Here is a 115,343-nt window from a genome sequence, read left to right on the forward strand (position 1 = left end):
TGAGTGATTTTACGTCGTTTCTGGCGTTTCTGCAGGAGGTTCCGATGCGGCCTCAGGAGCTGGAAGCGATCGACGAGGCGCTCTTTTCGTTCAAAAAGTTCGGCCCGCTTCTTGGGCACGCCACCCCCCTGCAGCTGCTGCACACGTGGCTTCAGCGTCTCGAACCGCTCTCTTTGGACGATGTGGGAGGCGGCAGGATCACGGTGATGGGGCTTCTGGAGAGCCGGGGAAAAACTTTCGACGGCGTGGTGATCGTCGACTTCAACGAGGAGGTGGTGCCCAAGGTGAGCGAAAAAGACCTCTTTCTCAACAGTGCCATCCGCCGCCATGCCGGCATGCCGACACGAAAGGACAAGGAGAATCTCCAGAAAAACTACTACTACCGACTTCTTCAAAACAGCGGGCGGGCGGCCCTGTGCTGCGTCAGAAACGAAGAGAGCCTGCCAAGCCGGTTTCTGGCGGAGCTGGGGCTGGGCGATCCTACGGTGGAGAATGGCCGCTATCGTGCCATTATCGCTCCACGCTCCACATCGCCTGTGAGGTACGCTGCCCCGCTATCAGGACCCAACCCGTTTAGAAGTAAACCGGAGCTGACACCGACGAAACTCAAAGACTGGCTGGAGTGTCCCCGGCGTTTCCACTACCGCTATCTGCTGGAAATCAGGTCGGAGCGCGAGGAGGAGAAGGTGGTGGGCACACTGATACACGAGGCCCTCGAAGCGGCCGCGCTGAGCAAAACGGAGCTTCTCTCGCCCGAGGGCTATTTCGAATTTCTGATCGATCACATCTACCGCGGCAGCAGGGATATTCTGCAGCGTTTCGAAATCTCGCTGACCTGGGAGGAGCGGCTCGAGCGGTTCTGCCGGGCCGATTACGACGAACTGCTCTCCTTTCATCAGGTGGCGCTGGAGGAGTGGATCGAAGTGACCTACGGCGGTTTCAGGCTCTCAAGCCGGGCCGACCGCATCGATCTGGGGGAGGATGTGGTCCGCCTCATCGATTACAAAACGACGAAACATCTGGACAAAACACTCTCCGATGCCAACGACTTCCAGCTTCTTTTCTACTGGCTCTGGGCGAAAGAGACGTTTCCCGGGCATCGGGTCGAAGCGATCTACTACGACCTTTACAACGTAAAAAAGCAGAAGATCGATCTGCACGGGAAGGCGGAGGAGCTCGACAGAGTGCTGGCAGTGCTCAATGAGCGTGAAACTTTCGACTACCCGATGACCGACGATTTGAAAATGTGCAGATACTGTGATTACAAAACAGCGTGCGGAAGAGAATAGAAGATGTGAAAAACGGTTTAAATTTCATTGGATATAATATCGCAATGTGGTTTGCAAAACATTGCCACAAATTCGAGTCAGAGCGATACAATGCATAATGAAAATTTTCTGAAGCGCTTCAAACTTTTCAGGGTCCTGGTCGTGGCGCCGAAAGAGGGAGAGTTTTTCAGGTGGTGCCGTGATTTCGATGACCATTGCGGTCTTTGCACCTACGAAGAGCTTGGGGAGTGCGGCTCGGGCGGTCCACCCCATCTCGTTCTTTTGCAGACTGACGGAGAAGGGAACGATTTTTTAAAACGCAAGGAGGCGATGGAGCGTCTTCGGAAATTGCGTTACTGGCAACTGATACTTTTTGCCAAGGACCCGGAACGCCCGGAAGTTCAACGGTTCGCGATCGACCATCACGCTTTCGGTCTTCATCCGCTTCCGGCCTCCAGGGAAGATGTGATGAAGGCGGTGGCAGAGGTGCTACCGGCCCTGATGGAGAGGATGCAGGAGCAGACACGCAGCATCCAGTTGCAGAAAATCGTCGATATGGGGGCCGCGCAGGTGCTTGCGGGGGCGGGCGGGAAGCCTCTTTTTGCAAACACGGCGGCGAAACGGCTTTTTGGCGTACCCGATGCGGCACACCTCGCGGAGAGTATCTGGCACACACTCTCCCCTGCCGATTTTCCACGGAAGGAAGGAGACGTCCGGCTGATCCCTTTCCGTGACAAAAGAGTGCTGGTCGCCCTGTCGGGAAATGGGGAAAAAGAGCATCTGTATACTTTCATCCCCCTGGATGACCGCATGGATGTGCAATCTGGCACTTTCGTTTCGAGAATCGGGTTTGTCGACACGCTCAAGGACAAAATGGCGCAGCGTATCGGCTCCGACGAACCGCTTGCCCTTCTTGCCGTGCGCATAAGCAATCTGCACAGTATCGTCGAAAATTTCGGATGGAGCGTTTCACACAGTGTCGTCAAATCGTTCGGTGAAATGATGTGTACCCATTTCCAGCCCGTGGAGTCCTGTGGCGTCTGGCACAAGGATATGCCGGCTCTGCTTTTTACGGGAGATGCCGCCACGGGCCTGAAAGAGCGGCTGGAGCGTTTCGTGGCGGAGATCAAAATTTTCGAATTCGAGCAGAATATTACGCTCACGGCCGATTTTGTCCTGATCGATGTTCACGACGAAGATCTCAACGCATTGATCAATCTTGTCGAAAAGTTCTACACGGGGCAGCTTTCGGTCGCCGATACGAAAGGATTCTCCTGTTACAGGAGCGGCACGGGCCAGGAAGTCCGCAAGGAGGAGGATCTGCTGATGCAGTTTTTCACCAATATCATGGCCAATCGGCTTCCTGTCAAACTGCTCAACATCTACAAGGGGCTTCCCATCTCCACTCCGACACGCATACTGAAAGTCGAAGAGGGAAAGATTGTCGTCAAAACCGAAAAAATCCAGAAATTCGTCATGCGGGAAGAGAGACGGGTTGTTTTTCAGTCTCCCCATCTGCCGGGGGATATCGAGGCGGAAGTGCACATGACCGATGCCCAGCGGCCTCTGGCGATATTGAAAAAGGTGAAGATGATGCACACTTCCATCAACAACCGCAAACATACGCGCGTTAATGTGACTTCACGCCTTCCTGTATCGCTCAAAGTAGGAAAGAACCATTACAGTGGCTTTGTCCACGACATTTCGATCAACTCCATCGCCCTCTTTTTCAACGCCGGCAAATTCGCGGAGAACGAACTGCGGCAGAAGCGTGCCGATCTCTCCTTCAAGCTGCCGTGGGAAAATGAAGAAGGTTTCGTCAATATCGCGGTTCCCGGAGAAATCCTCTTCAACCGTGAAGAAAACGGGTATCACAAACTGGTCGTGATTCTCGAGCCCAGCGATGTGAATGAAAGCTATATCTTCGACTATATCTACAAGCGGCAGAAAGAGCTGATTAGGGAGATCAAAGAACGGATAGGCTCCTGAAGGATTGCCTTCCGATGGTATCGGGCATACAGACCATCCGAAACGGCGCGCTCCCTTTTCGACGAAGCCGCCGCGCGCGTTCTCGTTTGATGGATGGTAGTGTATACTGTGTAATATCAATTACCAAGGAATGGGTGTGGAACGACTTTTGGCATTGAGCGCCAGCGCGGGCAGCGGCAAAACCTTCGCGCTGGTGGCGCGGTATCTGGCGCTGCTCTTCATGGACGCGAAACCTTCGGAGATTCTGGCCATCACCTTCACCAACAAGGCGGCGGGGGAGATGCGGGAGCGGCTGATGGCTTCGCTGGAGGAGCTTTCCTCGCAGATGGCCGAAGCGATTGCCCGAAGCAGCGGAATGGGCATCGAAGAGATCGAGGCGAAACGGCCCAAGGTGCTGCGCCGGTTTCTTGCCGGCGATTTGAGGGTGATGACCATCGACAAATTCATCCACCAGGTGCTTAGGAAATTCTGCTGGTATGTGGGTATCGAAAGCGATTTCGAAATCGCCGCGACACCCACGGAGGAGTTCTTCGGACACTTTCTGCAAAATCTGGATGACAGGCACTACAGGGAGCTGGTCGATTTCGCCCGGTTTGAGGCACAGAAGCGCCAGAACATCAGCGATTTTTTCGAACTGCTTTACGAAAAAGAGAAGGAGCTCCCGCCTCTTGGATATTCCGTGGAACCCTACAGTGACCAGGAGGCGATGCGCTGGGCATTGCGGATCAAAGAGTATTTTCAGGATCAGCCTGTCAGCGAGCGGGCAAAAAAGACGATGGATTTCGAAACGATCGACGATGTCGTCCACAGCAAATGGTTCGCGAAAAAGAGCCTGAACTACTGGGATTACAAAAAAGTCTACACTCCCGTCGTGGACGAGTGGTTCGCCGAACTCAAGCGGGAGGTGGCGGCCTACTACAGGAAAAAAGAGCGCTTTTTCCTGGCGCGGATTTTTGCGCTCTACGATCTTTACAAAGCGAGCAGGAGCGGTTATATGCGCCGTTGCGGCCGACTCTACTTCAAAGATATCGAACATCTGGTCTACGAACTGCTGCGTCAGAAGGATTTCACCCAATTTCTCTATTTCCGTCTCGATGCGCGTATCGGCCATATCCTTTTCGACGAGTTTCAGGACACGTCGGTCACCCAGTATCGGATTTTCGAACCGATCATCGAAGAGATCGCTTCGGGGGGGAGCGAGCGCACCTTTTTCTACGTGGGCGATACGAAACAGTCGATCTATCGGTTCCGCGGCGGGCAGAAGGCGCTTTTTGACTATGTGGCGAAACGGTTCCACATCCACGTCGGGCATCTGGATACCAATTACCGTACCGGGGAGGTTATCGTCGATTTCGTCAATCGCACCTTCCCCTACGTGCAGCCACCCCAAAAAGCGTTTCATAAAGGCGGCTATGTGGAAGTGGCGGAGGGTGAGCCGCTCGAAGAGCTGGCGGCGGTGCTCGGGCGCCTCATCGACGCGGGGGCGGCCGACGAATCGATCGCGGTTCTGGTCCACGACAACAAGGAGATTCTGCAGGTTGGGGATATGATCCGGGAGCGCTTTGGCAAAGAGATCGCCACCCACAAGCGGGCGAAAGTGTCCGAGCAGCCCAGCGCCAAGGCGATGATCGAACTGATGCGTCTTCTTTACGCCCGGTTGCGCGGAAAGGAGGGATCGCTGCATCGGCTCAATTTCCTGACGCTGATCGGCCGTCCCTACGATCCGGATTTCGAGGCGGAGATTCCACTGGATCGGCCCGCGAAAATGATCAAAACGATGATGGAACGGTACGCTCTTTTTGACGAAGCGGCCATGAAGCTGCTGGAGTTCGCGATTCCGCTGCACGATCTGGTCGAATTCATCCATGAGATCGACCACTATGAAGAGGAGCTGCCTCCCCGGGAAGTTCGCGGTATCAACGTGCTGACAATCCACAAGTCGAAGGGGTTGGAGTTCGAGCATCTGATCGTGCTCGATCGGCTGGGTCGGTCGAAATCGGATACCACACCGGTGATTTTCGATTACGAGGGGATCGAGCTCAAAAGAGTCTGGATGAAATTCAAGAACCGCGAAGAGGTCGATGGCGAGTATGCCGCCGCTTTGAAGAGGGAGAGATCGCTGGTCGCTGAGGATAGGATGAACAAAATCTATGTCGCTTTCACCCGTGCCAGACGCTCTCTTTTTGTCGTAAAAAAAGAGAAAGGCTCAATCTTCGACTTTCTCGATTTGAAGCCGCAGACACTCGGAAACTTTTCCGTCGAGGCGATTCGCAAGCCAGCAGAAAAGGAGTCAGCGCCTTTGACGGTGCATCTTCGCGACTACGGCCGGCAGAATGTGCCGCAGGAGAATCAACGGTACCAGGCGAACGATTTTGAGGCGATCTACCTGGGACAGGGGGTCCACTACCTGTTCGAAACGGAAGACGAAGACGCCTTTTTGAACCGGTACGGTGCTCTCTGCGATGTCAAGAAGGCGAAAGAACTGGTCAAAGCGGGACGCGGCAATATGGAGTATCTGCTGCTGACGGAGGGGAAAGAGATCCACGAACTCCCTTATGTTTTCGAAGGAAAAGAGGGCATCGTCGATCTTTTTGTCGACCAGGGCGAAAAGGGTGTCATTATCGACTACAAAACGGCAACCCCCCACGACATCCGGAGCTACAAGGAGCAGCTTCTTCGCTACAAGGAGGCGCTTGAAGCGCTGATGCCAAAGAAAAAAGAAATCGATGCCTATATCTATTTTCTCGATACTCTGAAACTTGTGAAAGTAGGGTAGGAACATCGGAAGGCAGGAAACGGCGGCGGCATCCTGCCGCTTTTGTCATTCGCCTCGTTCTAACCTTCCCTTAACCCCCGTTGTATTATGCTGTTTAAAAAGCGATACCATCGAAGGAGGGCATTATGGCACACGATGCGTGGCTGAGCAAGGAGCTCAAAGAGGGCAAAGTCCTCTGTCTGGCGTGCGGGCACGCCTGCAAACTTGAACCTGGCGAATACGGCAAATGCGGTGTCCGTGTCAACGAGAACGGAAAACTCAAATCGACGGTTTACGGGCTGGCGGCAGCTGTGCATGTGGATCCTGTCGAAAAGAAGCCGCTTTTCCATTTTCTGCCCGACACGCCGGTCTTCTCGATCGGTACGGTGGGGTGCAATTTCTGCTGCAAATTCTGCCAGAACTGGGAGATCAGCCAACATCCTCAGACCCACAACTATGAGGTATTCGGACAGGACCTGCCGCCACAGCGTATAGTGGAGCTGGCACTGGAGACCGGATCGAAATCGGTTGCCTACACCTACAACGAGCCGATCGTCTATTTCGAGTACACCTACGACACCGCGAAACTGGCCAAGGAGAAAGGGCTTAAAAATATCTACGTCACGAGCGGATTCGAAACCCGCAGGGCGATCGACGAGCTGGCACCCTATGTGGACGCCATGAATATCGATATCAAATATTTCGACGACGAGAATTACCGAAAGATCAGCTGCGCCCGTCTCAAACCGGTGCTTCAGGCCATCGAATACGCCCACGGGAAGGGAATCTGGATCGAAACGACAACGCTGATCATTCCCGGCATCAACGACAGCGACGAAGAGCTGCGGCAGATCGCAAAATTCCAGGCCGATCTGAGTCCCGACATGCCGTGGCACATCTCCCGTTTCCATCCCGACTACAAGATGCTCGATCGTCCCGTCACCCCCATCGAGACGCTGGTGCGTGCCTATGAGATCGGAAAGGAGGCAGGACTCAAATACATCTATGTCGGCAACTATCCCGATGCCGACAGGGAATCGACCTATTGTCCCGGCTGCGGCTACAAGGTGATCGAACGGCAGGGCTACATCGGTGAGCGGGTCGTGAACCACCTGGATGAAGAGGGCAACTGCCCGAAATGCCACACACATATCGCAGGCGTATGGAAGTAGAGCCTGCAGCCATAAAAATACACAAAACATAATAGATCCGATCGACTGTTCACAAAAAATTACCCAAACGGTTGGAAAATTCGGGAAGTTTCTCTCTATTCTTCCCGAATCGCCTCCTTTTTGACGAAATATCCTCTTTTTTCTTCTTTTTTTTCAACACTAATTGGCAAAACTGCCGATATTAAAAACAGACGCTATCCATCATATGCCCCCGCAACTGCCCGGCAACCGGCACATGATGTGTGACGTCATACACACAACAGGCGGAAGCGGCAGCGCGTAAACGGGATGTTGCCTGTTTGAGATTCGTGTTTTTGGATAGCTGGGGTCGAATTGAGCCTCTTGTAACTTGTTTGGAAAAAGGTCGTCGTTGGAACTCGAAAACCCTCTGGAGTCGTGTACCGTTTTGTATGTCGAAGACGAAAAGGAGATCCGTAATTACGTGATCCCGTTTCTAGGGCCCCGCGTCAAGACGCTATGGGTGGCTGAAAACGGAGAAGAGGGGCTAAGGCTCTACGAAAGGCATCGACCCGACATCATTGTCACCGACCTTAAAATGCCCCGGATGGACGGTATCGAAATGTCCAAGACCATCCGCGACGAAGATCGGGACACCCCGATCGTGCTGACCGCCTCCTACAGCGATCAGCACCACCTTTTCGCCGCAATCGAAGCGAAAATCACCTCCTTTTTGCGCAAGCCGGTCAAAATCAACGAACTGCTGCGCACCGTGGAGGATCTGGCCAAGAAGATCACCTACGAGCGGGCCCAGAGACAGGTTCAGGCGACGATGGCGCAGCACTATCTGGCAATCGAAGAGGAGGCGCTGCTGATCTACATCGATCAGGGCGGCCATATCAAGAAGATCAACGACCAGATGGCGATGCGGCTCAATTACCGGCTCGATCTGCTGGAGGGGGAGCCTTTTGAAAGCATTCTCTACAAAGGAAGCGATTTCGCCCGCTACAAATCGCTCTTCGAGGCAATCGAAGGAGGAGACAGCTGGCATGGGGAGATCCATCTGATCACCCAGTGCGACATGGAGCTGATATTCAAGGCGACACTGATTCCGCTCTACGATGTCGACAAGCCGGGATACCAGTTCATGATGCTTCTTGAGGATATCACCGAACTGATCAACTACCGAAGAATCATCAAGAACGAGCTCGACGAAACACAGGATACGCTGCAGGAGAAGATCCATTTCCTCGAACAGTATCAAAACGCCATCAACGAAGGTACGGCGATCTGCCGCTTCTCGGAAGACGGCACGATCCTCAAAACCGACTCGCGGTTCGACCATATTTTCGGCTTCAGGAAGAATGAACTGAAGCAGCGATCCTTCTATCAGCTCTGCCCCAATATGGAGTCGGTTCTCAAACGGGATGTGGCCGAGGCGGTGAAGCAGCGCAGTGTACTGCGCGAGAGGATCCGCTGCCAGGACAAGTACAACCAGCTTCACGTGGCAGACTCCGTCTTCATCCCCATCTATAAACTCAACGGGGAGATCGAGGAGATCATCAGCATTCACAACGATATCACCGATATCATCAAGCTCAACGAAGAGATCAAAAATACCCAAAAAGAGCTGCTCTACATCCTCGGCGAAGTGGCGGAGAGCCGATCGCGGGAGACAGGACACCACGTCAAGCGTGTCGCCGAGTACAGTCGCGTGCTCGGAGAGCTCGCCGGGCTCAGCGAGAAGGAGGTGGAGCTTCTCTCCGTCGTCGCCCCGATGCACGATGTGGGCAAGATCGCCATACCCGACAGGATTCTTCTCAAACCCGACAATCTCACCCCCGAAGAGTTCGAGATCATGAAACGCCATACCCTCATCGGCGGCGAGCTCTTCGGCCACTCGGAACGCCCCTTCATGAAAGCCGCGCGCATCGTGGCGCTGGAACACCATGAAAATTACGACGGAACGGGATATCCCAACGGAAAAAAAGGGGAGGAGATCCATATCTTCGGCCGCATCGTCGCCATCGCCGACGTTTTCGATGCACTGAGCATGAACCGTATCTACAAGAAAAGCTGGCCTCCCCGGGAGATCATGGAGTATCTTGAAAAAGAGCGGGGAAAAAAGTTCGATCCCCGACTGCTCGATCTGTTTCTTAAAAACATTGATCTCTTTTTTGCCATTCGACAGCGTCTCGACAACAACTGATACGAAACAGGAAGCAAAAAGTGCGGCCGCGCTTCGCTCTCAATAGCAGATGCGGTTGCGTCCCTGCCGTTTCGCTTCGTACATTTTGGCGTCGGCCCTGCTGATGAGCGTGTCGAAGGATTCGCCCGGAATCCACTCCGTTGCCCCGAAACTTGCCGTGACAGGGAGCGGAATGTCCCCGTTGCGCTGCTCGATGCATTGACGAAGCTTCTGGGCGAGGTGGACCGCGTCACCCAGAGCCGTTTCTGGAAGCAGAATCAAGAACTCCTCCCCTCCCCACCGTATCAGTGTGTCTGTGCTGCGCAGCGAGGATTTGATCGATCGGGACGTTTGGGTCAGTACCTTGTCACCCATTGCATGGCCATAGGTGTCGTTGATCTTTTTGAAATTGTCGATATCGAAAAAGAGAATCGAAAATCTCTTGCCGTACCGTCTCGCCCGATCGATTTCCGCCTCCAGCAGCTCCATACCCCTGTGGCGGTTGACCGTGCCTGTGAGATTGTCCGTGTGTGCCATCGTGTCCAGCTTCTGTATGAGCCGATCCCGCTCCATCCTCGTGCGAATGGAGTCGAGGGCGAAACTGAGGGTTTCGGCGATTTTCTCCCATAGCTCCAGCTCCTCTTTTTCGAAGAAGTGGGGCTGTTTGAACATGAGCGTGAGGATATTTTCGGATGAGAGTGTCATATCCTGCAGGGGTATGGAGACAAGAGAGTGGATAGCGTTGTCAATGAAAGTGCGTTTGAAAGAGGATTCCGCCAGCTGGGAAAGATCGTCAAGGAAAACCGTTTTACGGTGTTTTGCCGCCAGATAGCAGGGAAGCTGACGGCTTGCCTCCCCATCTTTTCCGTGGTCGGTGACGCCCTTCAAGAGCCGGAGGGTCTCTTTGGGTAGATCGTGGGTATGGAAAACCAGTTCAAGACCCTTTTCTTTGACGAAAAGGCATCCCTGGATATTGGCATCGATGGCGGGAATTCTGTCGAGAATCCTCTGCAGAAAAGTTTCGAAGTCCCCGGAGCGCATCGCCTCATGGCTGATATCGGTATGAAACCGCATCAGGGATTTGAGATAGCTTTCCTTTTTCAGCTGTTTCTTTGTCTGCCTGTGGGCCTGCAGAAGCGATTCGACGGGATACCACTCGGTCATATACGTTTCCGCCTCACCGTTCGCAATCTGCTTGCCGAAACCGCTCAGGATTGTTGTGCCGCCCTCTCTTTTTCTAAAAACGCCGTGACAACTTTCCACTCTGCCGAATCGTTTCAAATGCGACAGAAAGGGGAACGTTTCGCTCCGCCGCGTCCCTTTGGGGGAGAGGATGATCGACGAAAGCGGCAAGGCCAGAAGCTCCTCTCTTGAATAGCCGAGATAATCGGCGAAAGAGGTGCCGATATCTTCGATTCTGGCGTCGGACGAAATTTTAAGAGAGTAGATGGTCTCATCGAAAAAGTTGAAACTTTCGCGTATGGGCCGCAGGAGCTTTTCGGGAGGGGACTCCTTGAAAAGATAGTGGGTGACACCCTTTTTGACGGCATCGGTGACAAAGGGAATGTCATCGATCGTCACGGTAAGAAAAATTGGGCACCGGGGCTTTGCTTTCTTGATTTTCTCGATAAATTCGAGACCGTCCATCTCCGGAAGCGAGAAATCGGTGACGATGGCGTCGGCGTCGAAATTTCTGAAAAGCTCCAGACCCTCTTTGCCGCTTTTTGCGATACGCACGATGTCGATATGCTCCTGCAGCAGCGCACCGATGCGCCCACGAATGGTTTCGTCATCTTCGATATAGACAATACGAATTGGTAGTTTTTGTTTTTCTTTCAAAAAAATCTCCCCACCCAGCGACAAGTGCCGAAAGTTATAATAAATAATAACATAAATTATACAAAAAACGATTTATTCGGCAACAGATGTTTCACCCGATGTCAAAATCCGGGCCTCGGCTGGAAATGACGTCTATTCAAATGGTAAAATAGGTTCGTCACTATAAAACCCATCCCAAAAACCGGTGCATGGCCACGAAAAGCGGGAAACACTACGCAGCCGGCAAGAGGGTTTGGCAAAGGCCGCTTTTGAAAAAAATTCTCAAACAGGTATTCGGCCATACCGGTTTCCGTCCGTTCCAGCAGGAAGCGGTGGAGGCCGTGATGGCGAACCGCGATCTCTTGATGATTCTGCCTACCGGTGGCGGAAAATCGCTCTGTTACCAGTTGCCGGCTCTGATGAAAGAGGGGGTGACAGTCGTCGTTTCGCCGCTGCTGGCACTGATGCACGATCAGGTCAGGGCGTTGAAGCTGCAGGGCGTCGAGGCGGAGATGATCGGATCGATGCAGACTCCAGAAGAGATCGGCACGGTGATCGCGAAACTTCGCGAAGGCGAAGTGAAACTTCTTTATATCGCTCCCGAACGCTTTTTTGCCCCCGGCTTTCTTAAGCTGCTCAAATCGATCCAAATCGCGATGTTCGTCATCGACGAAGCGCACTGCGTCAGCGAATGGGGACACGAATTCCGCGAAGATTACCGGCGGCTCGGAGTCCTCAAAGAGTATTTTCCGAATACGCCCGTCGCGGCTTTCACGGCCACAGCCACTCCCGAAGTGGAGAGTGACATTCTCCTGCAGCTGGGTCTTAATGAACCGGTGCGCCTGCGCGGGTCGGTCTACAGGAACAACCTGCTGATCCGCGCGGAACCGCGCCGGGGGGACGGCAGAGGGCAGCTTGTCGATTTTCTAAGAAGATACCGGGGAGAGAGCGGCATCGTCTATACCTTTACCCGCAATGCCGCCGAGAAGCTGGCCGATTATCTGAACCGACAGGGTTTCAGGGCGAAGGCGTACCATGCGGGATTGACGAAGAGGCTGCGCCGTGAGGCCTACCACGCATTCGTCCACGACGAGATCGACGTGGTCGTCGCTACGGTGGCTTTCGGCATGGGAATCGACAAATCGAACATCCGCTATGTCGTCCATACCCGCATGCCCAAGACGCTTGAAAACTACTACCAGGAGATCGGACGTGCTGGGCGGGACGGCCTGCCCGCCGAAACCCTGCTTCTTTACAGTGCCGCCGATGCGGCACAGCGTGCCTCGCTGCTGGAGGAGCTGCCGGAGGGTCCCTACCGGCAAAACGCCTACAACAAGCTCGAAAAGATGATCGGGTTCTGTCGGAGCGAATCGTGCCGGCACGGACAGATTGCGGACTATTTTGCCGAGCGGATGGAAGCGTGCGGCGAGCGGTGCGACAACTGCATGGGCGACGCCGAGCACATCGACGTGACAGAAGACGCGCGGAAATTTCTCTCCGCTCTCTACCGGACGCGGCAGCGTTTCGGCAAAAGCCATCTGATCGATCTTCTGCGGGGCGCAGAAAACAGAAAGATCATGCAGTTCGGACACGAGAAGCTCTCGGTCTACGGCATCGGAAAGGAGCGAAGCAGAGGGGAGTGGGAGGCGATCGTCGAGCGGCTGATGGAGCTCGGGGCACTGGCGAGGGGGCAACACAGGAGTCTCCTCCTAACCCCCGTGGGAGCGGAGATTCTGAAAGGAAAGGGGCGCGTAAAGATTCGCTCCGACCGGCTTCGGGTGAAAGAGCGAAAGAGAAAACCCCCGCGGTCGGTGCCTGCGGATATCGTGTACGATAAGGCGATTTTCGATAGACTTAGAGCATTGCGCAAAGAGATCGCCGCAAAAGAGGGTGTGCCGGCCTATATCGTTTTCGCGGATAGGACCCTTGCGCTGATGGCTGCCCTGCTGCCGGTGACACGGAATGAGATGCTTGGGATCAACGGTGTGGGAGAGGTCAAGTTCGAACGGTACGGCGAAGAGTTTTTAACGCTACTGAAGGAGTTGTCAAATGGCGAATTGTGAAGAGTTGAAGGCGCTTTTGGAACTGGAAATGATCCCCGACATCGAGGATGCGATCGACGACTTTTTTGAGATCGTGGCGGACGCGAAGAATGCGGACGAAGCGGCCAAGGCCGAATATGCCGAGCTCCAGGAGCTTCGTGCCGCTTTAACGGAGCTGCTCCACGATATCGAAGAGGGTGACGTGAGCGACGAGGAGTGTGTCGAGATTTTCACGGAGCTGGAAAAGATGATCGAATCTCCCGGGGAGGATGAGGATGTGTGAAGAGCTCAAGGCGATGATCGAAGGGGACCTTCGCCCCTTTGTCGAGACAGCGAAGGATCTCTATCTTCGCGAAGGAAATTTCGAGCGGGAGGAGGATCTTACGGATCTGCTCCGGACTTTCGACGAGATCGTTGAGGATATCGACAACGGCGTCATGGATCTGTGGGAGTGTGGAGAGCTTTACGAAGAGTTCAGGCGCCACAGGGAAAGCGGCGATTTTTTGGATAAAATAAGCTGAAACGATCAACCCAGATGAGATACCGGAAGGAGTTGCGATGGAGATCAAAAAGTGTGAAACGCTCGAAGAGCTGCGCAAAGAGGTGGACAAGGTCGACGAGATGATCGTGGAGCTGATCGCAGTGCGCAACGACTATATCAAGCAGGCGGCCAATTTCAAACATACCGTCGACGAAATCAAGGCGGACGAGCGGATCGAAGATGTGCTCAACCATGTGCGGCATAAAGCGCTGACACTCGGGGTCTCGCCCAACATGGTAGCCGACATCTACAAACAGATGATTGATGCGATGGTCGAGACGGAGATCGCCGAATTTCGCAACAGAGGCTCTTTTTGAGTCGTCATGAAAGAGGGTTTCAAATTTTGACAAAAAGGTGAAAAATTTATGAGTGTAAAAGATACATTGATGGCACGAAGCGGTGGCAGATGCGAACTGTGCGGGAGCGAGAAGGAGTTGAGCGTTCTGGAGGTGCAGCCTTCCGACGGCAGTGCGGAAAAGTCGATCCTTGTCTGCCGGGTCTGCCGGGAGCAGATCGAAGATCCGTCGGAGATGGATCCCAACCACTGGCACTGCCTCAACGAGAGCATGTGGAGTACCGAACCGGCTGTGCAGGTGACGGCGTACCGCCTGCTTAAGCGACTCGCTCCCACCGAGGGGTGGGCGCAGGATCTGCTCGATATGCTCTATCTGGAGCCGGAAGTGCAGGCGTGGGCCGAAGCCGAAGAGCAGGGCGTCCCAGAGCGCGAGCCGACGCGCGATAGCAACGGAACTATCCTTCAAGAGGGTGATTCGGTGACGATCATCAAGGATCTCGATGTCAAAGGAGCCGGATTTACCGCCAAACGCGGCACTGTCGTCAAAAACATCCATCTTACCGACAATCCCGAACAGATCGAAGGGCGTGTCAACGGTGTAAAGATCGTTCTTCTTAGCAAATTTCTCAAAAAGGCGTGAATCCCCGGAGGGGGCTTTGCGCTTTTTTTCCGCTTCTTTTTTTCCCGTTTTGACGGGTCAATGATCAAAATTATTTCTTCATATATTTTGAAAAACAAATATTTTTCATTGTTTTTCATCGAAACCCTGCATAATATGTATCAACAAGTCTGATATAAGGGATTTTAATCATTTATTTAGCATAGATGTATCAAAATAGATGCATAATGGATAAACCGGTTACTATCAGACAGTTGGTATTGAAAATAATCGCTCTTTTCTTTTTTGCGAGCCTGGCCGTCGAACTTTTCACAGGTTTCTACCTCAAGGAGCGGACGCTTGAAACATTGGCCATCGAGGATGCGCGACGGACGAGCGAACTGGTTTTCGAGAATATCTATACCAAAATGCAGGGGATGTGGACGAAAAAGGATATCCAAGAGATTCTTGGACGTCTCAACGCGCTGCACAGAGATCTGAAAATCGGAGTCTACAGGAGCGCCCTGGTCGAAGCGCAGTATGGACGCATCGAAGAGGACCATCTCAAATTAGCGTCGGACCCCCTGGTGCAAAGAGCCATGAAGGGCGAAGAGAACATCAGTACGATAGAGAAAGGAACCATCCGCTATCTTTTTCCCGTCCGGGTCGAAAAGAGGTGTCTTTCGTGCCATACCAATGCCAAGGTGGGGGATATCAACGGTGTCGTGGATATCGTACTGCCCATTCGCCAGATTGTCGTGTCGCTTGATCGGATGATCTACTATTTCACCCTCCTGTTCGCCATTTTCCTCTTCATTTTCTTCTTCTTTTTCTACAAGGTTTTCAAAAAAAACCTTGTCGATCCGCTGACATCACTGAGCAAAAAGATCGCCGATGTCGATGTCGACGAAAATCTTGGGAAACCGATCCGCGTCGATTCCAATTGCCACGAGTGCCTGCTGCTCGAGCGCTCCTTCAACAGTCTGATCTTGAAAATCCGTTTCTATTACGACAGGCTTCTTGACTCCTACCTGACCGATCCGCTGACCGGGCTTGGCAATATCAACCGTTTCAAAAGAGATACCGAGGGAAAAGCCGCAACGATGCTGCTGATGAATGTCGATAGATTCAAGGATCTCAACGACTATTACGGGTTTGAGACGGGAGACAAACTGCTCAGGGAGATCGCCGCGAAACTCGAAACGGTCGTTCCGGAGGGTGCGAAACTCTACCGAATCGGTGGAAGCGAATTCGCCATGGTCTGTTTCGATGCGTTCGATCCGAACGAGGTCATCGACATTCTCGAGAAGATTCACGACATGACCTTCGAAACGCCGGGACTCGAAGAGCTGCGTATCTCGATGACTGCGGGGATCGTGCAGATGCAAAAAGAGCGTCTGATCGAAAAAGCCTCGATCGCACTCAATGCGGCGAAAGAGCGCAACAAACCTTTCGAATACTACAGAAATTCCGGGGAGATCGAAGAGAGCTACGAACTGCACATCCGGTGGATGAAGGAGGTTGAAGATGCCATCAAAGAGGATCGGCTCATCCTCCATTATCAGCCGATCCTCAATCTTGGCGATCCGAAAGAGAAGAAATACGAAGCGCTCATAAGGCTTGTAGACAGAGAAGGAAAGATTCACGCTCCCGGCGAATTTCTCGGTGTCGTGCAAAAGAGCCGCCTCTATGCCCAGATAACCCGTATCGTGATAGAGAAGAGTTTCGATGCGTTTTCGCACTGCAACTGCAGTTTCGGGATCAATCTGAGCATCAACGATATCAAAGACGAAATGTGCCGCAACACCATTTTCGAACTCCTGCGTCACTATCAAAATCCCGAACGCGTGACGTTTGAAATTCTCGAGTCGGAAGAGGTGTCCGATTTTGAGCTCGTCAATTCGTTTATCGAAAATATCCATGCTCTGGGGGCCAAGGTCGCGATCGACGACTTTGGAAGCGGCTACTCCAATTTCCATTACCTTTTGAAAATGGATGTCGATTACTACAAAATCGATGCATCGCTGATCCGCCACATCGTGGAAGACGAAGATTCGAGACTTCTGGTCGAAATCATCGTCGATTTCGCCAACAAGCTGGGCATCAAAACGGTTGCAGAGTATGTGGAAAACGAAGCGATCGCCGAATGCTGCAAAGCGATCGGGATCGACTATCTGCAGGGGTATCACATCGGAAAACCCGGACCACTATGCGAAGACAAACCAATCCGATTATAAATTTTCCTATTTAAAGAAACAGGGTTCTCACGGAGATGAAGGATGTATTATTGATCAGTATAGAAGGATATAGGGAAATCCTGGATATTGATATCGTCTGCAAAAAGTCGTATGTGGCCTACAAAGGATTTTCGATACATTAAAAGTACAAGGTATCGAACGGGTGGACTTGGTGATCAATGGCGGTTATTGGTGAGTCAAGAAAGTTGCCAGTGAAAATTTTTCAGGCTTGGGCCGGCAGTTTTGTGCGGTGCACATGAAGCGCAAGCCGATGAAAACTATACAGAAAAAAAAGTGGAGAGAAGTGTTGGATTCTCTGGAGGAAACGCTCAGGGCGAAAGATATCCGGAAACGATCGGTATCAGGCACACTATGATCGAACATCCGGACAAATATCCCAGACCCTAAAAGTTCCTGACGGACAACCTACCTGGATGATGCCAATACTTTTCTGGCATTTTCAAAATATCACCACTGAAAGATCCACTCCATCAACGTACTGGAGCAGTTCAACAAGGAGATATAACGGCAGATGAAGGTGCCGGTGACTGTCCCAGCGAAGGATTGGTATTACATTTGTTCATGCCTTTGGCGGTGGATACCAATGCCAAGCGACTGGATAGAAAATATCCCTCGTCGGAAAATCTGGAACACGAAATGGAAATTGAAGAAGAAGCTACAGAAAATTCTGAACATTCCTCTATCAACTCGTATAATCACTTTTAACAGTTTTTGCTTCGGCAAGCATATTGTCCAAAACAATGAACAACTGTTTGCTCGCTTCTTCAGTCTGTTTAAAAAGATTGACCACTACATCGATATTGTGCAGGCATTCTCCTTTTCTGACACATTCTAGGGCGGCAATGGCATTATTGTGCACCGCAGCGTGGGGCTGCTCTATTGACGCGAACTCAGAGGTATGTGAAAAAAGTTTTCTACCTTCGGTCTCTATCCATTTTCCGAAACGACAATGATGATGGTCGGTGAGAGTTGTTTCGGTATTATTGAAAACACCGTTGTATGCATTGATCTTAAAAAGAATGTGGTCGAGTTTGGCCAATGTGGCAAAAAGCTCATACGATGTATGCTGATTGTCTCTTTCAATGATTTTTGCATTGTCAACCAGCCGTTCGAGGGTCTTTTTGAAATCTTCAAGATTGAGTGCTGCCTGATTTGCCTCGGCTTCGAGTTTTTCACTGTCGTCGTTTAGTGTTGATGCGTTCTGGTTAAGCGTGCTGATGTTTATCTCGACTTCCACCGTTGCTTTCTGTGTTCGTTCGGCCAGTTTTCTAACTTCATCGGCCACAACTGCAAAGCCCCGGCCGTGTTCTCCCGCTCGAGCCGCCTCGATCGCCGCATTAAGGGCCAACAAGTTAGTCTGATCCGATATCTCCTTGATAAGACCTATCACTTCCGAAATCGAGACAACGCTGTTGTTGAGACTTTCAGCATTGTTCCTCAGTTCATTTGCCATATGGATAATCGTGTCCGTGTTGAATATATTGTTGACATTCTCCTCTATCTCTTCTAGAATGCCGGCCCCATCTTTATTCAGTCGATTAATCTCTTCCTGCTTTTCGATATTCGTGAGAAGTTCGTTTTGAATATAACCTATATTTTCCTTGCAACCGTCTGTCAACAATTGTGTCAGAATATTTTTCAATTTGTTCTCTTCTCGTATATCCTTTATTCCGGTTTGCTCGGCAATTAGTTGCTCATTTTGGAATTTCAGAGAACGAATCTCTTCCTCCATCAATACTATCTGCTTTCTAAGAGTTTCGTTTTCTCTTTGCAGGTCCTGTTTTTGATTTATGAATGCAAGCATAATCTTGTATCCTTTCAATCTATTTATTATTTTTTCTTGAGCATTTTGGGTCTACCTATATAATACCCCTGCCCATAATTTATGCCGTAAGACTTTAGCATATAGTGTTGATTATCAGTTTCGAGAAATTCAATGATCGTTTCAAGCTCCAGTGACCGGCTCATTTCGGAGATGATACGCAAAATCCGTTGTGTCGATGAGGAATCTTCGATATTTCGGATCAGGGAACCATCTACTTTCAAGTAATTTATGACGTTTTTTTCAGCCAGTTCGATGACCATCTGAAGAGAGCTGTACCCAGTACCGAAATCGTCGATGGCAAAGATTAATCCATGGTTGTTGTGCAATTGCTCAATGACACCCAGATTTTCCATTAGTACCTGTTCGGTAAGCTCGATGATGATTTCCGTTCCGATGAGCGGGCCACGAATGGCATGGATAAGTTTGCTGATGTATTGTTCATCCTGCAGAGTTGATGCGGAAACGTTAATGAACAGGGTGTTGGTCATCGCATGTATTTCATCGTGGTAAAAAACAATCCGATCAAGAACCATGTGATCGAAGGATGTGATCAGATTCATTTCAATGATCTGGTCAATAAACACCCCCGCTGGAATAAAATGGTCGCCATCCTGTAGGCGTGCGAGTGCCTCAAAGGCGAACGTTTTGTCTATTTTGCCCATATAGGCAATTGGTTGAAAGAAAACTTCGACCTTTTTTTCACTAATCAACTTTCTGAATTTGGTAATGTTCCAATGATACTCATCGATCCACTTTCTCATATAGTGCTGGTCGTTGTCAGATGTAAGATAGAGTGTCGCTTCCTCTTCCTTTAGTCTCTCTTTCAGATAATGAAAAACTATGTCACTTCCATCCTTTCCGTAAATTAGTGGCTCACCGATCTTCAAAAAAGCCTTTTTGACTGTAAACTCCGGTACCATCGGTAAACCGGAGAATTTTTTTTCCAATATTTTGTTGAAGGAGATTTCGACGTTCTTGATAGATTCGATGGAGACGTTTTCAAAAAGAATGTAAAAATCACCACTGACTCCTTTTGCATAAAGCATCCAGCTCTGATTTTCTAGATGTACCGATTTCAGACATTCGTCGACCAATTGGACGACTTTGTCTCCGGTTTTGTTGGAATAAATTTTGTTGATCTTTTTCATACTAAAAATGTCGAAAATGGCGACAAACAGTTCGGTTTTATCGAATGTTTTTCGGTATAGATAATTTTTGAATGTCTGAGAACGATTAATCTGGGCATTGAAATAGAGTGTGGCGATGAGATTCATCAATTTTTCATGGGTTTCTTTGAGTTGTACAAAAAGCAGGTATGCCGATTTGTAATATCTTCGTGTAAAAAGATATGTAAAGGTTGCTGTAAGTTCATGGAGTTTTTCATGCGTTTTTTTCAGTAAATCACAAATTTTCAGCTTGTGGCAGATCATTTTCGATTCGGGATAGTCGAGAGCGAAAAGCAGAGGGCAGTTTTTTGCATCCGACAGGGGAAACTCTTCCGGTCTTTCGTTAATGATCGCATCAATGAGCCAGTTTATCCATTGATCGTGGATTTTGTACAGGAGTTTATCGTGAAAATGTCCTCTTTCAATGCTTTTGGTCTGTTTCACCTCGTGCCTGAGAAAATGGTAGCCGCATTTGTTCCTTAACGCTTTGAAAAAATCTGTGAAGTAGATCTTCTTTGACTCGTCGAATATGTTGTTGACGAATTCGTCTTCGATGATCCTCATATCTTCGATCAAAATAGCGAATGGAATCTTGTGTTCTATGAAAAAAATGCTGATCGATTCTGAGAATTCATCGCATTTTTCGATATCCATTTCCAAAGATTTTATGAAACGCTTAAGTTCTGTAAATATGATTTTTTCGTTCCAATGCGATCCATATTGTGACAATAGTGGATGATATCTGTGAAATCTTTCGATTTTTTCGATAATTACTTGATAAACAGATTCCTTCAAACACACCCTTTTATAATTATAAAATCTGAATTTTCTAATCAAATTAATTTATAAAAGAATTCTAATATCTTTTGGTGTCAAAGTAGTGTCAATAATTAGTGAATGGGCTGCGACATCAACCGATAGCCATAGCCAAAACGATTTTCTATGAAATTGAAAGGAATCTTTTTGCGGAGCCGTTTAATAATGGCTTTGATGGCTTCTGTCGAAAGATCTTTGTCATATCTGGTAAAAAAGATCGATGAAATCTCTTCGGAGGAAAAAATTTTTTCGGGATTCGAGGCGATGATCGTTAGAAAGAGGGATTCGCTTTTCGTTAATTTGATTTCTTCTCCGCAACACTCAAGAATATGGGAATGGAGGTTGAATGTACAGTTATCTGAGATAGCGACAACTTTTCCTTTCAATTTTTCAAGCTGCTGAACGGCAATTTCTACGGTTTGGAGTAGATCATTTTTTTTGACGGGTTTAATGAGGTATCGGGTTATGTTGAGTTCTGTCGCTTTCAATAGCCGTTCTCTGTCGCTATATGCAGTCAGGAGAATGACTCTGGTGATGAAATCATCATTTCTGATACGCTTAATGAATTGTAAGCCATCCATCTGTGGCATCAAAATATCGGCAATGATAATATCCGGGTGCAACTCTTCATAGACATTGAAAGCTTCGGCACCATTTGCAACCGTTATGACCTTTTTGAAAAATTTATTAAAAAGTCGTTTATAAGCAGAGCGGATACCATAATCATCTTCGGCATATAATAGGGTATATGGGTATTTTTTCATATTGATGCTATTTTTAGCGTGAATTTGAAAGTTGCTTCTTTTGAATCGATCAAAACGAATTTACCTTGAAGACGGGTTTCAACGATAGTCTTCACAAGGAAAAGACCTGTTCCACTTCCTTTGGATGGAAATTTCGTCGTAAAATAGGGGTCGAAAATATATTCGACAATTTTTTCATCTATGCCCCCACCGTTGTCTTTGATGATGGTTTCATATGTATTGCCTTTTTGATACATCTTTATCTGAATAACAGGGTTATCAATATCGTTTTTTTCAAAAGCGTCCATGGCATTCTCCAAAAGGACCAAAAAAATATGTATGAAGTCCTGATTTGAGCCGTAAGATTTTATAGATTCATCAATATCGATGTCGAAAAATACCCCGATTTTTTTACTACGCCGTTCAAGAAGATTCAGAGCTTTTTTGAGGCCTAAACTAGGTTTTACAATGCTGATCTGGGATGAAGGGTTCAAGAAAGTCCTAAAGTTGTCAATAGTTTCCCCCATAAAAGAGGTTATATTTTCAAAAGATTCGAAAAAATTGGCAAAACGAGTTTCATTGATTTTATTTTCCATAAAATCATTTTCAAGATTCAACATAAGAGCGTTGAGTTCCGCAAGTGGTTGCTTCCATTGATGGGCAATATTATTAAGAAGCTGACCCATTTGTGCAAGTCGGTTTTGCCGCATTAGAAGCTCTTGTTTTTTTTCATTTTCAATCTGGAGTTGTTTTATAGCTGTAATATCTTGGCATACCCCTTTTACGTATATGGGTCTGTCACCTTGAAATATTACTTCGGCTTTGGAGTGCAGATAGGCTTTCTGGCCATTACGTTTGACAATCCAGTAAGTAATGTCATAGTTGAAATTTTTGTTTGTTAAAGCATTTCTTATATTATTCAGAACTCTTGATTTATCCTCTTTGGCTACATGACTCATAAAGAGATCAACGGAAGGAGTTGGCTCATCATTTTCATATCCAAACATTCGATATACACTTTCAGACCAAAATGCTTCGCCAGTAAGAGGATTGAGATCCCAATAACCTGTGTTGACCAATTCCTGAGTTTTCTGCAATCGATAAAGATACTCTTTTAGCTCTTTTTCTTTATTTTTTTCGGATGTGATGTCGATATAGGCTGCGGCGACACCCATAACGTTGTCAAAATCATCTTTTATAGGACTTTTATATATAATTATTTCTAGTTTGTGACCATTGTCGAGGAAGATACTTGTTTCGTTGCTGAAAAATTCTCTACCGAAATGTAGGATTTCAATATCTCCAGCATGACACACTTCTGCAAAATCAGGTTTAGCAAACTGAAAATCTGTTTTTCCAATAATTTGTGACGGATGTTGCAATCCGGCATCTTTCAAAAAAAGTGTATTGGCTCCTGTATAACAGCAATTGGTGTCTTTCCAGAAAAATCTAAGAGGGAGAGTATCGATAATTGCTCTCCAAAAGTTTTCGTTGCTAAAAAATTTTTTTTCATATATCTCTATCCTCTCTTTGGAGGATGGTATTTTTCTGCTTTCACCAAGATATCCTGTAAAAGTCCCTTTTTCATCGTATTGAGGAGTTCCTGAAATCTCAAAGAGAATAATCTCTCCGTTTTTATGTTTTCTTGGACGTACCATGTGCTTAAACGGTTTGGGAGAAATGGTAAAAAGTGAATTTCTTGCTCTTGTAAATTCATCGATTCTATTTTCCGGTATGCTGGGAGGGATTGTTTTGCCAATGAATTCATTAGGTGAATAACCTAAAATACGTTTGACAGCATCACTGATAAAAACAATCTTGCCGTTTCTATCTGTTTTCCAGAAAATTGTATCGCTCTGTTTTACAAAATTTTTCAAATCAGAATATGTGATATCATTCATGAATATGGATTATAATAAATATAATCTTAATATATTTATAAATTAAATATTGTAAGAAAATATTTTGCTTCAAATACCGGTACAAAAAAATAGTTACACTATTTCAATACCAAACTCATTGTTTATTTCATAAATATCAAGCAAGTAGGTCTTTTAATTTTTTCAAAGAAAGAGTATTGACAACATCTTCCTTCTCCAGCCATCCCCGCCGCGCCTGGTTCAGGCCGTACTCCATGAAATCGAGCGACATGGTGTCGTGGGCGTCGGTCGCGATGGAGACGCGGATGCCCTCTTCTTTGGCCGATTTGGCGTAAATGTCGTTGATGTCGAGCCGTTCGGGCTGGGCGTTGAGTTCGAGTGCGACATTCTCGTTTCTGCACGCTTTGAAAATTTCGCCCATATCGAGTTCGTAGGCGTTGCGGTGGCCGATGATGCGCCCTGTGGGGTGGGCCAGTATCGAGAAGCAAGGATGCTGCATCGCTTTGACGACGCGCCTGGTCTGCTCCTTTTTGGAGAGGTTGAATTTGTAATGGACTGCACCGATGACCAGGTCGAGCTCCTCAAGCACGGCGTCGGGCAGGTCCAGCGTTCCGTCTTCGAGGATGTCGCATTCGATCCCTTTGAGAATCGTGATATCTTTCAGCTTTTCATTGAGACGGTCGATCTCTTCCATCTGCTGGCGCAGCCTTTTCTCGTCGAGCCCCCTGGCTACACTCAGATGTCGTGAATGGTCGGTGATGGCGATATACTCGTACCCTTTTTTCCTGGCGGCGAGCGCCATCTCTTCAATCGTCGCATGGCCGTCGGTCCATTTGGAGTGCATATGCAAGTCGCCGCGGATTTCCTCGGGGGTGACGAGTTTGGGCAGTTTTCCTTCCATGCACGCTTCGATCTCTCCGCGGTCTTCCCGCAGCTCCGGTTCGATGTAGCAAAGCCCCAACAGTTCGTAGAGATCCTCCTCTCTTTCGCCCCCGAGTCGTTTCTCTCCTTCGAAAATGCCGTATTCGTTCACCTTCCATCCCCGTTCGACCGCCATTTTCCGCAATTTGATGTTATGGGCCTTGGAACCGGTGAAGTAGTTGAGTGCCGAGCCGTAGCTCTCTTTGGCGACGCTTCGCAGATCGACCTGCAGATCGTTGCGCAGGATGACGGTGGAGCGTGTCGGACCCTTGGAGACAACCTCTTTGAGCCTTTCGTACCGGACGAACCATTCGGTCACTTTTTCCCAGTTTTTCGCGACGACCAGGATATCCAGGTCGCCCACCGTCTCTTTCCTGCGCCGGTAGCTTCCCGCGATCTCGACTTTAAGCACTCCATCGAAATCGAGCAGGTAGCGGCGCAGCCCCTCCGCGAAGGGTTTGGCGACATCGAACCGGAAACGGTGCCCCGACTTTTTGGCGAGCTGGACCCCTTTGAGAATTTTTTCCACCAGTTTGGGGCCGAATCCTTTGAGTGTGTAGATAGCTCCGCTTTCGGCCACCTTGGCGAGTTGCTCCAGCGATGTGATATGAAAGGTATCGTAGAGCTGGCGGATCCGTTTGGGTCCCAGCCCTTCGATGGCCAGGAGTCTGTCGAGCCCTTCGGGCAACTCCTTTTTGAGCGTCTCGAGTTTGGAGAATTTTCCCGTCCGGATGATTTCGAGAATCGATTCGGCCAGGTCGTGACCGATGCCGGGCAGTTTTGTCAGGTCCATGCCCTCTTCGACTAGCTCCTCGAGACTTTTGCCCAGATTCTGCACCGTGCGTGCCGCATTGCGGTAGGCCCGTACTTTGAATGGATTCGCTCCTTTGATTTCGAGCATGTCGGCCATCTGATTGAAAATGTCGGCGATTTCACTGTTGGAGAGAGCCATCGTCACCTCCTGTCCTTTTTTCCAATTATACCCCGAAGTGCCGCAGATTTGTGTCAAATCCTTGAATTCGGCCGATTGGGTCCTTTTTCTGTGCGGAACCATCCGCGAAAGCGAAACACAGGGGATGTTTCGGCGCACTTTAGCGTATAATGGACAATTGGAAAGATCGCCGATGGAGAGATTGTGGATGCAGAGAGTCTGAAAAAACTGACAGACGGAGACAAAGAGAGCTGGGAAAGATTTGTCCGAACCTATGCCCCGCTGATCCGCGCCATGGTTTCACGGACGATGTCCGCCTACGGAGGCTTCGATGCCGCGGAAGTCGACGATCTGGTACAGAGTGTCTACACCAAACTTGTGCGGGAGGGTTACAGACTCCTGAAGAGTTACGATCCGAAGCGGGCTTCTTTGTCGACCTGGCTAGGTCTTGTCAGCCGCAGTACAACCATCGACTATCTGCGGAGCCGCAAACGGCATTTGCCGCTGAAAGAGGAGACCGCCTCGCCGATCGACAGAGACCGGGAAGAAGAGCGCATCGATCTTCCCAAGGGTCTGCTCTCGGCGCGTCAGGAGCTTGTTTTGCGGCTTCTTTTCGACAAAGAGATGGATCCTGACGAAGTGGCGGATTTTCTGGGAGTCGAAGTGCAGACTGTCCGCAGCACGAAACACAAGGCACTCGAAAGACTGAGACGATACTACAAGGATGCACGATGAACGAGAAAGCGCTCTGGAAAAGCTTCAGGAAAGAAGGTCGGAGGGAAGGAGAGAGATGCCCCGATTTCAACGAACTCGCCGCCTATATCGACGGAACCGCGGATGAGAAGGAGCGTGCGCGCATCGAAGCGCATCTGAACCGCTGTTCCGAGTGCCTGGAAACGGTGTTGGCGCTAAAAAATCCGCCCCAAAAGGATACGGAGATCCAAATTGCGGATCTCAGCCGTGCGGTTTCGGTCTGGGAACGGGAAACGTTCCGGCACAGAAGGGTGCGGCTATCGACAGCCCTTCGCCTTGCGGCTTCGCTCCTTTTTTTCGTGTTGGTCTCTTTCGGCGGGTACAGAGCGGGAGAGGGGCTGGTGGAGAGCGATGAGTACGGATGGCAGAGCTTCATGGAAGAGGATATGGCTCCCCTCGCTTCGGTACTGCAGGAGCGTTCCGACCTGTTCTTCGTGGATGGGGAGGAGTGGCAATGAAAACGAAACTGCTCTATGGGGCGCTGGCTGTCTCGCTCGCTTTCAATCTTTTTTTCGCGATCGGCTATGTGACGGCAAAAAAACGGATGCAGAGGATGGACAAAATCGAAAGACGGGTCGATTTCGCCGCGAAACGGCTCGCTCTTTCCGATGCCCAGAAAAAAGAGCTTCGCGGGATTCTCGAAGCCTCGCGACAGGCCCTTCGCCGATTGCGACGGCAGGAGCGTGAAACGGCCCTGCTCTTCAAAGAGGAGCTTAAAAAGCCAAATCCCGATATCGACAGACTGAAGCGGGCGATGGCCGATATCGAACAGATGCGACGCAAGAGCAAAGAGGCACTGGCACAGCGCTGGCGTGCCTTTTTCGACACGCTGAACGATGAACAGCGGAAAAAAGCGATGCGCATGCTGCAAAAAAGGCCACGGCTCAGAAAGGAGCTGATGGTGCCTGCACGGGAGCGCGGGGATGCGGTTTGAAGAGGCGCGCCATCTTTTTTGTTGTTTTCCTGATTTTTGCACAGGAAGGGGATGTTTCTCTCTCCGTCACCGTATAAAGGAGTGTAAAGAAAAAATTTCATATAAGGAGTCAAAGATGAAAACGACAAAGTGGATGGCGGCGGTCCTGACAATCGGGGCGCTTTTGGGCACACCCTCTCTGATGGCGGGCAACGGTACGGTGCATGGCACCGGCATCGTCCAGGGTAGCGGTGTGGCCCATGGCAAAGGGATATTTCAGGGCAGCGGCGTGGCCCACGGCACCGGTATCGCCGTATGGCGTGACGGCAACGGGCATCTGCACTACAAAAAAGGAACAGGTACTGTTCACGGTCATGGTGTCGTCATAGGACGGGGAACCGTGGCGGGCCGGGGACGCGGTGCAGGACACGGATGTGCCGCCGGTCATGGCCGTGCCAGACGGGTACGATAAAAAAAGGAAAGGAGAGTCGTTCTCCTTCCCGTTTTCGGTATTTTATCGGCTTTTTTCTCTGTAAAAGAGCAGATAGAGTGCCGGCAGCACCAGCAGTGTGAGGATCGTGGAGCTGATAATGCCGCCGGTGACCACGACCGCCAGGGGGTATTGGATTTCGCTGCCGACCCCCGTGGCCCAAAGCAGCGGCAGAATGCCAAACAGCGTCGTAAAGGCGGTCATCAGCACCGGACGCAGACGAAGGCTGGCCGCCTCTTTGAGCAGATCTTCCAGGCGGACGTCGGGAAATCTCCCGCGCAATTCGTCGATGAAGCTGACCAGCACGATGCCGTTGAGGATCGCGATGGCGAAGATGGCGATGAATCCCACGATCGCCGAAACGCTAAGATACTGGCCGCTCATGACCAGCGCCGCGATACCGCCGATGAGCCCCAACGGCACACCCAGCAGAATCAGAAGCGACTTTTTGAACGAATTGAAGGCGGTATAGAGCAGCAGAAGAATCACCACGAAGGTGACGGGGACGATGACCATCAGTTTCTGCGTCGCCTCCTGCATGTTTTTGAAATCCCCCGCCCAGCGGATGTAGTACCCTTTGGGGATGGCCACTTCCTTTTTAATCTTTGCGTCGGCCTCCTGGACGAAAGAGGCGATGTCACGGCCTTCCACTTCGAAGGAGATGACCATATAACGGCTCAGATTTTCGCGTTTGATGAAGGAGGGCCCCTGCTTGACCGTAATGTCGCAAAGCGTTTTGAGCGGCACCATTTTGCCGTCCTTGCTACGAAGCAGGATTTCGCCGATGGCGTCGATGTTCTCTTTGGCCCCATCGATTTTGGGCACGACCCCGAAGCGGCGCACCCCTTCGATCTTTTCGGTTACCGGCTCCTCTCCGATGCCGTGGCGGATCACCTGAATCACCTCGTCCACACCGATGCCGTAACGCGAGAGGGCGAGGAAGTCGGGACGGATGGTAATCTGCGCCTGTCCCAACTGGGTTTCGACCTCCGTACGCTCCAACCCGTCGATGGATTGAAGCACCCTTTGAATCTGCGTGGCGATGCCGTCCATCACCTTCTGATCTTCCCCGAAAATCTTCACCGCCAACTCCGCCTTGACCCCCTCCAGCAGCTCTTCAATCCGCATGGCGATGGGCTGGGTGGGCACGAACTGAACAAAGCTGAAACGATGTTGCAGATCTTCCGTCATCCGCTTCGCCAACCCCGGCAGATCGCCGATATGGGGTGAAAGGGTCAGCAAAATCTCCATATAGTTGCCCTGGGCGGTTTCGCCCTTTTCGCTTCGGCCGATCATCGCCAGGACGCTTTTAACCTCTTTGGGGTAGCTTTTGAGCAGATAGTTCTCGATCTCCTTGGAAAGGGCCACGCTCTGCCCCAGTGCCGTGCCCGGAATCGCGATGACGCGGTACATGATCGACTCTTCGTTGAGTTCGGGCATGAATTCCCGCCCCTGGCGGCTGAGCAGCATGGCACTGACGAGAAAAAGGATCGCCGCCAGCAGTGTGACCGATTTGGCGTGGCGCAGGCAAAAGGAGAGCACCGGCGTGTAGATCACTTTGATCGCGCGCATCAGGGGGCTGACACCGCTTTTGGCGGGTTTGAGGAAGAGGTAGGCCAGCACCGGCACCAGCAGCATCGCCACCGCCAGCGACCCCAGCATCACGAAGACGATGTCGATGGCCATCGGCGTGTAGAGTTTGCCCGCCAATCCGCCAAGGCTCAATAGCGGAATGAAGACCGCCGCGATGATGAGCAGGGCGAAGATGACCGGCTTGGCCACCCCCGCCGTCGCTTCGGCGATGATCTGCAGTTTCGAATCCTTCGGCTTGTCATGCAACAGTCGAAAGGCGTTTTCGACCACGACGATGGTGCCGTCGACGATCATCCCGATGGCGATGGCCAGACCCGAAAGGCTCATCAGGTTGGCGCTGATACCGTAATACTTCATCAGTAAAAAGGCGATCAGCAACGACAGCGGCAGCGAGAGGATGACGATGAAGGCGCTGCGAAGCTCGAAGAGAAAAAGAAAGAGGACGATCGCCACCAGCACCGCCCCTGTCATGAGCGCGCCGGTCATCGTGCTCACCGCTTTGTGGGTGATCTCGGTGCGGTCGTAGATCGCTTCGATGTGCACCCCTTCCGGCAGGGCGGCGTCGACGAGGGAAAGCTTCGCTTTGATGCGCTCGACCACCCTTGCGGCGTTGGTGGCGCTGCGCTGCAGCACCATCCCGAACATCGCCTCTTTCCCATCGACGGTCACAGCCCCGAAACGGGGAGCTTTGCCGGGCTGCACCTTCGCCACGTCACCGAGGGTGACGGCGCGCCCCTCTTTGGTCTTGACGACACTGTTGCGAATATCGTCGAGGCTTTTATAGAAGCCGTCTCCGCGAATCAGATACTGTTCGCGGTTCATCTCCAGATATTGCCCTCCGGCATTCCGGTTGCTGCGCTGCAGGGCATCGACAATCTCATCGTAGGTGACGTCGAGTGCCTGGAGCCGTTTGGGGTCGATCAGCACGTCGTACTGCTTGGTGAAGCCGCCCCAGCCGATCACCTCTTCGACCCCGTCGACCGCCTTGAGCATGGGGGCCACCACATACTCCTGCAGGGCGCGAAGCTGCGTCAAGTCGTAAGATTTTCCATCGACGGCCAACCGGTACCAGAAGACCTGTCCCAGGCCCGTTGTATTGGGTCCCATGACCGGCTTGCCCCACCCTTCGGGGATCTCCACACTGCCCAGGCGCTCGGTGACGAGTTGGCGCAGAAAGTAGATGTCGTATTCATCTTCGAAAAAGATCGACACGTAGGAGAGCCCGAAGATGGAGTTGCTCAAAATCATCTTCACCCCGGGCAGGCCCGCCATCGCGGACTCGATGGGATAGGTGATCAACTTTTCGATATCCTGGGCGGAATTGCCCGGACTTTCGGTGTAGATCACCACCTGTTTGGGGGTGATGTCGGGAAAGGCGTCCACCGGAATCGCCCGGTACGCCTGGTACCCGAACCCCGCGATCGCCACGAAGAGGGCGATGACGAGAAATTTATACCGTATCAGGAGTTTGAAAAACTCTTTCATAAAAAATCCTTATCATAATTACCTATGCCTTATGCCGATTTGCGAAGCAAATCTCCATGCCCAATGCCAAATCAGTGCCCATGTTCGCCGACGGCCTCTTTGAGCAGCATCGACTTAATAAACCAGACGCCGTCGCTGACGTAGCTCTCTCCCGCTTCGATGCCCTCGACGGCCACTTCGTCGCCGAAGCTTCCCAGCACCTTCACGACGCGGGCTTCGTAGGGAAGCGTTTCGTGAACTTCGTGTTCATGCGCCTCTTCGGCATGATCGGTGTGCGCCTCCTTCTCTTCTTTGACGGGAACGAAGACAACCCATTCGCCCTCCAGCATCGTGAGTGCCGTCCGTTTGACGACGATGCGGCGCAAGAAAGGGGGCAGCTGCAGTTGCATCTGCCCATAGGCATTCAGCAGCAGGGGTTTGGAGCCGCTTTCGATGGCGAAAAGCATCTGTGCCCGCTGGGTCTCTTCATCGACGCTCGGCATCAACGTCAGATAACGGCAGTCGAACCTTTCGTCGCCAAGACTGAAAACCCCTTCCACCTTTTTGGGTGCGTGCAGCGCCGCTTCGACATCGAGGTAGGCGATGGCGTAGTAGCCGCTCTTTTGCACCAGGGAGACGATGGGGGTTTCGGCATCGAAATTGGCATGCAGCGGCAGATGGAGCGTTTCGATACGCCCGCTCATGTGGGCGCGGACGATCAAGGTGTCGGTCGGTTTTTCGAGCCGCCCGGCATCGATGCCAAGCGAAGTGAGCTGGCTTTTCAAGGTATCGAGCTCGGCGTCGATAGAGGCGAGCGCCATCGCTTCACGGTTGAGATCCTGTCTGGAGGCGAGTCCTTTGGCGTAGAGCCTTCTGGTAGATTCCAGACGCTCCCCGGCCGAACGGCGCTTGGTTTCAAGCGCCAGATAGCGGGCGGTCATTTTGGAGAGTGCCAGCGATTTGATTTTCGCCACCGCGTCACCCCGTTTCACCTCGGCGCCGGGCTGGACGAAATACTTTTCCAGATGGCCGGCGACTCTGGCAACGATCGTCTGGCGTTGGTTGCTCAGTTGCACCACTTTGGCGTTGGTACGCACCGTCTTGCCCACCGTTTTTTCGACCGCGACATCGGTTTCGATCTCGTGGGCATAAAGGCTTATCAACGATACCAATAGGATGGAGATCATCTTTTTCATTTCAGTCTTCCTTGCAGATAGTCGATTTGGATGTGGTAGAGATTGGCCAGATACTCGGTTTGGAGCATCCGGGTTTTGGTTGCAATCAGGCCCTTTTGGGTCTGGATCAGATCGAGCAGAGAGATCTGATCCGTTCGGTACCCTTCGGTAAAGAGAGCCAGCAGGGTTTCTTGCTTTTTCAACTGATTTCGTAACGCTTCGTAACGTTTCGTCAATGTCGTAAGCTGTCGTTGCAGCGAGGCGATTTGTTGACGCTGGGTGCGCCGCAACCGCACCGCTTCCAGCTTTTTCTGGCGGGCGCGGATCGACGCGATTTGACGGGATTGGGTATTACGGTTAAACAGGGGCAGATCGACGCCAACTCCCAGACGCGCGATCGATTGGTCGGGCTCTTTATCGTATTCGGTGAAGATCTGCCACGTTTTTATGCTTCGATCTTCGATCTTCGCCTCCGCATCGAACCGTTTCGCCTCCGCTTCTATGCGCTCGAGCGCAGGGTTGGAAGGGGTCGCATTCACCGTGGAACGGGAGATCGGATAGAGAAAAGCGACTTCGATTTCGGGCTTCTCTACGGTCTGCGCCGCCGCCAGCAGGGCGTAGTAACGTGCCTGGATGCGACGCTCCTGCTCCAGAAGTTTCGACTCCGCCTCCATTCGCTCGAGAGTCGCCTGCATCAGGCGCGCTTTCGTTCCGCCCCCTTCTTCGTAACGGGTTTTGGCGATTGTCTCCAACCGCCTGGCCAGGGCGATCGCCTCTTGAATCAGCGCTTTTTGGCGCACCGCCAACACATAGTCGCTGTAGCGGGTACGAAGCGATACTTTCAAGCCGGCGATTCCCTGTTTCAGACCGGTTTTGGCGATATTTTCCAACGCGTCGGCGTAGGCTTGCAGGTCGCTTCCAAGCCCCAACACCCGAAGGGGTTGGGCGATCGCCGCCCGCCAACCGTTGTCGCTGCCGCCCTCATCGGCGTCGAAACGGCTCCCTTCGATTTCCAGGGAAGGGTTGCCATAGAGCAGACGCTTTTGGCCTTGCAGTTTCGCGACATCCGTTTCGAGGCGAAGCGCTTCGATTTGCGGGGCCTTTTCGAGCACCTCTTTTTCGAAGGTTCGGTAATCCTGTGCCATAAGTGACACCAGACCTATGGATAAAAGTAACCACGTTTTCATTTTCGCTCCTTTTCAAGGATCGTGCCGTTCACGGCATCGATTTTCAACCGGCACGAGGTGGTCGTCGCCTGCCAGTAAAGCAGATTGTTTTGATGACGCAATGCGATCTTCTCTATGGAGGAGCCGGGACATGCCCTCCGTGCGATCGTTTTGGCCTCGTTTTTGTCGATAGCCGCCAGATCTTGCATGGCACGCGCTTTTTGCAGACGGATGGTGGGACGAAAGTTGCTGTTGTGGAAGCGGTTGTGTTCTTGCGGTGTGATGTTGCCTTCAGCTATACAGAGTGTTGCAGACTCCATGCAGAGGAGAGTTGTCAATACAATGAATCTGTTTGCCATGATCGTTCCTTCACTATTTCATACATACATAATGTTGCGTCGGTTGTTCATATCATTGCCTCTCAATTTGCGATATCAGTGACATCGATTTATCGATAGGGAATCGAATAGAGATTGGCGACTCGTTTATCCGCATCTTAAAAGACGCGGTTTTCAAGTTAAATGAAAGTAATCACAAAGTTATAGGAGGTCGGTAGGAGGGGTCGTGGAGTGGGAAGGTACAGGGGTCTTTGTATTCCGGAAGTTCCAATCTGTTGGAAAATCTAGATAGCATCACCACCGGTGTGAGAGGAATGGCCTGAAGATGAAACATATGGTGAAAATCGCACAGGTCGCCGCAATCGCTTCCATGGTCCACCTCCATGACATACGTTTGCACCGTTTCATGATGGCACCTCTCTTCGGCCGCGATGAAGTAGGCGTGTGCCGCATTGACGAAGAGTGCCATCAGCAGCAAATATTTTACGAAACGTTTCACGCCTGCTCCTCTTGCTGAATCATTCATAGACCGATTGTATCCTTTTAGCAAATCGCTGTCAATTTAAGAAAGATTTCAAATAAATTTTAAGTTCATGAACCACAACAGCTTTCCCCTTCACATTCAGGTTTGTTAACAATCCACGGTTTGACGATGAACCAGAGAATCAATCCCCACAGCAGGATGGATGAAGCGATGGCGACGATTCCCATCTTTTCGCTTATATGCACGACGGAACGGGGATCGATCTGCATCGAGCCGAAAAACCAGTCGATGGTGAGGCCGAACAGAATCGAACCCGCGACGATGGTAGATGTATAAATAGACAGCGCCCGGTTTCCCAGCATCTTTTTGACCACACCCATTGTAACGGTATTGGTGGCGGGACCGGCGCTTAGAAAGACGAAAGCGGCCCCCAGACTCACACCGCCAAGAACCAACGAGGCCGCAATAGGCAGACTCGCCGTGGCACAGACGTACATCGGGACCGCGATAGCGATGACGATTAGGTATCCGAGCCATGTATAGTTCGAAAGCCATGCGCCGATATCTTCGGGAATCGCCACCGTGATTGCCGCACCGATCAAAAGCCCCCACAGCAGCGGTTTGGCGATATCTCCCAGCAGGGTTACGAAACCGTATCGAAGCGCGTTATGGAGAGAAAATTTTACCGTTGGCGTACTTTTGCATGAGCCATTGCAGTCGCAGCCGCCTTCCGTTTTACTCATCTGTCGTGTTTGGGCCGAAAACATCATCGGCCGGTTGCCCGCAGAGGATACGCCGGTTTGAAAAACAGGTGTCATGCCCGAGAGATTTTTTTCGCTCTTTTGGGATACTTCCTCCATTGTGAAGAGATTGCTTAAAACCCCGGCCGCAAAAGCGATGACGATGGAACTGATGATGCGGTAGAGGGTGAAGAGCCATCCGAACATTCCAAATGTCGCCAGAATGGAATCGATGCCTGTAATGGGAGTCGATATGAGAAAACTGAGTACCGCTCCACGGCTGGCACCCTCTTTTCTCAATGCCGCTGCAAGCGGTATCACCCCACAGGAGCAGACTGGGAGTGGAATCCCGAAAATCGTGGCCTTCAAAACGGAGAGAACATTGTCGTGCCCCAGATGTTTCTGAATGAAATCGCCCGGGACCAATTCATGCAGGACGCCCGCAAAAAAGAGCCCGAACAGAATATAGGGCGCCATCGCCCCTGTCAGCTCCCAAAGAGCCGTACCGAATTGCCACAAAATTTCCATGTCGTCATCCTGCCAGTTTTCTATAGATGGTGTAGAATTTGCATCCCACGCAGTAGCCAAACGCCGCTTCGAAAAAGGCGCATATGAGCATGATAGCCATGATTGCCGCCGCTGCAGAAAGGTAACCTGCAAGATACAGTGCCATTGCCGTGGCAGCCATGGCCAGGCCGATGCGAGCGGCAAAAATTTTCGGTGCCGCATCGACGATTTGCGGTGCACCAAGTCGCTTGGCGACCGGCAGTGCCATTTGGGCGAAGAGGCTGTAGGGCCTGTAAAAAGAGCGAGCCGAAAAATCGACAACCAAAAGTACCAACCATGGCAATGAAGGATGGAACATGAAGCTCAATGCTGCCACGAAAACCAGCCCTCCGACAATGCGGGCGACTCTTTCGTTGACGCGCTCGTTGGATATGGGACAACTTGCCATGAAATATCCTGATATTAAATTTTTTAATAGTAGTGTATCTTTGGTCCGTTGAACAAATGTTTAAAATAGACCTCTAAATATAGAACCAAAACTATAGGGCACTTCTAAAAACCCATGCCCGCCATAGAAGGCAAAGAGAACATCAGATTTCGTAGAAGGTCGACGAAGGGCTCCCCGAAGGTAACTCGAGGAGAGCTTCTACGAAAGATGGCACTCTATTTGCCTTCCCTGCGGGCTTTGCAAGCTTTCACGCAGCCGGCGTTGCCGCTCCTTGAATTGGCTTTGGCCAGTCCTGCGTCGCGGTGCCTTGTCTGCGCAAAAGCTTGCAAAGCTATGGCGGGCATGGGTTTTTAGAAGTGCCCTATAAACTTTCTTCTATCTTCCTCTTTGCATACATCTGATAGAGAATCGGGATGATCAGCAGACTCAGCACCGCCGAGCTGACGATACCGCCGATCATCGGGGCGGCGATGCGCTGCATCACTTCGCTGCCCACACCGTGGTGGTACATGATGGGAAGCAGGCCCGCGAGGATGGCGAAGACCGTCATCAGTTTGGGTCGCACCCGCTGCACCGCGCCTTCGAAGATCGCCGCTTTGAGGGTTTGCCGGGTCAGTTCGCCGTCGCGTGCCAACCGTTCTTCCACGCTTTCCTGCAGGTAGACGATCATGACGATCGCCGTCTCCGCCGCAACGCCCAGTAGTGCCAGGAAACCGACGATGACGGCGACACTCATGTTGAAGTTCAGCCAATCGATGTAGAGCAGGCCGCCCAGCATCGCAAACGGCAGGGTGAAAAAGACGATCAGCGTCGGCACCACCTTCTTGAGCGCGAAATAGATGAGCACCAGAATCACCAGCAGCACCGTCGGGGCGATCCACTTGATCCGCTCCATCGCGCTCTGGAGGTACTCCGACTGCCCCGCCCATTCGTAGTAGTAGCCCACCGGCAGCTTCAGACCTCTAAGCGCTTTTTGCGCCTGTCGTTGGTATTCGGCGGCGCTGATGCCCTCTTTGGGGGTGATGTAGATGAAGGTGACCGGTTTGGCCATTTCGGTCTTGATGACCGAGGCGCTCTCCTGGTAGTACACCTTCGCCAGGTGGCCTAGGGGGACGAAGCCTAACGGTGTTTTGATCTGGATGTTCCGTATTACCTCCAAGTCGCGGCGGTCTTCCTCTTCGAAACGCACGGCGATGGGATAGCGCTCCAGTCCGTGGATCATCGTCGAAACGCGCTTACCCCCGATGGCGCTTTGGGTGTAGGCAAGGACCTCCTCTTTGGAGATGCCATACCTCGCGATCGCCGCCTCGTCGATGTCGATGTCGATGAAATAGCCCGCGTCCGACTGGTCGGCGAAGACGGACATCGTGGTATCCAGGCTTCGCAGTTTTGTTTCGATCGTCTGGCCGATGTGTTGCAATGTTTTAATATCATCACCATAGAGCTTGATGCCAAGCGGCGTGCGGATACCGCTGAGCAGCATATCTATACGTCCTCGGATCGGATAGGTCCAGGAGTTGACGAGGCCGGGGATTTGCAGCGCATCTTCGAGTTCCTGGCGCAATTTGTCGAAGGTCATTCCTTCGCGCCACTGCTCTTTTGGCTTGAAGGTGATGATGGTCTCCAGCATCCCCAAGGGTGCTGGGTCGGTGGCGGTGTCGGCACGTCCCCCTTTGCCGAAGACCGTCTGAACTTCCGGGAAGCTCTTGATGATCTTGTCGGTTTTCTGGGTGATCTGCTTGCTCAAGTCGACGCTGATGCCATAGGGAGTGACGGGCATGTACATCAACGTCTGTTCGTTCAGCGGCGGCATGAACTCCCATTTGAGTTTTTCATAGACGGGCACCATCCAGACCAGCAGCATGAGGGCGGCGAGGATGACGAGGTATTTGAGTTTCATGCCAAACGTCAGCAGCGGATGGTAGAGCCAGATGAAAAAGCGGTTGATCGGGTTTTTGTTTTCGCTGGGAATCTTCCCGCGGACGAACCAGACCATCAGCACCGGCACCAGTGTCACCGCCAGCACCGCCCCTACCGTCATCGCGAAGGTTTTCGTGAAAGCCAGCGGCGAAAAGAGCAGCCCCTCCTGCCCCAAGAGCGCGAAGATGGGCAGAAAGGAGACCACTACCAGCGCCAGGGCGAAGAAGATAGGGCGTCCTACGGTTTTGGCGGCGGAGAGGATGGCGGCTTTTCGTTCCGCCGGTGTGATGGATCCTTTTTGCGCTTCGATTTTGTGAATCGCCTTGTGAGCGTTTTCGATCATCACGATGCTGGCGTCGACCATGGCGCCGATGGCGATGGCGATACCGCCCAGGCTCATGATGTTGCTACCGATGCCGAAAAGTTTCATCAACAAAAAAGTCAGCCCCACCGTCAGCGGAAGGACGATCAGGACGATGAGTGAACTGCGCAGGTGCACCAGAAAGAGCGCGATCACGGCGATGACGATGAGGCTCTCCTCGACCAGCGTGCTTTTGAGGGTCTCGAGCGCCTTTTCGATGAGGCTGCTTCGGTCGTACGTTTCGACGATCTCCACCCCCTCCGGGCGGATCTCTTCGAGCCGCTTTTTGACATTCTGGATGACGCGGTAGGCGTCTTCGCCATATCTGACCATGACGATACCGCCCACCACTTCGCCCTGGCCGTTGAGATCGGCCACGCCACGACGGGGGGCCGGCAGCACCTCCACCCGGCCGATATCTGCGATGGTCACCGGTACACCGACATGCTGCGCCACCACCAGTTTTCGGATATCCTCCGCGTTTTTGAGATACCCTCTTGCCTGCACCATCCATTCGTAGCCGTTCTGGATGACGATACGCCCGCCGGTGTCGTTGTTGTTGGCCCGGATGGCGCGGGTAACGTCGGCGATGGAGAGGTTGTGAGAAACCAGCGCGTCGTTGTCGACCGTCACCTGCCAGGTCGGTACGAAACCGCCGACGCTGGCGACGTCGCTGACACCGTCGACACCCATCAGGGCGTATTTGAGGGTGTAGTCCTGCAAAGTGCGCAGCTGGGCCAAGTTTTTCGTCTTCGAAACCAGCGCATATTCGTAGACCCATCCCACACCGGAAGCATCGGGCCCCAAATAGACTTCGACCCCCTGCGGCAAAGCACTCTGAATCGCCGCCAACTGTTCCAGCACCCGGCTGCGTCCCCAGTAGAGGTCGGTGCCCTCTTTGAAGATAATGTAGATGAGGGCGTTTTCGTAGGTCGAAAAGCCGCGCACCGTCTCGATGTCGGCGATGGAGAGAAATTTGCTCACCAGCGGATAGGTGGCCTGCTCCTCGATGATGTTGGGGCTCTGGCCCTTCCACTTCACTTCGACGATCACCTGGGGCGGCGAAAGGTCGGGTAGGGCATCCAGCGGCGTATGGCGCACCGCCCAGATCGAGGCGCCGACGGCGAAAAGGGTCGCCATCAGGATCAAAAAGGCGTTTTTAACGCTAAAATCGATAATTTTTTCAATCATTGGAACAACCCGTTGATCTGCGCGTCACTGTCAATCAGGAAAAGGGCTTTGTTGACCACTTCGTCCCCCTCTTTCACACCAGAAAGGATAGCGAACCGATCGTGATCGATGGGGCGCACCGTCACCTCGACGGGTTCGTACTCCCCTTCGAACTCCCCGGCTTTGAAGACGAACCACCGCCCCATTTTGCGTATCACGGCGGTTCTGGGCAGTACCAGCACCGTTTTGGGGGCCGTTTCGGCACGGACGGTGGCGAACATACCCGGAATCAACCTCTTTTCAGGGTTGGCCACATCCAGCCGCACCGTCGCGAGCGCCGTTTCGGGCTCGATGCGCGGATAGAGATAGGGGTGTTTTCCCACGAAGGTCTTGGGCAGGCTCCGGGTGGTGATGCGAAAGCTTTTGGCCTGCATCACCGGCACGATGTCGGATTCGCTCACTTTGGCTTCGACGCGAATGCGCGAGAGCCCCACAATGCGAAAGAGCGGCGATTTGGATTTGAAGGCGCCACCTTCGAGGATATGCTTTTCGAAAAGATAGCCGTTGGCCGGTGCATAGATCTGCGTCAGCGGGTCGGCCTTGCGGTGGCGCTTCACCCGGTCGATTTCGGATTTGGAAACGCCAAGCAGTTGCAGTTTGCGTCTGGCACTGGCGACCATCCCCCTGGCCGGCGCTTTTTTGGCGTAGCGCAGGGCGTTTAGGTACTCTTCCTTGGCTTTGAAGACAGCCGGTGCATAGACTTTGGCGAGAGGTTCGCCCCGTTTGACGGGTGCATAGAGGCTCTTTTTGTAAAGCTTCACCACATAGCCGTCGAATCTCGGCGATACGTTGACGATTCGCTCTTCGTCGGCGACGAAGAGGCCGTAGAAGGTTTTGGAAAATCGGATCGTCTCTTTTTTCACCTGCGTCGTTTGGACATTGAAAAGCTGCTCCACGCTCGGCTGTTCGGCCAGCAGCGACAGGGGCAACAGCAAGGTTCCTATCAGCCATTTTTTCATCGTTTTTCTCCCAAAGTGGCGTCGATTTGCGCCACGGTACGGTAGTAGTCGGCCTTCGCTTCGATCATTTGCGCCTGAAGATTCAGCTTCTGTTCGACAAGGTCGACGAATTTATACAGATCACCGCCGGCGGCGATGTCGGAGCGGATCAGATCGAACATATGGTCGATCTTCGGGAGGCTCTCTTTTTCTATGAGCCGTGCCACTTCCGATGCGCTCCGGGCTTTGGCGTGGAGTTTTTCCAGTTCGGCCAGCAGTTTTTGGCGGGTATCGATCACCTCGCTTTGTCGTGCCAGAAGTCTGGCTCGCCGCTCCTCGACGATACTTCGTTCCGTTCCGTAGATGGGCAGGGCGAAACCGACCCCGACGGAGAGGTAGTCTTCGTAGGATTCGCGGTGATAGTAGCCCACTTTGACGACCGGATCGATGGCGGTACGAAGTTTGTCGAAAGCCAACCTTTTGTCGACGATCGCTTTCTGGGCGATTCGGGTTTGCAGGTCGGGACTGCGATCGATGCGTTTTATCAGTCTGTCGAGGCTCGGTAGCGCTTTTTGGGGCAGGTCGATGCGCAGATCGTCGATTTTTTGAAAAGCCAGGTACGACAGCAGCGCCAGACGCTTCGAACGCTCGGCACGCAGCTTCGCAAGCGTTACGCGCAGGCGGGTGAGCACCAGCTCGGCCGACATGATGCCCATATGGGCTTTGCCCGATTCGCCCGATGCGGTGTAGGCTTCGTAAAGATCGACGTTTTGGCGCGTCAGTGCCATCGTCTTTTTCGTCAAATCGATAAGGCGGTCGATTTTCCACAGATCGTACGCCGTTTGTCGGATGCGTGACACCAGCACCGCTTCCGCCGCCTCTTTCGTGGCAAACAGCATGGCCTTCTTCGCCGCTTCGATCGCCTCTTTCGCGTCACGCTTGCCGAACCACGGAAACTTCTGGGTGATCGTGACGGCCTGGGTCTGCATCGGCTCCAAAGAGCGGTTGGTGAAGTCGTCGAGGCGAAGATTGTTGACGGAGAGTCCCAGCAGAGGATTGTCGAAATTTTTCGCCCGCTTCAGCGCATAGTCGCTGGCGGCGATGCGCTCTTCGATGGCTTGCAGGCTCGGGTGCTTCGCCAATGCCGAATCGATGAGCTGCCGCAACGTCGTTGCCTCCGCGAAAAGGGCGAAAAGCAGCCAGAATAGAAGCGGTCGCATCATTGGCCTACAGATTCAGAGAGGTTTTGAGGCGATACTTCTTGCTCGCCGGTGTGGTGATAAAGATATGCACCTGCCAGGTACCGCCCATCGCGGCGTTGAAGGTGGCTTCATACGTACCGCCTCCTGTTGGTTTGGCGATGGTTTTGCTCTCCATGTAGGGCATGCCCGGCATGGCGGGCATGAAGATTTTCAGTGCCACTTTGGCGTTTTGAAGGGGTTTTCCGCTTTTGAGAACTTCGAGTTTCAAGTGGTTGTTTCCCACCGTCAGCGGCTTGTCGGAAATCATTACCACTTTCATCGACCGGTATTTCACCTCTTTTTGAAAAGCTGCCGCATGGAGGGTTATGGCCGCTGCTACCATGGCGACGAGCACCGTTTTGATTTTGTTTTGCATTTTTCGATCCTTTCGAATGGGTTTTCTCGGTGCCATTGTAAGGATTGGACGTGCAAAGAGTGTGGAATGGATGTACACACATCTTCCACATAATCTGGATAACATTGCAAATAATCACGTACAGGAGTCAATCGATGTCGAAAATGACAAGAAGAACCTTTTTGCAAAGTGCTGCCGTGGCGACACTCTTATATGGCGTGTCTCCGACACGCTCTCTCGCCGATGGTGGAGAGAATGATGGGATCGGTGCCACCACAGGCAGCCCTTCGATCCTGAAGGGCAACACGTTTCACCTGACCATCGACCGGACGGTCGTGAACATCACCGGCAAACCCGCCATCGCCACGACGGTCAATGGGACGATGCCCGGGCCCACGCTGGTATGGCGGGAAGGGGAAGAGGTTACGATCCACGTCACCAACCGCCTGCCCGTCTCCACCTCCATCCACTGGCACGGCATCATCCTGCCGCCGGAGATGGACGGGGTTCCCGACATCAGTTTCGACGGGATCGCACCGGGTGAAACCTTCACCTACTGTTTCAAGGTAAAGCAGCACGGCACCTACTGGTACCACTCCCACAGCGGATTCCAGGAGCAGACCGGGCTGCATGGAGCGTTGGTCATTCTTCCACGAAATCCCGGTGACGAACCCTTCGAATACGACCGGGACTATGTGATTGCCCTTTCGGACTGGAGCGACGAAAAGCCCGAATCGATCTATCGGAAACTCAAAATCCAGAGCGACTACTACAACTTCAACCAGCGAACCGTCGGAGACTTCTTTCACGAAGTGGCCGAAAAAGGGTTCGTCGAAGCCTTCAAAGCCCGTAAGATGTGGAACGAGATGCGTATGAGTGATAGGGATCTCTCCGACGTCACCGCCTACACCTATACCTTTTTGATGAACGGCCGCACCGATGCCCAGGATTGGCACGCCCTTTTCAGACCCGGCGAAAAGGTGCGGCTGCGCTTCATCAACCAATCGGCGATGACCATCTTCGACGTGCGCATTCCTGGGCTGAAAATGCGCGTCGTGGCAGCCGACGGCAACCCGGTGCAGCCGGTGGATGTGGAGGAATTCCGTATCGCCGTGGCGGAGAGTTACGATGTCATCGTCGAACCCGAAGAGGGGAGCTACTGCCTCTTCGCCCAGAGCATCGACCGCTCGGGATTTGTCGGGGGCACCCTTTCGAGTCGAAACGGCGTCCGGGCGAAACGGCCCCCGATGGAGAAGCCGCAATCCTTGACGATGGCGGACATGGGCATGGGTGGCTGGAGATCCACCGGCGGCATGAGCCATGAAACGATGAAGATGGACCATGGGAAGATGAAGATGGATATGCCCCACAAAACCCCGTGGCCCGTCACGCCGCTGCCGATGCGAAAAGGGGTCGCATGGACGATGACGGCGATGGATCCCCGCTACCGCCTGGACGACCCGGGCGTGGGGCTGCGCCACAACGGGCGGCGGGTGCTCACCTACGCCGACTTGCGCAACTACCGCTCCACCGCCGACGACCCGAAGCCCGACCGGGAGATCGTGCTGCACCTGACGGGCAATATGGAGCGCTACATCTGGGCGATCAACGGCATCAAATACGCCGACGCCCAGCCGCTGCGATTTCACTACGGCGAGCGGCTGCGCATCACCTTCATCAACGATACGATGATGCCCCACCCGATGCACCTGCACGGTATGTGGAGCGACCTGGAGACCGGAGACGATACCCGACTGGTTCGCAAACATACGGTCCTTGTCCAACCTGGGGCGAAAATCAGCTATCGCGTCACCGTCGACGCCCGAGGGAGCTGGGCTTACCACTGCCACATGCTCTACCACATGCTCGGCATGTTCAGAAAAGTGGAGGTGGTGTGATGAAAAAGCTGCTGATTTCGACGATGCTGGCCGCATCGCTTTTCGCCGAGATGAACGACGATCCCCTCAGAGCCACGCTGCTTGCCGACCGCCTGGAGTGGCAGGCGACCGACGGCGATCCCGTCGCCTGGGACGTTGCCGCCTATGCAGGCTACGACATCGACAAAATCTACTTCTACTCCGAAGGGGCGGTACAGAGTGACGAAACGGAGAGCGAGAACGAACTGCTCTACAGCCGTGCCGTCACCCCGTTTTGGGACCTGCAGGGAGGCCTGGAGATGGATACGGCAGGGAGTGAGCGCAAGGTTTGGGGCGTATTGGCGATCCAGGGGCTGGCCCCCTATTTCATCGATACCCGTATTCGCCTCAAAATTTCGGACGAAGCGGTCGGGGTCAATTTCGATTTCGAGTACGAAGCGCTGCTGACCCAGCGGCTGATCCTCACGCCCCGTATCGAGATGGAAGCCTACAGCGACGATGTGCCTGCTCTTGGCATCGGCTCGGGCTTCTCATTACTGGCGATGGGATTGCGTCTGCGTTACGAGTTCGTCCGGGAATTCGCCCCCTATGTGGGGGTGGAGTATCTCAACGGGTTTGGAGACACAAAAAAGGTCTATGGCATGAAAGAAGATACCCGCTTCGTCGCCGGCGTGAGGTTCTGGTTTTGATATATAATTAGGGTATCGAACGTAAAGAAGGATTGCAGATGGATGAAAAAATGCACAATCTGGTCATCGTAGGGGCCGGGCCGGCGGGGATCGCGACGGCGGTCGAGAGTTACATATTGGGAATCCGGGATATTCTGCTGCTGGAAAAAGACGAGAACCACAACGCCACGATTCGCAAATACTACAAAGACAACAAACGGGTCGATAAGGATTGGAAAGGGCAGAAGGTGGAGCTGGACGGCAACATCTATTTCGTCGACGGCACCAAGGAGAGCACCCTCGATTTTTTCGACCAGGTACTCGACCATCACTCGGTGGAGCTTCGCACCCACACGGAGGTGCAGAAGATCGTCAAGAAGGATGACCACTTCGAAGTGATCGTCCCCGGTGGGGCGATCAAAAGCCGTTATGTGGTCGTCACGATCGGTCGCATGGGCAAGCCCAACAAACCCGATTACAAAATCCCGCCATCGATACGCAAACGGGTGCACTATACCCTTGATGCCTGTGGCCTTGGAGAGAAAGTGTTGGTGGTGGGTGGTGGCGACTCGGCGATCGAATACGCCGTCGATCTTGCGCACAAAAACGATGTCACCATCTGTTACCGTCGTCAGACGTTTCGTCGTGCCAATCCCACCAACCAGCGCGATATAGCCAACGCCATCGCCCATGGGGAAGTGCGTCCCTATCTTGGTGTCGACATCGAGGGGCTGGAAGAGTCGGAAGATGGGAAAGTACGCGTTCTGTTTACAGAGAGAGATCCGGAAACTTTCGACCGTGTGATCTATGCCATCGGGGGCACGACCCCGAGCGGTTTTCTACAAAGTTCCGGCATTCGCGTCGAAGACGGCAAACCGGTGCACGACGAAAACTACATGACCGACATTCCCGGGCTTTATGTCGCGGGGGACATTACCCAGGAGTCCGGCGGTTCGATCGCTCTTGGGCTCAATCACGGCTACGCAATCGCCCACCATATCATGGCTCATATCAAAAATTGCCCGGAATGCAAACCTCTGCCCATCGTCGAATGATGTGGGCAGACCACTTTTTGTAGGATTGGTTTCAACGCTTCAGGTAGCTTTCAAGTCTATGCATGAATGGTTTGGCTTTTGCTCCTCCGATAATGGCACGACCGACATGTTCGCCGTCAGGTTTTACGATATAAAAAGTGGGAGTACCCATTACCCTGAAGCCTTCGGGAATCTTTTCTTTGTTGATATCGATATCGACTGGAACGAAATGCAACGCAATGAAGTTGGCCAGATCTTCATCTTCGAAGACTTTCTCTTTCATATAGTTGCACATCCGACACGTCTCCTGAGAAAACATGACAAAAACAAGTTTGTTCTCTTTTGCAGCTATCTGTTTGGCATTTTCATAACTTTTTGCCCATTCGAAATCTGCGGCAAAGAGGCTGGAGAGTGCAATCATTGCAACAAGAACCATTTTTTTCATCTGTCAACTCCTTTCCTTTATCGTAAGCATGGATCGGGTGTCGTTCATTATACCGTGTCGAGGGCCAGTTCGATGTCGGCAAGACAGCATCGGCCGCTTGGATTGAGAATCTTGCAACAGCATCCCGAATCTTTTATCCTCGCTTTGATCTCTTCCAATGCGTGGCTTTTTCCGGTGCGGGCTATCTCGTCGGCCATCTTTTCACGGCTCCAGCCGAAACAGTAGCAGAGCATTGCGGGTATGGTGCCTTCCTTGATGCCTACGGGTACCGTGAGGTCATCTTCCCACAGAATGATGTCATCACGGAAATAGACGACGCCGCATTCCGAGGTTTTGCAGAAGCGGAAACCTTCCAGCGTTTCCAGTGCGGCTTTCGCCTCGGACTTGAGAAGGTATTTGAGTGTGACGGCAGGCACGGTTTGGGCAGCTTTGCCGCATTGGGGACACACCGGATTTTCGGCTTGTTGGGGATTGCGGCATTCATGCTTGGTCGGATATTGTTTTTTATCGGACTTGTCAATCATGATTGCTCCTTTTACGCTTTTTTTAGCAGTTGGGCGTTGAGTGCTACGACGACGGTGCTGACAGACATCAAAATCGCGCCGACGGCGGGGTCGATGATGACGCCCCACGGGGCCATGACGCCGGCGGCCAGGGGTATCGCTACGATATTGTAGCCGCTCGCCCACCAGAGGTTCTGCACCATCTTTTTCGTCGTGGCCAGCGAGAGTCTGATGGCGTGAACCACGCTCATCAGATCGCTTTGGGTCAGGATGATGTCGGCACTTTCGATGGCGATATCGGTCCCGGCACCGATGGCGATGCCGATATCGGCCGTCAGGAGTGATGGGGCGTCGTTGATACCGTCTCCCACCATGGCGACGGTTTTGCCATCCTGTTGAATCTTACGAATCAACCGCAGCTTCTCGTCTGGCAGAAGATTGGCCCGGTAGTGGTCGATACCGCATGTTTCGGCCACTTCACGTGCCACGGCTTCGTTGTCACCGGTGAGCATCCACGTTTCGATACCCAGTTCTTTCAATGCGGCGATTGCCTCGACAGAGGTTTCGCGGATGGAATCGGTCAGGAGAATGACTCCGATGACTTCGCCGTCAACGGCCACCCAAACCTTCGTCGATTCGCTCGATTCGAAGGATTTCAAGGTCTCGGGAAGCTTCAGAGACTCTTTGGAAAGAAGCTGCGGTCCGCCCACCATAACGGTATGACCCTGGACGCTCGCTTTGGCTCCGATGCCCGGAAATGCCATGAAATTTTCGGCTGTTTGGGGTGTGATACCCGCCTCCTTGGCGTGATTCACGATCGCTTTTGCGATGATGTGCTCGGAATTTTGTTCGATTGCCGCGGCCATTGCCAGCAGCTTTGATTTGTCATCTTTTGCGATCACATCCGAAACATCCAGCCGCCCTTCGGTGATTGTTCCGGTTTTGTCGAAACAGATGGCATCGATGGTGCGCAGTGTTTCGAACGCCTGGCGGTTTCTGATCAGAATTCCCCGTTTGGCTGCCAAAGAAGTCGATATGGCCACGACCAGTGGGACTGCCAGCCCCAGTGCATGGGGGCAGGCGATAATGAGAACAGTGACACTCCTAAGCACCGCATCCATCGGTGATGCGATCGCGGACCATACAGCGAAGGTGACGGCACCCGTACCGACAGCCCCGTAAAAAAGCCATCCCGCTGCCTTGTTGGCGAGATCTTGTGTTTTGGATCTGCTCGACTGCGCCTCTTTGACCAATTCGATGACCTGGGAGAGATAACTCTCTTTGCCGCTCTTGGTGATCGTGATACGCATAGCCCCGTCGAGGTTGGTGCTTCCCATGAAGACATCGCTGCCCACTTTTTTGTAAACGGGTTTTGATTCGCCGGTCAGGAAGGCTTCGTCGGTCATGCTTTCGCCTTCGACGACCCGACCGTCGGCCGGAATTTTTTCGCCGGGGCGCACCAGTATCGTATCACCTTTGTGCAGAACGTCCACACTTACCTCTTTGAGCGTACCGTCCGGTGAGACACGCATGGCGGTTTTGGGCATCATTTTGACCAGATCCTGCAATGCGTTGGCGGCTCCCAGTACGCTTTTGGCTTCGATATAGTGGCCGATCAGCATAATGTCGATCAGGGTCGCCAGTTCCCAGAAGAACTCTTTGCCGCCCGGCATGACGAGTGACATGGCCGAATAGAAGTAGGCGACACTGATTGCCATTGAAATAAGCGTCATCATGCCGGGTTTTTTGGATTTGATCTCTTCGATCGTCATGGAAAGAAAAGGTTTGCCGCCATAGATATAGACGAATGTCGAAAGGATGAAGATGATCGCTTCGCGATAGGGAATCTGGAGAGAGAAACCGAACCACCCCTGGATCATAGGCGAAAGGACAAGTATCGGGACGGTGACGATGACCGAGACGATGAACCTCCGTTTCATCTCTTCCATATGGTGTCTATGGCCCATCGCAGAGTGGGAAGAATGTTTCCCTGTAGCATGTTCTTCTTGTCGCATTTTTTATCCTTTTTTTCTTCGATATACACAGTATAGAAAAGGAGTGTGTAAAAAATATGGAAACTTCTTGCACATTGGTTACACAATAAGCGCCTACAATTGCACTATCTCAAAACGAAGGATTGAAAATGAAAAAGAGAGCGATGGGCCGAAACAGAGCGATGGCGGTCATTATGGGCGCCATGGCGGCCGGAACGAGCGGAGCTGTCGCCGCGCCAGGGGGCTGCGGTACCGGTAAATGTGGCAGCGGCATGAAAGGCGGCGGTACCGAAATGAACCAGAGCGTTCAGGGTAGATGTGGCGCCAAAATGGGTGAAGAAGCCAAAAAAAAGGCAATGAGAGGCAAATGTGGCTCCGAAATGAAAAAAAATATGACGAGTCAAGATGGTACCGCCAAATGCGGAAGCTCCATGAAATAGAAGGAAATCTCGGATGAAAGGGTGCGGTCTGGGGCTTCGTGATACGTTCGCCGATGAGATTGTGAAGTATGCGGACGTGATCGATTTTCTTGAGGTGGTGCCGGAAAACGCGATGCACATGAACCGTATCGAGGCAAAACGCTTCGAATCCATCCGGGAAAGGTTCGAGATGGTCGCCCACGGTCTTTCCCTTTCACTGGGCGATACGATCCATCTGAACGAAGCGCATCTTGCACGACTGAAGGATTTTCTCGATCGTTACGAGATCGCTCTTTACTCGGAACACCTGAGTTTCACTTCTCTGGATGGGGTGCAGAGCTATGAACTGCTTCCCTTGCCGATGACTTCGGAGATGGTGGATGGCATTGTCGCCAAGATCGACTACGTCCAGGAGTTTCTGCAGCGTCCGCTCGTGATCGAAAACCCGACCTACTATACGGTACTCGAATCGACAATGGAAGAAGCGGAATTTACAGTGGAGATTTTGCGGCGCAGCGGAGCAAAACTGCTGCTGGATGTCAACAACGTCTATGTGAATGCCCACAACCATCGGTTCAATGCGGAGGATTTTTTGGACCGTCTACCCATATCCGAAGTTGCCTACTGTCACGTCGCCGGCCACCTGGAGTATCGGGATGACCTTTTCATCGATACCCACGGCACACCTGTCAAAACGGAGGTGTGGGATCTGTTGCGTCAGGTGATGGCGCGAAAAAGAGTGCCCGTCATGCTTGAGCGCGATCACAACATACCGCCGTTGGACGCACTGATGAAAGAGTTTGCCACGATGAAGGAGATACATGATGGCGTATGAGACGATGCAGCGCTTTTTCGAAGCTATCAGAGAAGGGAGGGCGGCGGAGTATCGGCATGGCGATATCTACGAACAGCTTGTCCGGTACCGTTTCGATGAAGCGCTTGGAAGCACCTTCCCCCGTTTTCGGTCCCGTATCGGCGAGGCTCGGTGGACAAAACTGCTGCGTCGGTTTATCGCTTCCGGTTCGGCGCACTCCCCATTTGTTTGGCAGATGGCTTCAGATTTCAGACAATCCGTCCAAAAAGGTATAGACCGGCCGCTGCGGCATCTGCTTTGGTTCGAATGGCAGGAAGTGGCCCTGACACGCCTGACTATGCCCAAACGGCGGAAAATCGCAAAAGTCGATTTTTCGAAACGTTACCGTCTGGGCAAACGAGCCAGACTGAAAAAGCTCGTCTGTGATGTGTCCGATGAAGACAATCGGCAGATCGGGGTCTACTGGACACTGGTGTGGCAGACTTTTTCCGGTGAAAGTGCCTGGATGCGCCTGACACCCTTCATGGGCGAGCTGCTCGCTGCATGCGATGGCAAAAATCGTCTCGGGAAAACGGTTGGAACGATATCCCCGAGATTTCGTATCCGACCGGGTGATGCCCGCGATATTCTCAAAGAGGGATTGTTGCCGCTGCTGGCATCGAATATCGTCGTTTGAGGTATAATGAATCCATGAAAGTTCTGCTGCTTGAAGATGATACCATGCTGGGCGAGCTGATCGCCGACCATCTTGGCGGAATGGGTCATGAAGTGGAGCATTATGTCGATGGTGAGGAGGCGGAGGAGGCAATTTTGCAAGGCCGTTACGATCTGCTGCTTCTGGATGTCAATGTCCCAGGTATCGACGGATTCGAACTGCTCGCTTCGATGCGTGAACGCAAAGATATGACGTCGGCGGTTATGATTACGTCGCGCAATACCAGTGCCGATTTGAAAGAGGGTTTTGACCTCGGTTGCGACGACTACATCAAAAAACCTTTCGAATTTGCCGAACTCGATGCCCGAATCGAACATATCGTACGAATCTACGGTCTGAGAAAGAGTGAACCGATTGCTTTGGGTGGCGATACCTTTTTCGAACCGGCTGCCCACCGCCTTGTAGTCGCCGGAGAAGCGGTACCGCTGACCCCCAAAGCTTCCGAAATCCTTCACTACCTCTACAAAAACGCCGGGCGCATTGTCTCCCGGGAGGAGCTGGTCGGGAGCCTTTGGGCTTACGATGAGTCGCCTTCTGATGCGACGCTTCGAAGCTACATCAAAACCCTGCGCAAGTATGTCTCCAACATCGTGACGGAAAGGGGGGTGGGCTATGGCTTTGAACCCGGATGAGAGACGTTCGCTTTTTCGCTTTATGAGCGTCTACCTGGGTGCGGGGCTGGTCATCGTCGTAACTTTCTCCTTTCTTTTCTATCGGATCGATTCCGAATCGATCCGAGACCGGACGCTCTCTGGTCTTCGCATGACGGCGATGACGATTTCCGCTTCTGCCGTAGCGGCCCAGATGCAGGGCAAACCTTTTAAAATTCCCGAAACGTCCTGCTGTGAATACCTTCTGCTGGATGGTTCGAAAAAGCCCATTGTCGGTTCTCTTTCGGAACCTTTCGATCTAAAGAGAGAGTTTTACGTACAAAACGGGTGCGCCCACTATATCGACCGCAGCGCCCACGGCCATATGAATATCGAATATATCGTATTACGAGACTGCACCTACGGAGAAAAGATCCGAAACTGCGCCCTTCGTGTTATCGTCATGGGGTTGGCGGCCTACCTTTTCCTGGTACTGGTGGGATGGTACCTGGGGCGACTGTTTCTCAAGCCGATGCGCGAAAAGATCGAGGCGATGGATCGCTTCATCAAAGACAGTACCCACGAACTCAACACACCCGTCACCACCATGCTTCTGGCTCTTCAGAAGATCGAGTCCAAAGAGTGCAAACCGGTCTATCTGAAAGCACTGCAGATGAGCGGCCGGCTGATCGCACGTGTCTACGAAGATCTGACTTTCATGCTGCTGCAGGACAAACGTGTGAAGAAGGATCATCTCCGGAATGTCGATGTCGCGAACGTGGTGAAAGAGAGTGTCGAATTCTTTTCAATCCTGGCCGAACGGAAAAGCATCGACGTGGAACTGCAGACGGAGACCTGTTACGTCGAAGCCGATCCCCACCATCTGGCACTGCTTGTCAAAAACCTGCTGGACAATGCGCTCAAATATACCCGAAGCGGCGGAAGAGTGGAGATACGCCTCGAGGCGTGCCGGTTGAGAGTCAGCGATTCCGGAAGCGGCATTCCCCATGACAAACTGCAGGATATCTTCCGGCGTTTTCACAGAGAAAACCGTGTGGAAGGGGGGTTCGGCATCGGGCTCAGTATCGTTGAAAGCATCTGCCGGATGTATGGCTACCATATCGACGTGGTTTCGGAAGTGGGGAGAGGAAGCACCTTCACCGTCCAATTCGCTCGGGTGTCATAAAATCCGGCTGAAAAATTACGGCGTCAATTCGACGCTTTTTTGTCGGGGAAGCTTTTGAATACCTTTGTAACCACCTGTTTGATAAAAGCTTCTCTCTCTTCGGGGGTTTTGAATCTTTTTAGCTTGTCGGTCATCTTGGCGTTCCAGAAAACTAGGTTGTCATGATGCGGATCGATGGCTTCGACGATGATTTTCCCTTCGCTCACTTCATAGGACTGGGTCGATTTGCCGACGACGTAACTGTATCCGTAATTTCCGTAATAGGGGCTGTAATAGGTCGGAGCGATACCGATGATTCGGTAATCGTTGGAGAGCTGCCGCTGGTTGGTAGCGCCCAGATGGTAGGTGATGTAAAAGTCGGCATGGGCTTTGTCAGTGACCTCGTATCCTTTTTTCTTCATCGTTTCGGCGATGAGACGATCGAAGATTTTCTGCGCGCTTGTGGTTCTGGGATCGTCGATGGTGGGGTGGATAACGGCTACGCTTTGGAGTTTGCTGAAATCGTAGGTTTCATCTTTTTTGCTCTCAAGCGTGTGGCTGGAGCAACCGGCGAACAGGACGAGTGTCACAACAAGGGCTGCGATAGTGCGTATCATCTATTTTTCTCCTTTGGATGGTTGGTTTTCGGGCGGAAAATGCTTCAAAACTTCGGCGACGATGTGTCGGATGTACTCTATCCGCTCCTGTGGCGTGTCGAAATCCTTGAGCCGGTCGGTCGCCATACCGCGCCAGAAAATTCTGTTGCCTTCGGGATCGACGGCATCGATGATGAATTTCCCTTCGGTCCAGGTATATTCACGCTCAACGGGTACCGTCATGCCGTATCCCCAGTATCCGGGATAGTAGGGGTAGAGTCCCACCATCTGGTAGTCGGTGACGACCTGCCTTTTCTCCGTGACGTCGAGATGGAAAAGAATGTAAAAATCGGCATTATCTTTGTCGCTGACGAAGAATCCTTTTTGCCGCATCACATCTTCGATAGCTTTCGCGAAGCGCTGCTGGGCAAGAGAGATCGTGTTGTCATCGGATTTGGGGTAGAAGATGGCGACCCGTTCGAGTTTCGAAAAGTCATAGTTGGGGTTGTAATCGCTCGTTACGCGCAGGCTTGAACATCCTGCCAGCCAGAAAAACAGGACGATCAGCAATGTGTATACCCTCATGGTCTCTTCCTTGTCGGAAAATCTTTCAGCAGCTGATCGACAACCGCGTTGAAGAAGGATTCACGGCTTTTGGGGGAGTTGAAATCGGGTATCTTTTTGGCGACTTTGGCGCTCCAGAAAACCTTTTTGTCATTCGGATCGTACATATGGATGCGTATCTCCACCTGATCGCTCGAGGGTGTGACGGTTGCCCCCACACTGCCTCCGCCATGATGCCAGCTGTAACTGCCGATGCCGAAACCGAAACTGAAATTCGATGGGACATCCTTGACGACATAGACGTCGTAGAGTGCCGTGAAATCTCCCTTGTCGGCATATCGGTATCCTTTTGTCCGCAGATTGCCGACAATGGCGCTGCGGATGCGCTGTGAGTTGAGCGGGTCGATGTTGGAGCCGGAACTCTCCGACACGCTGAAGGTGGAGAATTTTGAAGCCTCGAAAGAGGGGTCGTAATCGACCGACGGTCCTTTGCCCGAACAGCCCACGAACGCAAGCAAAAAAAATCCGATAGCAAATGATCGCGCTATTTTCCTCATCACTTTATCTTCTTCTCATCCAGATTTCAACCTCTTTGTCGCTGTAGCAGCGGTTGTACCCCTCTTCCCACCCCTCTTTATAGTCGGGGTCCTCTTTGAGGGCCGGGTCGATGATTTTGTAGTTGGCCAGATTGTTTTCCCAAAATTTTTCTCCGCTTTTGCATCCATCCGTGTACCCCTTGGCGAAAGCGGGGGGTTTGGATGCCAGATAGGATTGCAACGACGGACATCCTGTCAGCAACAGGGGGAGGGAAACGAGTGCGCCCAGCACTATGATCTTTTTCATGTATCAATTATAACGGATAATGAGAAAAAATGGCATGGGTTTGCGCAAAACTGCCTGTCGTCGGAAGCGGTGACCCGGCTTTTGTCCGCAACCGCGGCTGGGGAGGTTCGATCACCGAAGTCAAATACGGCGGTTCTCTCTACGCTCTATGCGATCAGTGCTTTGATCCCTTCGAGGCCGCCCATGGGAACACTGTAACCAAGGGACGGATTGATCTGCGGCTCCCTCGGATTGATGCGAATCAGTTTTGTATTCAGCTCCCTTGCGATGCGTTCACCTGTCAGTCGGACTGTCGGCACGGCGGTTCCTGCACCGATTTCGACGATGGCGAGCTTCAGTTTTTTGACGTAGAGTCTTTGCAGAAAATCCTCGAAGCGTTTTTGCTGTGCATCGGTGCGACTGCTATCCCATGTCCAGTCGCCGAACATCAGGATATTGGGTCGGGCGGTGGCGCCGCATCGGGGACAGTGCGGCCACTCCGTCGCTTTGAAACTTTCCATATCGATCGGAATATTCACGCCCTTGGCACTCCAGATACCGGCATGGCATTGGGTGCACTGCAGATGGTGGATGCTGCCATGGCACTCTACTATCCTCTCTTCGTCGTATCCCGCCTTCTGAAACTGGCCGTCGACGTTGGAGGTAAAGACGAAATACTCCTCTTTTTTCTTTGCGGCATCGAGCAGTACAGCAAATCCCGGGTGCGGAACCGTCTCGCGGTAAAGATGGAGCCTGTGCCCGTAAAAGGCCCAGGCCAGCGCCGGGTTGGCGTCGAACCAATGGGGATTGGCCAGTTCGACGAAACTGAGCCCCAGTTTTCTGGCGACAGGATAGGCGCGCCAGAACCCCTCGTTGCCCCGAAAATCGGGCAGGCCCGAATCGACACCCATGCCAGCACCGGCGGTGATGAGCAGGGCATCGCTGTGCCGCAGCAGTTTTTTTGCCTCTTCGATGGCGTGTTGTTTCTCTTTCATACCCCCATTCTAAAGTGTAAACCTTAAAGTTTTCTTGACTTTTTGAACAAAACGCGCTACAATGATTCAAGATTGAGTGAGGTTTCATAAAGAAACTTCAGGAGGAGCGTATAAAATGCAATATTACCGAAGGGAAGCAGGAAAGAGTCGTATCGTCTGTCTGCTTTGTAGGCACTACTGCAAGATGAAAGAGGGGCAGGTGGGTATCTGCGGTGTCAACAAGAACGAAAACGGCGTGTTGAAAAACCTGGTGTACGGGCATCCGAGCGCTTTGAACGTGGACCCGATCGAAAAGAAGCCCATCTACCACATGCTGCCGGGCACGACCGCGCTCAGTTTCGGCACGGTGGGGTGCAACTTCAAGTGCCCTTTCTGCCAAAACTGGCAGATTTCCCAGACGGCGAACATCAACGAAGAGGTCTATGTGAGTCCCGAGAAGATGGTCGAACCGGCGCTGGAGTATGGGGCGGAATCGATCGCCTACACCTATAACGAACCTACCATCTTCTACCCCTACGCGAAAGATGTCGGCACAATCGCCAAAGAGAAGGGATTGAAAAATATTTTCGTCTCCAACGGATTCGAGACTCCCGAGATCATCGACGATATGAAAGGGTGGCTCGATGCCGCCAACATCGACCTCAAATCGTGGGACGAAGGATATTACAAAAAGGTGCTCAAAGGAGGACTCGAAGCGGTAAAAGATACGCTGCGGCGCATGGTCGATGTCGGCATCTGGGTGGAAGTGACCACACTTTTGATCGAAGGTGAGAACGACAGTGACAAAGATCTGACCGAAATGGCGGAGTTCATCGCGCATGACCTTGGGCGTCATGTACCTTGGCATCTGAGCGCGTTTCATCCCGACTACAAGATGACCGATCATCAATGGACCGGTGTTGAGACCCTGATGCGGGCCAAACAGATCGCCGAGAAAGCCGGGCTTTGGTATGTTTACCTTGGCAATGTTCCGGTGCATGGCGACACCTACTGCCCCGACTGCGGTGAATTGCTGATCGACAGGACGGGGTATAATGTAACGGTAAACAAACTGATGGAAGGGAAGTGCCCCAAATGCGGAAGGACGATCGAAGGGATCTGGAAATAGCGAAAACAAAAAAGAGGAAGGAGTTTTACAATGACCATACGTAAAGCGGCGGTCGCCGGGCAGTTCTATCCCGGATCGGCCGAAGAGATCAAGGCGATGTTGTCCCATTTCAACAAAGTGCTGGAAGAGCACGTACAGCGCCCTGAGCTGCTGCAGACGAAAACCCGTGCGGTGATCGTGCCCCATGCCGGATATATCTACAGCGGATTCACCGCCAACGTCGCGCACCGGCTGCTGGGTAACAGCGGTGTGAAGCGGGTAGCCGTCATCGGTCCGAGTCATCGGGTCTATCTGGCCGGGACCAGTGTGAGCGACTACGACCTGTACGAGACGCCGCTGGGTGACATTCCTGTCGATCGGGTACTGGCGCAGGAACTGATGGGCAAATTCGCCCTGGGGTTCGTTCCCGAGGCACATCACGAGCACAGTACCGAAGTGCAGATGCCTTTTATCAAGACCTATCTGCCCGAGGCACGGGTGGTGGAGCTGGTCTATGGGGATGAAAGCCCCGGAAATCTCGCCCCTGTGATCGAGTGGCTGCTGAAAGATCCCGATACCGGTGTGGTCATCAGTACCGATCTGAGTCACTATTACGACATCGAAAAGGCGAAAGCGCTTGATAGCATCTGTCTTGATGCGGTGAGCAAACTCGATCCGCGCGAACTGCAAAGAGGGTGCGAAGCGTGCGGCAAGATCGGTGTCGAAGCGATGCTGATCGCCGCCAAAAACCTTGGCCTTGAACCCGTGTTGCTCGACTATCGCACCAGTGCGGACGCCAGCGGCGACACGTCACAGGTGGTCGGATACATGAGTGCGGCATTTGTATGATAGAATGGAAGCAAAAAAGGGATGGCAATGTATAAATGGGCAATGATGGCACTGGTTCTTTTTTCGCTCAATCTCCAGGCGGACCGGATACGAAGTACGACGATCGCCTGTTCCGACACCAAGACGCTTCAAAAGGTACTGAGCGAGGTGGGTGAATACAAAAAGCGGAATCTGCAGCTGATGCAGATGGGCTGCAAAGTACTCAGTCCGGACGATAAAATCCATATACTCGAACCCGACTCCAACTGTTGTGGCATCTTCTACAGGATACAGGTCGAAAAGAGCAACGACATCATGTATGTGCGAAAACTCGACGTCATCGTGGAGCAGGCAGGCACCGGTAATATCCTAAAATTTTGATACGATCACTCCTGAAGCTGATAAAAGACGGTGCGGTTTTTATAGATTTTTCTGTATCCCTGCGGTTGGAAAGTGATATCGGCGTGACCGACGAAAAGGAGTCCTTCCGGTTTTAGAAGCTTTCTAAGAATTTCAAGAGCCTTTCTCTTCTCTTCGTCGGTAAAATATATCATCATATTTCTGGAAAATATTGCATCGAATTTACCAAAGTCGAAGATCGATGCATCGAAGATGTTTTGTCGTTTGAAAAACGTATGGTCTTTGAATCGGGGCTCTATGATGTATCGCGTTCCTTTTTGTTCGAAAAAATTTTCAAGAAGGTTTTTTGGAACGGAGGAGATCGAACGGGAAGAGTAATTCCCCAAAACGGCAGCTTCCAGAGCATTGGTGTTGATGTCGATACCGGTTATTTTCAAATGTTTTGGTATCTCGCCTCTTTCTCTTGTCGCAAGTAGAAGGGAGTAAACCTCTTCGCCACTTGAACAGGGTGCACACAAGATAGAACCTATCTTTCCCGTGTGGATCAAAGCGGCGGCATGGTCGATTTGATCTTTTTCTCTGAAAAAGTAGGTTTCGCAGACAGTCAGGAGATTGATCAACTCGGTTTCCAACCGGTTGTCGGATTGTATGCCCCGTGCCAATTCGTCGTAGGTAAAGAGGTCATGGGACAATGCAAAGCGCTCGATTTTCCTGTAAGTGACACTTTTTTGTTTCGTATAATCGAGACCATATCGCGTTTTTATATGTTCCAACAGGGAATCGGCTTCCTCCTGTTTGAACATGGGGGTCCTCTTTTCAGCCCTAGATTCGTTTTTCTCTTTTTGTAGGTCTCTTTTTCTGAGCCATCCTATCATGAAAGAAGCTCCGTGATATGTCGTGTTATGGTGTCTATGGGCATGATATGATCGGCGGCACCGAGTTCTACAGCGGCTTTTGGCATGCCATAGACGACAGATGTCTCTTTGTCCTGGGCGATGGTCGTATGCCCCGCCTCTTTGAGTCGTTTCATTCCTCTGGCACCGTCCGCTCCGATACCACTGAGTAAAATGGCTGTGGTACGGTACGAATCGATCCTGGAAGCCGACTCGAAAAGGATATCGATCGTCGGGTTGTAAAAACCGATGTGATTCTCTGCCCTCTTTATCCATAAAACGCCGGACCTCTCTATGAGAATGGAAGTCCTTCCCAAAAGATAGATGGTGCCTTGTTCAAGAGGGAGGTCTTCGTTCGCAAATACCACTTTTTGTCCGCATAGGCGCTCAAGCCTTTTCGCGAAGGAGTGCAGGGGAAGCGGGTCCATATGCTGGGCGATGATCATGGCGTTGTCCGAAATCGGCGGCTTCGAATCCAGAATGGTTTCAATAAGGCCTGGACCTCCCGTCGAAGCGCCTACGAGAACAAGATGTCGCATGGAGTCGCTGTATCGGTTATCATGACTTGAACAGTTCCAGTCGGTGTCGGAGCTCTTCCGTCAGTTTGCTCAGATGTTCCGCCGCTCCGGCGATCTCTTCGACGCTTCTGGCGTTTTCTGTCGAAATCCCGGTGATGTTCCGCATATTTTCGATCACATCCTGCATCTCCGCGGCAATGGCATTGGAGCTTCGTGCAGATTTCGCACTGACATTGGCAGCTTCCTGAAGAACAGCGTTGACCTCTTCAAGTTCCATTTCGGCACTGGATGCCTGATTGACGGCCGCTTCGAAATCTTTGGCATTGTCCTGCATTTGACCGCTAATATCGCTGATGCTTTGAATGACCAGGTTGATTGTGGCGGTGATTTCCGAAAGGCTCTTTTGCGTCCGCTCCGCCAACTTTCGGACTTCGTCAGCGACAACGGCGAATCCCCGTCCATGTTCGCCCGCCCGTGCCGCTTCGATGGCGGCGTTGAGTGCCAGAAGATTCGTTTGGTCCGCAATATCGTTGATGATATCGAGTACCTCTTTTACGCCATTTGCTTCTTCTTGGAGATGAAGGATGCTCTCCGCCAGGTCCGCTTCTTTGGATCCTGTCAAATTGATGATTTCAAGAAGATTGGAGAGTCCAGAAGAGGCTGTTTTAAGGGTCTGGACCGCTTTCCTTACATTTTGTTCACTCTCATTGACGATACCGACCGTATTTTTGAGATCGTTGAACGCATTCTCGGCGGTTTTGGATGTATCGGCGATCAAAGACGCTTCGTCCTCGGCGCGCCTTCCGACTCTCCAGTGCGGTAGCGGAAAGTTCGGCCGCGACGGATGCGTTCTCGCTTCCGTTTTCTTTGCTTTCTTTAATGGTACGTTGAACTTTTTCAATGAAGAGATTCACTTGCTTTGCCATCTGTCCAATTTCATTGTTACCGATGACAGGGATCCGTTTTGTCAAGTCACCGTCGCTGCTTGCCAGGTCGTGGGCGGCATCTTGGACTGTTTGGAGGTTCTTTGAAATAAAACGGCTTATATACAGAGCCAGAAAAACGGCAAGGGCGATCGAGCCGCCGGCTACAAGCAGGATCATGGATTTCATTGCAAATATTTTACTGTTCGCTTCTTCGATGGTCTTCTTTTGTAGCTTTAGAACATGGTTGTGCATTTCATCGAGTGTCAACATGATTTTTTCTGTGATCTCTTCAGCTATCGTCGCAGAATCGTGTTTTATACGTTCGACAATTTGAAAATATTGCACAATCTCGTCTTGAAGCAAATCGAGCTGTTTGCGCAATATCTTGTCTTCGGTGGTTTTTTTCAATGATTTTATTCTCTTCTCAATTGCATCTTTTTTTGTATGATATTGACGAAAATAGGTATCGTTTCCGGTTATGACATAATTGTCGATCAAGTGCACAGATTCCAGCAGATTTTTTTCCAATGTCGTGATACGGGATACCAGCGTATCCGTATGCTTGATTGCTTCCGCGCTTTTTGCTGCATCCGAAAAACCTTTGAAAGCAAAACCGTATGCAAACAACGACATCAAAATGATAACGCCGAATGCCAACAGGATGATTTGTCTCATGCTCATATTGTTCATCTTTCTGCCTTAGTTAAAGAAATTGATCCCTAATAAAGCGGGTTTTTTTCAAATCATGCAGTATGTAAAAGTGCCTTTTTCAACCGTTTGCGAAAGATGGAAGAGAAGGTTTTGACGTGCCCGGGAACACTTCTGGTCCGACTTATCCGACAGTAACAGAACGATTACATTAAGTTATGGTACATATTCGTTTGCATGTTTGATTTGTGGATATATCGGTCAGTGTGCCGGAAAGTTTATGGAAAATTCTTCTTTTTCAGAACTTTTTAGCCCAGAATCTTTTGCACGGCGGCCGAGCACATCGCCAGGCCGAAGGCGCCGGTAACGCCGACGAAGCTTCCCTTGGTGGTACATTTGGGTGTTTCCGGGCTGAAAAGTGCGAGAAAGTCCCCTTTGAAACCGCTCTTTTTCAACTCGTAGCGGATCTTTCGCGCAAAAGGATCGCCGTGGGTTTTCCAGATGGAGTCGATCTCGATTTTGGTCGGGTCGATCTTTCGGGCGCCGCCGGTGGCGCTGATCAGTTTGGGCCACACTTTGTGGGCCAGGGCGATTTTGGCGCGGATGTCGTCGATGGCGTCGAGTACCAGGTCGTAAGGGGTGAAATCGAATTGTTCGATCCAACCGGCATCCACTTTCGCCACGATCGGTGTGATAGTGGGGTAGAGCTCCGCCAGACGTTTGACTTTGAGGGCTCCCACCGCTTCGCTGCCGATCTGCCGGTTCATGTTCGTCTCGTCGAAGATGTCATAATCGACGATCGTGATCTTCTCGATGCCGGTGCGAAAGAGACAGTCGAGGCAGAAGCTTCCTACGCCCCCGACCCCCAGCAACAGAATCTTCGCTTTTGCAAGTTTTTCGTGGTCTTCTCCAAAAAGCATCCGGCAACGTTCGAAACGCATCAGTTTTTCCTTTCGAAAAAAGGGTCGCCGGTCGCCGGTCGCTGTTCACTTGTCGATGGATATAGTGTAGGCGAACAGGCCCCCAATGACCATCCGGTTTCAAACGTAAAAGTGGGGCGAGGCCCCGTTTGAAGGACCAACGACCGACGACCGGCGACCAAATTATCCAATCCACCCCTCCAGTCGCTTCAAATCTTCGTAACTGGTCAGATCGAGCTGAACGGGGGTGATGCTGACGTAGCCCTCTTTGATCGCTTCGAAATCGCAGAGCCGGTTTTCGTCGGGGACCCATCGCAGCGGATGGAGTCCCAGCCAGTAGTACTCTTCGCCCCGGGGGTTGCGGTGGACCTGGGCGTCGTTGCCATAGAGCCTGTAGCCGGCTTTGGTGATTTTGTAACCCCGGCACTCGTTGGGGGAGATGGGCGGGACGTTGATATTGAGAAAACGCCGCTCCGTCAGCGGAAAACCCTCATCAAGAATCTTTTTGCAGACGACGTAAGCCGCCTCTTTGGCCAATTCGTAGCCGAGTTCGTCGATCTCCCGGCAACCGTAACCGCCGCATACCTGACTGACGGCCACGCCGGGAATGCCCTGCAGCACCGCCTCCATCGCACCGGCAGCCGTCCCGGAGTAGGTGATGTCTTCTCCCATGTTGGCCCCTTTGTTGATGCCGCTGACCACCAGGTCGGGCAGCCGGTTTTCATCGAACAGGGCGTATTTGCCAAGGTAGACACAGTCTGTCGGCGTCCCGTCGTCGAGTTTGAAAAAGTCGTCGTCGAGCTCCACGAAACGAAGCGGACGGGTCAGGGTGAGACTGTGGCCGCAGGCCGATTTTTCGAGGGTGGGCGCGACGATCGTGACATGGCCAAGAGGACGCAACGCCTCGGCGAGCGCATGAAGCCCCGGCGATTCGAAGCCGTCGTCGTTGGTGATGAGAATCCGTTTCAAAAGCCTCTCCGGAATTTTTTCCGCATTATAGTATATTCCGGTTGTGAAGTGTTGGAAGCAAATATCGGTTATAATTGCCGCATGATGGAAATCTCTTTCAACGAAAAACCTCTTGTGCATCTCCCGTCTCTGAAAGGGTACCGTGACGTTAGGAGCGAAAAACCGGTTGCCGAGTTTATCGAAGGGCGGTTCGTGTTGCTTCACTTTTTCACGGGCGGATGCGTCAACTGTCTTCACACACTTGCCGAACTCGAGCGCATCGAGTGGCCGGAAGAGCTCGTTTTGGTGGGTGTGCATACGGGAAAATTCGACAGAGAAAAAGAGGATGGCTGGATCAAAGCGATGATCGCACGGTACGGCATCGACCATCCAGTCATCAACGACGCAGATGGAAAACTCAAAAGCGGTATGGCCGTCCGTGCCTGGCCGACGCTGATTCTGGCCTCTGCGGAAGGGTACGAAATCGCCAGGGCGAGCGGGGAGGGCAGGGCCGAAGGAATTTTGGAGAAATTTTACGCGTACAGGGGCGAAAGAGAGTTGAAGCGGATGCAGAAAAGAGCGATCGAAAGAGGTGACGCCCGTTTTGCCTTCTGCCGTGTTTACGCCGATGCCCGCCATCTTTACCTCTCCGATATCGGTTTGGGCGCCGTCCATGTCCTAACCCGCCACGGGAGGATTTTCAAAACGATCGAACGGTTCGCGGAACCGCAAGGGCTTTTTGCAAAAGGGGGCAGACTCTACGTGGCCGACCGGGCGGCCGGGCGGATCGTGGCGATCGATCTGCATACCTGGTCGGTGACGATTCTTGCGGAAGGCCTTCGCTCTCCCACCGGTCTGACGGGAAACGGGGAGGGACTGCAGATCGCCGTATCGAGTTCGCACCAGATATGGCAGATGGATTACGAGGGCGGCGGTCTGAAAGTGCTTGCCGGTTCCGGTACGGAGGATGTCAGAGACGGCAGGGTTGATGAGGCGTGCTTCGCCCAGCCGACCGATCTGGACTGGCTGGACGAAGCGCTTTATGTCATCGATGCCGAAGGGAGTGCCCTGCGAAAGATCGAGAAAGGTCGTGTCGAAACCCTGATCGGATGGGATCTTTTCACGTTCGGGGATCGAGACGACATCGGGAAAGAGGCGAGGCTGCAGCATCCCGAGGGCCTTTGTGCCGGTATCGGTGGCTGCGGCAACCACCGCATCTTCATCGCCGACACCTACAACGACAAGGTCAAGGTCTACGACCCGCTGACGGGCCGGGTGACGACACTGCTGCAGAAAGCGGCCTCCCCCACGGGAGTCGTGAAAGCTGGCTGCGACCTCTTCGTCGTGGAGCTTGGCCAAGACCGGCTTGTCCGTTTCGACATCTCGACCCTCCAATCTTATACCATGGAGATTACGGAATGATTCTGTTTTGTCTGTCGGCTTCTTGCTTTTTACTGCTAACAATTTCACGGGGAGTGCAGCCATGAGAGTGCTTACAAGCGCACTGGAACCCTCGGCCAATCTGCATCTGAAGTATCTGCTCGATCGGCTGGAGGGGGTGGAGATTTACGGTATTTTCGACAAACGGCTCGGAGAGCCGCTTTACGGGATGGAGGAGTTCTCCGTCATGGGCATCGTGGATGTGCTGGCGAAATATTTCAAAGGGAAAGAGGCGATAGCGGAGATGGTCTCTTTGGCGAAAGAGTGCGACAAGGTGCTGTTGATCGATGCGCCGGCTTTCAATCTTCCCCTGGCCGAAGCGATCAAGGAAAGATACCCCCATAAAGAGATAATCTACTACATCCTTCCGAAAGTATGGGCCTGGAAAAAGGGCCGCGCGAAAAAGGTGGAGCGCTACTGCGACCGTCTTGCGTCTATTTTTCCTTTCGAGCGGCGGTTCTACCGACGCGCGGAGTATGTGGGCAATCCGCTGCTTGACGAGATCGATGTGGCATGGCATCCGCCGAAAGCCCCCGAAACGATCGCTTTTCTTCCGGGCAGCAGAAAGAGCGAAATCACCCGCCTGATGCCTGTTTTCAAGGAGACGGCCGAAAGGTTGGGCGGTCGCAGGAAAATTCTCTCGATTCCCGCCTTCATCAGCCATGAAAAGATCGAAAGCTGGTACGGTGACATTTCCGGTTTCGAGGTAGCAAGAGATGCCAAGAACGCCGTGGCCCAGGCACATTTCGCTTTCGTGTGCAGCGGTACGGCGACGCTTGAGACAGCGCTGATAGGCACCCCCTTCGTGCTCGTCTACAAGGCACGGCCGCTCGATTACGCCATCGGCAACGCCCTGGTCAAACTCAGATACAAGGGACTTGCCAACATCATCATGGATTTCGAGGGCAAGACGCCGGTGCATCCGGAAATTTTCCAGAATGACGTAAACAGCGACAATCTGTTGAAACTCTACGAAACGATGGACCGGGGTCATTTCGCCGACAAAAGCAGAGAGTTGAGGGAGATTTTGAGACACGGAAGCGCCGATGAGGTGGCGAAGATGATTTTGAACCCGGTATAATAAACGAAAAAATTTGGAGAGAAGAGCGTATGCAGAAAGAACCGATGACCGAATACGGCTACAAAAAGCTGGCCGAAGAGCTGGAGTATCTCAAATCGACCGCCCGCCCGGCGATAGCCGCGGAAATTCAGAAAGCCCGTGAATTGGGTGATTTGAAAGAGAATGCCGAATACCATGCGGCGAAGGAGAAACAGGGGCTGATGGAGGCGCGTATCGCCGAACTGGAGGACATATTGGGACGTGCGCAGGTGGTGGACCCCGCCGCACTGGAGCACAAACGCATCAGTTTCGGCTCGACGGTGACCCTGATCGATCTGGATACCGACGAGGAGGTGACCTACACGATCGTCGGGGCCAGCGAGGCAAATCCCGACAGGGGGCTTATCTCCTACCATTCGCCGCTGGCGCGCCAGCTCATCGGAAAGGAACCGGGAGACGAGGTGCGCATGCGGCTTCCGGGCGGCGAGAAAGAGTACGAGATCAAGCAGGTCTGCTACAAAGATATCTGTTTCGGTGTATAGGCGATGATTCCCGTAGCAGTTATCGGCGCAAGCGGCTATACCGGCCTGGAACTGATCAAGATTCTTTTTCGACATCCCGAATTCGAGCTGGTGTATGCGGCGACGAGCGAGGGGGAAACGACGATCGACGCGCTCCATCCCTCTTTGAAAAATGTCATTTCGATGCCGGTCGAGAAGGCCGATGCCGCGGCAGTGGCTGCGGTGGCGCAGATCGCCTTTCTCGCCCTTCCCCACAAGACCGCGATGGGATTCGCGGCAGGATTGCTGGAGCGGGGCGTCAAAGTCGTGGATCTCTCCGCCGATTACCGCCTCAAACTCGATACCTACGAAGCGCATTACTGTCCCCATGAAGACAGGGCCCACCTTTCCGAAGCGGTCTATGGTCTGCCGGAATTTTACCGGGAAGCGATCAAAAAGAGCCGACTCGTGGCCAATCCCGGATGCTATCCGACCGCTTCGCTGCTGGGTCTGCTCCCTTTCATACCCTATATCAAAGCACAGACGCCGATTTTCATCGATGCCAAAAGCGGTGTCAGCGGAGCGGGCAAAAAGCTTTCGGAGACGACCCACTACGTGACGATCAACGAAAACATTTTCGCCTACAATCCGATCAGGCACCGTCACGCCCCGGAGATCGCCGAAAAGATCGACGACCTTTTTCTGACGCAGGTACAGGTCAATTTCGTTCCCCATCTCCTTCCGGTAACAAGAGGCATGCTCTGCAGCATCTATATGCAGCTGGAAACCGATCTCGATCCCATCGATGTGCTGAACGATTTTTACAAAGACGAGCCCTTCATCCGCATCCGCACCTCACCCGTCGATATCAAATCGGTTGCCGGCACCAATTTCTGCGATATTTTCGCTACCGTCAACGGCAAAAGCCTCGTGATCAGTTCGGCCATCGACAACCTGCTGCGGGGTGCCAGCTCCCAGGCCGTGGTCAACGCCAACATCATCAGCGGGCTTGACGAGACGCTCGGTATTCCGAAAATTGCCTGTGTCCCATAAACATTGGAAAGAGTGTATGCGACACAACGGGATCGCAAAAAAAGAGGCAAGAGAAGACTCCCCGATCTTCTCCCGCAATCCCGATGCCCCCTTTTTGCTGAAACCGGGCGCCTGGTTCATCGCCGACGCCCATTACGCCAGCTACCAGCCCAGACTCTACGACTTCCTCGCGTCTGTCAAGGAGAGCGATCTGCCCTCACAACTGGTACTGATGGGCGATATTTTCGATCTTCTCTTTGGCGACGCACCCAATTCGATTGAACCAAATCGCAAAATGGTCGATCTTTTAAAACGCATAAGCTTGCGAACGGAGATTCTCTATCTCGAGGGAAACCATGATTTCGGGCTCAAAAGGATTTTCGCCGATGCGATACGTATCGTCGAGCGCCAAAAACAGCCCCTGATCCTCTCTGTCGAAGGTCGTACCGTAGCGTTGCATCACGGAGACATTCTGCAGGGCCTGGGATATGAGATCTATACGGCATGGATACGTCATCCGTGGGTCAACAGGGCTCTCAATCTGATCGATACGCTCACCGGCGGAAAGATCATCGGATGGCTCGAAGATTACAACCGTAAAAAAAAGCCGTGCTACCGCATCGGAGATTTCGAAAAGAGGACGCGAAAGCGGCTGGAAACTTTACAAAAACGATACAGGTTCGATATATGGATTGACGGCCATTTCCATCAAAATGTCCGGTTGAACTATGGCGATATCGACTATATCAACCTGCCGGCGTTCGCCTGCGACGGTAGTTATACGATTATGAAAACCGATGCCGAAGGATTGGCATTCGAAAAGGTAAAGGATCGCAATGGGATCTAAAAATGATGTTTTGCAAGTCGGTTCCAACGAACTGGAACTCGTGGATTTCCGTATCTTCAAAGAGGAGAACGGGAAAACCTACGAAGGAATCTACGGTATCAATGTCGCCAAAGTACGTGAGATCATCAAATACCCGAAACTGACGGAACTGCCCGGCGTTCCCGAATATATAGAAGGGATATTCGATTTGCGCGGCGTTGTCATTCCGGTCGTGAATCTCGCCAAATGGATGGGGATTAAAACCCCTGAAAACAAAGAGATCCATCCTCGGGTCATTATCGCCGAGTTCAACAACATTCTCATCGGTTTTGTCGTGCACGAGGCGAAACGGATTCGGCGCATCAGCTGGAGCGACATCGAGCCGGCCTCTTTCTCCTCCGGCGAGGGAATTCTCGACAAGAGCAAAATCACCGGTGTGACACGCATCGAGAACGACGAAGTGCTCCTTATCCTCGATCTCGAGAGCGTCGTGGAGGATCTGGGCTTCTATCAGCCCGATGTCGACAGTGAAGTCGCCATCGACCGCTTCAGCGGCATGGCGATGGTGCTCGACGACAGTCTTACGGCACGGAAGATCGTCAAGGACGCGCTGCAGAAGATGGGGTTTACCGTGATCGAAGCGAAAGACGGAGAGGAAGGAATGGAAAAGCTCGAGGAGCTGTACGGCCACTATGGAGAGGATATTTCGGAAAAAATGAAGATCATCGTCTCCGACGTCGAAATGCCCCGCATGGACGGCTTTCACTTCGCCGCGAAGGCGAAGGAGGATCCGAGATTCGAAAAGATCCCGATCGTGTTCAACTCTTCGATCAGCGACCACTTCAGCGAAGAGCGGGGCAAGGAGGCCGGCGGTGAAGGCTATATGGTCAAGTTCGATGCCAACGTCTTCTATGCGGAAATATCGAAAATCGTACGGTCGCATATCAGGCAGGCTTCATAAAGGATTAGGGTATGGATGAATTTGAAGAGATACTGGAAGATTTTCTGATCGAGGCGTTCGAGATGATCGAACAGCTCGACAACGACTTGATCGAACTTGAAAACAGCCCCGAAGACCTTGACCTTCTGAATCGAATTTTCCGCGTGGCCCACACGATCAAAGGCTCAAGTTCGTTTCTCAACTTCGATGTTTTGACGCATCTGACACACCATATGGAGGATGTGCTCAACAAAGCGCGCCGGGGGGAGCTTGTCATCACCCCCGATGTGATGGATACGGTCCTCGAATCGACCGACAATATGAAAGCGCTGCTTGAGCATATCAAACAGACGGGAACCGACGAGGGTGAAATCGATGTGGCGCCCACGGTCAAGCGTCTTGAAGCGGTGTTGAGCGGTACGGCCGGCGAACCTGTCGAAGAGGAGCCTGTGGCTCGTGAAGAGGAGACGGAGCCGGTGGCCGAGGAGCCGGATCTTTCGCAGATGAGCGAAGAGGAGGTCGAGGCCGAGATCGAGCGGCTGCTCAAAGAGCGCCAGGAGGAGGACCGCAGAAAACGGGAAGCCAAGCGCAGGGCGCAGAGTACGGAAGAGGTACCCGAAATCGCGAAAGAGGGCGAAGCAGCCGAGGAGCCGGATCTTTCGCAGATGAGCGAAGAGGAGGTCGAGGCCGAGATCGAGCGGCTGCTCAAAGAGCGCCAGGAGGAGGACCGCAGAAAACGGGAAGCCAAGCGCAAGGCGCAGGAGGCGGAAAAGATCGAAGGGGAGGCGCCGATGAAGGGCGCACCCTCTTCGCACAAACCCGCCGCGGCGATGCCGAAAAGAGAGGAGAAATCCCAGCCGCCAAAAGATCGCAAAGCCAGCCTGGAGCAGACGATACGTGTCGATGTCAAGCGCCTTGACGACCTGATGAACCTGATCGGGGAACTTGTGCTGGGCAAAAACCGCCTGCTCAAAATCTACGACGACGTGGAGGAGCGATACGAAGGGGAGCAGTTCCTCGAAGAGCTGAACCAGGTCGTCTCCTCCATCTCCCTTGTAACGACCGATCTGCAGATTGCGGTCATGAAGACACGCATGCTGCCCATCGGCAAAGTCTTCAACAAATTCCCCCGGATGGTGCGCGATCTCTCCAGAGAGCTTCACAAGGAGATCGAACTGGTCATCAGCGGCGAGGATACGGAGCTCGACAAATCGATCGTCGAGGAGATCGGCGACCCGCTGGTTCATATCATTCGCAACTCCTGCGATCACGGCATCGAAAGACCCGAAGAGCGTGTCGCCAAAGGGAAACCGGCGAAAGGGACCGTCCAGCTCAAAGCCTACAACGAGGGGAACCATATCATCATCGAAATCGTCGACGACGGCAAAGGACTCGATCCCGACATGCTGAAAGCGAAGGCGATGGAGAAAGGGCTCATCAGCGAAAAAGAGGCGGATCAGATGAGCGACAAGGAAGCTTTCATGCTCATCTTCAAGCCCGGTTTTTCCACTGCGGCCAAAGTGACCAACGTCTCGGGCCGCGGTGTCGGAATGGATGTGGTCAAATCCAATATCGAAAAGCTCAACGGCATCATCGAGATAGATTCGGAACCCGGCAAGGGAACGACCCTCAAACTCAAGATTCCTTTGACGCTGGCGATCATACAGTCGCTGCTTGTCAGCGTGCAGGAGGAGTATTACGCGGTGCCGCTGGCTTCGGTTCTGGAGACGGTGCGAATCACCCCCGACGAGATTCAGAGTGTCGAAGGGCGAAGTGTGCTGCGCCTGCGCGACGAAGTGCTTCCGCTGGTGCATCTGGCGGACATTTTCGATGTGGAGCGGGTTTTCAGCATGGGCGAGCATGCCTATGTGGTCATCATCGGGCTGGCGGAGTCCAAACTGGGACTCATCGTCGATTCGCTCGTCGGGCAGGAAGAGATCGTCATCAAATCGCTCGGCGAGTATCTCAAAGGGATCGAGGGGATAGCAGGTGCCACGATCCGGGGCGATGGCCGGGTCACGCTCATTGTCGATGTGGGCGCTTTGATGAACATGGCCAAAAGTGTCAAGAGCTCTCTGCAGAATCTCGAAAACAGCGAGGCAACCAGCGAGAAGAGTTCGCCGGCCGACTACAATATCCTGATCGTCGACGACAGCAAAACCGACCGGACAATCATGCGAAAAGCCCTCGAACCGCTGGGTGTGACGGTGACGGAGGCGACGAACGGTGTCGAAGCGCTCAATATCATGAAAGACGGCAGCAAACTGTTCGATGCCGCTCTTGTCGATATCGAGATGCCCCGCATGGACGGATACACACTCGCGAGCGAAATCAGGAAGTTCAACAAGTTCAAAAGCCTTCCTCTGATCGCCGTAACAAGCAGGACGAGCCGAAGCGACCGTCTGCGCGGCGTCGAAGTGGGGATGACGGAGTACATCACCAAGCCCTACACACCGGAGTATCTGATGAATGTCGTCGCCAGAAACATCAACCTCGACGCGGAGCATAGATTATGAGTACACAACTCGAACAGGTATTGAAAAAACAGCAGCAACAGCAGAAGGCACCGGCAGAAAGCGAAATAGAGAACGTCATCCAGCTGGTGGGCTTTATGGTGGGTGACGAAGAGTTTGCCGTGCCGATTCTGGGGATCCAGGAGATCATCAAACCCATCGAGTACACGAGGGTTCCCAAAACACCCCCTTACGTGCTGGGTGTCTTCAATCTTCGCGGAAGCGTCCTGCCACTCATCGACCTGCGGATGAAGTTCGGTCTTTCACGCTCGAAAGAGAACGAGGATACGCGCTATATGGTGATCAAGCACAACGACGAGATCGCCGGATTTGTCATCGACCGGCTCACGCAGGCGATGCGGATTCCGGAGAGCGCCATCGATCCCGCCCCCGAAACGATTCACAACGAGCAGAATCTCATCTACGGGGTCGGCAAACAGGAGGAGAAGCTGGTTTCGATTCTCAATGTCGAAACCCTTCTTAGACGCGATTTCTGATGCCTCTTACTCTTCCAGAAGCTTCTGCGCGAGGCTGAAGCGGTTGGCCGTCATCAGGTGGATTTTCGGATGGAACTCCCTGACGCTTCCGAAAATTTCGCGGCTGAGAGCGAGCCCCACTCTCTCCTCCTCTTTTTCACTCTTTTTCTGTGCCTCATAAAGGGCGTCGATCCAGTTTTTTGGCACATGGATACCCGGTACATGCGAAGCGAGAAACTGTGCCGTCTTCAGACGGGTGACAGGAAAAATACCCAGTATCAGCGTGCTTGAGCGGTTGCCGCTTTTGATTTTCGCCTCCTCGAAGAGCTCCAGCAGCATCAAAGCGTTCTCCCGTTCGAAAACCGGCTGGGTGATGACACCCAGCGCCCCGTGATCGAGCTTTTTGATGAATTTCTTCAGAAGCGTATTGGGATTTTTGGCGAAGGCGTTGCTGACGGCGAAGGGATAGATGGGTCTGGGTTTGATGCCGAACTCCCTGCCCGCGTAGTCGATGCCGGCATTGAAACATTTGATGATGTCCAGCAGCATCGTGCTGTCGCTTTCGAAGACCCCTTTGGCCTGGGGCTGGTCGCTGATTTTGGCCGGGTCGCCTGTGAGGGCGAGAATGGCGCGTACGTCGATACTGTTGGCGCCAAGCAGATCGGACTGGAGCGCAATTTTGTTGCGGTCGCGCATCGTCATTGTCGCAAGAGTGGGTTTTTTGAACGTCTGCTGCAGCTGGTGGGCGGCGATGATGCTGTTGAATTTCAGTTTCGCCAGCGGGTTGTCGGTCGTGCTGAAACCGTCCACCTTTTTCGCGATGCCCAGTTTGTCGATCGTTTCGATGACGGGAGTAAAAAGGGCGTCGTGCCGGGGCGTCGTCTCGAGGGTGATGTAGCTTTTTTTGGGGTCCTGAAGTTTTTTTATCAGTTGTTCGAACATCGTTTTCCGTTATCTGTCTGTTATTTTGGTTTGGATATTATAGCACCTAATTTAAAATCGACAGCCGGGAGCCGACGGTCGATGGAACTTTTTTGATAAGGTGAAGCGTGTGAAACTCGTTGTATTCGATTTCGATTCGACATTGATGGATGGGGAAACCATCGATTTTCTGGCCGAGCCCCTGGGGTTGAAGGAGAAAGTGGCTGTCATCACCGAGCGGGCGATGCGGGGGGAACTCGATTTTTTCGAAAGCCTAACGACCCGTGTCCAGCTGCTCGAAGGGCTCTCTGTCGAGGAGGTCGACGCCATCTGCCGAAATCTTCCCCTGATGCCGGGTGCGGAAGAGACGGTTCGCAGACTCAAGGAACGGGGCCACAAGGTGGTCGTCTTCAGCGGCGGTTTCAGAAACGCCACGGGTCATGCCCGCGAGATGCTCGGTTTCGACGCCGACTTTTCCAACGTGCTTCACGCCCGTGACGGACGCCTGACGGGACTGGTCGGAGGCGACATGATGTTCGACTTTTCCAAAGGCGATATGCTTCAGCGTCTTCAGCGGCTGCTGGGTATCGGTGCCGAAGATACCGTTGCCGTCGGCGACGGCGCCAACGACCGGAGCATGTTCGCCCATGCAGGGACGCGCATCGCCTTCTGCGCCAAGGAGATATTGAAAAAAGAGGCCGATGTCGTCATCGACACCAAAGACCTGACCCGGGTTCTTTCGCATATCGATGGATAAAATGGAGCGGACGCAACCGGGCGTACTCTCCCTGGCGGCCATTTTCGATCGTATCAGGGGCTATAAAAAAGCCCTTGTGGCCGGAAATGCTGTCGCCATTCTCGCCACACTGGTGAGTGTGCCCACACCTCTGCTCATTCCGGTGCTCGTGGACGAGGTGCTTCTGCACCGTTCCAGTACCCTGACACACTGGATCGACACCCATATCATGCCGATGCAGACTTTCGGCTATGTCGTGACGATCCTGTTGGCCACGGTCTTGCTGAGATTCGCTTACACGGCCCTGAGTATTCTGCAGACCAAAATTTTCATGCAGATTTCCAAAGATGTCACCTACAAAATCCGTATCGATGCCTTGGAACATCTCAAACGGATTTCGATGAAAGCCTATGAGACGTCCCGTTCCGGCTCCATCGCCGCGAAACTGGTGACCGATGTTGAGACCATCGACACTTTCATCGCCTCGACGGTGAGCCGGCTCATCATCTCCGTTTTGACTCTGGTTGGCATTGCGGGCGTTCTGCTCTGGATCCACTGGGGACTGGCACTTTTCATTATCGTCCTCAATCCGCTGGTCATCACTTTCACGACGAAACTGGCGCGCAGAGTCTCGAAGCTCAAAAAAGAGGAGAACCGGGCAATCGAGGTTTTTCAGTCGGCACTCACCGAAACTCTCGATCTTTTCGGACAGATCCGTGCCTCGAACCAGGAACGACGTTTTTTCGGTGCATTGCAAGAGAGGGCGAAAGAGGTGCGGCAGCGCAGTATCGCATTCGGATGGAAGAGCGACGCTGCAAGCCGTATCTCCTATCTGACCTTTCTGGCGGGCTATGAACTCTTCCGTGCCGCAAGCATCCTGGCTGTCGCTTTCAGCGACCTCTCCATCGGAATGATGCTGGCGGTATTCGGGTATCTCTGGTACATGGTAACACCCGTGCAGGATATTTTGGGTATCCAGTACGCCCTGCACAATGCCAGGGCCGCCATCGCCCGTATCAACGGTATTTTCGCCATGCCCACCGAGCCGGCTTATGGCCATCGGAAAAATCCCTTCGAAGCAGCAAGGGTGGGGGTGAGACTGCAGGATGTGAGTTTCGGGTATTCACCCGGGACGCAGGTGCTCCACGCGGTGCATTTCGAAGCCAAACCTGGCAGGCGTGTGGCGCTGGTGGGTGCCAGCGGATCGGGAAAGACGACGCTCGCGCAGCTGATCGTGGGGTTCTATCCACCTGAGAGCGGCACTCTCGCATTCAACGGTGTCGATATCAGAGAAATCGGTCTTGACAGGGTCAGGACCCATGTCAACCTGGTGCTTCAAAGCCCGAAACTCTTCCATGACACGATACGTTTCAACATCACCCTGGGCCGGGATGTTCCCGAAAAGAGAATATGGGATGCCCTGGAGATGGCCCAGATGAGAGCGGTGATCGAGAGTTTCGAAAGCGGGCTGGAAACGGTTGTGGGACGGGAAGGCATCAAACTTTCCGGCGGGCAGCGCCAGCGTATCGCCATCGCCCGTATGATCGTCGCCGATCCGAAAATCGCGATTCTCGACGAATCGACGTCGGCACTGGATGTCCACACCGAAGCCCGTCTCTACGAGGCACTGGAACCCTTTTTCGCGGCCCGTACGACGATCACGATCGCCCACCGCCTCAGTACGATACGCAAGGCCGATTATATCTATATTCTCGAAAACGGCCATATCGTCGAAGAGGGTACACACGAAGAACTTTTGAAAAAAGAAGGAGTCTATATGGGATACATCAAACAGTCAGGAGAGTGTGATGGAGTGGTTTGACGCACTGATACTTGGAATCGTCGAAGGGGTGACGGAGTTCCTGCCGGTCTCCTCCACGGGACACCTGATTCTTGCCTCGAAACTGATGGGCATCGCGCAGACCGATGTGCACAAAACCTTCGAAGTCGTAATCCAGCTGGGCTCGATCCTGGCGGTGATCTTCGCGTTCAAAGAGAAGATATTCCACAGCATCGAGCTGTGGAAACGGCTGATTGTAGGGTTCATTCCCACGGCGGTGCTAGGTTTTACGCTCTACAAGATCATCAAGTCCCTTTTCGCGCCCGAGACGGTGGCTTACATGCTGGTCATCGGAGGTATCGTTTTCATTCTCGTCGAACTGCTTTACAAGGAGAAGGAACACCACGTGGCCCATGTCGAGGATGTCAGTTACAAACAGGCCTTTGCCATCGGTCTCTTCCAGTCCCTGGCGATGGTGCCCGGTACCTCGCGATCGGGGGCGACGATCATCGGCGGTCTGCTGATTGGGCTCAAAAGAAAGACTGCCACCGAATTCAGCTTTCTGCTGGCCGTCCCCACGATGCTGGCCGCCACGGCCTACGATATTCTCAAGCATCACAGCGAATTCGATTTTTCCGACGCGCAGGCGCTGGGTATCGGCTTCGTTACCGCTTTTTTCGTGGCTTTGGTAATCATCAAGTGGTTCTTGGCGTTTATCAAAAAGCATACGTTCATACCTTTCGGGATTTACCGTATAATCGTCGGACTGATTTTTCTCGGAGTGGTATTATGAGCAAATATTTTGAAATGGCTGCGGATCTGTATCAAAAAGGGGACAGGGTTTCGGCTTTCAACGCGTTTTTGGAACTGGCTATCGACGGGGATGCCGACGCCCAGGCAATGGTGGGGTTCATGCTCGAAAACGGCGAAGGGTGCGAGCAGAATGTGGAAGAGGCGTTCGGATGGTACCAGAAGGCCGCGGACCAGGGACAGCATGTGGCTCTTTTCAACCTGGGGCAGATGCTTCGAAGCGGCAAAGGGTGTCCCACAGACGAGAAGGCGGCGTTCGAGGCTTTCATGAAATCGGCCTGGGCCGGCAATGTCCATGCCATGTTCGAAGCGGCCCAGATGATGGAGGCCGGGGCGGGTACTCCCCTCAACCTAGAACGCGCCGCCAACTGGTACGAAACGGCGGCTCAGTACGGCCACACGGAGGCGCAGAACTGTATCGGCGCCATGTACCAGGAGGGCCAGGGAGTCGCGAAAGATTACGAAAAGGCGCGCAGATGGTATGAAAAGGCTGCCGAACAGGGCCATCCCAGGGCAATGTACAACCTGGGAATGCTCTACGACAAAGGGTGGGGAGTGGAACAAAACAGCGAAAAAGCCCTCGAATGGTGCCGCAAAGCGGCCCACGCCGGACACGACAAGGCCAAGAGCATCATTCGTCGTCTCCAGGAAGAGGGAAAGATCGTCTTTTAGTCGGTACTCGCTCTTTTAAGAAGCATCGATAACGATTCTTGGAAAAGAGAGATTGGAACAGGTGAGCCTTCTATGCTTTTTGCCCATAAAAGATGATTCCCTTGTGAAGAAGATCCTATTCTTCAAAGTTTCGGTCTCCAACTCTTCCATTCTTCCTTCTCCTCGTTGAAAAGTGGAAATATGTGCCCATCTTCGACAACGGGGCCGGGATTGTCCGGTACCGCCATGCCGATACCTCCGGAAATCATCGTCTTCAGGGTTTCCGTGCGTATTTTCACACCCAGAAGACTCACATCCATACCGAACGCGCCGGCCATATAGAATTTGCTATTTTTACGAACGAGATGCGCGTATCGAGGTTCAATGAAGAGTGTGATGTCCACATGGGTGGCATCGTCGCTGAGTACCCATGACTCCACCTTTCCGATGGGAACCTGTCGGTAATAGAGAGGAGAACCGACATCGAGGCTGCTGCGCCGGTCGCCTTCTACTATGATGCGCAACCCGGTTTTCCCGTAGGTTGGGGGAGGGGCGGTTTCGGAAAGGATGAACGATGCCGACCGGTCGTTCGCCACTCCGGGCGTCAATGCAAGAGCCGGGCCTGAAACGGCGCTGCCGATATTGCTCACTCCGTTGAGGTCCATTTGGAATGTTTTGAGCCAGATGACCGAATCACTACGGAGAAGATGGGAATAGCCTTTTTCTATGAGCACTTCGGCCTTGATCATATTGTTTTTGAGTGTCAGCCGATCCACCTTGCCGATCGGAAAATTTTTGTAGAGCAGCTGTGTGCCCGGCTTGATGTCGTGTGTATCCGAAAGCCAAAGTTCGAAAGTGTCGTAACGCTCTTTTTTCAGAACCGTTTCGTCGAAAAGCCGGAAACGGTGACCGCTTTTTACCGGGGAGGCTTTCGGATCGGGTGTCTCGAAACACAGCCCGCCCGTAAGCACCGTTTCCATGGAAGCGGTTTTCAGTTTTATCTCCGGGAAATCGACTTTCAGTTCGATGCCGCTGACATTCCTGAAACGGGTCGAGGCGTTGATTCGGGTCCTGAACTGCTTTTGTATGAAAATCAGCACATCGATCATATCCGATTCCGGCAGGTATCTGTAGGAGATGATCTCACCCGCTTTGAATTTCCGGTATAGAATCGGCGAACCTTTCGACAGTGAGCCGAGTTCTTTCATCAAAATATGGTATTCGGCGCCGCCCAATTTGAGATAACGCGCTTTGTGGAAACTTTTGTAGTCTTTGAAGATAAAGAAGTGGTCTCTGGTCTGCGGGGCTTTACGATCGAGTGTGACCATCGCCACACCGCCAAGCACAAGAGTTTCCAAAGAAGCGCTTTCGATGTGTATATCAGTCAGTGACATCTCCACCTCGACGCCGCTTTTGACGTAGAACATGGAGGAGTCGTTGAGAAAACTGGCATATTTTTCGAAAATGATCGCTTCGATATCGAGTTTTTTCCTCTCAGGCTGCAGGCTTACTTTATTGATCTGACCGATAGGTATATCCTTGTACAGAATCGCAGTGCCGCTCTTGAGGGATTCTGCATGAATCGCCGAGAGATGGATGATTTTTCCTTTCAACGGAATCGGGTTGTCGTGCAGCACAAACTTTTTTTTGGGCGATGCGTTGATATCGAGGGTGTCAAAAGCGATGTAGGGACCACTCAAAATGGCATTGAGTCCCTTGACTTCCCGGATTCCGACAATGGGACGCACGATCCAGAACCATGCCTTCTCATTGGCCAGATGACTGAATTTTTTACTCAGTCTGATCTTGAAGACGGTCTGGGATTTTTTCGTATCGTAATGAAGACTGATGATTTTTCCGACCTTGAATCCCTTGTACATGACACTGGAGAAGTTGGGGTCGACATTGTAGGCCTTGTCGGCCACGACGGTAATGATGTTCTCGTCGAGATGGGTGTCGAGTTTGGAGTTGTAAAGGGTATAAAGATCTTTGGGCTTCGAAGAGAAGTTCCCTTCAGGCGTTTCGAATGCCACTCCACCCGCAAGAAGTGTCGCAAGCGAATCCATCTTGATCTTGACGCCGGCGAGATTGGCTTGAAGTTCGGCACCGCTGACTTTCCAGAATCGGGTTCCACTGTTGATGAGATTTGCGTACCGGTCCTCGATAAAGACTGTATAGAGCACATCGTCGTTCTCAAGCCTTTTGTCGATGACTTTGCCCACGATGAAGCTTTTGAAAAGCACTGGCGCATTGAGCCTGACAGCGGCTTTGGGTGCTTTCAGGGTGAGGTAGAGACCCTTTTCGTACCGTTTGGGCGGGTAGCGGTCGAGTCCGTTGAAGTGAAATTGCCGCGGCTTTGCCAGTATCTCATTTTTCGAACGCCCCGCAGGATAGAGGTCGATGTAGACACCGCTAAGAATCGTATCAAGCCCCGTCACTTCGGTCAAAGAGATTTTCGGCTCCACTTTGATGAATTTGGTACCCTTGCGTGTGACATATTTTTCGGCACGCGGGTCGACGGTAATCGTGGCTTTCACTTTATAAAGATCGTTGGCGTCGATGTTGATATCGGTGACGGTTCCGATTTTTATACCCTGATAAACAAGAGGGGTCTTGTCGACTTCAAGACCCTTGCCGCTGTCGAAGACGACGATGATGTTCACCCCCTTCTGGGTGTAATGTTTGTACACGAGCCAGCCGGCCATCAAAAGAGCCACGATGGGGATGAGCCAGACGAGCCAGAGTGTGCCGCGCCCTTTTTCGACGGCACGGTGCCCGTGATGGTGCGTGTCAGCCATGATCTATTCCTTCGTGTTGTTTGGTTTCGGGTTTTTTTGAAATCTCTTTGTCGAACATCAGCCTGGGATCGAAATGTTCCGTGGCGAACATCGTCATCAGCACGGCCAGCATAAATGCGATGGCTGCCGGTCCCGTGACGATGGTGGCGAGGTTTTTGAACTGGACGATGCCGACCATCAGCGCGACGACGAAGATATCGAGCATCGACCATTTGCCGATGAAGTGGATGATGCGGTAGAGTTTCAGGCCGAAAAGCGCCCTTCTGCGCCATCCGAAATGGACGATCAGCAGCAGATAGAAGAGTACGGTGAGTTTGAAAAACGGGACGAATATGCTGGCCGTAAAAATGACGATGCCGATTCCTGCTTCGCCGTGTTCGAGAAAATAGATGACACCGTCCATGATGGTTCCCGCATCTTCTCCCGCGATTGATTTGACGATCATCATCGGCAGCAGGTTGGCGGGAACAAGGAAAATGATGGCGGCGACCGTGAGGCTCCATGTGACGGGAATGGAATGGGGAATTCTCTGATGGACAGGCTCACCGCATCTATCGCAGACTCGGACTGTAAGAGGGTGGAGTTTTCTGCAGTGCAGGCAGAGTTGTCTGTCTGCTTCGATGTCAGTAATCCATCGCATCTTCATACCAGATATCTTCGGGATTGAACCAGACGGTGGTAATGTAGAATGTCAGAAAAAAGAAGATGAAGAGTACAAAACCCGGGCCGATATGCAGCGTACCCATTCCCAGCAGTTTGATGATGGCGACAATGACGGCGATGAGGTAGACTTCCGCCATGCCCCATTCGCGCATCTTTTCGTAGAGGCGGAACCACAGGGCGACCCCCCGGGGTCTGTACCCGAAATGAAGAGGTACGAGCATCAGCAGAAGCAGCACCATCATAATGACCGGTATCAGCAGGCCGGTCATCATGGAGACAAAGGCGATCAGATAGTAGCCGTCTTTGTAAACCATCCACAGTGCTTCAAAAAGTGTGGATTGGGCTTTGAGACCCATAATGTCGAGGTCAAGAATAGGCAGGAATGTCAGAGGAACAAAAAGAGCCAGTGTCGTAACGGCCATGACGATGATGTACCTAAAAGGCTGCCCCCGGCGATAGAGCAGGGCATGGCATCTTGGACACCGGTACTGCGAAGAGGTGGGGTGCAGGGGCAGGGCAACCACTACACCGCAATCCTTGCATGCTGTATTTTTATGGTCCGCTCTATTCACTCTCTCTGCTTTTGCTCTGGATATTTGAACACGTATTTTACAAACCGATGTTACAAAATTGTATAAGTGGTCCAATTTTATTCAAAACTGACTTTTAGAGAGTTGAAACATGAATTAACGGATTTTGAGCTGACACATTATGGATTGAATGGATGTACGCATAAAATCTTTGAAAACAGAAGAAACAAGTGGCGGACAGGGAGGGATTCGAACCCTCGGTACCCGGAAAGGTACGCACCCTTAGCAGGGGTGTGGTTTCAGCCAGCTCACCCACCTGTCCTAAGAAGTGGGTGAAATTATAGCGGGTGATTGTTAATATAATCCTTAAAGTTTTGTTATACGATCATCTGCCGTCCGCTTCTCTGTATTGGAGATTAAAAGAAAGATCGCTCCGTGATGTTCCCCGCCTTTTTTCATCGTTTGTTGGCTACAATGGCACAATTTGAAAAACACTATCAGGAGTCATAATGTTTCAAAAGTATGCGCCGCTCATTTTTGTCATACTCTTCGCGCTGTTTGTCGGATGGATGATCTGGGGGATGGAGACGGCGGTACCGCAGGGAAACTGGTAAGTAGTCGTTGGTCGTTGGTCGTTTGAACGGGACGTTGTCCCTTTTGAGTGATTGGGGGGTAAAAAGAGAGGGAAAGGAATGAGTCTCTCCCTTTCCTTCCTTTACGATAATTTTTCGAGGATTTTTTCGACGGTTTCGGCGGGGTTGTCGGCTTGGTAGACGGGCCGGCCTACGACGATGATGTCGACCAACTCCTCTTTGGCTTTGTCGATGTCCGCCACTCGTTTCTGGTCGTCGCTCCCTTCGCCAAAGGGACGGATGCCGGGTGTGAGGGTTAGGAATTTCCGATCGGTTTCGTGCTTGATCATCCGGCTTTCATAGACGCTGCAGACGACGCCGTCGAGTCCGGCCTGGTAACTCTGCAGTGCGAACTGTTTCACTTTTTCCTCGATATCCGAGCCGTAGATCTCCTTGAAACTGTGATAGTCGAAAGAGGTGAGTGCCGTCACGGCGAGAACAAGGGGTCTCTTTTTGAATGTTTCAAGCCTTCGCATCACCGTCTGCATCGCTTTTTTTCCGGCGCTTGCATGGATGTTGAACATATCAATCTCCATTTTCGCGATCTCTTCGGCAGCATCGGCCATCGTGTTGGGAATATCGTAGAGTTTGAGATCGAGAAAGAGTCGGAAAGAGGGATTGATTGTCTTGAGCTCTTCAAGAAACGGGCGTCCGTCGCGTATGAAAGTACGGAATCCGACTTTCAGCCAGATATCGAAAGATTTCAGACTTTCTGCCAGCGAAACATTTTCCTCTCTTGAGGGCAGATCAAGCGCCACACAGAGTTGCATGGGTATATCCTTTTTGAAAAATTATATCCTAATCCAGCGGGAGAAGTTTGTATCGAAGTTTGTGAAGATCTCCTCCGACGGGTATCTTGAGCATGAAATCGGTTCGTCGGACAAAATTCTCTTTCGGCAGAAGAATCACGAGAAAACCGACGGTGGTGCTGTTGGGGGCCAGTGATGTATTATGGGGGAGCCTGACGAAACAGAGATCTTTTTTGATGCCGGTGTAGATATCGGCAAGGGCCTTTTCCGTTGGCTTAAGATCTTTGGAGTTTTTCACTTTCTCGCTGATGACACCGAATTTGAGAAGATCGTTTCTAAAGACGCTCGATCCGAGAATCGGCTTGGTGTGGTGTGGTTGGTGAAAGTAGTCGCAGACTTCGTCGATGGGAAGCATTTTGACGACGTTTTTCGGATTGAAAAACGAGATCTCTTCCCATTTCAGCGGCACGGTTTTTTGGGTCTTGTTGGCAATGGCGAGGGCGATGAGAGCCTCTCTGCCGCCCCGGATGGGGTTGTTGACCACCATGGCGGAGACAACAGAGCCCCCAAGATCCGAGGTGAAGACCTGCACGCCTTCGACGAAGTGGGTCGCCTGCTGTTGCACAGGATGGGCCTGGAGGACCGAAAAATAGAGCTTCTCTTTGGGCCGTTGCTGTTGCGTGCAACCGGTGAGTATCAGCAGTGTCAGGAAAAAAAAGCCCCACCGTTTCATCCGTTATCCTATCACGCAGGTCTGGATCTTCGCCACGATGCCTGGGTCTTCCAGGGTTGAGATGTCCTGTTTGATCTCCTCGCCTTTGGCGATGGAACGGAGGATGCGGCGCATGATCTTGCCGGAGCGGGTTTTGGGCAGACCGGGAACCACTTTGATCGTATCGGCCTTGGCGATATTGCCGATCTCCCTGGCGATCACTTCGTTGATCTCCCTGGCCAGTTCCGCCTCTTCCCCGAAGGTGTCTTCGACATCCTTGAGGACAATATAGGCGAAAATGCTTTCTCCCTTGATCTCGTCGGGTTTGCCGACGACCGCGACTTCGGCGACGTGGGGATGTTTCTTGATCGCCGCTTCGATTTCGGCCGTACCCATGCGGTGTCCCGAGACATTGATGACATCGTCGACGCGGCCGGTGATCGTGATGTATCCTTTTTCGTCCACCGTCGCCCCGTCTCCGGAGAAGTAGACCGGTTCGCCGTCTTTTTTCGCGTCGCCAAAGTAGCTCTTTTTAAAGCGTTCCGGATCGCCCCAGATCGTCCGAATCATGCTCGGCCAGGGTCTGGTGATGCACAACAATCCCTGTTCCCCCGGTTCGACCGGTGTGCCGTCGGGTTCGATCACTTCGGCCATGATCCCGGGCAGCGGGAAAGTGGCGCATCCCGGTTTGATGGGGGTGGCGCCGGGCAGCGGGCTGATCATGTGGCCGCCGGTTTCGGTCTGCCACCAGGTGTCGACGATGGCACAGCGTCCGCCACCGATCTTTTCGTAGTACCACTTCCATGCCGGCGGGTCGATGGGTTCGCCCACCGTTCCAAGAACCTTGAGGGAGCTGAGGTCGTATTTTTCGGGTTCGTGTTCGCCCATCTTGTGCAGAACGCGGATAGCCGTGGGCGCAGTGTAAAACTGGTTGATCCTGTACTCTTCCACCATCTTCCAGGCGCGGCCTGCGTCGGGATAGGTAGGCACTCCTTCGAACATCACCGTCGTCGCACCCATGGCGAGCGGTCCGTAGACGATGTAGGTGTGGCCGGTGATCCAGCCGATGTCGGCGGTACACCAGTAGGTATCGTTCTCCTTGACGTCGAAAACCCACTCCATCGTCATCTGTGCCCAGAGAATATAGCCCGCCTGGGCATGCTGGACTCCTTTGGGTTTGCCGGTGGAACCGGATGTATAGAGAAGGAAGAGGGGATCTTCGCTGTCGAGAATTTCGGGTTCGCAGCGGTCGCTCTCAAGGCCGATCAGTTCGTTGTAGCTGTAATCCCGCCCTTCGATCCAGACGACGTCTTCGTGGTTGCGCTGAACGACGAGGACCTTTTCGACGCAATCGCATCCCTCTTCCAGGGCTTCGTCGACCACGGGTTTGAGCATATAGGGTTTGTCTTTTCTGAAAGCGCCGTCGGCAGTGATGACCACTTTGGCCTTGGCGTCGATGATGCGGTCGCGGAGCGCTTCGGCGCTGAAGCCGCCGAAAACGACGGAGTGGATCGCACCGAGGCGCGCGCAGGCGAGCATCGCATAGGCCGCTTCGGGAATCATCGGCATGTAAAGTACGACACGGTCCCCTTTTTTGATGCCAAACCGGTTTTTGAGCAGGTTGGCGAATCTGTTGACGTTGCGGGAAAGTTCGAGATAGGTGATAATCTGCCTGTCGCCCCTGTCTCCCTCGAAGATGATGGCCGCTTTGTTTTTACGCACGTCGATATGTCGGTCGACACACTGGTAACAGACATTCAGCTTGCCGCCGACGAACCATTTATAAAACGGGGCGTCGCTCTCGTCGAGTACCTGCGTGTAAGGTTCGAACCAGTCGATCTTTTCTCTTGCCCAGTGGTCCCAGTATCCTTCGTAATCCTCTTTCGCCCACTCCATCAGCTCTTGGTATTCGCACATGTTTTTGATGCGTGCCTGTTTCGCTAACACTCGGTTGGGGTAATAGATTGTACTCTCGGTATGACTCATCCGTCTCTCTCCTCTGTCAAATTTTGAATTATTGTGCCGTTTTTTGCACATGCCGTAGCGTACAAGAGACAATTAGTTGATTATATAAAGTAATACCTAAAACTTTGTTTGTCCTGCCGGAGTATGCCGCTGCGCCTCTTTGCTTCCGGATCATTTCCGGACTTTATAGCCGGCATTGACCCGTAGGCTTATGCCAAGATAGTAGATGAGCGTGACGATGCGTTTGAGGTAGTAAACGCCGATGCCGCTGAATCGCACGCCGAAGAGTTCCGCTGCGCCGTAACGGCCGCCGAGTGCGATGAAAAGGCCGTCCATTTTGGCGGCAAACGGGGCGGTTTCAACGTTTCTCAATCGGTTCGAGATCGATTTCGCCACATATTCGGCACTTTTTTCCGCAATCTGTGCGGTGGGCGGGAGCGGGTTGCCCTCTGAATCGGTGATTTCGGCCACATCTCCGATGGCGTAGATGTCGGTATGCCCTTTCACTCTCAGATGGGGTGTCACTTTCAACTGTTCCAGCCGGTTTTTTTCGAACGTTTCGGGAACGAAATCGCTGACTCCTTGGATGCCGCCGGTGAAGATGATGAAGGTATAAGGAATTCGATCGCCGTCTTTGAAGTGAAGCCGCCGGTCGTCGACCGAGGCGATGAAGGCCGAGGTTCTGACTATGACACCCAGGTTCTCCAACCGCTTCAGTGCGCTTTGAATCAGACGGGGATGCATGCCCGGAAGGATCGTGTCGCAGGCATCCACGAGGGTAATGCGAATCTCACGCTCTCTCTTTCCGATCATCTTTCTGTAGCGTCGGAGCATATAGGCCATTTCGGCGGCCACTTCGACACCGGAGAGTCCGGCGCCAGCGACGACGATGTTGATGATTTCGTCGTCTCCCTCGAGCTTTCGCTCCACCATATGCTGAAACCTGTGGTGGAAGCCGAAGGCACGATCGAGGCGTTTGACACCGTAACTGTGGGCTCTGAGCCCTTCGATGAAAGGCGGGAAATTGGTTTTTGCGCCTGTGGCGATGATCAGGGAGTCGTAGGGGATCGACTTGCCGTCGAGGCGAACGGTGCAGTTTTCGGTGTCGATTCCCTTTACCTCAGCTCGGACAAAGCGTACCGGCTTATCGAATCCCTCGCACCACGCTTCCAGATCGATCGCGAGTTCGTCGATATCTTTGGTGCCGGCGATATAGCCGTAAACTTCGGTCTGCATATAGTGATAGCCGTTACGGTCGATCAGCGTGATCTCCGTATGGGGAGTATGCACCAGCTTTTCGATGGCGCGCAATCCGCCATACCCTCCGCCCAGCACGACGATTCGATGCATAAAAATTCCTTCCTATGGCTCTGCGGTAACCATTATAGCAAATATGCGTTACCCACGATTTGGAATAAATGCACAGAAAACTGTATGAAAATAGTAATAAAATATCTAAAAATAGTATATAAATAGATAAACATAGAAAAAAACTGTAAAAAAAATACATATTAATGTCTATAACAGCTTTGACGAGTATAATTTTGTGATGAAAGTCAGCGACATTTTCAATATTGTCCACAACGCCCTGGAAGCCAAGAACAACGGGAAAAAAATTTCGCAGAGAGCGATGGCGGAAGAGTTGGGTGTTTCGATGCGGACATACCAGGATTGGCGTACGGGCAAGGCACAGCCGATCGCTGCGCGGGCGCTCATGCAGATGCTCGGTGAACTGGACGATGATGAAATTGTACGCGTAGTAAAAAAGATAAGGTCGTTAAATGAGCAATCTGACGCAAAGTGAACGAGAAGGCCTCAATGAACTCTTCTGCCAGCTGCAATTGGCGAACATTCCTCTGCACAAAAGGATTCTTCTGCGATTGAATCACCTCCTTGTCCTGATCAAAACCCATCTGATGCGTTGAGAATGGTATAATCCCCCTCAAAACAATATTTCAAGGATCGACCATGTTCGGAAAAAAACTCAAAACCTACGATTATGACCAGGAGACGCTGAACCGCTTTCAGTACGCGAAGATCAAAACGAACAAAGGCGACATCTGGTTGAAGCTCTATGTCGACGAAGTGCCCAATACGGTGGCCAATTTCGCGACACTGGCGAACCAAGGTTTTTACGACAATCTCAAATTCCACCGTGTCATAAAAGGTTTCATGGCCCAGGGAGGCTGCCCCCACAGCGGTCCCGGCGGCAATCCGGCGCGCGTGGGAACCGGCGGACCGGACTGGGCCATCGCCTGCGAAACCGACAAAAATGTCCACAGGCATGTGAAGGGGACCCTTTCGATGGCCCACGCCGGCAAAGATACGGGCGGCAGCCAGTTTTTCATCTGTTTCGCTCCCTGCCCCCATCTTGATGGCGTCCATACCGTTTTTGGAGGAATTGAAGAGGATGACGCAGACAGCATGCTGGTTCTTGACAGCATCGATCAGAACGATACGATCGAAACGATCGAAATTCACGCTTCGAGGCAATAACCCTCTTTTAAAGATGCGTGCCTCGATACGGTTTCCTCTCTTCTCTTTGGCCGCATAAGGCGCCCGGCCGTCTCACTTCAGCAAGTCTATGCGCGGCGCCGTCGCAAATTTGAAAACGCATCGACGTTGAAACATTTCCGGTTGGCGGTGCCGCCCGTCTTCTGAAACATTTCGGGTGGATTGGGTGCGACCCTGCCGGTCGATTTTCGGATTTAAATTTCGTTTATGTTAAAATAGGTATGAATTTATAAAGCTATTAAAAGAGCAAAAAAGGGCGGAAAAGTCTTTTTTTATTGAGAAGTGATATCCCAAGGCCAAAGGGAGAAGATGTACGGATTTTGCAGAGTGGCCGCGGCTGTTCCGAAAGTAAGGGTCGCGAAAGTCGGATTCAATGTCGATCACATGATCGATCTGTGGAAAATAGCGGCGGAACAGAATGCCGCCATCATTCTTTTTCCCGAACTTTCGGTGTCGGGCTACAGCTGCGGCGATCTTTTTTACCAGCAGGCGCTGCACATAGCGGTGGGCAGAGGGCTCGAAAAACTGCTGAAAGCGTCGCAGTCGTGTGCCACGGCGGCGGTCGTCGGGGCGCCTGTGTGGCACTTGGGACGCCTCTACAACTGCGCGCTTCTCCTGCAGGAGGGGAAGATACTGGGTGTTGTGCCCAAAACCTACGTTCCGGAACATAAAGAGTATTACGAAAAGCGCTGGTTTGTCAGCGGCGGCTCTGTTACGAACGAAACCGTGACACTCATGGGAGAGGAGGTTCCCTTCGGCACCGATCTTCTCTTCTGTGGCAAAGAGGGTGTCAAATTCGGAATCGAAATCTGCGAAGACCTCTGGACCGTGGTGCCGCCCAGTTCCTACCAGGCCCTTGCCGGCGCGACAATCCTTCTGAACCTCTCAGCCAGCGACGAGATCGTCGGAAAGAGCGAATATCGGGCCTCGCTGGTGGGTACGCAGAGCGCCCGGTGCATGGCGGGCTATGCCTATGCCTCCTGCGGCATGGGGGAGTCCAGTACCGACGTGGTTTTCGGCGGAGATGTGATGATCGCAGAGAATGGTGCGATGTTGGAGCGGGGCGAGCGTTTTCTGGACGAATCGCAGGTGATTTTCGCCGATATCGACGTTCAAAGGCTGGAGACGATGCGACTGAGCGAGGGAAGTTTCGCGGATGGCGAGATCCGTCCATACCGTCATGTTCGGCTTTTCGATCTTCCCGAAATAAAACAGCTCAACCGATTCGTCGATCCCCACCCCTTCGTACCGTCGAAAAAGAGCGAACGGACGAAACGGTGTCGGGAGATTTTCGCCATACAGGCGGCGGCGCTTCAGAAGCGGCTTGAGCATATCGGGTCGAAAGTATGCGTGCTCGGCATATCGGGTGGACTCGACTCGACGCTGGCGCTGTTGGCGACCTACCGGACCTTCGAAATCATGCGGAGGGACCCGAAGGATATCGTCTGCGTCACGATGCCCGGCTTCGGAACGACGGAACGGACACTTGAGAATGCCGTGAAACTGTGCGAAGGGCTGGGTGTTACCCTGCGGCGCATCGACATTACCGAGGCGTGCATGGAACATTTCAGGCAAATCGGACACGATCCGAAGGAGCACACGATCGTCTACGAAAACGTCCAGGCCCGGGAGAGGACGCAGATTCTGATGGATTTGGCCAACAAGCTCGGCGGTATCGTCGTCGGAACCGGCGATTTGAGCGAATCGGCCCTGGGATGGAGCACCTACAACGGCGATCACATGTCGATGTACGCGATCAACGTCGGCATTCCCAAAACGCTGATACGCTATCTTGTGGCCTGGACGGCGGAAGTCTATCCCGAAATTTCCGATGTCCTTCACGATATACTCGCCACGCCCGTCAGTCCGGAACTGCTGCCTCCGAAAGAAGACAAGATCGTCCAGAAGACGGAGGAGGAGGTGGGACCCTACGAACTGCACGATTTTTTTCTCTACCATATGATCAAAAGCGGTGCCCGTCCGGGCAAGATTCTCTTTCTCGCCCAGAGTGCCTTCGGTGGGAAATACGACCGCGAAACGATAAAAGGGTGGCTGAAGGTCTTTCTGCGCCGCTTTTTCTCCCAGCAGTTCAAGCGCAGCTGCATGCCGGACGGGCCGAAGGTGGGCACCATCGCCCTCTCGCCCCGGGGAGACTGGCGAATGCCCAGCGACGCGGAGGTCGAGGAGTGGATCAAAGAATTGGAGGAGAGTGAATGAAAAGAGTGTGGATGGTGTGGCTGATTCTCTTTTCGATCGCGGCGGCAGAAAACGGGGTAGTGACCTACAAAAGCCGCTATAGTGTGGACGAGACAACAAAACGGCTCGTCGCGATAGTTCGGGAGAAGGGACTCACCCTGTTCAAAGTGATCGACCATGCCGAAGGCGCGCGAAGAGCAGGGAAAAAACTGCGCCCCATGAAACTCGTCATCTTCGGAAATCCGAAAATGGGAACACCGTTTATCCAGTGTTCCGAAACGATGGGGCTCGATCTGCCGCAAAAAATGCTCATCTATGAAAACAGTGCGGGCAAGACGATGGTGGCTTACAACGCGCCGGGCTACCTTTTTGGGCGCCACAATGTCGGCTCCGATTGTGCGCGGAAACTTCAGGAGAAAATGGCAAACGCTCTGAAAAAATTCGCCAAACAGGCAGCGGGTGTCAAATAGCGGATGCTGGTGCATATCTGCTGCAGTGTCGACAGCCACTTTTTTCTCCAGAAGCTGAGGGAGGATTTTCCCGAAGAGAGGCTGGTCGGCTTTTTCTACGATCCCAACATCCACCCCTACAGCGAATACAGACTCCGGCTTCTGGATGTGCAGCGAAGCTGCGCGAGGCTCGGCATCGAGCTGATCGAAGGCCCCTACGACTACGAAGCGTGGCTCAATGCGGTCAGGGGACATGAGAACGATCCGGAAAAGGGTGCCCGATGTGAAATCTGTTTCGACCGCCGTTTCGAGATGAGCGCCCGAAAGGCCCGCGAGATCGGCGAAAAAAGGATGACGACGACCCTGCTTGTCAGCCCGAAGAAATCCCAGGAGCAGCTCGTACGCACCGGTGAGCGGTTCGCCCGAAGCCACGGCGTGGAGTTCGTCTATGTCGATTACCGCAGCGGCGGGGGCACGCAGCTTCAGCAGCAGGTGAGCAAAAAGGAGAGGCTCTACCGGCAGGATTACTGCGGCTGCATGTTCGGACTGACGATCCAGCGAAATCAGCAGCATAAGCTTGCCGACGAACTCTTTTCGCCTGTCGACGGCAGTGTGCTGCCCGGTTCGATCGAAGAGCGCCTCGCCATGTATGAGGAACGGCTGAAGATCGAAGAGGAGGGAAAAGAGTACCGTATCGTCCGGCAGAAGTTTCTCAACTACCGTCTCAAATACGGTTGGGTCAAACGGAAAAAAGAGACGATTCCCTCCTATATTCTTCCCTATTCGGTCATGAAGCGGCGCTATACCAGCGGAAAGATCGAAACAAAACTCGACAGCCTCTACTGCTTCAACCGGGAAGAGATCCGTTTTGTCCGGCTTCAGGATTTCAACCGTCTGGCGGAGAGATTTTGGCACTCCGTTGCCGAGCTGGTGTACGATCCTCCCTCTTTCACGGAGGCGCTTCATATCCGGGAAAAGCTCGGGCTGGGGCTTTGGGATCTGTCGCCGATGATCGTCCTGGAGGAGATTCCCGCGGGAAAACTCGAAATTCTGATCGAGAGTGAGCAGTATCAGGATGTCAGAGAAATATTAGTCACAATATGATAGAATGATCGAATTTTAAATCGAGGTGATATTAACGATGATGGACGTTGTAGCGATTCAGAAAATCCTGCCCCACAGGTACCCTTTTTTGCTGGTGGACCGTGTCGTTTCGTGTGAGATAGGCGAAGCGATCGAAGCCTACAAGAACGTGTCGATCAGCGAACCGGTCTTCGAAGGACACTTTCCCGGCCACCCGATCTATCCCGGTGTCATGATCATCGAGGGGATGGCGCAGGCGGGCGGCATTCTTGCCTTCGAGAGCATGAGCGGCGACGAACAGGAGAACACGCAAAACAAGGTGGTCTATTTCATGAGCATCGACAAGTGCAAATTCAGACACCCCGTCCGACCGGGCGACAGGCTGATTTACAGACTCAGCGTCCTCAAACACAAAGGAGCGATCTGGGTACTGGACGGCAAAGCCTACGTCGATGACAAACTGGTGGCGGAGGCCGAGCTCAAAGCCATGATCGTGGACAAGTGATGACGAAAATATCTCCTCTGGCAGTTGTCGAAGAGGGTGCCAAGATCGGTGAAAACGTTATCGTGGAGCCTTTCGCCTATATCTCTTCAAAGGCCAAAATCGGCGACGGGACGACGATCGGCCAGTGCGCCCGTATCGATGGTGACACGACGATCGGCAGGGAGTGCCGTATCTTTTCCCACGCCGTCGTGGGCTCCATTCCACAGGATCTCAAGTATCACGGCGAGGATGTACAGCTTGTCATCGGGGACCGCAATACGATTCGCGAGTTTACGCTGATCAATCCCGGTACCGAAAGTGGCGGCGGCATCACGAAGATCGGCAGCGACAACCTTTTCATGGGATATGTCCACGTGGCGCACGACTGTATCATCGGCAACCGCTGCATCTTCGCCAACGCCGCGACACTGGCGGGCCATGTGGAGATCGGCGACGGGGTGGTGGTCGGAGGATTGACACCGATCCACCAATTCGTCAAGATCGGAGACCTGGCGATGATCGCGGGGGCGTCAGCTCTGAGCCAGGATGTCCCGCCCTACTGCCTGGCCGAGGGGAACCGTGCCGTTCTCAGGGGGCTCAATCTCACGGGGCTGCGCCGGAATCTCTCCAGGGATGCCATCGATCCCATCCGGGTCGCCTACAAAGAGCTTTTCGAGCGCGGCAAACCGCTGAAAGAGACGGCCCAAAAGCTGCTTGAAACAACCGAAAGCGAAGAAGTGAAAAAAATGTGCCGTTTCGTTCTGGAGACCAGACGCGGCATTCCATTCGAGAGGAAAATCAATGACAAATAGAAGTTGCAGTTTCTGTGGCGCACACGAAAGCGTGGAAAATCCGCTGCTGGCCGGAAACAATGTCTATATCTGTAAAAACTGTGTCGTATCGGCCTACAAGATTCTCTTCGGCGAAGTCGAAGAGGAGGGAGAGACCGTCGACCGGGAACTTTTGACACCCAAAGAGCTCAAAGCGGCGCTTGATCAATATGTCATCGGCCAGGAACGGGCGAAACGTATTCTCTCCGTGGCGGTCTATAACCATTACAAGCGGATATTCAAGCAAAACCTCCTGGAGGACGACGATACGGAGATCGCAAAATCCAACGTTCTTCTGATCGGACCCACCGGCAGCGGAAAGACGCTGATGGCGCAGTCGATCGCCAAATTTCTCGATGTGCCGATCGCGATCGCCGATGCGACGAGCCTGACGGAAGCGGGGTACGTCGGGGAGGATGTGGAAAACATCCTGACGCGTCTGCTCCAGGCGGCGGACGGTGACGTGAAAAAGGCGGAGCAGGGGATCGTCTTCATCGACGAAGTGGACAAGATCTCCCGCCTCAGCGAAAACCGGTCCATCACCCGGGACGTCTCCGGCGAAGGAGTGCAGCAGGCCCTTTTGAAAATCATCGAAGGGAGTGTCGTCAACATTCCGCCAAAAGGGGGCCGCAAACATCCCAACCAGGATTTCATACAGATCGATACGTCGAACATCCTCTTCATCTGCGGCGGAGCCTTCGATGGCCTCGCGGAGATCATCAAACGCCGTCTGGGCGGCAACGTGCTGGGCTTCAACCAGGAGAAACGCTCCAAACAGGAGGACGAGGCGGTACTCAGTTACGTGGAGGCGGACGACCTGGTGGCCTACGGTCTCATTCCGGAGCTGATCGGACGTCTGCACGTCCTGGCCACACTGAACGAGATCACGAAAGAGGATATGGTGCGCATTCTGACCGAGCCGAAAAACGCGCTGGTCAAGCAGTACAAAAAACTCTTCGCCATCGACAATGTGGAGCTTACGTTCGAACCGGCCGCGCTGGAGGCGATCGCGGAGCTCGCCATTCAGAGGAAGACAGGCGCACGCGGTCTGCGGTCCATCATCGAAGAGATCATGGTGGATATCATGTACGATCTGCCGGAGTTCGAAGGATACGAAATCATCGTGACCGAAGATGTCGTCAAAAACGGTGCCGAGCCGCTTCGCATCAAAAAAAGCAAAAAGAGCGCGTAAATGTTTCTTGACAAACTGATCGGTATTTTTTCGAACGACATGGCCATCGACCTTGGGACAGCCAACACGCTGGTTCTCGTGAAAGGGGAGGGTATCATCATCAACGAACCCTCCGTCGTCGCGATCCAGAGCGACAAGACAGGGCACGAAAAAGTGCTTGCCGTCGGCCATGAAGCGAAAGAGATGGTGGGCAAGACCCCCGGCAACATCCGTGCCGTACGGCCGATGAAAGACGGCGTCATCGCCGATTTCGACATTACGGAGAAGATGATACGCTATTTCATCGAAAAAGCGCATCACCGATCCACATTCATACGGCCCCGTATCATCGTATGCGTTCCCTTCGGACTGACGCAGGTGGAGCGCAAAGCGGTGCGCGAGTCGGCCCTCAGCGCCGGCGCCCGTGAAGTTTTCCTGATCGAAGAACCGATGGCGGCGGCGATCGGCGCGGGATTGCCGGTCAAAGAGCCTCACGGCAACCTGGTCGTCGATATCGGGGGCGGAACGACGGAGATCGGCGTCGTCTCTCTCGGAGGACTCGTCATCAGCAAATCGATCCGGACGGCGGGGGACAAGATCGACCAGGCGATCGCCGACTACGTCAAGCGCAAGTACAACCTGCTGATCGGTGACCGTGTCGCCGAAGAGATCAAGATCGAAGTGGGAAGCGCCCTGCCGCTGCCCGAGGAGCGGACAATGATGATCAACGGGCGCGACCAGGTCAGCGGGCTGCTCAACTCCATCGAGCTGACGAGTGAAGATGCCAGGGAGGCGATGAAAGAGCCTCTGCGGGAGATCGGCGACGCGCTGAAGGATATTCTGGAACAGACGCCGCCGGATCTGGCGGGGGATATCGTCGAAAACGGCATCGTCCTCACGGGCGGCGGTGCCCTGATCCGCATGCTGGACAAATATCTCTCCGACATCGTCAAACTCCCCGTCTATGTGGCGGAGGAGCCTCTGCTTGCCGTAGCGAAAGGAACCGGACGCGCACTGGAAGAGATCAATCTGCTCCAGCAACTCTCGTATGAATAGATTTCACGGGAAAATCCATCTTTTTCTCATTGCGGCGGCCGTAGCGGGACTGATTTTTTACAGCCCCGCCGTCCGAAACTTTTTCACCGCATTTTCTTCCACCGTGCAATCCACCTATTTCGATACCAAAAAAGAGATCGAAGATGCGATCGCGCGCCATCTGATGCAGGCCGCCACGATCGAATCGCTTCAGACAAAAGAGAAAAATCTCGAAAAAGAGTTGATCCTCTGCCGCAGCGACGCCCGGAAATTTCATGCCATCAGCGAATCTTTGCACCTAAGACCCGACACCAATCTCTCCATCATGGCAGTGCGGGCGAAGGGGTATGCGCTGCTCGGAAATTTCCAGCAGCTCTGGCTGGAGGATTTCCCCGAATACAATCCGATGAAAAACTATGGTGTCATCCGTGCCGGATTCGCCATTGGCATCGTGGTCGAGGAGAAACGGCGCCCGCTGATGATTCTCGCCGGCGACAAAGCGTGCAATTTCGCCGTCTATATCGGCAAGAACAGGGCGCCCGGAATCGCCATGGGCAAAGATGCGAAACATATGGTCGTCAAATACATTCCCGAATGGATGAAGCTCAATATCGGAGACAGGGTCTACACGAGCGGGCTCGACCAGATTTTTCCCATCGGCGTGCCTGTGGGCAGGGTGCTTTCGGTTCGGAACATGCAGGGGTTCAAGAACGCCGAAATTCTCCTTTTCGGCGACACCCTTCACCCCGATTATGTCTGGGTGGTTGCCCGGTAAACTTTTAAGAGCTTTTTTTGTAAAATAACAAAATTTCAAGGAGGAGAGCCTCTTCATGCCAAAACGTGACGACATTGCCACCATTCTGCTGATCGGATCCGGCCCTATCGTGATCGGCCAAGCCTGTGAATTCGACTATTCGGGTACCCAGGCCGCCAAGACCCTCAAAGAGCTCGGATACCGTGTCGTTTTGATCAATTCCAATCCCGCCACCATCATGACCGATCCGGAGTTCGCCGACCGTACCTATATCGAACCGATATCCGAAGAGGTGATCGCCCAGATCATCGAAAAAGAGAAAGTCGACGCGATTTTGCCGACAATGGGCGGACAGACAGCGCTCAATGTCGCCATGAGCATGCATGAAAAAGGGATGCTCGAGGGCATCGAATTCCTGGGTGCCAACCCCGAGGCGATCAAGAAGGGGGAGGACCGACAGGCGTTCAAGGAGGCGATGATCAAAATCGGCATGGACCTGCCCAAAAGCCAATACGCCTATTCGATGGAGGAGGCGTTGGATGCGGCCGAAAATATCGGCTTTCCCCTCATAATCCGTGCCTCTTACACCCTGGCCGGTGGCGGAAGCGGTGTCGCCTACAACATCGACGAATTCAAGCAGCTTGCCGCCGCGGGTCTTGAAGCGAGCCCGATCACGGAGATTCTGATCGAGGAGTCGCTGCTGGGATGGAAAGAGTACGAGATGGAGGTCATTCGCGACCGTGCCGACAACTGCATCATTGTCTGTTCCATCGAAAACCTCGATCCGATGGGGGTCCATACGGGTGACTCCATCACCGTCGCTCCGGCTCTGACACTGACTGATAAGGAGTATCAGCGCATGCGCGACGCCAGTTTCGCCATACTTCGCGAAATCGGTGTCGATACGGGCGGATCGAACGTTCAGTTCTCTGTCAATCCCGAAACGGGCCGGATGATCGTCATCGAGATGAACCCGAGGGTCTCCCGCTCTTCGGCGCTGGCCTCCAAGGCGACAGGCTACCCCATCGCCAAAGTGGCGACGCTGCTGGCGGTGGGGTTTACTTTGGACGAGATCAAAAACGATATCACCGGCACGCCGGCGAGTTTCGAACCGGTGATCGACTACATCGTGACGAAAATTCCCCGGTTTACTTTCGAGAAATTTCCCCAGGCCGATTCGACGCTGACCACCTCGATGAAGTCGGTGGGCGAAGTGATGGCGATTGGCCGGACTTTCAAAGAATCGGTGCAAAAAGCGCTCTGTTCGCTGGAAACAGGTCTTGTGGGGTTCGATCCTCTCGTGTGCGACGACGAGACTCTCCGGCGCGAAATCCGCCGGCCAAACGAAAAGCGGCTTCTTTATGTCGCACAGGCTTTCAGAAAAGGGTACACCACCGAGGAGATTTTCGAGCTGAGCAAAATCGATCCCTGGTTTTTGCGTCAGATCGGGCAGATCGTTTCTCTCGAAAAAGAGATCGACATCGAGACGCTGCATGATCCTGAGATTCTGCGCCGAATCAAAGCCGACGGTTTCAGCGACGCGATGATCGCGAAAATCATCAACGCGAAAGAGAACATGGACCTGGGTGAAAACGATGTCTACGCCGCCAGAAAGAAGCTTGGCATCGATCTGGAATACCACGAAGTGGATACCTGCGCTGCCGAGTTCAAGGCGCTTACGCCCTACCTTTATTCCTCGACCAACATCATCTCTCTTCCCGAGTCAAGAATTCCGGTTTCCGAAAATGCCGAAAACCGAAAGAGAGTGCTTATCATCGGAGGTGGACCCAATCGGATCGGGCAGGGGATCGAATTCGACTACTGCTGTGTCCACGCCTCTTTCGCACTGGAGGATATGGGGATCACCTCCATCATGTACAACTGCAACCCCGAAACGGTTTCGACCGACTACGATACCAGCGACATTCTCTATTTCGATCCGATCGATTTCGAGCATGTCCGCAACGTCATCGAGACGGAGAATCCCGACGGCATCATCGTCCATTTCGGCGGCCAGACGCCTCTTAAACTGGCCAAGAAGATCGCAGCCATCGGCGGAAAGATCATCGGTACCAGTGCCAAAGTGATCGACGAAGCGGAGGACAGGGAGAAGTTTTCGGCTTTCATCCAGGAACTCGGTCTCAAACAACCGGAAAACGGGACAGCTTTCACGAAGGAAGAGGCGTTCGCCATCGCTTCGCGCATCGGCTATCCGGTGCTGGTGCGGCCAAGTTACGTGCTCGGAGGACGGGCGATGCGAACTGTGTATAATGAGGATGAACTTCGGGAGTACATGGACGAAGCGGTCAGTGTCAGCAACGAGTCGCCGGTTCTGATCGACAAGTTTCTCGATCACGCCATCGAGCTGGATGTCGATGCGATTTCCGATGGCAAAGAGGTCTACATCGGCTCCATCATGCAGCATATCGAGGAGGCGGGTATCCACTCCGGCGACAGTGCCTGTTCCCTGCCCACCGTCACCATTTCGGAGAAACTGGTCAAAGATGTGGAGAACCAGACCAAAGCGATCGCATTGGGGCTGGGGGTCAAGGGGCTTCTCAACATCCAGTACGCCATTTTCCAGGATGAAGTCTACCTGATCGAGGTCAACCCCCGGGCGAGCCGTACCGTCCCTTTTGTTTCCAAGGCGACCGGTGTGCCCCTGGCCAAAGTGGCCACCCGCGTCATGGTAAAAGGCGACCTTCGCGAGGCGCTGAACTATTACGACACGTTCAACGTTGTGACAGACGACGGCAACGTTCTCAAACCGAAGCTCAAAAACCATGTGGCGGTCAAGGAGGCGGTCTTTCCGTTCAACAAGCTGACAGGTTCGGACCTGATTCTCGGGCCCGAAATGAAATCGACCGGGGAGGTGATGGGCATCAGCAGGACTTTTGGCATCTCCTTCGCCAAAAGCCAGTTCGCTTCGAAAAACCGTATTCCCACATCCGGAACGCTCTTTATGTCCCTGACCGACCACGACAAAGGGGAGGCGGCGGAGATCGGACGCCTCTTTACGGCCCTTGGTTTCAAGATTGTCGCGACTTCGGGAACGCACAGAGTACTGCAGGAAGCCGGAGTCGCTTCCAAGATCGTTCTGAAGATTTCCGAAGGGCGTCCCAACGTCGAAGACCTGCTGAAAAACAGCGAGATCGACATGGTGCTCAATACCTCCGACAACAAGGCGAGCAAGGACGATGCGAAACGGATCCGTCAGGCCGTTCTTCGATTCAACATACCCTACTTCACGACCATCGCCGCCGCTCGGGCCACGGCTGCCGCGATTCGGGAGATCAGGGAAAAAGAGTCGCTTGAGCCCAAGGCGCTGCAGGACTATCTGAGCGAGTGATGCGGCGCGATTTCGTCTATCTCGTCCAGACCGATACGACGGTGGGCTTTCTCTCCTGTTCTGCCCACAGACTTGCCGCCATCAAACAAAGACCGCCTGAAAAACATTTTCTCAAAGCGATAAACCGGTTTTCCGATATGGCAGGGATAGGGCGGGTTCCCGCCGCCCATCGAAAGTTCGTAAGGCGCGCGCGAAAGCGCTCTTTCATACTCCCCAATGGGCAATCGTTCAGGGTTGTGCAGGGAAAACATCGCGATTTCATCGCAAAATTCGGCTGGTGCTACTCCACCTCCGCCAATCTCCACGGCCGACCCTTCGACGAAGCCTTTGCAAAAAGTGTATGCGATGTTGTGGTAGAATCTAAAGAAGGGTTCTCCGACAAGACGCCGTCGCAGATATGGCATCTTCACAGAACCGGAAAGGTGAAGATACGATGATGGTCCGAATCTTTACGATACTCTTTTTCGGTACACTTTTCTGGCTGGCATTCGATTTTCTTTTTTATGCAGGCCTTTTCGTCAACTATATCGAAGCCCACTCGATCCCGATCTTCTACAACGAGTTTTTTACCGATTCCCAGTTCTGGTGGCTCTGGATTCCGGGTATATTTCTTTACGGCACCGTTTTTCTTGTGGAGAAAAAGACAAAAGAGAAGGTTGCTTTCTATCTTCTCTCTTTTTTGATCGCATTCATTCCGTGGATACCGAGTTTCGGAGAGCAGATCGGGCGTGCTCTCTTTTCCAAAGGGAGTATGGACTATCAGTTCAAGAAGATTCTGGTGAAGGATGCCACGATCTTGTACAGCGGAAGGGGATACGACTATGTCATCGTTCCGGGCCGAAAGATCACCCTCCGCTATCCGGTCAAAAGGCGGGTGAAAAAGTGACGGCGCCTTTTATTTCTCTTCTTCGAGCATCGCTCTGTAATCTTTCTCGACCGTTTTGATCATGTGGCGGTCGGGCACTTTCCGGCCGGCGATGTAGCCGACGATATTGCCGTCGTTGTCGAATTTCGGTTTGATCCAGACGATGACCCAGTAGTATTTGCCGTCTTTGCGCATGTTTTTGACATACCCTTCCCACATTTCGCCCCGTTTGATCGTCTCCCACATTTTGGCGAAAGCCGCTTTGGGCATATCGGGATGGCGGTTGATGTTGTGGGGAGATCCGATGAGCTCCTCTTTCGTGTAGCCGGTCATCTCCCGAAATTTCCGGTTGGCATAGACGATAATGCCGGCCGTATCAGTTTCAGTGATCATGACGCCGCCGTCGAAAAGGACCTCCTGGTTGACCGGGTCGGGTTTCGTAATCGTCTGCCCGGTTTTCATGTTTTTTATCGTTTTTCCCATCTTGGTAACCTTAATCAGCAAAGATTATTCAAATCATAGCAACCAAACTGTAGAATATAGACGCAGTCGCAAACGTCTTCAATCTGGCAAATGACGTTTTAAATATCGGCAGAACTCCAAAATTTTTGAGGATGGGAAGTGTCCACCAATTATAAGATAACTGAATTAATGCAGAAAAAAATAGTAATCATCGACGGGGCGATGGGAACCCAGATCCAGTCGATGGAGATACCCGACGAAGCGTGGAAGGGGAAGGAGGGGTGCAACGAGCTTCTCAACGCCACGGCCCCCGGCCTTATTCGCAAAATCCACGAGCGATACGCCATGGCGGGCGCCGATCTGATCAAGAGCAACACATTCGGCTCGATGGACTGGGTGCTCGACGAATACGGCATCGGCGACCGCGCTTACGAGCTGAGCAAAAAAGGGTGCGAGCTGGTCAAATCGGTGTGTGAGCAGTATGCCACACCCGAAAAGCCCCGATTCGTGCTTGGATCGATCGGTCCGGGTACCAAACTGCCCTCCCTGGGACACATCGAATACGACGAAATGTACGCGGGCTACAAGGTCATGGCCAAAGGGATGATTGACGGCGGCGTCGACATTTTCTTGCTTGAAACCTGCCAGGACCCGCTGCAGATCAAGGCGGCGCTGCACGCCTGTGAGGATGCGGCCCATGAAAAAGGGGTGGAAATTCCCGTCATGGTTTCGGTTACCATCGAACTGAGCGGCTCGATGCTCATCGGGACCGATGCGGCGACGATCGCGACGATCATGGAGCCGTTTAACATACTGTCGTTGGGATTTAATTGTGGCACGGGTCCCGAACAGGTGGAGAAACATGTCAAAACCCTCTCGAAGTTGTGGCACAAGCCCATCTCTGTCCACGCCAACGCCGGGCTGCCCCAAAACCGCGGCGGCTACACCTACTATCCGATGGGTCCCGAAGAGTTCGCCAGGCTGCAGAAAGGATTCACGAAGTATGACGGGGTGGCGTTTTTGGGTGGTTGCTGCGGGACGACGCCCCAGCATATCAAGGCCCTCTGCGATGCGGTGGAAGGGGTAGAGCAGCGCCCCGCCTCCGGAAGCCACCCCGCCTCTTTGGCCTCTTTGTTCAACACAGTGCCGCTGATGCAGGAACCCCCGCCGCTGCTGATCGGCGAACGCGCCAACGCCACCGGCTCCAAGGCATTCCGGGAACTTCTGCTAGCAAGCGATTACGAAGGGACACTCACGGTGGGCCAGCAGCAGGTCAGGGCGGGTGCCCACGTTCTGGATGTCTCGGTCGGTTTCGCGGGACGGGACGAGACAAAGGACATGCACGAGGTGATCAGCCTTTACGCCCAGAAAATTCCCCTGCCGCTAATGCCCGATTCGACCCAGGTCAGGGGGCTGGAGACGGCGCTGAAGTGTATCGGCGGCAAACCGATCCTCAACTCGGTCAACCTGGAAGACGGCATCGAGAAGTTCGACGCGGTGTGCGGGTTGGCCAAGCGCTACGGCGCGTCGCTGGTCTGCCTCGCGATCGACGAGAAGGGGATGGCCAAAACCGTCGAGCGGAAGCTTGAAGTGGCGGAGCGCATCTACGAGCTTGCCACGAAGAAGCACGGCATCAGGGCGGAGGATCTCGTATTCGACGTGCTCACCTTCACCGTCGGATCGGGAGACGAGGAGTATCGCGACGCCGCGATCCAGACCATCGAAGCGATCCGCGAACTGCGCCGCCGCCACCCCGAAGTCGGTACGACCCTGGGGCTTTCGAACATCTCCTTCGGCCTGGACAAAGATGCCCGCCCCTATCTCAACTCCGTTTTCCTCCACCATTGCCTCGAGGCCGGACTCACCAGCGTCATCATCAACGTCAAGCACATCATTCCGATGAACAAAATCTCCGAAGAGGACCGCAAAGTGTGCGAGGACCTCCTCTTCGATCGAAGGGAAGAGGGGGACCCGCTCTTTCGCTTCATCGAACACTTCGGCAAGAAAGAGAAGGTGGATGAGGCGGCGGAGGATGAGGCCTTTATGAAGATGAGCGACGAGGAGAAGATCCACAAGCTGCTTCTTGATGGCGACAAGGAGCGGATGATTCCGCTGGTGGAGGAGGTGCGCCACCGCATACCGCCTGAGGCCATCGTCAACGAAATTCTCATCGAGGCGATGAAGGTGGTGGGCGAGCTTTTCGGAAGCGGGCAGATGCAGCTTCCCTTCGTGCTGCAGAGCGCCGAGACGATGAAGGCGGCGGTGGATTATCTCAATCCCTATCTTCCCAAAAAAGAGAAAGCGAGCGACACGACCCTGGTGCTGGGAACGGTCAAAGGGGATGTGCACGACGTGGGCAAGAACCTGGTGGACATTATCCTCACCAACAACGGTTTCAAGGTGATCAACCTGGGTATCAAAGTGGAGTTGGAGGAGTTTTTGCAAGCGGCGAAAGAGCACGATGCCGACGCCATCGGTTTTTCGGGGCTGCTGGTGAAATCGACCCAGGTGATGAAGGAGAACCTGGAAACGATGGCCGAGCGGGGGCTCGACATTCCGGTTCTTATGGGCGGGGCAGCCCTGACCAAGGGATTCGTGGACGACTATTGCCGCCCCATTTACGACGGCCCCATCTTCTACTGCCGGGACGCGTTTGACGGTGTCGTGGCGATGGGCCGGATCGAAGCGGGGAATTTCGATACCAGGCTCGCCGGCGACATGGGGGGCGACGAAGAGAAAAAAGCGGCCGCCAAAAGGAAAAAGGAGACCGTGATACCGCCTTTGGAGAAGATTCCGATGCCTTCACGCGACGTGCCGGTGCCTGTACCGCCTTTCTGGGGCCGCCGCGTCATGACCGAAAAGGATTTCGACCCGGCCATTGCCTTCGAGTGGCTCAACCACCGGATGCTCTTCAAACAGCGGTGGGGGTATCGCAGCAAGGGGATGAGCAAGGAGGTGTACGAAAAGCAGCTCGAGGAAGTGGTGTGGCCTGCCTACGAACGGCTCAAGCGACAGTTTCTGGAGGAGGGGCTTTTCGAGCCGACGATCATCTACGGCTACTATCCGTGTCGCAGCGACGATACGACGCTGCTGATTTTCGACGAGAGCGAAGGATGGCACCGAGACGAAGATGCCGACCGCGAGCCTTTGGAGTATGTCATGGGGCGGGCCAAGGAGCAGATGACCTTCCCGAGGCAGCACAAAAAACCGTGGCGCTGCCTGGCCGACTATTTTCACCGCGACCGCCACGACGTCGTGGCTTTCACAACGGTGAGTGCCGGGAGCAGAATCAGCGAATACGAGCGCAGGCTCTACGATGAAGGGAAGTTCCACGAATACTACCTGGTTCACGGTTTGGGGGTGGAGCTGGCCGAAGCGCTGGCGGAGGTGGCCCACAAACAGATACGCCTCGACCTTGGCATCGCCCATGACGAGGGGCATACGCTCAGAGACGTGGAGATGCGCAAATATCAGGGGGCGCGCTACTCTCCCGGCTATCCCGCCTGTCCCGACCTGGAGCTCAACGGTCCCATCTTTCATCTTCTCAGACCGGAGGATTACGGCATCGAACTCTCCGAAACGTGGCAGATTCATCCGGAGCAGTCGACGGCGGCCATCGTCGTCTACCATCCGGAAGCGATGTACTACAGTATTTAAGGAAAAAAAATGGAACGTAAGTTTACCCCGCTTTTCAGGCTTTGGCACTGGCTGATGGCTTTTTCGGTTTTCGGTCTGCTTTTTACGGTCCTGCTCAGGGAGACTTTTTTGGACAAAAAGAGTGTGGCGGCGATCGTTCGGCAAAAACTCGAAACTTTCGGCATCGCAATCGACCCCGACCAGGCGATCGCCCTCGCCAAGGCGATCCGGGCGCCGATGTGGGAATGGCACTATATCTTTGCCGTCGTTCTGGGCGTCTCGATCGCTCTGCGCATCTGGCTGATGGTGTCGAAACAGGCGCAGCTTCCGGTTCTGAAAGTGCTGGAAGCCGAAAGCTTCCACGAAAAGATCAAAGCGACAATCCATCTGCTTCTTTGCTTCACCATCGCGATGCTGGCGCTCAGTGGCGCCTTCTACTATTTTCACGAAGCACTCGGATTCGAAAAAGAGGCTATCCACTGGGTCAAGGAAGTGCATGAGTTTTTACTCCAGCCACTCCTGCTGTTCGTGACACTCCATATCGCGGGTGTCGTGCGGCACGAAATGACGACAGAAGAAGCGATCGTTTCACGAATGATACACGGTGATACGGTACGATGATCGGGTATTGTTGTCTCTTTGCGCTGCCGGAAGCGTCTGCCGCGATGCCGAACGATCCGGGCACCGGATGGAAGGCGGCGCATCTTCGACTACACGGCCCGAAAGAGCCGACTAAGGAGTGATCATGAAATATCTGGCTACGGTTTTGATGGCGGCTGGCATCGGCCTGGCCCTGGAAGCCTCGACGTTCGAACTCTACCGTGACGGTGCGATCTATACCTACCGTCCCCAGGGAAGTTTCGTGGGTTTCGCCCCAAAAGGAAGCGTCGCGGAGTGCGGTGGAAGCTCTTTCTCCCTCGTTCCGTCGAACGAATGCCCCAAAAAGAGTCGTCTTTGCAAAGAGAAGGCGGCGATCGACCGTCTGGCCCTCGATGCCGCTTTCGCCGGACGCCAGATGAGCTATATCGATATGTTGATGAAGCGCGCGGAGATAAAGAGCGCCGATGCCAAGGCGATCGTTTCCATGGCGGAGGGGGCAGCCAGGAGATACTCCGCGATGCAGAAGAGAAAAGAGCTCGCCGAGAAGGAAGGGAAGTGGCGCAAAGAGGCGTTCATGAAGCAGGCACCTTCGTTCGAACCCCTCCATCTTCCAAAGCCCTGCGGGGGTGAAGTCAAAGTGACGCTTCCTGGAGGGTACATCTCTTTCGATATGCTTTACGAAGCCGAGATTACCGGTGAAAAAAGCATCGGAGTGCACCAGAAGATCGGGCTTCGCAACCGAAGCGGCATCGACATCGAAGCCGACAAAGCGCTACTTTACTATCAGCCTCTCAATCGGACACTAAGGCCCCTGCGTTTTTCCCCGTGGGTCATCCGAGACAGACATGTGTCGAGGGAACGGGTTTTGCAAAAGCGGGCGATGCCGGCGGTCGGGGCCAATATGATGATGGCGGACGTGGCCTATGAGTCCGTTGAAAAGAGAGCGCCCAGAAGCTACCGGATCGATAATCTCACGCTTCCTTCCACCGGAGAGAGTGTCGAAATCGACATCGCATCGTGGCAAACGGAAGCGGAACGTTTCGAAACGGTCTACCCCTATCGCGACCTGCGTGCCTACAACGTGCTGCGTTTCAAGCCCAAAGGCGTGATCGAGGCGAATCGGTGGCGTATTCGCAAAGGCAACAAACTGGTCGCTTCCAACCTTTACGGGGAATACCGCGGCGGCCTTTATACCCTCTTCGTCTCCGTCGACGAAGATCTGATCGTGCGGCGGGAAAAGATGATTTTGAAAGAGAAAGAGAGCTTTTTCGGGGGGAGTCTCCACAAAAAAGATGGCTATGTCATCCATCTGCTCAACCAGTCCCGAAAAAAGAAGCATCTGAAAATCGTCGAACGTATTCCCGTCGCGGTCCGGAGCGATATTAAAGTGAAACTTCTGCAAGTCAAGAGCGACAAGCCGATCCGCTACAGGGTGGCAGAGAAGGGACGACTCGATATCGAAATGACGCTTCCGCCCGAATCGAAAGCCGACCTTCGTGTTCTTTTCGAAGTAAGTTACGACAAGGAGAAGCCGATTATCTACTGAGCCTCCGAAGCGGCCGGGTGATGAGAATGCCGCCAAGAAGGATGAAGGGCACGCCAAGCAGCTGCCGGCATGTCGGAACTTCTCCCAGAAACAGGTAAGCGAAAACCAGCGTAAAAAGGGGGATGAGTGCCGTCATGGCACTCAGTTTCGTGATAGAGATCCGATGGAGTGCTTCGACCCACAGAATTTTCGCCACACCCATGACCAGCAGTCCGCTCAGCACGATCCAGGGCAGGGCCGACCGGATTTGCGAAATCGTCGGCTCCGGTTCGAAAAGGTGGGCGAAGAGAAAGAGCAGAGGCAGAGCGAAAAGGTAGCGGAAAAGAAGCACCGTTTCGCTCGGAACCCGAAGACGCGCCCGCTGCTGGTAATAGTTGGCGATGGGTGCGATGGCGGCGGCGAGGAGAATGAGGCCGTCCCCGAGGTTGAAACCGCCGAATTTTTCGGGAAAGAGGACGATCAGCGCACCGATGCCCATCGAAAACGCGCCGAGTGTATGCACCGGCACCATCTTCTCCTTCCCGAACACGTTGAAATAGAGATAGGCGAAAAAGAGCTGCAGGAAGATGATGAGCGACATATTGCCGGCGGTAGTGTAGCGCAGGCCGATATAGACGAAGAGAAAAAGCAGCGTGATGAAAAGGCCGGTGAGCAGAAGGTCCCTGCGCGCCTTTTTGTCCAGGAGCCTGCCCAGCGTTTTGCGTCTGTGGGAGAGAACGAGAAAGAAGAGTATCGCCACGACGATCGCATAGGCGTATGTATGGATGGCACCGACATAGGCGATGGCCCAGATGGTCAGTATCGGAAACCAGCTCTCAAGAATGCTCAGCAGCAGCGCGTAGAGTTCGCCTTGTTGCTCTTTTGTCACCTTATCCCTTTGGGAGGAGTTCTTCGATAGAATAGTAGCATGAAAAAGGGTCAGATACAGTTGTATACCGGCGACGGAAAGGGGAAAACGACAGCGGCCGTCGGCTTGACGCTCAGAGCGGTGGGCGAGGGAATGCGGGTGCTTTTCGTTCAGTTCATGAAGAGCGTTCCCAGCGGCGAGATAGAGATGCTGAAGCGCTGCGGCGGGTCCGATGTGGAGATTTTGCGAAATTGGGACGACAGTTTCATCATCGGAAAACCAAGCGCAAAGCAGATTGCGATGTGCCACGATCTTTGGAAAAGAGTGCGACGGAAAATCGACACCTTCAAACCCGATATCCTGGTTCTTGACGAAATAGCCGTGGCGATTTCCTATGGATTGGTCGATGAAGATACGGTTTTGGAGTTTTTGAAGAACCGGCCGCAGAGTCTTGAGGTCGTGATGACGGGACGGGATGCGTCCGAAAGGCTGATCGCCTCCAGTACGCTGGTGACCGAAATGCGTAAAATCAAACACTATTATGACCAGGGAGTCATGGCAAGAAAAGGGATCGAGTATTGAAAGGTCACAGAATATGCCCGGTGCACATCTGCCGTAACGGGGCGAAGCGTTTGCTAACCGGTTGCCGGTCTCTTTTTTCCTGCCGTTTGACGGAGCGGTAAATGAAGATTCTGCCCAGATGGTACATCCGTTACAAAGGGGTCAACTCCTTTTTCATGGGATTGACGGTCGGAGCGATTTTCACGATCTACGCGGTGCTTGATCCGTCGATCTTTTCGGTGGGAGGCATCGTGCTGGCCGTCGGCATGCTTGTCGTGGCGAAGTTCTACGAAAAAATCCTCAATATGCGGAGTTTTTTCAAAATATCCCTTTTCGTCGAACTGGTGATGCTGGTACTGGTAGGCTGGTATCTGGCGATGCCCTACGGGTTCGCCACGGCGCTTTTTGTCTATGCCGGGTATCAGTTGACTTTCATGTTCGGCAGCTATCTGGTGCGGGCGGAGACGATCTTTTTGAATCGCAAGCAGATACTCTCATGGCTCGATATGGCGAAGCAGGCGGGCTATCTGGCGGGAATGATGGTGTCGTGGCTTTTTTATCAGATTGTCTCGAAAGGCTTCGGCATCGAGGATCACGGCCGGCAGGTCTACGAACTGCACTGGCTACTGCTGGTCACCGAGGCCTGCATCATCTGGCTGCTTCTTCGTTCGTTTGAAAAGGTCAAAAAAAGAGCAACCTGACGCTTCGCACCTGCCTTTGTGTCTCAAAACGGCTTTGACGTTGTTCTGCAACAGCCAGATGAAAAAGAGGGCGATGAAGCCATAGAGGGCGGCGGAGGGCCACTCTCCTCGCAACAAAGCCTCAATGCCCAAAACCACGAAAACGACCGTCAGAATCAAACACACCCGTATCTCCTTACGCTATCATACCGTTATGAAACGCTATTTTATCCTATTGATGACACTGTTTGTTCCATTCATTTTCGCCACAGAAATTTTCACCAACCATCTGGAAGGCGAAAGCTCTCCCTATCTCAAACAGCATAGGCACAATCCGGTCGATTGGTACCCGTGGGGCGAGGAGGCATTCGAGAAAGCGAAACGGGAGCACAAGCCTATCTTTCTCTCCATCGGCTACAGCACCTGCCATTGGTGCCATGTGATGGCCCATGAGAGTTTCGAAAATCCCCAGATCGCCGAACTGATCAACCGATGGTTCGTTCCTGTCAAAGTCGATCGGGAAGAGATGCCCGATCTGGACAGGCACTTCCAGCGCATCTATGCACTGATCCATCGGCGAAGCGGCGGATGGCCTCTGAGCGTCTTTCTTACCGAAGAGCTTCAACCCTTCTATGTCACCACCTACATTCCGCCGGAGGACTCCTACGGGGTGCGGGGAATGCAGACGCTGATACCGCTGTTTGGAAAACTCTACAAAACCGACAGGGAGAAAATCCGGCGTCGGGCCCAGGCGATTGCCGCACTGGCGGAAAAATCGAACCGCATACCCCCAAAAAGGATCGATGCCGGGACCGAACTGGCGGAAAAAGCGGTGGAGAATATGTGGGAGTATTACGACGAGCGTTTCAAAGGGTTCTGGGAGAGGCCGAAATTCCCGGAAAGCTCTAGAATCCGCCTGCTTTTGGACATCTATCGCCTCATGGGCAGTGAAAAAGCCAGGAAGATGGCCATCGAGACGCTCGATGCGATGCAAAGTGGCGGTCTGTACGATCAGATTGGCGGTGCGTTTTTCCGTTACTGTGTCGACAGAGCCTGGATCATACCCCATTTTGAAAAGATGCTCTACACCAATGCCGAGCTGATTCCTCTTTACGTGGAAGCGTGGAAGATGACCCGCAAAAAGCGCTTCAAAACGGTGGTCATCGAGACAGTGGACGAGATCAACCGGCGTTTTGGAACCAAAGAGGGGCTCTTTTTCTCAGCTAGCGACGCCGACAGCGACCATCAGGAGGGAGGTTACTACCTATACCGCTACGACGACGCCTACAATCGACTGAGAGAGTCGGGTTTCAGCGAAAAGGAAGCCAAAGAGATACTCGATTTTTTCGATATCAAAAAAGAGGGGAATTTCGACTCCGAACTCTCCCATGCCAGGCGCACATCGGGGCGTGAACCCAAAGGGTACGTCAAAGCAAAAATGGTGCTCAAAAAGATGCGGCAGAAGCGCACTTTTCCCTTTGTCGACCGAAAGATCATCACGGCGTGGAACGGCATGACGATCAAAGCCCTGGCCATCGCTTCGGACCTAGAACCCCTCTATCTCGCCCAGGCGCAACGCTCCTACGAAGCTCTTGAAAAGTTGATGCAAAAAGAGGACGGAAGCCTCTATCATCAGGTGCTCTATGGTCAAAAGCCCGAGCAGGCGGGACTTTTGGAAGATTATGCCTTCATGGCCGATGCCGCTTTGACGATGTATCAGGCTACTCTGCAGGAGCGTTACCTGCGCGATGCGAAACGGTGGTGCGACATCGCATTGAAACAGTTCTATGAAGGCGAGGGGAGGTGGCTGCTTGGAGATGGGGAGATCAAAAGCTACGCCGACATCTCCGACAGCTACTACACCTCGCCCCTCTCCCGGATGCTCAACAATCTACTTGACATCGCCCTGCTTTCGGCCGAACCGGCCTACCTTTCGCCAGTCAAAAGGAGCCTCGAAGCCCAAGGGGCGTTTCTGCAGAGCCGCCCCGACGCCTACCCGGAAGCGTTGCGCGCCTTTCTGCGCTACAGTGAAGGTGTCATCGCGATCAAGGCAAAACGGGATACCCTGCTGCGTTATCGTGTTGCCATCGAGAACATCGGCTATCCGTTTTTGGTGAAAGAGGCGGAGGAGATTGAGGGGTTTGTCGCCTGCGATATGCGGGCCTGTTTTGCCATGGGAAAAGCGTTCGAAACGATCAAAGAGGCGATAGAGGAGCGGGTGAGGGAAACCCACCGCTGAATCAGACTTTGAACTGACTGATTTGGCGCAGAACTTCGTCGGCGAGCTGGCCGATGCGCTTGACGTTTTCGTCGCTTTGGAAGATACTCTCTTTGTTGGTTTCGGAGAGCTTCTTGATTTCGGTCATCTTTTCGATGAAGGCTTCCATGATGCGTGCCGCTTCGTCGACGGCTCTGGCGGTTCCTTCGACGCTGTTGACCGCTTCCGTCATTTTGTTCGAGACATTGCCGATCTCCTGTTCGACCTGGGACGCGTCTTCGGTGAGGCGGTTGACGTTTTCGATGTTGTTGTTCATCGCCGTGGAGCTGTCCATGATCGCCTGGACGATGATGTTGATGGTGGCATTGATGTCGGCCAGGCTCTTTTGCGTACGCTCCGCGAGTTTACGCACCTCGTCGGCGACGACGGCAAAACCGCGCCCGTGTTCGCCGGCGCGGGCGGCCTCGATGGCGGCGTTGAGCGCCAGCAAGTTGGTCTGGTCGGCGATGTCGGAAATGACTGTCAGAACCTCTTTGACCTGCTCCGCGTCGTGGCTGAGCTGCTGCAGCCGCTGGGCCAGTTCGTTTTCGACGACGGCATTGTTTTCGATCTGCGTGATGGTGTTTTGAACCAGGCTGATGGTTTCCTGGAGGCTGTTGCTCGCTTCGAGCATGTTCTCTTTGGTCGACGAGGCCTCTTCGTTGCTGGCGAGCAGCTTGTTTTTGAGGTTCATCGCCTCCCTGGCCCCTTCGTCCACGATGGCGGCCTCTTTCGAAATGTTGTCCGTGATGAAATCGAAAGTACGGTCGAGCTGGTCGGAGACCCGTTTGTTTTCGTTGGCGCTTTGCTGCGCGTGGGACGAGAAATCGTGAAGCGCCTTCAGGAAATCCCGAAGAGCCGACCGGATGCTTCCGAATTCGTCGTTTTCGTAGATGCGTATCTCCGTCGTCAAATCCTTGCTTTCAGCGATGTTGGTGATAAGTGATTTGAGAGAGTTGAGACGCTTTTGGAGATCCTGGACCGAGAGTCCTGCGACGACGAGCATAATCAGAATGACGACAATACCGATCATCGTGTCGATGATCGCCGTATCGTGGAAGCTGTCGAGATCTTTTTCGATCTGCGCGGCGATCCGATCGTCGATCTTTTTGAGGACGTTGATTTTGCCGGTGATCGTGTCGAACCACTTTTCGGCATCGACATTGAATCCGCCGGTTGCGGCATGTTCGATGGCGATGTCACGCATTTTTTGAACTTCCAGAAAGGAAGGGTGGCGTATCGCCTCTTTGTAGAGTTTGACCATCGAATCCGGTGCGAAAGAGAGAAAGTCATCCATATAGGCATTCTGTTCCGCCATCAGTGTGATAAATTTCATATACATGCCCGGCGCGAATCTGTCAGCCCCAAATGTCGCACTGAGCACCGCCCTTTCGATACCGGCACGCTCTTTTGATTTCAAAAAAGATGTATAGGCGACCAGGTCTTTGGTAATGTGCTCATCGGGTGAAAGTTTGGAGGAGGTCGCGACGATGTTGAGCATTTTGGCATTCATTTTCGTATAAAAACCGACCACCTCTTTGAGAGGAAGTGTCAGAGCAGAAACTTTCTGCCGAATCGCAGGGAGTTTTTCAATATCTTTGTTGAGAGCGGTGATTCTGTTTTTCAGCTCCGGAGGGAATTTGGACAGGTCGATATGCGATAGAGTTTCTTGATACTCTTTGATTCGTCCGTCGGTGAGTTTTCTCTGTTGTGGCAGCTTCGTAACGAATTTTGTGCCTTTGCTTCCTGTAAAACCTGCACTCGTTCCGCGTTCTTTTTGGGTTTCGTGTACAAGACGGCTGAGGCTTTCGCTCAGGTGCACGAGTATTTTGACTTTCTCGACTTTTTCCGTAAATTTGAAATGTTTTTCAAGCTCTGTGCCGGTGAAATAGATAAGAGCGAAAATGGGCAAAACGATCAGAAGGATCATCTTCTGTTTGATGGTGAGGCGCGACAGGGGATTCATTACTCTCCTTTTTGCAACAATTCGTCATAATCCACCAGGTTTTCGTCGCACTCGCAATGATAAATGCCTTCCGCATCGTAATACTCGACACAGTCTCTGTATTTTCTTGTGCCGATACCGTTATCATTGAAGTAGACGCATCCTTGCAGTGTAAACAATATCGGCAATATCAAAAAGTATTTCATCTTTTTCATACCTTCCATTCTACACTCTGTAAGTTTAATTTCTATAATATTACTGTGAAAAACACGACCCAATTGAGGCAAGGATTGCTGAATGGCTGACAAGTGCGTCATACATATTTTTTCCCAACTCTCGCGAATACCTCATTGCAGCGGCGACACCGAAGCGATGCGGCACTTTTTGAAAAATTTTGCCGCATCGTGCGGCTATCGTGTCGAAATCGACCGTGCCGGCAACGTCATGGCCTATGGAAAAGGGAGCCGTGTCACTTTTCAGTCCCATTACGACATGGTATGTATCGCAAAAGCGCCCGCCATCGAACTGGTTGTGCAAAAGGGTTGGATGTCCGCGAAAGAGAGTTCACTCGGTGCCGATAACGGGATAGGGGTGGCGATAATGCTCTGCTTGATGAAAAAAGGGACGGGGGCGGATTTTCTTTTTACCAACGACGAAGAGATCGGATTGCTCGGAGCAAGAGATCTCGATTTGAGAATCAGAACACCCTATTTGCTCAATCTTGACAGCGAGGAATTTGGAAAGGTCTATATCGGATGTGCGGGAGGAGAGGATGTTTTCGTCAGAAAAGATGCCATGTTTCAAGAGGCGGAGGGGAGTGGAGCGTGGTTTGCCATAACGGCTGAAGCACCGGGAGGCCATTCGGGGGTCAATATAGCCGACAATCTTCCAAACGCGATTACGGAACTCGCCGGCGTTTTGACGAAAAATCATTTTCTGGAAATTGCGAGTGTTGAGGGGGGAGAGCGGATCAACGCCATACCGCGGCACGCCAAAGCTATTGTGTGGTCGCCGGAGGGCATCCTGCCCGTAAGCGATTCGCCACACATCCGTATCGAAGAGACGGGAAAAGAGGCGGGCTCCGTGCTTGTCGATGGAAAAAGGCTTGCCGAAGCTCTTTTCGGATTCGCCCACGGTGTGCGCGCATGGAATCGGGAACTCTCTTTGCCGCAAAGCAGTATCAATCTCGCGAAGGTTTTTTTTGTCGGCGACGAGATCGAAATAGCTCTCTCTGCCCGATCCATGGCGAACAAAGATCTCGAGCGCCTCGTCGAACAAAGCGTGGCCGGATGGGACGCGTTGGGATACAGCTGCAGACGGGAAGGAAAATACCCGGCCTGGGAGCCGGTGACCAATCCCTTCAGCGAAAAAGTGCTTGCTCTTTATCGAACCGTGGAACCCGATGCTTCTTATGCCGCGATTCATGCAGGACTGGAGTGCGCTCTGTTCGCACACGATTATCCGCACCTTAAAATCGCGTCCATCGGTCCGACCATTCTCGATCCCCATTCGGACAGAGAACGCGTAAAACTCTCGACCGTCGAAAAAGTCATGCATGTCGTTGAACGGATCGTCGCGGATTTATCATCGATTTAATCAAGGAATGATACAATCTCGACAAATCAATCAGAGGAGAAAAGGAATGAAAGTAGGAGATCTCGTTATCGTCGCCGACCTGGGCGAAATGAAAATCTACAAAGCGCAGCCGCGCGATTTGGAAGCGGAAGCGGGCCTGAAACCGGACAATGTAAAGCTCGATCTCATCGATGCGAAAGACTATGTGGTTTCCCACTGGAAAGTACAGGATATCGTCACCGACGAGGCGGGCCAGTTCAAAGGGGGCAGCCAGGGAAGAGGCGAGTTCACCCAAGGCAGCGTCGGCGAGCGTCATGAACTCGTCAAGCGCGTGGAAGCGGAAGTGATCGAAGCGATCGCGAAAGATATTTCGGATGCGGTGGCGGCCAACAATCCTCCGAAATGGTATCTCGGACTGCCGGAAACGATTTTCGAGCGGGTCATGGAGAAGGTGTCACCGGCTGTGAAAGAGTCGCTTTTCATGAGTCTCAAAAAAGATCTCGTCAAAGAGAACAAAAACAATCTCGTAGAGCTCTTCCAGAAGAAAATCGCATAAAAACCCCGGGGGAAGTCTCTTCCCCTATCTTGCTTTGAAACTCTCTTTGCTTTTGCAAAGATCTGTCAAAAAACATTCTGTTGCGCATTTGGGATTTTTCGCCGTACAGATGTAACGTCCGAACAGGACCATCGCCTGGTGGATACGATGGAGGTCTGTTTTGAACTTTCTTACCAGATCTTTTTCCGTTCCCTCCACGGTTTTGGCGTCGGTGAGTCCGAGACGGTGCGCAACACGGAATACATGGGTGTCTACGGCCATCAGATTGGCATGGGTGTATTCGATCATGAAAACATGGGACGTTTTCTGGCCGACGCCGGGAAGTTTGACCAGATCCTTTTCATCCAGCGGTATTTCTCCATCGTATTTTTCCATGACCATCTGCGCCATTTTGATCAGGTTTTTCGCTTTGTTGTTAAAAAAAGAGCAGGTTTTTATCAACTCCTTGACATCGTCAAGGTCCGCGTTGGCGAGGCTGGGAATGTCGGGATACTTTTCAAAAAGCGCCGGGGTGATCATATTGACGCGTTTGTCGGTACACTGGGCTGACAGGATGATGGCGACCAATAGTTCATAGGCATTGCGATAATGCAGCTCGGTTTCCGCACTCGGATAGTGCTCCAGCAATCTTTTTTTGATCTCTTCGATCTCTTTTTGCGTGGCGAGTTTCATGAGCAACCTTTCGGATGAGAAGGCAAGAGGGCAAGAGGTTGACCCAAAAGCAAAGCATTCCATTCACGCATTACCTTTTTCCCCTTTCTCACCGGCGCGCTGTCGCGATCAAGCCTTCTCACGTTTTTTATAGAAATTATACCCGACGAAGAGTATAATAAGCCCAAATTTCACCAAAAAAGAGGTTGATCAATGGCAGGTCACAACAAATGGTCCAAAGTCAAACATATCAAAGCGAAGGAGGATGCCAAGAAGGGCAAACTCTTCACCAAAGCGGTGCGTGACATTACAACGGCCGCCAAGGCGGGGGGCGGCGATCCGGATACCAATGCGGCGCTGCGTCTTGCGATCGAGCGGGCGCGTGCCGTTTCGATGCCGGCCGAAAACATTCAGCGGGCTATCGACAAGGCGACGGGCAACCTCAAGGGTGTCAATTACGAAGAGGTGACCTACGAAGGGTATGGCCCCGGCGGTGTGGCGATCATGGTCGAGACGATGACGGACAATCGCAACCGGACGGTGGCCAACATCCGTCACGCTTTCAGCAAGGCGGGCGGAAGCCTGGGTACCAGTGGCAGCGTTTCGTGGATGTTCGAAAAAAAAGGGGTCATCACCGTTGAAAGGGGCGAGAAAGATGACGAAGTGATGGAGGTTGCGCTGGATAATGGAGCTACGGATATCAAGGAGTTCGACGAAGTTCTGGTCATCGAGAGCGAGCCGGCCGATTTCGACACGCTGCTGCAGGCGATCGAAAAGACGGGGGTGAACATTCTGGAAAGCTCCGTCGGGCTTGTAGCGACGAACACGATCGATGTGGACGATGAAACGGCAGAAAAGGTGGAGAGGCTCATCGAGACCCTGGAAGAGGATGACGACGTCCAGAACGTCTACCACAACATGGAATAATTTTCAGTTTACCTTCATTAATCGGAATTTAAGTACAATGCCACCCATGAAATCGAATCAAAGGAACAGAATGAAAAAACTTGTCATAGCAGGATTGAGCGCCGCGGCACTGGCACTCTCCCTTCCGGCAGCCGATGTGCTCGCCACGGTCAACGGCCACAAAATTACGAAAGCGGATATCCAGGACGTGATGAATGCCATGGGTGCACGCACCACCTACGACGCTCTTCCGGAGGATGTGAAGAAAAAGGTTCTCGACCAGGTGGTCGAACAGCAGCTGCTTCAGGAGAAGGCGATCAAAAGCGGCATAGAGAAAGACAAAGAGTACAAAGAGGCCCTGGCGAAACTGAAGAAGAAACTGGCACTCGATGTCTGGATGAAAAAGCAGCTCGACACCATCAAGGTGAGTGACGCCGAAGCGAAAAAGGCGTACGAAGAGCACAAAAACGCATTCCAGCGTCCCGAAAGCGTCCATGCCCGCCATATCCTCGTCAAAACCGAGTCGGAGGCAAAGGCGATCATCGATACGTTGAACAAAACGCCCAAAAGCAAACTCAAAGAGAAATTCATCGAACTGGCGAAGAGCAAATCGACCGGTCCCAGCGCATCCCGCGGCGGCGATCTTGGCAGATTCGGACGCAAACAGATGGTCAAACCGTTCAGTGATGCCGCCTTCTCGCTCAAGGCGGGCGAATATACGAAAACACCGGTCAAAACGCAGTTTGGCTACCATGTCATCTATGTCGAAGAGAAACTGCCGGCACAGACGATTCCCTTCAGTGAAGTCAAAGAGCGGATCAAGCAGAATCTCAAGATGGAGAAATTCAAGAAGAAAATGCAGAAGATCGCTCAGGAGTTAAAAGCGAAAGCGAAAATCAAGTATAATCGGTAAACAACACTATTTCATCAATCCAAAGAGGAGTCGAGATGTCAAGAATATCAGATTTTGTCCAGCCGGGTGTGGCCACAGGGGACGATGTCCAGAAAATCTTCGAAATCGCCAAAGCGAACGAGTTCGCCCTTCCCG

The 115,343-nt window shown here is 52.8% G+C and carries 106 protein-coding genes, 1 tRNA gene and 3 pseudogenes (2 of these 110 running past the window's edge); 64 read left to right on the top strand and 46 right to left on the bottom strand.

Annotated elements, in window-relative coordinates; translation table 11 throughout:
• The 5 genes from JMG82_RS10610 to JMG82_RS10630 form a co-directional block, all read left to right on the top strand.
• A protein-coding gene (locus JMG82_RS10610) for a PD-(D/E)XK nuclease family protein (RefSeq protein WP_201352705.1) crosses the window boundary here: on the top strand, window positions 1-1,289 show its 3' portion. It extends 988 nt beyond the left edge of the window; 1,289 of the gene's 2,277 nt are visible here — the last part of the coding sequence; its start codon lies beyond the left edge, outside the window; it ends in the stop codon at window positions 1,287-1,289.
• Between the two features lie 90 nt (window positions 1,290-1,379).
• Window positions 1,380-3,257 (top strand): PilZ domain-containing protein, encoded by a 1,878-nt coding sequence (locus JMG82_RS10615; protein WP_201352706.1) that lies wholly within the window; start codon window positions 1,380-1,382, stop codon window positions 3,255-3,257.
• Between the two features lie 136 nt (window positions 3,258-3,393).
• Complete coding sequence (locus JMG82_RS10620; RefSeq protein WP_201352707.1) at window positions 3,394-6,033, top strand: RecB-like helicase; 2,640 nt, start codon at window positions 3,394-3,396, stop codon at window positions 6,031-6,033.
• 125 nt (window positions 6,034-6,158) lie between these two features.
• Window positions 6,159-7,184: an AmmeMemoRadiSam system radical SAM enzyme gene (gene amrS / locus JMG82_RS10625; RefSeq protein ID WP_201352708.1), complete on the top strand. Its 1,026-nt coding sequence runs from the start codon at window positions 6,159-6,161 to the stop codon at window positions 7,182-7,184.
• Window positions 7,185-7,554: 370 nt separating this feature from the next.
• On the top strand, window positions 7,555-9,351 hold the full coding sequence (locus tag JMG82_RS10630) for a response regulator (RefSeq protein WP_201352709.1): 1,797 nt from the start codon (window positions 7,555-7,557) through the stop codon (window positions 9,349-9,351).
• 39 nt (window positions 9,352-9,390) lie between these two features.
• On the opposite strand, the gene JMG82_RS10635 is transcribed toward JMG82_RS10630, so the two are convergent.
• Window positions 9,391-11,169 (bottom strand): diguanylate cyclase, encoded by a 1,779-nt coding sequence (locus JMG82_RS10635; RefSeq protein ID WP_201352710.1) that lies wholly within the window; start codon window positions 11,167-11,169, stop codon window positions 9,391-9,393.
• A 188-nt stretch (window positions 11,170-11,357) separates the two neighbouring features.
• On the opposite strand from JMG82_RS10635, the gene recQ reads away from it, so the two are divergent.
• The 7 genes and pseudogenes from recQ to JMG82_RS11895 form a co-directional block, all read left to right on the top strand.
• Window positions 11,358-13,211, top strand: coding sequence for a DNA helicase RecQ (gene recQ / locus JMG82_RS10640; RefSeq protein ID WP_201352711.1), 1,854 nt, complete (start codon window positions 11,358-11,360; stop codon window positions 13,209-13,211).
• Window positions 13,198-13,473, top strand: a complete 276-nt coding sequence (locus JMG82_RS10645; RefSeq protein WP_201352712.1) for a hypothetical protein — start codon at window positions 13,198-13,200, stop codon at window positions 13,471-13,473. The genes recQ and JMG82_RS10645 overlap by 14 nt, the downstream gene beginning before the upstream one ends.
• Window positions 13,466-13,711 carry a hypothetical protein gene (locus tag JMG82_RS10650; RefSeq protein ID WP_201352713.1) on the top strand — a complete coding sequence of 82 codons (246 nt, stop codon included), beginning with the start codon at window positions 13,466-13,468 and terminating at the stop codon, window positions 13,709-13,711. Before JMG82_RS10645 ends, JMG82_RS10650 begins: the two co-directional genes overlap by 8 nt.
• Before the next feature lie 37 nt (window positions 13,712-13,748).
• Window positions 13,749-14,048, top strand: a complete 300-nt coding sequence (locus tag JMG82_RS10655; RefSeq protein ID WP_201352714.1) for a chorismate mutase — start codon at window positions 13,749-13,751, stop codon at window positions 14,046-14,048.
• Between the two features lie 48 nt (window positions 14,049-14,096).
• Complete coding sequence (locus JMG82_RS10660) at window positions 14,097-14,666, top strand: PhnA domain-containing protein (protein WP_201352715.1); 570 nt, start codon at window positions 14,097-14,099, stop codon at window positions 14,664-14,666.
• 206 nt (window positions 14,667-14,872) lie between these two features.
• The gene (locus tag JMG82_RS10665) at window positions 14,873-16,861 is read left to right on the top strand and encodes an EAL domain-containing protein (protein WP_201352716.1); all 1,989 of its coding nucleotides are present in this window, start codon (window positions 14,873-14,875) and stop codon (window positions 16,859-16,861) included.
• A 220-nt stretch (window positions 16,862-17,081) separates the two neighbouring features.
• Window positions 17,082-17,237: pseudogene (locus JMG82_RS11895) on the top strand (transposase); the annotation flags it as partial.
• 327 nt (window positions 17,238-17,564) lie between these two features.
• Here JMG82_RS11895 and JMG82_RS11900 read toward each other — a convergent pair.
• The 6 genes and pseudogenes from JMG82_RS11900 to polX form a co-directional block, all read right to left on the bottom strand.
• Window positions 17,565-17,921 carry a CZB domain-containing protein gene (locus JMG82_RS11900; protein WP_236579221.1) on the bottom strand — a complete coding sequence of 119 codons (357 nt, stop codon included), beginning with the start codon at window positions 17,919-17,921 and terminating at the stop codon, window positions 17,565-17,567.
• Between the two features lie 99 nt (window positions 17,922-18,020).
• A pseudogene (locus tag JMG82_RS11905) lies at window positions 18,021-18,686 on the bottom strand (methyl-accepting chemotaxis protein); the annotation flags it as partial.
• A 26-nt stretch (window positions 18,687-18,712) separates the two neighbouring features.
• Window positions 18,713-20,527, bottom strand: a complete 1,815-nt coding sequence (locus JMG82_RS10680) for an EAL domain-containing protein (RefSeq protein WP_201352719.1) — start codon at window positions 20,525-20,527, stop codon at window positions 18,713-18,715.
• 236 nt (window positions 20,528-20,763) lie between these two features.
• Window positions 20,764-21,453, bottom strand: coding sequence for a response regulator transcription factor (locus tag JMG82_RS10685; RefSeq protein WP_201352720.1), 690 nt, complete (start codon window positions 21,451-21,453; stop codon window positions 20,764-20,766).
• A complete protein-coding gene (locus JMG82_RS10690) occupies window positions 21,450-23,333 on the bottom strand; it encodes a PAS domain S-box protein (RefSeq protein WP_201352721.1) in 1,884 nt (627 codons plus the stop codon). The genes JMG82_RS10685 and JMG82_RS10690 overlap by 4 nt, the downstream gene beginning before the upstream one ends.
• A gap of 136 nt (window positions 23,334-23,469) precedes the next feature.
• On the bottom strand, window positions 23,470-25,185 hold the full coding sequence (gene polX, locus JMG82_RS10695; protein ID WP_201352722.1) for a DNA polymerase/3'-5' exonuclease PolX: 1,716 nt from the start codon (window positions 25,183-25,185) through the stop codon (window positions 23,470-23,472).
• 183 nt (window positions 25,186-25,368) lie between these two features.
• Between polX and JMG82_RS10700 the strand changes: the two genes are divergently transcribed.
• From JMG82_RS10700 to JMG82_RS10715, 4 genes are all read left to right on the top strand, one after another.
• Window positions 25,369-25,899 (top strand): RNA polymerase sigma factor, encoded by a 531-nt coding sequence (locus tag JMG82_RS10700; RefSeq protein WP_201352723.1) that lies wholly within the window; start codon window positions 25,369-25,371, stop codon window positions 25,897-25,899.
• Window positions 25,896-26,375: an anti-sigma factor family protein gene (locus JMG82_RS10705; protein ID WP_201352724.1), complete on the top strand. Its 480-nt coding sequence runs from the start codon at window positions 25,896-25,898 to the stop codon at window positions 26,373-26,375. The genes JMG82_RS10700 and JMG82_RS10705 overlap by 4 nt, the downstream gene beginning before the upstream one ends.
• A complete protein-coding gene (locus JMG82_RS10710; protein ID WP_201352725.1) occupies window positions 26,372-26,851 on the top strand; it encodes a periplasmic heavy metal sensor in 480 nt (159 codons plus the stop codon). The genes JMG82_RS10705 and JMG82_RS10710 overlap by 4 nt, the downstream gene beginning before the upstream one ends.
• A 115-nt stretch (window positions 26,852-26,966) precedes the next feature.
• Window positions 26,967-27,302, top strand: a complete 336-nt coding sequence (locus JMG82_RS10715; RefSeq protein WP_201352726.1) for a hypothetical protein — start codon at window positions 26,967-26,969, stop codon at window positions 27,300-27,302.
• A 42-nt stretch (window positions 27,303-27,344) separates the two neighbouring features.
• On the opposite strand, the gene JMG82_RS10720 is transcribed toward JMG82_RS10715, so the two are convergent.
• From JMG82_RS10720 to JMG82_RS10770, 11 genes are all read right to left on the bottom strand, one after another.
• Entirely contained in the window at window positions 27,345-30,398 is a 3,054-nt protein-coding gene (locus JMG82_RS10720; RefSeq protein WP_201352727.1) for an efflux RND transporter permease subunit, read from the bottom strand.
• Window positions 30,399-30,469: 71 nt separating this feature from the next.
• Entirely contained in the window at window positions 30,470-31,573 is a 1,104-nt protein-coding gene (locus tag JMG82_RS10725; protein ID WP_201352728.1) for an efflux RND transporter periplasmic adaptor subunit, read from the bottom strand.
• Window positions 31,570-32,739 carry a TolC family protein gene (locus JMG82_RS10730; protein ID WP_201352729.1) on the bottom strand — a complete coding sequence of 390 codons (1,170 nt, stop codon included), beginning with the start codon at window positions 32,737-32,739 and terminating at the stop codon, window positions 31,570-31,572. Before JMG82_RS10730 ends, JMG82_RS10725 begins: the two co-directional genes overlap by 4 nt.
• Window positions 32,736-33,077: a PepSY domain-containing protein gene (locus JMG82_RS10735; RefSeq protein ID WP_201352730.1), complete on the bottom strand. Its 342-nt coding sequence runs from the start codon at window positions 33,075-33,077 to the stop codon at window positions 32,736-32,738. The genes JMG82_RS10730 and JMG82_RS10735 overlap by 4 nt, the downstream gene beginning before the upstream one ends.
• Window positions 33,078-33,249: 172 nt before the next feature.
• Window positions 33,250-33,555: a hypothetical protein gene (locus tag JMG82_RS10740; RefSeq protein ID WP_201352731.1), complete on the bottom strand. Its 306-nt coding sequence runs from the start codon at window positions 33,553-33,555 to the stop codon at window positions 33,250-33,252.
• 92 nt (window positions 33,556-33,647) lie between these two features.
• Entirely contained in the window at window positions 33,648-34,808 is a 1,161-nt protein-coding gene (locus JMG82_RS10745; protein ID WP_201352732.1) for an SO_0444 family Cu/Zn efflux transporter, read from the bottom strand.
• A 4-nt stretch (window positions 34,809-34,812) separates the two neighbouring features.
• Window positions 34,813-35,235 carry a DUF4395 domain-containing protein gene (locus JMG82_RS10750; RefSeq protein ID WP_201352733.1) on the bottom strand — a complete coding sequence of 141 codons (423 nt, stop codon included), beginning with the start codon at window positions 35,233-35,235 and terminating at the stop codon, window positions 34,813-34,815.
• Window positions 35,236-35,596: 361 nt separating this feature from the next.
• The gene (locus tag JMG82_RS10755; RefSeq protein ID WP_201352734.1) at window positions 35,597-38,707 is read right to left on the bottom strand and encodes an efflux RND transporter permease subunit; all 3,111 of its coding nucleotides are present in this window, start codon (window positions 38,705-38,707) and stop codon (window positions 35,597-35,599) included.
• A complete protein-coding gene (locus tag JMG82_RS10760) occupies window positions 38,704-39,705 on the bottom strand; it encodes an efflux RND transporter periplasmic adaptor subunit (RefSeq protein WP_201352735.1) in 1,002 nt (333 codons plus the stop codon). Before JMG82_RS10760 ends, JMG82_RS10755 begins: the two co-directional genes overlap by 4 nt.
• Complete coding sequence (locus JMG82_RS10765; RefSeq protein WP_201352736.1) at window positions 39,702-40,907, bottom strand: TolC family protein; 1,206 nt, start codon at window positions 40,905-40,907, stop codon at window positions 39,702-39,704. The genes JMG82_RS10760 and JMG82_RS10765 overlap by 4 nt, the downstream gene beginning before the upstream one ends.
• Window positions 40,908-40,911: 4 nt before the next feature.
• Window positions 40,912-41,301 carry a FixH family protein gene (locus JMG82_RS10770; RefSeq protein ID WP_201352737.1) on the bottom strand — a complete coding sequence of 130 codons (390 nt, stop codon included), beginning with the start codon at window positions 41,299-41,301 and terminating at the stop codon, window positions 40,912-40,914.
• Window positions 41,302-41,435: 134 nt separating this feature from the next.
• Here JMG82_RS10770 and JMG82_RS10775 point away from each other — a divergent pair, with 134 nt between their 5' ends.
• From JMG82_RS10775 to JMG82_RS10785, 3 genes are read left to right on the top strand one after another with little or no spacing between them, the layout of a single operon-like run.
• Complete coding sequence (locus JMG82_RS10775; RefSeq protein ID WP_283242314.1) at window positions 41,436-43,178, top strand: copper resistance system multicopper oxidase; 1,743 nt, start codon at window positions 41,436-41,438, stop codon at window positions 43,176-43,178.
• The gene (locus JMG82_RS10780; protein WP_201352738.1) at window positions 43,178-43,846 is read left to right on the top strand and encodes a copper resistance protein B; all 669 of its coding nucleotides are present in this window, start codon (window positions 43,178-43,180) and stop codon (window positions 43,844-43,846) included. Before JMG82_RS10775 ends, JMG82_RS10780 begins: the two co-directional genes overlap by 1 nt.
• Window positions 43,847-43,884: 38 nt before the next feature.
• Window positions 43,885-44,880, top strand: coding sequence for an NAD(P)-binding domain-containing protein (locus JMG82_RS10785; RefSeq protein WP_201352739.1), 996 nt, complete (start codon window positions 43,885-43,887; stop codon window positions 44,878-44,880).
• Between the two features lie 31 nt (window positions 44,881-44,911).
• Here JMG82_RS10785 and JMG82_RS10790 read toward each other — a convergent pair whose 3' ends face one another.
• From JMG82_RS10790 to JMG82_RS10800, 3 genes are read right to left on the bottom strand one after another with little or no spacing between them, the layout of a single operon-like run.
• The gene (locus JMG82_RS10790; protein WP_201352740.1) at window positions 44,912-45,304 is read right to left on the bottom strand and encodes a thioredoxin family protein; all 393 of its coding nucleotides are present in this window, start codon (window positions 45,302-45,304) and stop codon (window positions 44,912-44,914) included.
• 47 nt (window positions 45,305-45,351) lie between these two features.
• Window positions 45,352-45,828: a putative iron-sulfur cluster-binding metallochaperone gene (locus JMG82_RS10795; protein ID WP_201352741.1), complete on the bottom strand. Its 477-nt coding sequence runs from the start codon at window positions 45,826-45,828 to the stop codon at window positions 45,352-45,354.
• Between the two features lie 11 nt (window positions 45,829-45,839).
• A complete protein-coding gene (locus tag JMG82_RS10800; protein WP_201352742.1) occupies window positions 45,840-47,747 on the bottom strand; it encodes a copper-translocating P-type ATPase in 1,908 nt (635 codons plus the stop codon).
• 203 nt (window positions 47,748-47,950) lie between these two features.
• Between JMG82_RS10800 and JMG82_RS10805 the strand changes: the two genes are divergently transcribed.
• The 5 genes from JMG82_RS10805 to JMG82_RS10825 are packed head-to-tail and all read left to right on the top strand — an operon-like array spanning window position 47,951 to window position 51,525.
• The gene (locus JMG82_RS10805; RefSeq protein ID WP_201352743.1) at window positions 47,951-48,241 is read left to right on the top strand and encodes a hypothetical protein; all 291 of its coding nucleotides are present in this window, start codon (window positions 47,951-47,953) and stop codon (window positions 48,239-48,241) included.
• Between the two features lie 13 nt (window positions 48,242-48,254).
• Window positions 48,255-49,055, top strand: a complete 801-nt coding sequence (locus JMG82_RS10810; RefSeq protein WP_201352744.1) for an MbnB/TglH/ChrH family RiPP precursor modification enzyme — start codon at window positions 48,255-48,257, stop codon at window positions 49,053-49,055.
• Window positions 49,042-49,710 (top strand): HvfC/BufC family peptide modification chaperone, encoded by a 669-nt coding sequence (locus JMG82_RS10815; protein ID WP_201352745.1) that lies wholly within the window; start codon window positions 49,042-49,044, stop codon window positions 49,708-49,710. Before JMG82_RS10810 ends, JMG82_RS10815 begins: the two co-directional genes overlap by 14 nt.
• Before the next feature lie 14 nt (window positions 49,711-49,724).
• Window positions 49,725-50,381 carry a response regulator transcription factor gene (locus tag JMG82_RS10820; protein WP_201352746.1) on the top strand — a complete coding sequence of 219 codons (657 nt, stop codon included), beginning with the start codon at window positions 49,725-49,727 and terminating at the stop codon, window positions 50,379-50,381.
• Window positions 50,362-51,525 (top strand): sensor histidine kinase, encoded by a 1,164-nt coding sequence (locus JMG82_RS10825; protein WP_201352747.1) that lies wholly within the window; start codon window positions 50,362-50,364, stop codon window positions 51,523-51,525. Before JMG82_RS10820 ends, JMG82_RS10825 begins: the two co-directional genes overlap by 20 nt.
• 23 nt (window positions 51,526-51,548) lie before the next feature.
• On the opposite strand, the gene JMG82_RS10830 is transcribed toward JMG82_RS10825, so the two are convergent.
• From JMG82_RS10830 to JMG82_RS10850, 5 genes are all read right to left on the bottom strand, one after another.
• Window positions 51,549-52,121 carry a DUF4136 domain-containing protein gene (locus JMG82_RS10830; RefSeq protein WP_201352748.1) on the bottom strand — a complete coding sequence of 191 codons (573 nt, stop codon included), beginning with the start codon at window positions 52,119-52,121 and terminating at the stop codon, window positions 51,549-51,551.
• Complete coding sequence (locus JMG82_RS10835) at window positions 52,122-52,685, bottom strand: DUF4136 domain-containing protein (protein ID WP_201352749.1); 564 nt, start codon at window positions 52,683-52,685, stop codon at window positions 52,122-52,124.
• A complete protein-coding gene (locus JMG82_RS10840; protein ID WP_201352750.1) occupies window positions 52,682-53,182 on the bottom strand; it encodes a DUF4136 domain-containing protein in 501 nt (166 codons plus the stop codon). The genes JMG82_RS10835 and JMG82_RS10840 overlap by 4 nt, the downstream gene beginning before the upstream one ends.
• A 43-nt stretch (window positions 53,183-53,225) precedes the next feature.
• Window positions 53,226-53,507, bottom strand: coding sequence for a hypothetical protein (locus tag JMG82_RS10845; RefSeq protein ID WP_201352751.1), 282 nt, complete (start codon window positions 53,505-53,507; stop codon window positions 53,226-53,228).
• A gap of 146 nt (window positions 53,508-53,653) precedes the next feature.
• Entirely contained in the window at window positions 53,654-54,481 is an 828-nt protein-coding gene (locus JMG82_RS10850) for an SIR2 family NAD-dependent protein deacylase (protein WP_201352752.1), read from the bottom strand.
• Window positions 54,482-54,596: 115 nt separating this feature from the next.
• Between JMG82_RS10850 and amrS (JMG82_RS10855) the strand changes: the two genes are divergently transcribed.
• From amrS (JMG82_RS10855) to JMG82_RS10865, 3 genes are read left to right on the top strand one after another with little or no spacing between them, the layout of a single operon-like run.
• Entirely contained in the window at window positions 54,597-55,589 is a 993-nt protein-coding gene (amrS, locus tag JMG82_RS10855) for an AmmeMemoRadiSam system radical SAM enzyme (RefSeq protein ID WP_201352753.1), read from the top strand.
• A 30-nt stretch (window positions 55,590-55,619) separates the two neighbouring features.
• A complete protein-coding gene (gene amrB, locus JMG82_RS10860; RefSeq protein ID WP_201352754.1) occupies window positions 55,620-56,417 on the top strand; it encodes an AmmeMemoRadiSam system protein B in 798 nt (265 codons plus the stop codon).
• 27 nt (window positions 56,418-56,444) lie between these two features.
• The gene (locus JMG82_RS10865; protein ID WP_201352755.1) at window positions 56,445-56,777 is read left to right on the top strand and encodes a hypothetical protein; all 333 of its coding nucleotides are present in this window, start codon (window positions 56,445-56,447) and stop codon (window positions 56,775-56,777) included.
• A 5-nt stretch (window positions 56,778-56,782) separates the two neighbouring features.
• Here the strand turns inward: JMG82_RS10865 and JMG82_RS10870 are convergent, their stop codons facing one another.
• The 6 genes and pseudogenes from JMG82_RS10870 to surE form a co-directional block, all read right to left on the bottom strand.
• A complete protein-coding gene (locus JMG82_RS10870) occupies window positions 56,783-57,559 on the bottom strand; it encodes a CheR family methyltransferase (RefSeq protein ID WP_201352756.1) in 777 nt (258 codons plus the stop codon).
• Window positions 57,560-57,627: 68 nt separating this feature from the next.
• Window positions 57,628-58,188 carry a CheB methylesterase domain-containing protein gene (locus tag JMG82_RS10875; RefSeq protein WP_201352757.1) on the bottom strand — a complete coding sequence of 187 codons (561 nt, stop codon included), beginning with the start codon at window positions 58,186-58,188 and terminating at the stop codon, window positions 57,628-57,630.
• Window positions 58,189-58,207: 19 nt separating this feature from the next.
• Window positions 58,208-58,705, bottom strand: a pseudogene (locus JMG82_RS10880) (methyl-accepting chemotaxis protein); the annotation flags it as partial.
• A 166-nt stretch (window positions 58,706-58,871) separates the two neighbouring features.
• A complete protein-coding gene (locus tag JMG82_RS10885; RefSeq protein WP_201352758.1) occupies window positions 58,872-59,768 on the bottom strand; it encodes a HAMP domain-containing protein in 897 nt (298 codons plus the stop codon).
• 281 nt (window positions 59,769-60,049) lie between these two features.
• The gene (locus JMG82_RS10890; protein ID WP_201352759.1) at window positions 60,050-60,682 is read right to left on the bottom strand and encodes a tRNA threonylcarbamoyladenosine dehydratase; all 633 of its coding nucleotides are present in this window, start codon (window positions 60,680-60,682) and stop codon (window positions 60,050-60,052) included.
• A gap of 162 nt (window positions 60,683-60,844) precedes the next feature.
• Entirely contained in the window at window positions 60,845-61,630 is a 786-nt protein-coding gene (gene surE, locus JMG82_RS10895; RefSeq protein ID WP_201352760.1) for a 5'/3'-nucleotidase SurE, read from the bottom strand.
• Window positions 61,631-61,711: 81 nt separating this feature from the next.
• Between surE and JMG82_RS10900 the strand changes: the two genes are divergently transcribed.
• The 8 genes from JMG82_RS10900 to JMG82_RS10935 all read left to right on the top strand — a co-directional run bounded on the left by JMG82_RS10900 (window position 61,712) and on the right by JMG82_RS10935 (window position 70,417).
• Entirely contained in the window at window positions 61,712-63,031 is a 1,320-nt protein-coding gene (locus JMG82_RS10900; RefSeq protein WP_201352761.1) for a hypothetical protein, read from the top strand.
• 61 nt (window positions 63,032-63,092) lie between these two features.
• Entirely contained in the window at window positions 63,093-64,130 is a 1,038-nt protein-coding gene (gene lpxB / locus JMG82_RS10905) for a lipid-A-disaccharide synthase (RefSeq protein ID WP_201352762.1), read from the top strand.
• Between the two features lie 29 nt (window positions 64,131-64,159).
• The gene (greA, locus tag JMG82_RS10910; RefSeq protein WP_201352763.1) at window positions 64,160-64,651 is read left to right on the top strand and encodes a transcription elongation factor GreA; all 492 of its coding nucleotides are present in this window, start codon (window positions 64,160-64,162) and stop codon (window positions 64,649-64,651) included.
• Between the two features lie 3 nt (window positions 64,652-64,654).
• A complete protein-coding gene (gene argC, locus JMG82_RS10915) occupies window positions 64,655-65,662 on the top strand; it encodes an N-acetyl-gamma-glutamyl-phosphate reductase (RefSeq protein WP_201352764.1) in 1,008 nt (335 codons plus the stop codon).
• 16 nt (window positions 65,663-65,678) lie between these two features.
• Window positions 65,679-66,488 carry a UDP-2,3-diacylglucosamine diphosphatase gene (locus JMG82_RS10920; RefSeq protein WP_201352765.1) on the top strand — a complete coding sequence of 270 codons (810 nt, stop codon included), beginning with the start codon at window positions 65,679-65,681 and terminating at the stop codon, window positions 66,486-66,488.
• Window positions 66,478-67,428 carry a chemotaxis protein gene (locus JMG82_RS10925; protein WP_201352766.1) on the top strand — a complete coding sequence of 317 codons (951 nt, stop codon included), beginning with the start codon at window positions 66,478-66,480 and terminating at the stop codon, window positions 67,426-67,428. The genes JMG82_RS10920 and JMG82_RS10925 overlap by 11 nt, the downstream gene beginning before the upstream one ends.
• 11 nt (window positions 67,429-67,439) lie before the next feature.
• Window positions 67,440-69,923, top strand: a complete 2,484-nt coding sequence (locus tag JMG82_RS10930; protein WP_201352767.1) for a hybrid sensor histidine kinase/response regulator — start codon at window positions 67,440-67,442, stop codon at window positions 69,921-69,923.
• Complete coding sequence (locus tag JMG82_RS10935; protein ID WP_201352768.1) at window positions 69,920-70,417, top strand: chemotaxis protein CheW; 498 nt, start codon at window positions 69,920-69,922, stop codon at window positions 70,415-70,417. Before JMG82_RS10930 ends, JMG82_RS10935 begins: the two co-directional genes overlap by 4 nt.
• Before the next feature lie 6 nt (window positions 70,418-70,423).
• Here JMG82_RS10935 and JMG82_RS10940 read toward each other — a convergent pair whose 3' ends face one another.
• Entirely contained in the window at window positions 70,424-71,338 is a 915-nt protein-coding gene (locus tag JMG82_RS10940; protein WP_201352769.1) for a methylenetetrahydrofolate reductase, read from the bottom strand.
• Between the two features lie 109 nt (window positions 71,339-71,447).
• On the opposite strand from JMG82_RS10940, the gene serB reads away from it, so the two are divergent.
• The 4 genes from serB to JMG82_RS10960 are packed head-to-tail and all read left to right on the top strand — an operon-like array spanning window position 71,448 to window position 75,315.
• Window positions 71,448-72,074: a phosphoserine phosphatase SerB gene (gene serB / locus JMG82_RS10945; protein WP_201352770.1), complete on the top strand. Its 627-nt coding sequence runs from the start codon at window positions 71,448-71,450 to the stop codon at window positions 72,072-72,074.
• 1 nt (window position 72,075) lies between these two features.
• Window positions 72,076-73,875 (top strand): ABC transporter ATP-binding protein, encoded by a 1,800-nt coding sequence (locus tag JMG82_RS10950; RefSeq protein WP_201352771.1) that lies wholly within the window; start codon window positions 72,076-72,078, stop codon window positions 73,873-73,875.
• Entirely contained in the window at window positions 73,862-74,626 is a 765-nt protein-coding gene (locus JMG82_RS10955) for an undecaprenyl-diphosphate phosphatase (RefSeq protein WP_201352772.1), read from the top strand. Before JMG82_RS10950 ends, JMG82_RS10955 begins: the two co-directional genes overlap by 14 nt.
• Window positions 74,623-75,315, top strand: coding sequence for a tetratricopeptide repeat protein (locus tag JMG82_RS10960; RefSeq protein WP_201352773.1), 693 nt, complete (start codon window positions 74,623-74,625; stop codon window positions 75,313-75,315). Before JMG82_RS10955 ends, JMG82_RS10960 begins: the two co-directional genes overlap by 4 nt.
• A gap of 122 nt (window positions 75,316-75,437) precedes the next feature.
• Here the strand turns inward: JMG82_RS10960 and JMG82_RS10965 are convergent, their stop codons facing one another.
• The 8 genes from JMG82_RS10965 to JMG82_RS11000 all read right to left on the bottom strand — a co-directional run bounded on the left by JMG82_RS10965 (window position 75,438) and on the right by JMG82_RS11000 (window position 84,693).
• On the bottom strand, window positions 75,438-78,092 hold the full coding sequence (locus JMG82_RS10965; protein ID WP_201352774.1) for an MlaD family protein: 2,655 nt from the start codon (window positions 78,090-78,092) through the stop codon (window positions 75,438-75,440).
• Window positions 78,085-78,738, bottom strand: a complete 654-nt coding sequence (locus tag JMG82_RS10970) for a paraquat-inducible protein A (RefSeq protein ID WP_201352775.1) — start codon at window positions 78,736-78,738, stop codon at window positions 78,085-78,087. Before JMG82_RS10970 ends, JMG82_RS10965 begins: the two co-directional genes overlap by 8 nt.
• Window positions 78,716-79,279, bottom strand: coding sequence for a paraquat-inducible protein A (locus JMG82_RS10975; RefSeq protein WP_201352776.1), 564 nt, complete (start codon window positions 79,277-79,279; stop codon window positions 78,716-78,718). The genes JMG82_RS10970 and JMG82_RS10975 overlap by 23 nt, the downstream gene beginning before the upstream one ends.
• Window positions 79,280-79,516: 237 nt before the next feature.
• A tRNA-Ser gene (locus JMG82_RS10980) sits at window positions 79,517-79,607 on the bottom strand.
• Between the two features lie 393 nt (window positions 79,608-80,000).
• Window positions 80,001-80,687, bottom strand: a complete 687-nt coding sequence (gene pyrF / locus JMG82_RS10985) for an orotidine-5'-phosphate decarboxylase (protein ID WP_201352777.1) — start codon at window positions 80,685-80,687, stop codon at window positions 80,001-80,003.
• A gap of 28 nt (window positions 80,688-80,715) precedes the next feature.
• On the bottom strand, window positions 80,716-81,399 hold the full coding sequence (locus JMG82_RS10990; RefSeq protein ID WP_201352778.1) for a hypothetical protein: 684 nt from the start codon (window positions 81,397-81,399) through the stop codon (window positions 80,716-80,718).
• 3 nt (window positions 81,400-81,402) lie between these two features.
• Window positions 81,403-83,364, bottom strand: coding sequence for an acetate--CoA ligase (gene acs, locus JMG82_RS10995; RefSeq protein ID WP_201352779.1), 1,962 nt, complete (start codon window positions 83,362-83,364; stop codon window positions 81,403-81,405).
• A gap of 150 nt (window positions 83,365-83,514) precedes the next feature.
• Window positions 83,515-84,693: an NAD(P)/FAD-dependent oxidoreductase gene (locus tag JMG82_RS11000; RefSeq protein ID WP_201352780.1), complete on the bottom strand. Its 1,179-nt coding sequence runs from the start codon at window positions 84,691-84,693 to the stop codon at window positions 83,515-83,517.
• 199 nt (window positions 84,694-84,892) lie between these two features.
• On the opposite strand from JMG82_RS11000, the gene JMG82_RS11005 reads away from it, so the two are divergent.
• The 14 genes from JMG82_RS11005 to JMG82_RS11070 all read left to right on the top strand — a co-directional run bounded on the left by JMG82_RS11005 (window position 84,893) and on the right by JMG82_RS11070 (window position 98,094).
• Window positions 84,893-85,147: a helix-turn-helix domain-containing protein gene (locus JMG82_RS11005; protein ID WP_201352781.1), complete on the top strand. Its 255-nt coding sequence runs from the start codon at window positions 84,893-84,895 to the stop codon at window positions 85,145-85,147.
• Window positions 85,125-85,268 (top strand): hypothetical protein, encoded by a 144-nt coding sequence (locus JMG82_RS11010; protein WP_201352782.1) that lies wholly within the window; start codon window positions 85,125-85,127, stop codon window positions 85,266-85,268. The genes JMG82_RS11005 and JMG82_RS11010 overlap by 23 nt, the downstream gene beginning before the upstream one ends.
• A 43-nt stretch (window positions 85,269-85,311) precedes the next feature.
• Window positions 85,312-85,839: a peptidylprolyl isomerase gene (locus tag JMG82_RS11015; protein ID WP_201352783.1), complete on the top strand. Its 528-nt coding sequence runs from the start codon at window positions 85,312-85,314 to the stop codon at window positions 85,837-85,839.
• Window positions 85,840-86,166: 327 nt separating this feature from the next.
• Window positions 86,167-88,074, top strand: coding sequence for an NAD(+) synthase (locus tag JMG82_RS11020; protein WP_201352784.1), 1,908 nt, complete (start codon window positions 86,167-86,169; stop codon window positions 88,072-88,074).
• Window positions 88,071-88,523: a DUF302 domain-containing protein gene (locus JMG82_RS11025; protein ID WP_201352785.1), complete on the top strand. Its 453-nt coding sequence runs from the start codon at window positions 88,071-88,073 to the stop codon at window positions 88,521-88,523. Before JMG82_RS11020 ends, JMG82_RS11025 begins: the two co-directional genes overlap by 4 nt.
• A gap of 3 nt (window positions 88,524-88,526) precedes the next feature.
• Window positions 88,527-89,606: an epoxyqueuosine reductase QueH gene (locus tag JMG82_RS11030; RefSeq protein ID WP_201352786.1), complete on the top strand. Its 1,080-nt coding sequence runs from the start codon at window positions 88,527-88,529 to the stop codon at window positions 89,604-89,606.
• 37 nt (window positions 89,607-89,643) lie between these two features.
• A complete protein-coding gene (gene fabZ / locus JMG82_RS11035; protein WP_201352787.1) occupies window positions 89,644-90,090 on the top strand; it encodes a 3-hydroxyacyl-ACP dehydratase FabZ in 447 nt (148 codons plus the stop codon).
• On the top strand, window positions 90,090-90,881 hold the full coding sequence (lpxA, locus tag JMG82_RS11040; protein WP_201352788.1) for an acyl-ACP--UDP-N-acetylglucosamine O-acyltransferase: 792 nt from the start codon (window positions 90,090-90,092) through the stop codon (window positions 90,879-90,881). The genes fabZ and lpxA overlap by 1 nt, the downstream gene beginning before the upstream one ends.
• Window positions 90,871-92,091: an ATP-dependent Clp protease ATP-binding subunit ClpX gene (gene clpX, locus JMG82_RS11045; protein ID WP_201352789.1), complete on the top strand. Its 1,221-nt coding sequence runs from the start codon at window positions 90,871-90,873 to the stop codon at window positions 92,089-92,091. Before lpxA ends, clpX begins: the two co-directional genes overlap by 11 nt.
• Window positions 92,092-93,126, top strand: a complete 1,035-nt coding sequence (locus tag JMG82_RS11050) for a rod shape-determining protein (protein ID WP_201352790.1) — start codon at window positions 92,092-92,094, stop codon at window positions 93,124-93,126. It abuts the gene before it with no gap.
• Window positions 93,119-93,880 carry a rod shape-determining protein MreC gene (mreC, locus tag JMG82_RS11055; protein WP_201352791.1) on the top strand — a complete coding sequence of 254 codons (762 nt, stop codon included), beginning with the start codon at window positions 93,119-93,121 and terminating at the stop codon, window positions 93,878-93,880. The genes JMG82_RS11050 and mreC overlap by 8 nt, the downstream gene beginning before the upstream one ends.
• Before the next feature lie 55 nt (window positions 93,881-93,935).
• Window positions 93,936-97,208, top strand: a complete 3,273-nt coding sequence (gene carB, locus JMG82_RS11060; protein WP_201352792.1) for a carbamoyl-phosphate synthase large subunit — start codon at window positions 93,936-93,938, stop codon at window positions 97,206-97,208.
• Window positions 97,205-97,645 carry a Sua5 YciO YrdC YwlC family protein gene (locus JMG82_RS11065; RefSeq protein WP_201352793.1) on the top strand — a complete coding sequence of 147 codons (441 nt, stop codon included), beginning with the start codon at window positions 97,205-97,207 and terminating at the stop codon, window positions 97,643-97,645. The genes carB and JMG82_RS11065 overlap by 4 nt, the downstream gene beginning before the upstream one ends.
• Window positions 97,642-98,094 (top strand): hypothetical protein, encoded by a 453-nt coding sequence (locus JMG82_RS11070; protein WP_201352794.1) that lies wholly within the window; start codon window positions 97,642-97,644, stop codon window positions 98,092-98,094. Before JMG82_RS11065 ends, JMG82_RS11070 begins: the two co-directional genes overlap by 4 nt.
• A gap of 9 nt (window positions 98,095-98,103) precedes the next feature.
• Here JMG82_RS11070 and JMG82_RS11075 read toward each other — a convergent pair whose 3' ends face one another.
• Complete coding sequence (locus tag JMG82_RS11075) at window positions 98,104-98,556, bottom strand: PAS domain-containing protein (protein WP_201352795.1); 453 nt, start codon at window positions 98,554-98,556, stop codon at window positions 98,104-98,106.
• A 168-nt stretch (window positions 98,557-98,724) separates the two neighbouring features.
• On the opposite strand from JMG82_RS11075, the gene metH reads away from it, so the two are divergent.
• The 3 genes from metH (at window position 98,725) to JMG82_RS11090 (ending at window position 104,317) form a co-directional block, all read left to right on the top strand.
• Window positions 98,725-102,192 carry a methionine synthase gene (gene metH, locus JMG82_RS11080; RefSeq protein ID WP_201352796.1) on the top strand — a complete coding sequence of 1,156 codons (3,468 nt, stop codon included), beginning with the start codon at window positions 98,725-98,727 and terminating at the stop codon, window positions 102,190-102,192.
• Window positions 102,193-102,201: 9 nt separating this feature from the next.
• Window positions 102,202-102,792, top strand: a complete 591-nt coding sequence (locus JMG82_RS11085) for a cytochrome b/b6 domain-containing protein (protein ID WP_201352797.1) — start codon at window positions 102,202-102,204, stop codon at window positions 102,790-102,792.
• A gap of 124 nt (window positions 102,793-102,916) precedes the next feature.
• Entirely contained in the window at window positions 102,917-104,317 is a 1,401-nt protein-coding gene (locus JMG82_RS11090; protein WP_201352798.1) for a DUF4139 domain-containing protein, read from the top strand.
• On the opposite strand, the gene JMG82_RS11095 is transcribed toward JMG82_RS11090, so the two are convergent.
• Window positions 104,307-105,185: a DMT family transporter gene (locus tag JMG82_RS11095; protein WP_201352799.1), complete on the bottom strand. Its 879-nt coding sequence runs from the start codon at window positions 105,183-105,185 to the stop codon at window positions 104,307-104,309. The genes JMG82_RS11090 and JMG82_RS11095 overlap by 11 nt on opposite strands.
• Window positions 105,186-105,224: 39 nt before the next feature.
• Here JMG82_RS11095 and JMG82_RS11100 point away from each other — a divergent pair, with 39 nt between their 5' ends.
• The 3 genes from JMG82_RS11100 to JMG82_RS11110 all read left to right on the top strand — a co-directional run bounded on the left by JMG82_RS11100 (window position 105,225) and on the right by JMG82_RS11110 (window position 108,644).
• Entirely contained in the window at window positions 105,225-105,746 is a 522-nt protein-coding gene (locus JMG82_RS11100; RefSeq protein WP_201352800.1) for a cob(I)yrinic acid a,c-diamide adenosyltransferase, read from the top strand.
• 101 nt (window positions 105,747-105,847) lie between these two features.
• Window positions 105,848-106,426 (top strand): hypothetical protein, encoded by a 579-nt coding sequence (locus JMG82_RS11105; protein WP_201352801.1) that lies wholly within the window; start codon window positions 105,848-105,850, stop codon window positions 106,424-106,426.
• Window positions 106,427-106,550: 124 nt separating this feature from the next.
• Window positions 106,551-108,644, top strand: coding sequence for a thioredoxin domain-containing protein (locus JMG82_RS11110; RefSeq protein ID WP_201352802.1), 2,094 nt, complete (start codon window positions 106,551-106,553; stop codon window positions 108,642-108,644).
• Between the two features lies 1 nt (window position 108,645).
• On the opposite strand, the gene JMG82_RS11115 is transcribed toward JMG82_RS11110, so the two are convergent.
• Complete coding sequence (locus JMG82_RS11115) at window positions 108,646-110,628, bottom strand: methyl-accepting chemotaxis protein (protein ID WP_201352803.1); 1,983 nt, start codon at window positions 110,626-110,628, stop codon at window positions 108,646-108,648.
• Window positions 110,628-110,822 carry a hypothetical protein gene (locus JMG82_RS11120; RefSeq protein ID WP_236579138.1) on the bottom strand — a complete coding sequence of 65 codons (195 nt, stop codon included), beginning with the start codon at window positions 110,820-110,822 and terminating at the stop codon, window positions 110,628-110,630. The genes JMG82_RS11115 and JMG82_RS11120 overlap by 1 nt, the downstream gene beginning before the upstream one ends.
• An 82-nt stretch (window positions 110,823-110,904) precedes the next feature.
• On the opposite strand from JMG82_RS11120, the gene JMG82_RS11125 reads away from it, so the two are divergent.
• Window positions 110,905-112,203 carry a peptidase dimerization domain-containing protein gene (locus tag JMG82_RS11125; RefSeq protein WP_201352804.1) on the top strand — a complete coding sequence of 433 codons (1,299 nt, stop codon included), beginning with the start codon at window positions 110,905-110,907 and terminating at the stop codon, window positions 112,201-112,203.
• A 46-nt stretch (window positions 112,204-112,249) separates the two neighbouring features.
• Window positions 112,250-112,738: a host attachment protein gene (locus JMG82_RS11130; RefSeq protein ID WP_201352805.1), complete on the top strand. Its 489-nt coding sequence runs from the start codon at window positions 112,250-112,252 to the stop codon at window positions 112,736-112,738.
• 24 nt (window positions 112,739-112,762) lie between these two features.
• On the opposite strand, the gene nth is transcribed toward JMG82_RS11130, so the two are convergent.
• The gene (nth, locus tag JMG82_RS11135; RefSeq protein WP_201352806.1) at window positions 112,763-113,410 is read right to left on the bottom strand and encodes an endonuclease III; all 648 of its coding nucleotides are present in this window, start codon (window positions 113,408-113,410) and stop codon (window positions 112,763-112,765) included.
• Between the two features lie 192 nt (window positions 113,411-113,602).
• Here nth and JMG82_RS11140 point away from each other — a divergent pair, with 192 nt between their 5' ends.
• From JMG82_RS11140 to fbaA, 3 genes are all read left to right on the top strand, one after another.
• On the top strand, window positions 113,603-114,316 hold the full coding sequence (locus JMG82_RS11140) for a YebC/PmpR family DNA-binding transcriptional regulator (RefSeq protein ID WP_201352807.1): 714 nt from the start codon (window positions 113,603-113,605) through the stop codon (window positions 114,314-114,316).
• Window positions 114,317-114,386: 70 nt separating this feature from the next.
• Window positions 114,387-115,208, top strand: coding sequence for a peptidylprolyl isomerase (locus JMG82_RS11145; protein ID WP_201352808.1), 822 nt, complete (start codon window positions 114,387-114,389; stop codon window positions 115,206-115,208).
• Window positions 115,209-115,243: 35 nt separating this feature from the next.
• Window positions 115,244-115,343 carry the start of a class II fructose-bisphosphate aldolase gene (gene fbaA, locus JMG82_RS11150; RefSeq protein WP_201352809.1) on the top strand. The gene runs 971 nt beyond the window's last position, so the window shows 100 of its 1,071 coding nt (coding positions 1-100); it begins with the start codon at window positions 115,244-115,246; its stop codon lies beyond the right edge, outside the window.

It is taken from the genome of Hydrogenimonas urashimensis, assembly GCF_016593255.1.
In the GTDB taxonomy this organism is placed as follows: domain Bacteria; phylum Campylobacterota; class Campylobacteria; order Campylobacterales; family Hydrogenimonadaceae; genus Hydrogenimonas; species Hydrogenimonas urashimensis.

Excerpts from the sequence above, each read along its gene's own strand:
- JMG82_RS10615 (WP_201352706.1), top strand. The coding sequence starts at position 1,380 with ATGCATAATGAAAATTTTCTGAAGCGCTTCAAACTTTTCAGGGTCCTG.
- amrS (WP_201352708.1), top strand. The coding sequence starts at position 6,159 with ATGGCACACGATGCGTGGCTGAGCAAGGAGCTCAAAGAGGGCAAAGTC.
- recQ (WP_201352711.1), top strand. The coding sequence starts at position 11,358 with ATGGCCACGAAAAGCGGGAAACACTACGCAGCCGGCAAGAGGGTTTGG.
- JMG82_RS10645 (WP_201352712.1), top strand. The coding sequence starts at position 13,198 with ATGGCGAATTGTGAAGAGTTGAAGGCGCTTTTGGAACTGGAAATGATC.
- JMG82_RS10650 (WP_201352713.1), top strand. The coding sequence starts at position 13,466 with ATGTGTGAAGAGCTCAAGGCGATGATCGAAGGGGACCTTCGCCCCTTT.
- JMG82_RS10655 (WP_201352714.1), top strand. The coding sequence starts at position 13,749 with ATGGAGATCAAAAAGTGTGAAACGCTCGAAGAGCTGCGCAAAGAGGTG.
- JMG82_RS10660 (WP_201352715.1), top strand. The coding sequence starts at position 14,097 with ATGAGTGTAAAAGATACATTGATGGCACGAAGCGGTGGCAGATGCGAA.
- JMG82_RS10665 (WP_201352716.1), top strand. The coding sequence starts at position 14,873 with ATGGATAAACCGGTTACTATCAGACAGTTGGTATTGAAAATAATCGCT.
- JMG82_RS10680 (WP_201352719.1), bottom strand. The coding sequence starts at position 20,527 with ATGGATATCGAAAAATGCGATGAATTCTCAGAATCGATCAGCATTTTT.
- JMG82_RS10685 (WP_201352720.1), bottom strand. The coding sequence starts at position 21,453 with ATGAAAAAATACCCATATACCCTATTATATGCCGAAGATGATTATGGT.
- JMG82_RS10690 (WP_201352721.1), bottom strand. The coding sequence starts at position 23,333 with ATGAATGATATCACATATTCTGATTTGAAAAATTTTGTAAAACAGAGC.
- polX (WP_201352722.1), bottom strand. The coding sequence starts at position 25,185 with ATGGCTCTCTCCAACAGTGAAATCGCCGACATTTTCAATCAGATGGCC.
- JMG82_RS10705 (WP_201352724.1), top strand. The coding sequence starts at position 25,896 with ATGAACGAGAAAGCGCTCTGGAAAAGCTTCAGGAAAGAAGGTCGGAGG.
- JMG82_RS10710 (WP_201352725.1), top strand. The coding sequence starts at position 26,372 with ATGAAAACGAAACTGCTCTATGGGGCGCTGGCTGTCTCGCTCGCTTTC.
- JMG82_RS10715 (WP_201352726.1), top strand. The coding sequence starts at position 26,967 with ATGAAAACGACAAAGTGGATGGCGGCGGTCCTGACAATCGGGGCGCTT.
- JMG82_RS10720 (WP_201352727.1), bottom strand. The coding sequence starts at position 30,398 with ATGAAAGAGTTTTTCAAACTCCTGATACGGTATAAATTTCTCGTCATC.
- JMG82_RS10725 (WP_201352728.1), bottom strand. The coding sequence starts at position 31,573 with ATGAAAAAGATGATCTCCATCCTATTGGTATCGTTGATAAGCCTTTAT.
- JMG82_RS10730 (WP_201352729.1), bottom strand. The coding sequence starts at position 32,739 with ATGAAAACGTGGTTACTTTTATCCATAGGTCTGGTGTCACTTATGGCA.
- JMG82_RS10735 (WP_201352730.1), bottom strand. The coding sequence starts at position 33,077 with ATGGCAAACAGATTCATTGTATTGACAACTCTCCTCTGCATGGAGTCT.
- JMG82_RS10745 (WP_201352732.1), bottom strand. The coding sequence starts at position 34,808 with ATGGAAATTTTGTGGCAATTCGGTACGGCTCTTTGGGAGCTGACAGGG.
- JMG82_RS10750 (WP_201352733.1), bottom strand. The coding sequence starts at position 35,235 with ATGGCAAGTTGTCCCATATCCAACGAGCGCGTCAACGAAAGAGTCGCC.
- JMG82_RS10755 (WP_201352734.1), bottom strand. The coding sequence starts at position 38,707 with ATGATTGAAAAAATTATCGATTTTAGCGTTAAAAACGCCTTTTTGATC.
- JMG82_RS10760 (WP_201352735.1), bottom strand. The coding sequence starts at position 39,705 with ATGAAAAAATGGCTGATAGGAACCTTGCTGTTGCCCCTGTCGCTGCTG.
- JMG82_RS10765 (WP_201352736.1), bottom strand. The coding sequence starts at position 40,907 with ATGATGCGACCGCTTCTATTCTGGCTGCTTTTCGCCCTTTTCGCGGAG.
- JMG82_RS10770 (WP_201352737.1), bottom strand. The coding sequence starts at position 41,301 with ATGCAAAACAAAATCAAAACGGTGCTCGTCGCCATGGTAGCAGCGGCC.
- JMG82_RS10775 (WP_283242314.1), top strand. The coding sequence starts at position 41,436 with ATGTCGAAAATGACAAGAAGAACCTTTTTGCAAAGTGCTGCCGTGGCG.
- JMG82_RS10780 (WP_201352738.1), top strand. The coding sequence starts at position 43,178 with ATGAAAAAGCTGCTGATTTCGACGATGCTGGCCGCATCGCTTTTCGCC.
- JMG82_RS10785 (WP_201352739.1), top strand. The coding sequence starts at position 43,885 with ATGGATGAAAAAATGCACAATCTGGTCATCGTAGGGGCCGGGCCGGCG.
- JMG82_RS10790 (WP_201352740.1), bottom strand. The coding sequence starts at position 45,304 with ATGAAAAAAATGGTTCTTGTTGCAATGATTGCACTCTCCAGCCTCTTT.
- JMG82_RS10795 (WP_201352741.1), bottom strand. The coding sequence starts at position 45,828 with ATGATTGACAAGTCCGATAAAAAACAATATCCGACCAAGCATGAATGC.
- JMG82_RS10800 (WP_201352742.1), bottom strand. The coding sequence starts at position 47,747 with ATGAAACGGAGGTTCATCGTCTCGGTCATCGTCACCGTCCCGATACTT.
- JMG82_RS10805 (WP_201352743.1), top strand. The coding sequence starts at position 47,951 with ATGAAAAAGAGAGCGATGGGCCGAAACAGAGCGATGGCGGTCATTATG.
- JMG82_RS10810 (WP_201352744.1), top strand. The coding sequence starts at position 48,255 with ATGAAAGGGTGCGGTCTGGGGCTTCGTGATACGTTCGCCGATGAGATT.
- JMG82_RS10815 (WP_201352745.1), top strand. The coding sequence starts at position 49,042 with ATGATGGCGTATGAGACGATGCAGCGCTTTTTCGAAGCTATCAGAGAA.
- JMG82_RS10820 (WP_201352746.1), top strand. The coding sequence starts at position 49,725 with ATGAAAGTTCTGCTGCTTGAAGATGATACCATGCTGGGCGAGCTGATC.
- JMG82_RS10825 (WP_201352747.1), top strand. The coding sequence starts at position 50,362 with ATGGCTTTGAACCCGGATGAGAGACGTTCGCTTTTTCGCTTTATGAGC.
- JMG82_RS10830 (WP_201352748.1), bottom strand. The coding sequence starts at position 52,121 with ATGATACGCACTATCGCAGCCCTTGTTGTGACACTCGTCCTGTTCGCC.
- JMG82_RS10835 (WP_201352749.1), bottom strand. The coding sequence starts at position 52,685 with ATGAGGGTATACACATTGCTGATCGTCCTGTTTTTCTGGCTGGCAGGA.
- JMG82_RS10845 (WP_201352751.1), bottom strand. The coding sequence starts at position 53,507 with ATGAAAAAGATCATAGTGCTGGGCGCACTCGTTTCCCTCCCCCTGTTG.
- JMG82_RS10850 (WP_201352752.1), bottom strand. The coding sequence starts at position 54,481 with ATGAAAGAGAAACAACACGCCATCGAAGAGGCAAAAAAACTGCTGCGG.
- amrS (WP_201352753.1), top strand. The coding sequence starts at position 54,597 with ATGCAATATTACCGAAGGGAAGCAGGAAAGAGTCGTATCGTCTGTCTG.
- amrB (WP_201352754.1), top strand. The coding sequence starts at position 55,620 with ATGACCATACGTAAAGCGGCGGTCGCCGGGCAGTTCTATCCCGGATCG.
- JMG82_RS10865 (WP_201352755.1), top strand. The coding sequence starts at position 56,445 with ATGTATAAATGGGCAATGATGGCACTGGTTCTTTTTTCGCTCAATCTC.
- JMG82_RS10870 (WP_201352756.1), bottom strand. The coding sequence starts at position 57,559 with ATGTTCAAACAGGAGGAAGCCGATTCCCTGTTGGAACATATAAAAACG.
- JMG82_RS10875 (WP_201352757.1), bottom strand. The coding sequence starts at position 58,188 with ATGCGACATCTTGTTCTCGTAGGCGCTTCGACGGGAGGTCCAGGCCTT.
- JMG82_RS10885 (WP_201352758.1), bottom strand. The coding sequence starts at position 59,768 with ATGAGACAAATCATCCTGTTGGCATTCGGCGTTATCATTTTGATGTCG.
- JMG82_RS10890 (WP_201352759.1), bottom strand. The coding sequence starts at position 60,682 with ATGCGTTTCGAACGTTGCCGGATGCTTTTTGGAGAAGACCACGAAAAA.
- JMG82_RS10900 (WP_201352761.1), top strand. The coding sequence starts at position 61,712 with ATGATGGAAATCTCTTTCAACGAAAAACCTCTTGTGCATCTCCCGTCT.
- lpxB (WP_201352762.1), top strand. The coding sequence starts at position 63,093 with ATGAGAGTGCTTACAAGCGCACTGGAACCCTCGGCCAATCTGCATCTG.
- greA (WP_201352763.1), top strand. The coding sequence starts at position 64,160 with ATGCAGAAAGAACCGATGACCGAATACGGCTACAAAAAGCTGGCCGAA.
- argC (WP_201352764.1), top strand. The coding sequence starts at position 64,655 with ATGATTCCCGTAGCAGTTATCGGCGCAAGCGGCTATACCGGCCTGGAA.
- JMG82_RS10920 (WP_201352765.1), top strand. The coding sequence starts at position 65,679 with ATGCGACACAACGGGATCGCAAAAAAAGAGGCAAGAGAAGACTCCCCG.
- JMG82_RS10925 (WP_201352766.1), top strand. The coding sequence starts at position 66,478 with ATGGGATCTAAAAATGATGTTTTGCAAGTCGGTTCCAACGAACTGGAA.
- JMG82_RS10930 (WP_201352767.1), top strand. The coding sequence starts at position 67,440 with ATGGATGAATTTGAAGAGATACTGGAAGATTTTCTGATCGAGGCGTTC.
- JMG82_RS10935 (WP_201352768.1), top strand. The coding sequence starts at position 69,920 with ATGAGTACACAACTCGAACAGGTATTGAAAAAACAGCAGCAACAGCAG.
- JMG82_RS10940 (WP_201352769.1), bottom strand. The coding sequence starts at position 71,338 with ATGTTCGAACAACTGATAAAAAAACTTCAGGACCCCAAAAAAAGCTAC.
- JMG82_RS10950 (WP_201352771.1), top strand. The coding sequence starts at position 72,076 with ATGGAGCGGACGCAACCGGGCGTACTCTCCCTGGCGGCCATTTTCGAT.
- JMG82_RS10955 (WP_201352772.1), top strand. The coding sequence starts at position 73,862 with ATGGAGTGGTTTGACGCACTGATACTTGGAATCGTCGAAGGGGTGACG.
- JMG82_RS10960 (WP_201352773.1), top strand. The coding sequence starts at position 74,623 with ATGAGCAAATATTTTGAAATGGCTGCGGATCTGTATCAAAAAGGGGAC.
- JMG82_RS10965 (WP_201352774.1), bottom strand. The coding sequence starts at position 78,092 with ATGGCTGACACGCACCATCACGGGCACCGTGCCGTCGAAAAAGGGCGC.
- JMG82_RS10970 (WP_201352775.1), bottom strand. The coding sequence starts at position 78,738 with ATGAAGATGCGATGGATTACTGACATCGAAGCAGACAGACAACTCTGC.
- pyrF (WP_201352777.1), bottom strand. The coding sequence starts at position 80,687 with ATGCAACTCTGTGTGGCGCTTGATCTGCCCTCAAGAGAGGAAAATGTT.
- JMG82_RS10990 (WP_201352778.1), bottom strand. The coding sequence starts at position 81,399 with ATGAAACGGTGGGGCTTTTTTTTCCTGACACTGCTGATACTCACCGGT.
- acs (WP_201352779.1), bottom strand. The coding sequence starts at position 83,364 with ATGAGTCATACCGAGAGTACAATCTATTACCCCAACCGAGTGTTAGCG.
- JMG82_RS11000 (WP_201352780.1), bottom strand. The coding sequence starts at position 84,693 with ATGCATCGAATCGTCGTGCTGGGCGGAGGGTATGGCGGATTGCGCGCC.
- JMG82_RS11005 (WP_201352781.1), top strand. The coding sequence starts at position 84,893 with ATGAAAGTCAGCGACATTTTCAATATTGTCCACAACGCCCTGGAAGCC.
- JMG82_RS11010 (WP_201352782.1), top strand. The coding sequence starts at position 85,125 with ATGAGCAATCTGACGCAAAGTGAACGAGAAGGCCTCAATGAACTCTTC.
- JMG82_RS11015 (WP_201352783.1), top strand. The coding sequence starts at position 85,312 with ATGTTCGGAAAAAAACTCAAAACCTACGATTATGACCAGGAGACGCTG.
- JMG82_RS11020 (WP_201352784.1), top strand. The coding sequence starts at position 86,167 with ATGTACGGATTTTGCAGAGTGGCCGCGGCTGTTCCGAAAGTAAGGGTC.
- JMG82_RS11025 (WP_201352785.1), top strand. The coding sequence starts at position 88,071 with ATGAAAAGAGTGTGGATGGTGTGGCTGATTCTCTTTTCGATCGCGGCG.
- JMG82_RS11030 (WP_201352786.1), top strand. The coding sequence starts at position 88,527 with ATGCTGGTGCATATCTGCTGCAGTGTCGACAGCCACTTTTTTCTCCAG.
- fabZ (WP_201352787.1), top strand. The coding sequence starts at position 89,644 with ATGATGGACGTTGTAGCGATTCAGAAAATCCTGCCCCACAGGTACCCT.
- lpxA (WP_201352788.1), top strand. The coding sequence starts at position 90,090 with ATGACGAAAATATCTCCTCTGGCAGTTGTCGAAGAGGGTGCCAAGATC.
- clpX (WP_201352789.1), top strand. The coding sequence starts at position 90,871 with ATGACAAATAGAAGTTGCAGTTTCTGTGGCGCACACGAAAGCGTGGAA.
- JMG82_RS11050 (WP_201352790.1), top strand. The coding sequence starts at position 92,092 with ATGTTTCTTGACAAACTGATCGGTATTTTTTCGAACGACATGGCCATC.
- mreC (WP_201352791.1), top strand. The coding sequence starts at position 93,119 with ATGAATAGATTTCACGGGAAAATCCATCTTTTTCTCATTGCGGCGGCC.
- carB (WP_201352792.1), top strand. The coding sequence starts at position 93,936 with ATGCCAAAACGTGACGACATTGCCACCATTCTGCTGATCGGATCCGGC.
- JMG82_RS11070 (WP_201352794.1), top strand. The coding sequence starts at position 97,642 with ATGATGGTCCGAATCTTTACGATACTCTTTTTCGGTACACTTTTCTGG.
- JMG82_RS11075 (WP_201352795.1), bottom strand. The coding sequence starts at position 98,556 with ATGGGAAAAACGATAAAAAACATGAAAACCGGGCAGACGATTACGAAA.
- metH (WP_201352796.1), top strand. The coding sequence starts at position 98,725 with ATGCAGAAAAAAATAGTAATCATCGACGGGGCGATGGGAACCCAGATC.
- JMG82_RS11085 (WP_201352797.1), top strand. The coding sequence starts at position 102,202 with ATGGAACGTAAGTTTACCCCGCTTTTCAGGCTTTGGCACTGGCTGATG.
- JMG82_RS11090 (WP_201352798.1), top strand. The coding sequence starts at position 102,917 with ATGAAATATCTGGCTACGGTTTTGATGGCGGCTGGCATCGGCCTGGCC.
- JMG82_RS11100 (WP_201352800.1), top strand. The coding sequence starts at position 105,225 with ATGAAAAAGGGTCAGATACAGTTGTATACCGGCGACGGAAAGGGGAAA.
- JMG82_RS11105 (WP_201352801.1), top strand. The coding sequence starts at position 105,848 with ATGAAGATTCTGCCCAGATGGTACATCCGTTACAAAGGGGTCAACTCC.
- JMG82_RS11110 (WP_201352802.1), top strand. The coding sequence starts at position 106,551 with ATGCCCAAAACCACGAAAACGACCGTCAGAATCAAACACACCCGTATC.
- JMG82_RS11115 (WP_201352803.1), bottom strand. The coding sequence starts at position 110,628 with ATGAATCCCCTGTCGCGCCTCACCATCAAACAGAAGATGATCCTTCTG.
- JMG82_RS11120 (WP_236579138.1), bottom strand. The coding sequence starts at position 110,822 with ATGAAAAAGATGAAATACTTTTTGATATTGCCGATATTGTTTACACTG.
- JMG82_RS11125 (WP_201352804.1), top strand. The coding sequence starts at position 110,905 with ATGGCTGACAAGTGCGTCATACATATTTTTTCCCAACTCTCGCGAATA.
- JMG82_RS11130 (WP_201352805.1), top strand. The coding sequence starts at position 112,250 with ATGAAAGTAGGAGATCTCGTTATCGTCGCCGACCTGGGCGAAATGAAA.
- nth (WP_201352806.1), bottom strand. The coding sequence starts at position 113,410 with ATGAAACTCGCCACGCAAAAAGAGATCGAAGAGATCAAAAAAAGATTG.
- JMG82_RS11140 (WP_201352807.1), top strand. The coding sequence starts at position 113,603 with ATGGCAGGTCACAACAAATGGTCCAAAGTCAAACATATCAAAGCGAAG.
- JMG82_RS11145 (WP_201352808.1), top strand. The coding sequence starts at position 114,387 with ATGAAAAAACTTGTCATAGCAGGATTGAGCGCCGCGGCACTGGCACTC.